Annotated in this window: 98 protein-coding genes, 2 pseudogenes and 1 riboswitch (1 of these 101 cut by a window edge); of the genes and pseudogenes, 59 read left to right on the forward strand and 41 right to left on the reverse strand. The window is 51.8% G+C overall.

Annotated features, from left to right (window positions below; genetic code table 11):
- The first annotated feature begins 399 nt into the window (after window positions 1-399).
- The 3 genes from PJE062_RS21720 (at window position 400) to PJE062_RS21730 (ending at window position 2,883) form a co-directional block, all read left to right on the forward strand.
- Window positions 400-1,290 carry a DMT family transporter gene (locus PJE062_RS21720; RefSeq protein ID WP_008552133.1) on the forward strand — a complete coding sequence of 297 codons (891 nt, stop codon included), beginning with the start codon at window positions 400-402 and terminating at the stop codon, window positions 1,288-1,290.
- Between the two features lie 87 nt (window positions 1,291-1,377).
- The gene (locus tag PJE062_RS21725) at window positions 1,378-1,962 is read left to right on the forward strand and encodes a class I SAM-dependent methyltransferase (protein ID WP_008552136.1); all 585 of its coding nucleotides are present in this window, start codon (window positions 1,378-1,380) and stop codon (window positions 1,960-1,962) included.
- Window positions 1,963-2,031: 69 nt separating this feature from the next.
- Window positions 2,032-2,883 carry a hypothetical protein gene (locus PJE062_RS21730; RefSeq protein WP_008552147.1) on the forward strand — a complete coding sequence of 284 codons (852 nt, stop codon included), beginning with the start codon at window positions 2,032-2,034 and terminating at the stop codon, window positions 2,881-2,883.
- Here PJE062_RS21730 and PJE062_RS21735 read toward each other — a convergent pair.
- Window positions 2,865-3,326 (reverse strand): nucleoside deaminase, encoded by a 462-nt coding sequence (locus tag PJE062_RS21735; RefSeq protein ID WP_247643142.1) that lies wholly within the window; start codon window positions 3,324-3,326, stop codon window positions 2,865-2,867. The genes PJE062_RS21730 and PJE062_RS21735 overlap by 19 nt on opposite strands.
- Before the next feature lie 324 nt (window positions 3,327-3,650).
- Here PJE062_RS21735 and PJE062_RS21740 point away from each other — a divergent pair, with 324 nt between their 5' ends.
- Window positions 3,651-4,355 (forward strand): hypothetical protein, encoded by a 705-nt coding sequence (locus tag PJE062_RS21740; protein WP_157039296.1) that lies wholly within the window; start codon window positions 3,651-3,653, stop codon window positions 4,353-4,355.
- Between the two features lie 480 nt (window positions 4,356-4,835).
- Window positions 4,836-5,528: a hypothetical protein gene (locus PJE062_RS21745; RefSeq protein ID WP_037037978.1), complete on the forward strand. Its 693-nt coding sequence runs from the start codon at window positions 4,836-4,838 to the stop codon at window positions 5,526-5,528.
- 171 nt (window positions 5,529-5,699) lie between these two features.
- Here PJE062_RS21745 and PJE062_RS21750 read toward each other — a convergent pair whose 3' ends face one another.
- Window positions 5,700-6,143, reverse strand: a complete 444-nt coding sequence (locus PJE062_RS21750; RefSeq protein WP_037037981.1) for a hypothetical protein — start codon at window positions 6,141-6,143, stop codon at window positions 5,700-5,702.
- Between the two features lie 602 nt (window positions 6,144-6,745).
- On the opposite strand from PJE062_RS21750, the gene PJE062_RS21755 reads away from it, so the two are divergent.
- The 3 genes from PJE062_RS21755 to PJE062_RS21765 all read left to right on the forward strand — a co-directional run bounded on the left by PJE062_RS21755 (window position 6,746) and on the right by PJE062_RS21765 (window position 11,522).
- Window positions 6,746-8,791, forward strand: a complete 2,046-nt coding sequence (locus PJE062_RS21755; RefSeq protein WP_008552252.1) for a pseudouridine synthase — start codon at window positions 6,746-6,748, stop codon at window positions 8,789-8,791.
- Window positions 8,788-9,348: a 16S rRNA (guanine(966)-N(2))-methyltransferase RsmD gene (gene rsmD / locus PJE062_RS21760; RefSeq protein WP_037037985.1), complete on the forward strand. Its 561-nt coding sequence runs from the start codon at window positions 8,788-8,790 to the stop codon at window positions 9,346-9,348. Before PJE062_RS21755 ends, rsmD begins: the two co-directional genes overlap by 4 nt.
- Before the next feature lie 872 nt (window positions 9,349-10,220).
- Window positions 10,221-11,522, forward strand: a complete 1,302-nt coding sequence (locus PJE062_RS21765; protein WP_008552090.1) for a porin — start codon at window positions 10,221-10,223, stop codon at window positions 11,520-11,522.
- A gap of 99 nt (window positions 11,523-11,621) precedes the next feature.
- Here PJE062_RS21765 and mutL read toward each other — a convergent pair whose 3' ends face one another.
- Window positions 11,622-13,583 carry a DNA mismatch repair endonuclease MutL gene (gene mutL, locus PJE062_RS21770; RefSeq protein WP_037037987.1) on the reverse strand — a complete coding sequence of 654 codons (1,962 nt, stop codon included), beginning with the start codon at window positions 13,581-13,583 and terminating at the stop codon, window positions 11,622-11,624.
- Between the two features lie 234 nt (window positions 13,584-13,817).
- On the opposite strand from mutL, the gene PJE062_RS21775 reads away from it, so the two are divergent.
- Window positions 13,818-14,672 (forward strand): TIGR01459 family HAD-type hydrolase, encoded by an 855-nt coding sequence (locus PJE062_RS21775; RefSeq protein WP_008552250.1) that lies wholly within the window; start codon window positions 13,818-13,820, stop codon window positions 14,670-14,672.
- 94 nt (window positions 14,673-14,766) lie between these two features.
- Here PJE062_RS21775 and PJE062_RS21780 read toward each other — a convergent pair whose 3' ends face one another.
- Together PJE062_RS21780 and PJE062_RS21785 are read right to left on the reverse strand one after the other, a co-directional pair.
- The gene (locus tag PJE062_RS21780; RefSeq protein ID WP_008552119.1) at window positions 14,767-15,441 is read right to left on the reverse strand and encodes a protein phosphatase CheZ; all 675 of its coding nucleotides are present in this window, start codon (window positions 15,439-15,441) and stop codon (window positions 14,767-14,769) included.
- Between the two features lie 178 nt (window positions 15,442-15,619).
- Window positions 15,620-16,003, reverse strand: a complete 384-nt coding sequence (locus PJE062_RS21785) for a response regulator (protein ID WP_008552155.1) — start codon at window positions 16,001-16,003, stop codon at window positions 15,620-15,622.
- A 280-nt stretch (window positions 16,004-16,283) separates the two neighbouring features.
- On the opposite strand from PJE062_RS21785, the gene PJE062_RS21790 reads away from it, so the two are divergent.
- The 4 genes and pseudogenes from PJE062_RS21790 (at window position 16,284) to PJE062_RS21805 (ending at window position 20,062) form a co-directional block, all read left to right on the forward strand.
- The gene (locus PJE062_RS21790) at window positions 16,284-16,730 is read left to right on the forward strand and encodes a MaoC family dehydratase (RefSeq protein WP_037037988.1); all 447 of its coding nucleotides are present in this window, start codon (window positions 16,284-16,286) and stop codon (window positions 16,728-16,730) included.
- A 233-nt stretch (window positions 16,731-16,963) separates the two neighbouring features.
- Window positions 16,964-17,961: pseudogene (locus PJE062_RS21795) on the forward strand (bifunctional riboflavin kinase/FAD synthetase).
- A gap of 24 nt (window positions 17,962-17,985) precedes the next feature.
- On the forward strand, window positions 17,986-18,924 hold the full coding sequence (locus tag PJE062_RS21800) for a DMT family transporter (protein WP_008552082.1): 939 nt from the start codon (window positions 17,986-17,988) through the stop codon (window positions 18,922-18,924).
- A gap of 163 nt (window positions 18,925-19,087) precedes the next feature.
- A complete protein-coding gene (locus PJE062_RS21805) occupies window positions 19,088-20,062 on the forward strand; it encodes a DMT family transporter (RefSeq protein WP_008552089.1) in 975 nt (324 codons plus the stop codon).
- Window positions 20,063-20,282: 220 nt separating this feature from the next.
- Here PJE062_RS21805 and PJE062_RS21810 read toward each other — a convergent pair whose 3' ends face one another.
- Window positions 20,283-20,972, reverse strand: coding sequence for a hypothetical protein (locus PJE062_RS21810; RefSeq protein ID WP_037037990.1), 690 nt, complete (start codon window positions 20,970-20,972; stop codon window positions 20,283-20,285).
- A gap of 643 nt (window positions 20,973-21,615) precedes the next feature.
- Between PJE062_RS21810 and ileS the strand changes: the two genes are divergently transcribed.
- The 5 genes from ileS (at window position 21,616) to PJE062_RS21835 (ending at window position 28,984) form a co-directional block, all read left to right on the forward strand.
- The gene (ileS, locus tag PJE062_RS21815; RefSeq protein WP_008552120.1) at window positions 21,616-24,549 is read left to right on the forward strand and encodes an isoleucine--tRNA ligase; all 2,934 of its coding nucleotides are present in this window, start codon (window positions 21,616-21,618) and stop codon (window positions 24,547-24,549) included.
- 26 nt (window positions 24,550-24,575) lie between these two features.
- Window positions 24,576-25,082, forward strand: a complete 507-nt coding sequence (gene lspA / locus PJE062_RS21820; RefSeq protein WP_008552123.1) for a signal peptidase II — start codon at window positions 24,576-24,578, stop codon at window positions 25,080-25,082.
- Between the two features lie 198 nt (window positions 25,083-25,280).
- The gene (locus PJE062_RS21825; protein WP_148266103.1) at window positions 25,281-26,018 is read left to right on the forward strand and encodes a hypothetical protein; all 738 of its coding nucleotides are present in this window, start codon (window positions 25,281-25,283) and stop codon (window positions 26,016-26,018) included.
- A 187-nt stretch (window positions 26,019-26,205) separates the two neighbouring features.
- Window positions 26,206-27,615, forward strand: coding sequence for a pitrilysin family protein (locus tag PJE062_RS21830; RefSeq protein WP_008552255.1), 1,410 nt, complete (start codon window positions 26,206-26,208; stop codon window positions 27,613-27,615).
- A 13-nt stretch (window positions 27,616-27,628) separates the two neighbouring features.
- Window positions 27,629-28,984, forward strand: coding sequence for a pitrilysin family protein (locus PJE062_RS21835; protein ID WP_008552191.1), 1,356 nt, complete (start codon window positions 27,629-27,631; stop codon window positions 28,982-28,984).
- Window positions 28,985-29,028: 44 nt separating this feature from the next.
- Here PJE062_RS21835 and PJE062_RS21840 read toward each other — a convergent pair whose 3' ends face one another.
- A complete protein-coding gene (locus PJE062_RS21840; protein WP_208982432.1) occupies window positions 29,029-30,387 on the reverse strand; it encodes an EAL domain-containing protein in 1,359 nt (452 codons plus the stop codon).
- A gap of 494 nt (window positions 30,388-30,881) precedes the next feature.
- Here PJE062_RS21840 and PJE062_RS21845 point away from each other — a divergent pair, with 494 nt between their 5' ends.
- The 4 genes from PJE062_RS21845 to groL all read left to right on the forward strand — a co-directional run bounded on the left by PJE062_RS21845 (window position 30,882) and on the right by groL (window position 35,417).
- The gene (locus PJE062_RS21845) at window positions 30,882-32,288 is read left to right on the forward strand and encodes a sigma-54 dependent transcriptional regulator (RefSeq protein ID WP_008552253.1); all 1,407 of its coding nucleotides are present in this window, start codon (window positions 30,882-30,884) and stop codon (window positions 32,286-32,288) included.
- Window positions 32,289-32,462: 174 nt separating this feature from the next.
- On the forward strand, window positions 32,463-33,035 hold the full coding sequence (locus tag PJE062_RS21850) for a hypothetical protein (protein ID WP_008552210.1): 573 nt from the start codon (window positions 32,463-32,465) through the stop codon (window positions 33,033-33,035).
- Window positions 33,036-33,413: 378 nt separating this feature from the next.
- Window positions 33,414-33,701, forward strand: coding sequence for a co-chaperone GroES (groES, locus tag PJE062_RS21855; RefSeq protein ID WP_008552275.1), 288 nt, complete (start codon window positions 33,414-33,416; stop codon window positions 33,699-33,701).
- 63 nt (window positions 33,702-33,764) lie between these two features.
- Window positions 33,765-35,417 (forward strand): chaperonin GroEL, encoded by a 1,653-nt coding sequence (groL, locus tag PJE062_RS21860; RefSeq protein WP_008552213.1) that lies wholly within the window; start codon window positions 33,765-33,767, stop codon window positions 35,415-35,417.
- 299 nt (window positions 35,418-35,716) lie between these two features.
- Here the strand turns inward: groL and PJE062_RS21865 are convergent, their stop codons facing one another.
- Together PJE062_RS21865 and PJE062_RS21870 are read right to left on the reverse strand one after the other, a co-directional pair.
- Window positions 35,717-36,895 (reverse strand): hypothetical protein, encoded by a 1,179-nt coding sequence (locus PJE062_RS21865; RefSeq protein ID WP_008552173.1) that lies wholly within the window; start codon window positions 36,893-36,895, stop codon window positions 35,717-35,719.
- Between the two features lie 394 nt (window positions 36,896-37,289).
- Window positions 37,290-38,660, reverse strand: a complete 1,371-nt coding sequence (locus PJE062_RS21870) for a sugar porter family MFS transporter (RefSeq protein ID WP_008552094.1) — start codon at window positions 38,658-38,660, stop codon at window positions 37,290-37,292.
- 283 nt (window positions 38,661-38,943) lie between these two features.
- Here PJE062_RS21870 and PJE062_RS21875 point away from each other — a divergent pair, with 283 nt between their 5' ends.
- Window positions 38,944-39,411 carry an N-acetyltransferase gene (locus PJE062_RS21875; RefSeq protein WP_008552220.1) on the forward strand — a complete coding sequence of 156 codons (468 nt, stop codon included), beginning with the start codon at window positions 38,944-38,946 and terminating at the stop codon, window positions 39,409-39,411.
- 107 nt (window positions 39,412-39,518) lie between these two features.
- Window positions 39,519-40,148 carry a peptide-methionine (S)-S-oxide reductase MsrA gene (gene msrA / locus PJE062_RS21880; RefSeq protein ID WP_008552108.1) on the forward strand — a complete coding sequence of 210 codons (630 nt, stop codon included), beginning with the start codon at window positions 39,519-39,521 and terminating at the stop codon, window positions 40,146-40,148.
- A 60-nt stretch (window positions 40,149-40,208) separates the two neighbouring features.
- Here msrA and PJE062_RS21885 read toward each other — a convergent pair whose 3' ends face one another.
- On the reverse strand, window positions 40,209-41,453 hold the full coding sequence (locus PJE062_RS21885) for a sorbosone dehydrogenase family protein (RefSeq protein ID WP_008552128.1): 1,245 nt from the start codon (window positions 41,451-41,453) through the stop codon (window positions 40,209-40,211).
- A gap of 284 nt (window positions 41,454-41,737) precedes the next feature.
- A riboswitch (SAM-I-IV-variant riboswitch) is annotated at window positions 41,738-41,868 on the forward strand.
- 47 nt (window positions 41,869-41,915) lie between these two features.
- On the opposite strand from PJE062_RS21885, the gene PJE062_RS21890 reads away from it, so the two are divergent.
- Window positions 41,916-42,296, forward strand: coding sequence for a hypothetical protein (locus PJE062_RS21890; protein ID WP_008552208.1), 381 nt, complete (start codon window positions 41,916-41,918; stop codon window positions 42,294-42,296).
- Between the two features lie 30 nt (window positions 42,297-42,326).
- Here PJE062_RS21890 and PJE062_RS21895 read toward each other — a convergent pair whose 3' ends face one another.
- The 7 genes from PJE062_RS21895 to PJE062_RS21925 all read right to left on the reverse strand — a co-directional run bounded on the left by PJE062_RS21895 (window position 42,327) and on the right by PJE062_RS21925 (window position 48,317).
- Window positions 42,327-42,776, reverse strand: coding sequence for a group III truncated hemoglobin (locus PJE062_RS21895; RefSeq protein WP_244529451.1), 450 nt, complete (start codon window positions 42,774-42,776; stop codon window positions 42,327-42,329).
- A 32-nt stretch (window positions 42,777-42,808) separates the two neighbouring features.
- A complete protein-coding gene (locus PJE062_RS21900; RefSeq protein ID WP_008552238.1) occupies window positions 42,809-43,237 on the reverse strand; it encodes an acyl-CoA thioesterase in 429 nt (142 codons plus the stop codon).
- A gap of 59 nt (window positions 43,238-43,296) precedes the next feature.
- Window positions 43,297-43,710 (reverse strand): group III truncated hemoglobin, encoded by a 414-nt coding sequence (locus PJE062_RS21905; RefSeq protein WP_008552085.1) that lies wholly within the window; start codon window positions 43,708-43,710, stop codon window positions 43,297-43,299.
- Window positions 43,711-43,790: 80 nt separating this feature from the next.
- Window positions 43,791-44,480, reverse strand: coding sequence for a Crp/Fnr family transcriptional regulator (locus PJE062_RS21910; RefSeq protein WP_008552228.1), 690 nt, complete (start codon window positions 44,478-44,480; stop codon window positions 43,791-43,793).
- A gap of 219 nt (window positions 44,481-44,699) precedes the next feature.
- Entirely contained in the window at window positions 44,700-45,497 is a 798-nt protein-coding gene (locus tag PJE062_RS21915) for a ChbG/HpnK family deacetylase (RefSeq protein ID WP_208982433.1), read from the reverse strand.
- 81 nt (window positions 45,498-45,578) lie between these two features.
- Window positions 45,579-47,084, reverse strand: coding sequence for a glycosyltransferase family 39 protein (locus tag PJE062_RS21920; protein ID WP_008552103.1), 1,506 nt, complete (start codon window positions 47,082-47,084; stop codon window positions 45,579-45,581).
- 84 nt (window positions 47,085-47,168) lie between these two features.
- On the reverse strand, window positions 47,169-48,317 hold the full coding sequence (locus PJE062_RS21925; RefSeq protein ID WP_008552205.1) for a glycosyltransferase family 2 protein: 1,149 nt from the start codon (window positions 48,315-48,317) through the stop codon (window positions 47,169-47,171).
- A gap of 260 nt (window positions 48,318-48,577) precedes the next feature.
- On the opposite strand from PJE062_RS21925, the gene hisS reads away from it, so the two are divergent.
- From hisS to PJE062_RS21955, 6 genes are all read left to right on the forward strand, one after another.
- Window positions 48,578-50,098, forward strand: coding sequence for a histidine--tRNA ligase (gene hisS / locus PJE062_RS21930; protein WP_008552122.1), 1,521 nt, complete (start codon window positions 48,578-48,580; stop codon window positions 50,096-50,098).
- Between the two features lies 1 nt (window position 50,099).
- Window positions 50,100-51,221: an ATP phosphoribosyltransferase regulatory subunit gene (locus tag PJE062_RS21935; protein WP_083793300.1), complete on the forward strand. Its 1,122-nt coding sequence runs from the start codon at window positions 50,100-50,102 to the stop codon at window positions 51,219-51,221.
- The gene (hisG, locus tag PJE062_RS21940; protein ID WP_008552102.1) at window positions 51,221-52,186 is read left to right on the forward strand and encodes an ATP phosphoribosyltransferase; all 966 of its coding nucleotides are present in this window, start codon (window positions 51,221-51,223) and stop codon (window positions 52,184-52,186) included. The genes PJE062_RS21935 and hisG overlap by 1 nt, the downstream gene beginning before the upstream one ends.
- A 257-nt stretch (window positions 52,187-52,443) precedes the next feature.
- Complete coding sequence (locus tag PJE062_RS21945; RefSeq protein WP_008552227.1) at window positions 52,444-56,301, forward strand: calcium-binding protein; 3,858 nt, start codon at window positions 52,444-52,446, stop codon at window positions 56,299-56,301.
- A gap of 313 nt (window positions 56,302-56,614) precedes the next feature.
- Window positions 56,615-57,934: a calcium-binding protein gene (locus PJE062_RS27030; RefSeq protein WP_008552154.1), complete on the forward strand. Its 1,320-nt coding sequence runs from the start codon at window positions 56,615-56,617 to the stop codon at window positions 57,932-57,934.
- Between the two features lie 196 nt (window positions 57,935-58,130).
- Window positions 58,131-58,979: a GNAT family N-acetyltransferase gene (locus tag PJE062_RS21955; protein WP_208982434.1), complete on the forward strand. Its 849-nt coding sequence runs from the start codon at window positions 58,131-58,133 to the stop codon at window positions 58,977-58,979.
- A gap of 59 nt (window positions 58,980-59,038) precedes the next feature.
- On the opposite strand, the gene PJE062_RS21960 is transcribed toward PJE062_RS21955, so the two are convergent.
- Together PJE062_RS21960 and PJE062_RS21965 are read right to left on the reverse strand one after the other, a co-directional pair.
- Window positions 59,039-59,695, reverse strand: coding sequence for a DNA-3-methyladenine glycosylase I (locus tag PJE062_RS21960; protein WP_008552201.1), 657 nt, complete (start codon window positions 59,693-59,695; stop codon window positions 59,039-59,041).
- 160 nt (window positions 59,696-59,855) lie between these two features.
- Window positions 59,856-60,629 (reverse strand): protein phosphatase CheZ, encoded by a 774-nt coding sequence (locus PJE062_RS21965; RefSeq protein ID WP_008552149.1) that lies wholly within the window; start codon window positions 60,627-60,629, stop codon window positions 59,856-59,858.
- Between the two features lie 427 nt (window positions 60,630-61,056).
- On the opposite strand from PJE062_RS21965, the gene PJE062_RS21970 reads away from it, so the two are divergent.
- From PJE062_RS21970 to PJE062_RS21980, 3 genes are all read left to right on the forward strand, one after another.
- Window positions 61,057-61,764, forward strand: coding sequence for a L,D-transpeptidase (locus PJE062_RS21970; RefSeq protein WP_008552084.1), 708 nt, complete (start codon window positions 61,057-61,059; stop codon window positions 61,762-61,764).
- A gap of 211 nt (window positions 61,765-61,975) precedes the next feature.
- On the forward strand, window positions 61,976-62,743 hold the full coding sequence (locus tag PJE062_RS21975) for a helix-turn-helix domain-containing protein (RefSeq protein ID WP_008552244.1): 768 nt from the start codon (window positions 61,976-61,978) through the stop codon (window positions 62,741-62,743).
- 360 nt (window positions 62,744-63,103) lie between these two features.
- Entirely contained in the window at window positions 63,104-63,604 is a 501-nt protein-coding gene (locus PJE062_RS21980) for a PEGA domain-containing protein (RefSeq protein WP_008552225.1), read from the forward strand.
- A gap of 49 nt (window positions 63,605-63,653) precedes the next feature.
- Here the strand turns inward: PJE062_RS21980 and glcF are convergent, their stop codons facing one another.
- The 3 genes from glcF to PJE062_RS21995 are packed head-to-tail and all read right to left on the reverse strand — an operon-like array spanning window position 63,654 to window position 67,702.
- Window positions 63,654-64,964 carry a glycolate oxidase subunit GlcF gene (gene glcF, locus PJE062_RS21985; RefSeq protein ID WP_008552168.1) on the reverse strand — a complete coding sequence of 437 codons (1,311 nt, stop codon included), beginning with the start codon at window positions 64,962-64,964 and terminating at the stop codon, window positions 63,654-63,656.
- Window positions 64,965-64,967: 3 nt separating this feature from the next.
- Entirely contained in the window at window positions 64,968-66,167 is a 1,200-nt protein-coding gene (glcE, locus tag PJE062_RS21990) for a glycolate oxidase subunit GlcE (RefSeq protein WP_008552272.1), read from the reverse strand.
- Window positions 66,168-66,205: 38 nt separating this feature from the next.
- Window positions 66,206-67,702 carry an FAD-linked oxidase C-terminal domain-containing protein gene (locus tag PJE062_RS21995; protein WP_008552241.1) on the reverse strand — a complete coding sequence of 499 codons (1,497 nt, stop codon included), beginning with the start codon at window positions 67,700-67,702 and terminating at the stop codon, window positions 66,206-66,208.
- A 340-nt stretch (window positions 67,703-68,042) separates the two neighbouring features.
- Between PJE062_RS21995 and PJE062_RS22000 the strand changes: the two genes are divergently transcribed.
- Window positions 68,043-68,441, forward strand: a complete 399-nt coding sequence (locus PJE062_RS22000) for a cytochrome c family protein (RefSeq protein ID WP_008552097.1) — start codon at window positions 68,043-68,045, stop codon at window positions 68,439-68,441.
- A gap of 77 nt (window positions 68,442-68,518) precedes the next feature.
- Here the strand turns inward: PJE062_RS22000 and PJE062_RS22005 are convergent, their stop codons facing one another.
- Window positions 68,519-68,959, reverse strand: a complete 441-nt coding sequence (locus PJE062_RS22005) for a GNAT family N-acetyltransferase (RefSeq protein ID WP_008552221.1) — start codon at window positions 68,957-68,959, stop codon at window positions 68,519-68,521.
- Between the two features lie 158 nt (window positions 68,960-69,117).
- Window positions 69,118-69,774: an oxygen-insensitive NAD(P)H-dependent nitroreductase NfsB gene (locus PJE062_RS22010; RefSeq protein WP_008552129.1), complete on the reverse strand. Its 657-nt coding sequence runs from the start codon at window positions 69,772-69,774 to the stop codon at window positions 69,118-69,120.
- A gap of 228 nt (window positions 69,775-70,002) precedes the next feature.
- On the opposite strand from PJE062_RS22010, the gene PJE062_RS22015 reads away from it, so the two are divergent.
- Window positions 70,003-70,818 (forward strand): (Fe-S)-binding protein, encoded by an 816-nt coding sequence (locus tag PJE062_RS22015; RefSeq protein ID WP_008552158.1) that lies wholly within the window; start codon window positions 70,003-70,005, stop codon window positions 70,816-70,818.
- A gap of 279 nt (window positions 70,819-71,097) precedes the next feature.
- Window positions 71,098-72,167: pseudogene (gene fbaA, locus PJE062_RS27035) on the forward strand (class II fructose-bisphosphate aldolase).
- Window positions 72,168-72,334: 167 nt separating this feature from the next.
- Here the strand turns inward: fbaA and PJE062_RS22025 are convergent.
- From PJE062_RS22025 to PJE062_RS22035, 3 genes are all read right to left on the reverse strand, one after another.
- The gene (locus tag PJE062_RS22025; RefSeq protein WP_008552222.1) at window positions 72,335-73,882 is read right to left on the reverse strand and encodes a hypothetical protein; all 1,548 of its coding nucleotides are present in this window, start codon (window positions 73,880-73,882) and stop codon (window positions 72,335-72,337) included.
- Window positions 73,883-74,064: 182 nt separating this feature from the next.
- On the reverse strand, window positions 74,065-75,045 hold the full coding sequence (locus tag PJE062_RS22030; protein WP_008552239.1) for a DUF2332 domain-containing protein: 981 nt from the start codon (window positions 75,043-75,045) through the stop codon (window positions 74,065-74,067).
- Window positions 75,046-75,180: 135 nt separating this feature from the next.
- On the reverse strand, window positions 75,181-76,110 hold the full coding sequence (locus PJE062_RS22035; RefSeq protein ID WP_008552183.1) for a tyrosine-protein phosphatase: 930 nt from the start codon (window positions 76,108-76,110) through the stop codon (window positions 75,181-75,183).
- 101 nt (window positions 76,111-76,211) lie between these two features.
- On the opposite strand from PJE062_RS22035, the gene PJE062_RS22040 reads away from it, so the two are divergent.
- Window positions 76,212-77,105: a LysR family transcriptional regulator gene (locus tag PJE062_RS22040; protein WP_008552091.1), complete on the forward strand. Its 894-nt coding sequence runs from the start codon at window positions 76,212-76,214 to the stop codon at window positions 77,103-77,105.
- A 2-nt stretch (window positions 77,106-77,107) separates the two neighbouring features.
- Here PJE062_RS22040 and PJE062_RS22045 read toward each other — a convergent pair whose 3' ends face one another.
- Window positions 77,108-78,025, reverse strand: a complete 918-nt coding sequence (locus tag PJE062_RS22045) for a LysR family transcriptional regulator (RefSeq protein WP_008552135.1) — start codon at window positions 78,023-78,025, stop codon at window positions 77,108-77,110.
- A 95-nt stretch (window positions 78,026-78,120) separates the two neighbouring features.
- On the opposite strand from PJE062_RS22045, the gene PJE062_RS22050 reads away from it, so the two are divergent.
- The 7 genes from PJE062_RS22050 (at window position 78,121) to PJE062_RS22085 (ending at window position 83,293) form a co-directional block, all read left to right on the forward strand.
- Complete coding sequence (locus tag PJE062_RS22050) at window positions 78,121-78,786, forward strand: DsbA family protein (protein ID WP_008552190.1); 666 nt, start codon at window positions 78,121-78,123, stop codon at window positions 78,784-78,786.
- A gap of 15 nt (window positions 78,787-78,801) precedes the next feature.
- Window positions 78,802-79,704 carry an MBL fold metallo-hydrolase gene (locus PJE062_RS22055; protein WP_008552193.1) on the forward strand — a complete coding sequence of 301 codons (903 nt, stop codon included), beginning with the start codon at window positions 78,802-78,804 and terminating at the stop codon, window positions 79,702-79,704.
- 345 nt (window positions 79,705-80,049) lie between these two features.
- Complete coding sequence (locus tag PJE062_RS22065) at window positions 80,050-80,490, forward strand: MarR family transcriptional regulator (protein ID WP_008552180.1); 441 nt, start codon at window positions 80,050-80,052, stop codon at window positions 80,488-80,490.
- 35 nt (window positions 80,491-80,525) lie between these two features.
- A complete protein-coding gene (locus PJE062_RS22070; RefSeq protein WP_008552263.1) occupies window positions 80,526-81,197 on the forward strand; it encodes a glutathione S-transferase family protein in 672 nt (223 codons plus the stop codon).
- Window positions 81,198-81,211: 14 nt separating this feature from the next.
- Entirely contained in the window at window positions 81,212-82,123 is a 912-nt protein-coding gene (locus tag PJE062_RS22075) for a glutathione S-transferase family protein (protein WP_008552112.1), read from the forward strand.
- Window positions 82,124-82,131: 8 nt separating this feature from the next.
- Window positions 82,132-82,917, forward strand: a complete 786-nt coding sequence (locus PJE062_RS22080) for a glutathione S-transferase family protein (RefSeq protein WP_008552229.1) — start codon at window positions 82,132-82,134, stop codon at window positions 82,915-82,917.
- Between the two features lie 88 nt (window positions 82,918-83,005).
- Complete coding sequence (locus PJE062_RS22085; protein ID WP_008552121.1) at window positions 83,006-83,293, forward strand: DUF1330 domain-containing protein; 288 nt, start codon at window positions 83,006-83,008, stop codon at window positions 83,291-83,293.
- Between the two features lie 12 nt (window positions 83,294-83,305).
- Here the strand turns inward: PJE062_RS22085 and PJE062_RS22090 are convergent, their stop codons facing one another.
- From PJE062_RS22090 to PJE062_RS22100, 3 genes are all read right to left on the reverse strand, one after another.
- Window positions 83,306-84,004 (reverse strand): type 1 glutamine amidotransferase, encoded by a 699-nt coding sequence (locus PJE062_RS22090; protein ID WP_008552240.1) that lies wholly within the window; start codon window positions 84,002-84,004, stop codon window positions 83,306-83,308.
- 97 nt (window positions 84,005-84,101) lie between these two features.
- Complete coding sequence (locus tag PJE062_RS22095; RefSeq protein ID WP_008552214.1) at window positions 84,102-84,926, reverse strand: amino acid ABC transporter permease; 825 nt, start codon at window positions 84,924-84,926, stop codon at window positions 84,102-84,104.
- 168 nt (window positions 84,927-85,094) lie between these two features.
- Window positions 85,095-85,892: a transporter substrate-binding domain-containing protein gene (locus PJE062_RS22100; protein ID WP_193384399.1), complete on the reverse strand. Its 798-nt coding sequence runs from the start codon at window positions 85,890-85,892 to the stop codon at window positions 85,095-85,097.
- A 259-nt stretch (window positions 85,893-86,151) separates the two neighbouring features.
- On the opposite strand from PJE062_RS22100, the gene PJE062_RS22105 reads away from it, so the two are divergent.
- The 3 genes from PJE062_RS22105 (at window position 86,152) to PJE062_RS22115 (ending at window position 89,103) form a co-directional block, all read left to right on the forward strand.
- Window positions 86,152-87,336, forward strand: a complete 1,185-nt coding sequence (locus tag PJE062_RS22105; protein WP_008552212.1) for a Na/Pi symporter — start codon at window positions 86,152-86,154, stop codon at window positions 87,334-87,336.
- A gap of 79 nt (window positions 87,337-87,415) precedes the next feature.
- Complete coding sequence (locus PJE062_RS22110) at window positions 87,416-88,039, forward strand: hypothetical protein (protein WP_008552232.1); 624 nt, start codon at window positions 87,416-87,418, stop codon at window positions 88,037-88,039.
- A 125-nt stretch (window positions 88,040-88,164) separates the two neighbouring features.
- Window positions 88,165-89,103 carry a DMT family transporter gene (locus PJE062_RS22115; protein ID WP_037038001.1) on the forward strand — a complete coding sequence of 313 codons (939 nt, stop codon included), beginning with the start codon at window positions 88,165-88,167 and terminating at the stop codon, window positions 89,101-89,103.
- 48 nt (window positions 89,104-89,151) lie between these two features.
- Here PJE062_RS22115 and PJE062_RS22120 read toward each other — a convergent pair whose 3' ends face one another.
- Window positions 89,152-90,051 (reverse strand): LysR substrate-binding domain-containing protein, encoded by a 900-nt coding sequence (locus PJE062_RS22120; RefSeq protein WP_008552162.1) that lies wholly within the window; start codon window positions 90,049-90,051, stop codon window positions 89,152-89,154.
- A gap of 194 nt (window positions 90,052-90,245) precedes the next feature.
- On the opposite strand from PJE062_RS22120, the gene PJE062_RS22125 reads away from it, so the two are divergent.
- Window positions 90,246-90,569, forward strand: coding sequence for a DUF1127 domain-containing protein (locus PJE062_RS22125; protein WP_008552145.1), 324 nt, complete (start codon window positions 90,246-90,248; stop codon window positions 90,567-90,569).
- A 230-nt stretch (window positions 90,570-90,799) separates the two neighbouring features.
- On the opposite strand, the gene PJE062_RS22130 is transcribed toward PJE062_RS22125, so the two are convergent.
- From PJE062_RS22130 to PJE062_RS22145, 4 genes are all read right to left on the reverse strand, one after another.
- On the reverse strand, window positions 90,800-91,678 hold the full coding sequence (locus tag PJE062_RS22130) for a LysR family transcriptional regulator (RefSeq protein WP_008552245.1): 879 nt from the start codon (window positions 91,676-91,678) through the stop codon (window positions 90,800-90,802).
- Window positions 91,679-92,107: 429 nt separating this feature from the next.
- On the reverse strand, window positions 92,108-92,938 hold the full coding sequence (locus PJE062_RS22135) for a hypothetical protein (RefSeq protein WP_208982437.1): 831 nt from the start codon (window positions 92,936-92,938) through the stop codon (window positions 92,108-92,110).
- A 146-nt stretch (window positions 92,939-93,084) separates the two neighbouring features.
- Entirely contained in the window at window positions 93,085-94,920 is a 1,836-nt protein-coding gene (locus PJE062_RS22140; RefSeq protein WP_008552179.1) for an adenylate/guanylate cyclase domain-containing protein, read from the reverse strand.
- A 23-nt stretch (window positions 94,921-94,943) separates the two neighbouring features.
- Window positions 94,944-95,672: a 16S rRNA (uracil(1498)-N(3))-methyltransferase gene (locus PJE062_RS22145; RefSeq protein WP_008552088.1), complete on the reverse strand. Its 729-nt coding sequence runs from the start codon at window positions 95,670-95,672 to the stop codon at window positions 94,944-94,946.
- A 195-nt stretch (window positions 95,673-95,867) separates the two neighbouring features.
- Here PJE062_RS22145 and xseA point away from each other — a divergent pair, with 195 nt between their 5' ends.
- On the forward strand, window positions 95,868-97,400 hold the full coding sequence (gene xseA / locus PJE062_RS22150; protein WP_008552139.1) for an exodeoxyribonuclease VII large subunit: 1,533 nt from the start codon (window positions 95,868-95,870) through the stop codon (window positions 97,398-97,400).
- A 344-nt stretch (window positions 97,401-97,744) separates the two neighbouring features.
- On the opposite strand, the gene PJE062_RS22160 is transcribed toward xseA, so the two are convergent.
- The 4 genes from PJE062_RS22160 to PJE062_RS22175 all read right to left on the reverse strand — a co-directional run bounded on the left by PJE062_RS22160 (window position 97,745) and on the right by PJE062_RS22175 (window position 101,933).
- Window positions 97,745-98,638: a GNAT family N-acetyltransferase gene (locus tag PJE062_RS22160; RefSeq protein WP_008552189.1), complete on the reverse strand. Its 894-nt coding sequence runs from the start codon at window positions 98,636-98,638 to the stop codon at window positions 97,745-97,747.
- 95 nt (window positions 98,639-98,733) lie between these two features.
- Complete coding sequence (locus PJE062_RS22165) at window positions 98,734-100,101, reverse strand: TRAP transporter large permease (protein ID WP_008552138.1); 1,368 nt, start codon at window positions 100,099-100,101, stop codon at window positions 98,734-98,736.
- A complete protein-coding gene (locus PJE062_RS22170; protein ID WP_008552262.1) occupies window positions 100,098-100,769 on the reverse strand; it encodes a TRAP transporter small permease subunit in 672 nt (223 codons plus the stop codon). Before PJE062_RS22170 ends, PJE062_RS22165 begins: the two co-directional genes overlap by 4 nt.
- 144 nt (window positions 100,770-100,913) lie before the next feature.
- On the reverse strand, window positions 100,914-101,933 hold the full coding sequence (locus tag PJE062_RS22175; RefSeq protein ID WP_008552196.1) for a C4-dicarboxylate TRAP transporter substrate-binding protein: 1,020 nt from the start codon (window positions 101,931-101,933) through the stop codon (window positions 100,914-100,916).
- Window positions 101,934-102,384: 451 nt separating this feature from the next.
- Between PJE062_RS22175 and PJE062_RS22180 the strand changes: the two genes are divergently transcribed.
- Window positions 102,385-103,215, forward strand: coding sequence for a universal stress protein (locus tag PJE062_RS22180; RefSeq protein WP_008552141.1), 831 nt, complete (start codon window positions 102,385-102,387; stop codon window positions 103,213-103,215).
- Between the two features lie 301 nt (window positions 103,216-103,516).
- Window positions 103,517-106,234, forward strand: coding sequence for a bifunctional acetate--CoA ligase family protein/GNAT family N-acetyltransferase (locus PJE062_RS22185; protein ID WP_008552117.1), 2,718 nt, complete (start codon window positions 103,517-103,519; stop codon window positions 106,232-106,234).
- A gap of 109 nt (window positions 106,235-106,343) precedes the next feature.
- Here PJE062_RS22185 and PJE062_RS22190 read toward each other — a convergent pair whose 3' ends face one another.
- The gene (locus tag PJE062_RS22190) at window positions 106,344-108,017 is read right to left on the reverse strand and encodes a thiamine pyrophosphate-binding protein (protein ID WP_008552194.1); all 1,674 of its coding nucleotides are present in this window, start codon (window positions 108,015-108,017) and stop codon (window positions 106,344-106,346) included.
- Between the two features lie 290 nt (window positions 108,018-108,307).
- On the opposite strand from PJE062_RS22190, the gene PJE062_RS22195 reads away from it, so the two are divergent.
- The 7 genes from PJE062_RS22195 to PJE062_RS22225 form a co-directional block, all read left to right on the forward strand.
- Window positions 108,308-109,876 (forward strand): bifunctional aminoglycoside phosphotransferase/ATP-binding protein, encoded by a 1,569-nt coding sequence (locus tag PJE062_RS22195; protein WP_008552140.1) that lies wholly within the window; start codon window positions 108,308-108,310, stop codon window positions 109,874-109,876.
- A 142-nt stretch (window positions 109,877-110,018) separates the two neighbouring features.
- Window positions 110,019-110,339 carry a FeoA domain-containing protein gene (locus PJE062_RS22200; RefSeq protein WP_008552167.1) on the forward strand — a complete coding sequence of 107 codons (321 nt, stop codon included), beginning with the start codon at window positions 110,019-110,021 and terminating at the stop codon, window positions 110,337-110,339.
- Window positions 110,336-112,678 carry a ferrous iron transport protein B gene (gene feoB / locus PJE062_RS22205; protein WP_008552219.1) on the forward strand — a complete coding sequence of 781 codons (2,343 nt, stop codon included), beginning with the start codon at window positions 110,336-110,338 and terminating at the stop codon, window positions 112,676-112,678. Before PJE062_RS22200 ends, feoB begins: the two co-directional genes overlap by 4 nt.
- A 1-nt stretch (window position 112,679) precedes the next feature.
- The gene (locus tag PJE062_RS22210; RefSeq protein ID WP_008552134.1) at window positions 112,680-112,913 is read left to right on the forward strand and encodes a FeoC-like transcriptional regulator; all 234 of its coding nucleotides are present in this window, start codon (window positions 112,680-112,682) and stop codon (window positions 112,911-112,913) included.
- Window positions 112,914-113,048: 135 nt separating this feature from the next.
- Window positions 113,049-113,495, forward strand: coding sequence for a DUF805 domain-containing protein (locus PJE062_RS22215; RefSeq protein ID WP_008552163.1), 447 nt, complete (start codon window positions 113,049-113,051; stop codon window positions 113,493-113,495).
- Between the two features lie 149 nt (window positions 113,496-113,644).
- Window positions 113,645-114,019 (forward strand): DUF805 domain-containing protein, encoded by a 375-nt coding sequence (locus tag PJE062_RS22220; RefSeq protein WP_037038011.1) that lies wholly within the window; start codon window positions 113,645-113,647, stop codon window positions 114,017-114,019.
- 251 nt (window positions 114,020-114,270) lie between these two features.
- Window positions 114,271-115,343: the 5' portion of a cytochrome ubiquinol oxidase subunit I gene (locus PJE062_RS22225; protein ID WP_083417031.1), read on the forward strand. It continues 337 nt past the right edge of the window; 1,073 of the gene's 1,410 nt are visible here — the first part of the coding sequence; the start codon lies at window positions 114,271-114,273; its stop codon lies off the right edge, out of view.

Here is a 115,343-nt window from a genome sequence, read left to right on the forward strand (position 1 = left end):
GTTTCCGGCGCGATGAGGCCGACGGAGCCGACCTTCAGCTCTTTGAATTGGCCGCCGATCTCGATATCCATCTCGCCCTGCAACGGAATAACAGCCTGCGCGAACGCGTGGCGGTGCCCGAGTTCCAGCCGGTTGTATTCGCGGATTACAGCTTGAAACGACATCTCTTCCTTCCGGGTCTCAACTTTCCTGCTTGAGCGTACTAAGCCTGTTGATGGCTAAGGGATACAGCGTAGGCGCACAAATCTCAAAAAGAAAATCTATTTCCTGTTTTGCCTAATTCCAATAAGCAGGAAATGGGGCAAGATCTGGCCTGCTTTGCTGAGAAGCCTCAGCCTAGCGGTGATGGCGTGCGAAAGGTGCGGCGCCGGGCCTTAGTGATTTAAGCGGATTATTTGCATGTTACAGAACCACTCAGCGGGCAAGACCAGCGCTGCAACGATGATCGGGAGCATCTCCATTGTTTTGTGGGGCACCCTTGCGGTGTTGACCAAGCTGACAGGAGATCAGTTCCCGCCGTTTCAGTTGCTGGCGATGACGTTCACCGTTGCAACGCTCACGCTCTCTGGCAAGCTGCTCAGTGGGAAGGCTGATTTGCGGTCTGCATTCAAGCTGCCTTTGTCCGGTTGGTTGCTCGGAGTTGGTGGATTGTTTGGGTTCCATGCGCTGTACTTCGTGGCCCTGCAGAATGCGCCTGCAGTTGAGGCGGGGCTGATCGCTTACATCTGGCCGCTGCTCATCGTGCTGTTTTCTGCGCTGTTGCCAGGGGAAACCATCACACGGTGGCATGTTTCCGGGGCGCTTGTGGCGCTGGTTGGTTACTGGGTACTACTTGGGTGGAAGGATACAGCTGGCAACTTGCAGTGGGAGTATCTCATTGGCTATCTGGCTGCTGCGGGCTGTGCGCTCATCTGGTCCAGCTATTCCGTTTTAAGCCGGCTGATCAAGAACACTTCTTCTGATGCGGTGATCGGCTATTGTGCGCTGACCGCTGCATTTGGCTGGCTCTCACATTTTCTCTGGGAGACCACGGCTGTTCCCGCTGACCCGCTGCAGATCATTGCCGTTCTCGGCCTCGGTTTAGGGCCCGTTGGCGTTGCTTTTTATACCTGGGATTTTGGCGTGAAACACGGCAACGTTCAGCTTCTCGGCGTGCTTGCCTACGGCGCCCCGCTGATCTCAACGCTGCTGCTGATCCTGTTCGGCGAAGGCACACTGGAAGCCAACGTGATCATCGCTGCATTGGCGATTGCAGGTGGTTCCTTAATTGCGGCGAAGAGGGTGGCTTAAAATCACCCAAATCGGCTAAATTCTGCTGCATTTTGAGTTCTACCATTCTTCATTAGTCGAATCGCAGAGATTTTATTTGGATGCTTCATGAGCAATAATACACTCAAGTTTTATCAGGAAAACGCCAGCACATACGCCACACACAAGAGCCGCCCAAACTCCATGTTGTTTCTGTTTCTGGAACGCTGCAAAGCGGGCGGACGGATTTTGGAGTTGGGAACTGGTGCGGGCGTCGATGCCCAAGCCATCCTTGAAGCAGGCTTCAAGCTTGATGCCACCGACGGGTCCTCCGAGTTGGCTGCTCTGGCAACCCATCGCCTTGGCCAGGAGGTCAAAGTGATGATGTTTGATGAGCTGGCTGCAAACGATACCTATGATGGTGTGTATGCCTGTGCCTCGCTGACCCATGCCTCTAAAGAGAACCTGCCAACTATTTTTGAAAAGATTTATCGTGCCTTGGTTTCCGGCGGCTCCGTCTGGGCTAGCTTTAAAGTGGGCTCTCACGACGGGACCGACAGTTTTGGCCGCTATTACAATTACATTTCGAAAGAAGAACTGGATGCCTTTTGGAAACAAGCTGGGCCTTGGGCTTCCATCACCTATGAGAGTTGGGAAGGCAGCGGGTTCGACAAGGTCCCAACCAGTTGGGTTGCAATTTCAGCAACCAAGTAAAGGCGTTTGCTAGTAGCTTGTTGGGCAACATTTTCGTTGCACACTAAGCTCGACCAACTCAGGGAAAGCATGGAAACAACCGCATCACACCTTAAGCCAATTGGGCGGCTTTCTCGGGCTGACGAGCATGGAGTTTTGCCGCGTATTGGGAGAGCTCCTGAAGAGCCTTTGTTTTCTGAGCTTTCTCAGTTTGCGGAAAAGCTCAAGCTAGAGCTTGGGGAACACTTTCATTGTCTGGCAGTTCGAGGATCAGCATCCCGAGGAACGTTCGTTAAAGGGGCTTCTGATATCGATCTGATTGTCTTCGCTTATGGTCCTGCTTTGCAGACCTTGTCTCCAGAGCACTGGATTACACAGGCAACCGACATAGATCTTGAATGGTTTGAGCCCGAGGACTTCCTGCAATCTTCCAGATTCCAGTGGCTCAAGTTTTCACTCAGCTACTCGGGATATTGCTTCGGGCCTCAAAACCTTCTTGCGGAGTTACCAGCTCCAACACTCGGTTCTCATGCAATTGCTCATTTGCATCGCGTGGATCGGTGGGCAATGGCTTGGCTGACACACCTTGCCGAGGCGAAGACAGATGGCGAGCGAAAACGGGTCTGTAGCTGGCTGATGAAACGCATTGTCCGCTCGCTCTTTGAAGCAGAAATGCTGAAAAGGAACGCCTATTCCCGAGACATCTATCCGTGTGCTGAGATCGCCTCTGAGGCGTTTCCTTATCATGCGCCTGCGATTTGGCGTGCAGCTGAACTTGCTGTGGCGCCAACCTCAGAACTATCTCTCATCAGGGAAGTCGCAGATTGCCTGCTTCCTGAACTCTTAAATCTTCAGTCACGCCTTAGGAGAGACATGGAGCACGATCACTCCGAAACCCCTCAGTTGCCACTGCTCTTCACCACTCAATCCCGCTTCCCTTGAAAGAACGTCTTCAGCATGGCGGCGGAGTCGGTTTCGGCTAGGCCGGAGTAGACGTCAGGGGTGTGGTGGCAGGTTGGGGAGGAGTAGAAGCGGACGCCGTGGTCTACGCCGCCACCTTTTGCATCCCCTGCCCCATAATAAAGCCTGCGGATGCGGGCGAAGGAGATTGCAGCTGCGCACATTGGGCATGGTTCCAGCGTGACGTAAAGATCGCAGCCTTCCAGACGCTGGGAGTTCAGCTGCTTGCCAGCTTCGCGAATGGCCAACACCTCGGCATGGGCGGTTGGGTCATTCAGCTCCAGCGTACGGTTGCCTGCAGCGGAAAGCACCTTGCCATCTTTGACCACAACACAGCCGATGGGCACTTCCCCTCGTGCTTCTGCCGCGCGGGCTTCGTTCAATGCCATATCCATAAAGGTTGAGTTCAATGTGGGCGTCTTCATGCGCGCCAAGCTAGTGCCATTTGCAGAAAAGGGGAAGCTGGTTTACGGACAAAGATATGCAAAACAAGAGATAAAGCAGTTCCTCCTGACTTGCCTGAGCAAGAGTTTCTTCTACTCTGAATGCTAAAGCGCCCTCATTTGTGATAGTGATCAAAAGGCTTGTTTTCGACTGTGCTAGAAACGTATTAATCTGGCACATGCGTTTCATCTCGTTGAGACTGCTATTGTCTTGGTATCCGGTACAGTGAGTGTCAAGTTTTGAGCATGTTCAGAAACTTTCAGAAACGTCAAACGAGTCTGCTTAGAGCTAAGGCAATCCTTGGTGTGTTTGACCAATCTGCCGAAGCTTTCATTTTCCCTATGCTGGATAATGGCTATGTCTATCTTGCAGCATCAAGGTTGTCTCTGTTCAGGTCTGATGAACACTGGGCTGCTGTCTTTGAGCTTTTCGGCTTTTCACTGCGTGCAGGTCACCCAGATCTGTCGATAGTTACTATCGGAAGTAAGTTGCATGATAGAGACAAACCATCAGACTACATGTCCGAAGAAGCATACAATAACTATCTGAAAAATAATCCACACTGGGAGGTGAGGAGGTTCTCGCCTATCTCGAACGAGGCTTGGAAAGATGAACGTAATCCGGAGTTCGTCGCAGAACAAGGCGAGATCATCCTGCGCGGTCTATCTTTGGAAATTCCTCAAGTAAGTGCCTATGCTGCCAAGCACGTTATATTAGAGGAAGAACAACCTGCAGTATTTGAGCTCTGCCGCTACCTTGCGTATGATCATCGCGAAGCACTTCTAGCAACGGAAGCCGAACGTAGCGTTAGTGTTCCTCCAGAAATGAAGCAAGTCATGCTCTTGGACGAGTGGCATCATCCCGACTTGGTCAATGGGCAAGCTCCAAGCCAGACTAAAACTTTTCGAATGCTTGCAAGCGTTCTCGAATGGAAAGCACCAGAGCTGTACTCCGCAGAGGAGCCTTTGAACAATCATTGGAAAAACTGGCCTGAAGGAGGGAGCCTTTAAGGTAGTGGCGCTTTGCGTACCGCGCAGCAATACTCAAGACATTGGGCTTAAACCGGCAACTCTCGCAACCTAACCTGACTGGTAGGGTTTGTCATCCAGGGAAGTCTCTTAATCGTTCAGATCGAGACAAAATAGCATTCTGTGCTCAGAGCTTAATGGTTTAGCAAAGTTGATTTCAACTGTTGGCTGAAAGGCCTGAATGTCCGCTGTTGGCCCTCCGGTGATACCCAGTATATCCCTCTGCCTCAGCTGGCGGCCACCTTTCCAAACGGTAGCCCATGGCTAATTGGATTATTTTTGCATCCAAGGATTGCCCGAACTATTGTCTGTTTAGATAAAAGTATCGGGGACATGTGAATGAGCAGTGTTTGGCGGCCAGAGCGACGCAACCGGAACATAGGCACTTCGTGGTCGGGCTATTCTAAATCGAACGATATGAGAGTTCCAGAAAGCTGGCAAGATAAGCATGGAAATTACTCGATGTTTTACGAGCGCCTCAAAACAACAGATACGCAAGAAATAGACATTGGCGGTTTCAAAATTAGAGCATTGTATGAAGAACCTCGCGAAGGCTTCACATACGGATGCACTCCCCTTGATGTGAGCAAACTGCTGAGATCATCTATTAATCTATCACAGGTCTTGCCTGACATCATTGCGTTCCGGCAGCCAACCCGAAAACAGCGCCAGCAAAAACCTGTTTGGGGTCGGTTTCTATACTTTGCGGATTTCGGAAAATATCATGGTACGGCTATCATACTTGAAGCTCAGGAGCTTGGTACAACGTTAAAATGGTCGAAGCGTATGCCATTGGAAGACCGTGCTGAGTACGAACGCCTAATCGCTGACGGACATGTTTTCATTGAGACAAAACGACATTTCGAAGCAGAGCTGCGAGCGCAAGGGGTACGAAATACTATACTTTACCGAACCTTGCTTCATGAACTCGGTCACCTAGCTCACTACCATCAAGATGTCCTCGACGGACAAACGGCACTTGATTTTGATCAGAAAGTTGCCAAAAATTTATATTTTTCCAAACCTAGCTCCGAACACGAGGCTTTTGCTCATTCGTTTGGCGAAGAACTCAGTAGATCTTTGAGAATAGCCGGAGAGATACCATTTGATCCAATAAAGTTTGAACAAGCAGACATTGAAGTGAGAAAAAATTAGATCGGGCCATATCTTCGCTACAGCAATTTTCTGATCAAAAAGCCATAGTGTCAGGGTTTAATTAATCTGTGCCCAACCTTTGATGGAATTGCTCGAATGGCAGCTCCTGGCCCTCTGTCAAAATAGAGGCGGTTCTGATCTTACGTTGAGCTACTTCGTTCAAAGCCGATTTTAGAAAAAACTGCGGAATAAAGGAGTTAAAGAAAATATCTGGCTACTTTCCTCTTCAATCTTCCAGTATTCAATTATTGCACTATAGAGATCTTTATCTTGGTTGATAGCTGAGTGTATCCTTTTCCAAACAGCAATCTCTGCATCACTATATATTATGTTTAAATCGCTTCGTTTTTCATACTTCATTACTTTGTCGTATAGATCATCAACACCGCTTGAATCTCGTCGGAGTAGTACAAAATCTTCAAAAGAAGAAACTACTAGTGAGCAAATCGCAAATTTCTCATCATCACTCCAGTCATCATTTTCGATAGCAGCAATAAATTCTTCCAACCGTTCACCATTTGCGAGCTCAATAGCCCAGTCCTGCTCACTTCCAGAAGCCGGTAATGCTAGTATTCGGTTGACCTTTTGGGTAGCCTCTAAAGTTGTGTATCTCACAAATGCCCTTTGCGTATTGACCAGCTTTCTATTTTCGCCGTCTATCAGTAAGCTGGCTGGTTATGAAATACAACGTTTATAAAAATGAATTTCTTGCTCCTAAGTGTCTGACCAGTTACCCAACTCTCACCCCAAGCTTGTGCCATTCAAATGGCAGCAAATGGCCCTCGACGCTAGCAACCGCTCTCAATGGCCTGAGTTCTCGCTGTGCAGCGAACGGCAGCTAAGTCCGCGTTTAAGCCCTCGCCATATGAGACTTCCTCACTCTCCCGCAGATACGCTGTAGCCCAACAAAAGCAGAAAAAATGACATGAGTCTGCTTTTGCCCCTTTGCCAATGGGCTCTGCTTAGGTTATGACCGTTTTCAGAGCATGTTTGCGTCCCGAAAACATCCACGCAGCACGCTCCGACTTCTTTTTTTGAGCGAATTCCTGTCTTCTGATTGAACCAATCAAACGGAATGCGCTTTGACGACATTCGAATATTGTGTGGCATCTGACAGACTGCTGGGCAGCCAAGGCGGTGACGCCTATGCGAGCTCATCCAGTGTATCTGTACAGAGTGTAGAAAGTTAAAGGCCCCGGTTCGCCGGGCAAGAGCCAATGAAAAACAGCGGTAAAACCCCAAAAAGCTCCTCCCGCAAATCCGGCGAGCAGACCAAGAAATCCTCCGGCAAAAAGAAACAGGAAGAGACAGTGACCGTTACTGGCGAGCGTATCGCCAAGGCGATGGCACGTGCTGGCCTGTGTTCACGCCGTGAAGCAGAAACATGGATTGAAGCCGGCCGCGTGAGCGTGAACGGCAATGTGCTGGACACACCAGCTTTTACCGTGACCCAGAAAGACAAGGTGTATGTGGATGGCAAACCTCTGCCAACCCGCGAGCGCACCCGTCTGTGGCTCTTCCATAAACCTCGGGGCACTGTTACCACCAACAAAGACCCTGAAGGTCGTAAGACTGTTTTTGACATTCTGCCAAAAGATATGCCACGCGTTGTGACTGTTGGCCGTCTGGACATCAACACAGAAGGGCTGTTGCTGCTGACCAATGACGGCGGCCTTTCCCGCGTGATTGAACTGCCTGCAACCGGCTGGCTGCGCCGCTACCGCGTGCGCGCGTTTGGTAAGGTGACTCAAGAGCAGCTGGATGCCCTGAAAGATGGTGTTGCCATTGACGGTGTTCTGTACGGCGCTATTGAAGCGACGCTGGACACTGAAAAAGGCGACAACGTTTGGCTGACCATTGGCCTGCGTGAAGGCAAGAACCGCGAAGTGAAGCGCATTCTTGAACACCTGGACCTGTCCGTGAACCGTCTGATCCGCATCTCCTTCGGTCCGTTCCAGCTGGGCGACCTTGGTGAGGGCGAGCTGCAGGAAATCCGCGGCCGCGTGCTGCGTGACCAGCTGGGCGAGCGCCTGGTTTCTGAAGCTGATCTTGATTTTGATGCGCCAATCATCAACCAGATGGATGCCCGCACCAGCAAAAAAGCCGAGATGAAGAAGAAAAAGAAATCTTCCGGCGGAGCTGGCGGCGGCTGGATCAGCGCGAAAGATGCAGCGGCTGTTCTTGCCAAGCACAACAAGAAGCCGATGCGCCATGGCGAAGACAAGCGCGATGGTGACGGTGAAGGTTCTGAGCGCAACCCATTTGGAGACCGTAAGCGCGTTGGCGTGAAGCCAACCTTTGGCGACCGGAAATCCTTTGGTGATCGCGATGGCGGAGAACGCAAGTCGTTCGGTGATCGCGGTGAACGCAAATCCTTTGGAGACCGCGACCGTGGTGACCGCAAGCCATTTGGCGATCGCGGCGAGCGTAAATCCTTTGGCGACCGCGACCGTGGTGATCGTAAGCCGTTTGGCGATCGTGACCGCAAGGCGGGCCCTTCCCGCTATGGCAGCAATGAGCGTGGTGGCGACAGCAAGCCGCGCCGCGTGTTCAGCGCTGACGGCACCGTAGACACCTACACACCTTCCTTCGAGGATGGCGACAACCGTCGTAACGACGAGAAGCGCAAGCCAGAAGAGCGCCGCTTCGGCACCCGCACCAAGCGTGGTGGTTTCGATCTTGCGCATGGTGGCACCAAGCGTTCTGCAGAAGATGCGCCAAGCCGTGAAGACCGTCGCGTTGGCCGCTTCAACCCGGCAGAAAACGCGAAGTACACCGGCGATACTGGCCCAACTGAGGGCGAGCGCCGCTTCTCCAATCGTCGCTCCCGCGATGATGCTCCATCTGATGAAAAGCGCGGCGGCTTTAACAAAGGCCCACGCGGTGGTCGCGATGGTGAGAAGCGCGGCTTTAGCAAAGGCCCTCGTGAGGGTGGTCGCGATGGCGACAAGCGCAGCTTCAGCAAGGGCCCTCGTGATGGTGGCCGTGATGGCGACAAGCGCGGCTTCAGCAAAGGCCCTCGTGAGGGTGGCCGTGATGGCGAAAAGCGCGGCTTCAGCAAAGGCCCTCGTGAGGGTGGCCGTGATGGCGAAAAGCGTGGCTTCAGCAAAGGTCCTCGTGACGGTGGCCGTGATGGCGACAAGCGCGGTTTCAGCAAAGGCCCTCGTTCTGGCAAGAGCTTTGGCGGAGATAAAGCACGTGGTGGTCGCCCAGGCGGTGATCGTGGCGCGCCTCGCGGACATAAAGGTGGCAGAAACTCGTGAGAATTGTTGCTGGACGATTTCGGGGAACAGCGCTCGCTACACCCAAGACGCAGAATACGCGGCCAACCACTGACCGGATGAGAGAGACCATCTTTAATGTGCTCGCTCATGCCTATGGCAATCCGGTTCAGGATGCCCGTGTACTGGACCTGTTTGCAGGCACTGGCGCTTTGGGTTTGGAAGCGATGAGCCGCGGCGGCAAATACTGCGTGTTCGTTGAGGACGCCGTGGAGCCGCGCGGTCTGATCCGCCGGAATGTGGAGACCACCGGTCTGATGGGCGCCACGAAGATCCTGCGCCGCGATGCGACTTCTCTGGGACATGCCGGCACCATGATGCCGTTTGATCTGGTGTTTCTGGATCCCCCCTACCGACAGGAACTGGGCGAAAAGGCTCTGGCGAGTGCTGCAGCCGGTGGCTGGCTCAATGAAGGCGCGCTGTGCATCTGGGAAGAAGATGCAAGCGTTTCGCCGGTGATCCCTGATGGGTTCGAGGGACTGGACGTGCGCCACGCCGGTGACAGCCAGATCCTGATTGTGCGGTACGTGGGGCTCTAGAGCGACCTTTCGGCAAGGAGTTCCGGTAAGGGGTTCGGGTCTGAGCTTGATGCGGAGTTTCTGAGCCGGCTGCGGACATGGAGCTGAGCGCGGCGTGTGCTCGTTCAGACCGCCTATATATATAAAGAGTAGAAGAAGGCCTTCCCGACGTGGTTTCGGGAGGGCCTTTTTTGTTTGGACTGGGTGATGTGGCGTGGGGTGAAGCTTCCCGGTGATGGGTGGGTTGTTGGGGCACGGCTGAGTGGGGTGGCAGCGGAGGCTGTCTGACACGGAGCGTCGAGGTGGTTTTCAGCGGTTGTGGCTGGAGGAGTTATCCTCGGTGAGCTGGTTGGCTCCGAGATATCTGGGATTTGAGGGGATCGGGTTCACAGTTCACTTAGCAACGCGTCACACCTCAAAAGAACGCAGAATTCCCCAAACCAACGCAAAACACTAATACTTGTCATTACTATCACTATACTTATGAGGGAAAGCCTGAATTTTCCAAATTTGGCGCTCAGCGAGTCTTTGATTCGAATGACGCAGATTGCATATAAAAAGGCCAAGGAATCTGCGAAACAAACTTTTAATAAACAATAACAAGCACTTAATTCATGGAGATCGACCCCGATTTCGCCTTTGTTACATCTACCTAGTTTTGGATAAAAGCGTTGCAGGAATGAAACAGCGGTTTCGATTACTTTGATAACTCTAGGTTATTTTTAGAGTTATTATTGCATCTATAAGGATGTGCTGGCATCAATTGCTGCAGGGAATTCGCGTACACAAAAATAAAATCAGTTTTGCTTAGGCAGCATTTGGGCCGCCTTAAGTAGTTTTGTCAATTAACCTTGTTTGAGGAGTGGGTTTCAACCCGATTTAGGAGTCGAATTATGCGCCACTTTACAACTAGCGCCGCAGCAGCGCTTATGATGAGTGCCACTCCGGTCCTTGCAGCCGATCTTCCCGTTGCGCCGGAGCCCGTAGAATACGTCCAGATCTGTGACGCCTACGGTACTGGATATTTTTATATTCCAGGCACTGATACCTGTTTGAGAATTCGCGGTCGTGTTCGTGCTGAATACCGCTTCAACAACTTTGGAGCTGGCCCAAGCGACTGGTCCGAGCGGACAAGAAATTCAACCTCCACTCGTGCACGTGGTTACCTCCGCATGGACGCACGAACTCAAACAGAATACGGTCTGCTTCGCGCTTACATCGATTTGTTTGGAACAGTTGATACTCCTGGCTTTATTCAGGATGACAGCTCCGTTCCTAACGTGAACAACCCAGTCGGCTCGTTTGGGGTTGAGCAGGACAACACTGTTATGACGCTTGATTATGCGTTCGTACAGTTTGGCGGTATGACCATTGGTCGTGCGCAGTCCTTCTATGACTTCTGGACCGGTTATGCATATGGTGCGATCACCACCGTTGCATACTCTGACCAAAACCTCTGGCTTGCCGGTTACACATTTGATCTTGGCAATGGCCTTTCAACCAGCTGGTCTGTAGAAGACAGAACCGCTCGCCAGCAGAACCTCTTTACTGGTGAGTATCTTAACTCTACAGGATTTAACCAGGGCTACGGCGGTATGCGCTTCCCAGATTTGGTCGCAAACATCCGTTTGGACCAAGGTTGGGGTTCTGCCCAGATCATGGGTGCTCTGACAGAAGTTCGCTATCTTGAATCTTATCCTTCCGGCCTTCTCGGTTGGGCCGTCGGTGGTGGTGTAGAATTTAATCTACCATTCTTCACCAACTATCTCTCCGGTTTCCAGGGTGTGGTACAGGCAACCTTCTCTCAAGGCGCACTCGGTTACGTGAATAGTGACTGGCAGAACGTCATCTGGGATGCAACTTCCCTTACAGATGGTGAAGACGGTATTGCTACCGGTTGGTCCATTGCTTGGGGTTTCCAGGCAGACTTCTCACCTGAATGGAACGCAGCTATCCAGGCTTCCTTTGCTAACGCTCGCTCTAAGTTCCTTTGGAACCAGAACCAGTGGGATGTTGTCGGTAAGATCGGCTGGACACCAGTTAGCGGCTTCGAAATCGGTACGGAAGTTGCTTACCGTAACGTTGGATTGGGTGACCTGTATCCAGATACAACCGTTAACGGCGGTAACCCAACTCGCCCACTCGGTCAGCAGGATATCATCTCCATCCTACTCCGTGTTCAAAGGGACTTCTGAGGCCACATGTCAGAACCCGTCGATTACCTAGTGTAGTCGAGAATACGAACTGGAAGAGGCGGATCATTGATCCGCCTCTTCTGGTTTTTCATTATGAAATCAATGACGTCCAAAAAGGCGTTCAATGTCGTGAAGCTTTAGCTCAATCCATGTTGGGCGGCCGTGGTTGCACTGACCGGACTTCGGTGTGGCTTCCATGTCTCTGAGCAGATTATCCATCTCTTCGGGGCGCATGCGGCGACCTGCTCTGATTGAACCGTGGCACGCCATTGTTGCAGCAACCAAATCCAGCTTTTCTCTAATGCGTGTTGAACTGTCGTACTCAGCAAAGTCATCCGCAAGATCCTGCACCAAAGCTTTGATATTCAATCGCTTCAGCATGGAAGGCGTTTCTCTGACTGCGATAGCTCCGGGACCAAAGCGTTCCAGAACGAGGCCGACTTCTTCCAGTTCAGAAGCACGTTCTTCCAAACGAGCAACGTCATCTTCTGGGAGATCAACGATCTCAGGGATCAAGAGCATTTGTCTTGGGACATCCCGCTTTGCGAGGTCTTCTTTGAGCTGTTCGTAGACAAGGCGTTCGTGTGCGGCGTGCTGATCCACGATTACGAGACCGTCTTTCGTCTGCGATACGATGTAGGTTTCGTGGATTTGTGCTCGTGCTGCCCCGAGTGGGAAGTTTTCTCTGTCTTCTGGCAGTTCATGCACATGCGCGCGTGAATCCGCTGATGGCGCATCGACGAGATTATAGGCTTGATGTCCTTGTTCGGCGGCAGAATCTTGTCCCATGGATGGCTCTGGCGAAGCTGTATAAGGTGCTGTTGCCTCCATCAGGCCCAGTTGCGTTTCCTGAGTTCCTGCTTCCGGGATATCGGCAGCGCTCCAGACAGAGGCGGAGCTTTCTTCAGGGCGATAGGCTGATTGTCGCCAGGAGTAGCTTTGCGCTGCTTCCCTGTGACCTTGTTGGGTATGTGCCGAAGCGCCTGAATGGACGTTAAAACCTGCCCCCTGCCCCATTGGACGGATGGCATTGATAGCAGATTGTGTATTCGCCGTAGATGCACGAAACCCAGACTGAACAAACGCGTTCTTAAGTGCGCCGATAAGCAACCCTCGAACGAGTTGTCCGTCACGGAAACGCACGTCAGCTTTAGCGGGGTGTACGTTTACGTCTACCTGATGCGGATCTAGGTCGATGTTCAGCACAACGATAGGATGACGGTCTCTTGAGAGAACGTCTGAGTATGCGGCTTTAAGTGAACCGAGTAGGAGCTTATCACGCACAGGGCGGCCATTTACGAAGAAGAACTGATGCTGTGAGTTGGCGCGATGGAATGTAGGGAGGCCAGCATATCCATAAAGATGTACCCCTTCCCTCAAAGCTTCAATTTCCATTGCGTTCTTTGTGAACTCTGCACCGAGGATTTGGCCGATACGCGCAAGATCTGCATCATCACCAGTGCACGCCGGTAGTTCAAGCTGTCTGCGATCGGAGCCAGAAAGGGTGAAGCGGATGGTTGGATTTGCGAGCGCGATACGTTTGATGATTTCGGTAATCGCTGTGGCTTCAGCGCGGTCTGATTTCAGAAACTTCAGGCGAGCTGGAACAGAGAAGAAGATATCTTTGACTTCAACACGTGTTCCTGCATTCAAGGCTGCTGGTTCGACTTCGCTGTTCTGACCACCTTCTACTTCGATTTTCCAAGCGTGTGGTTCCGATGCATGGCGGGTTGTGATTTCCAATCTGGAGATCGCGCCAATGGATGGCAGCGCTTCTCCGCGAAAGCCCATGGTTCGGATATCCATGAGGTCATTTTCAGGCAGCTTGGATGTACAGTGACGCCGGACGGCAAGTTGCAGGTCTTCCTTGGTCATACCTGCACCGTTGTCGGTTATGCGCAGGAGACTCTTGCCGCCAGTTGCAGTCACGATTTCAATACGCGTTGCACCCGCATCAACCGCATTTTCAACCAGCTCTTTGACGACACTTGCAGGTCGCTCGATTACTTCACCCGCGGCAATTCTGTTGATCGTCGTATCGCTAAGTTGTCTTACCGCCATAACCGCTCCGTTGTTCAATTGCCCTGCTTTTATCACCGAAAACCCGCCGAGTTTCGGGAGTTCATTTATATGGCGCATCTGGTCTGCATTTGTGACAGCGATTTACGCCCATAATGATACAGGGTGAGCAGTGATAGTAACTACTTGTCGTCGCCAGCTGCTCAGGCTATGAGGATTTGGCTCAAGTCTGCTCTTTTTTCAAGAGACTATCAAACTTCCTCCAAGAGAACATCCATGCAGCAACACTCCCCCATCACTGGCCTTAGCCAGATCGCAGATCAGTTTAATGGCATTTTATGTGATGTCTGGGGTGTTTTACATAATGGGATGAGTGCTTTCCCAGCTGCAATTGAGGCTCTTGAGACTTACAAAGCAAACTACGACAGACCTGTGGTGCTGATTACAAATGCACCGCGACCATCCAATGAGATTGAAGAGCATCTTCGTAGTTTGGGTGTGCCGCATTCTTGCTACGACTCGATTGTCTCATCCGGGGATGTGGTTCAGGCCGACTTGAGAGCGATTGATCATGCCAAGGTCTATCATATCGGCCCAAAGAAGAATCATAGCCTGTTTCATGGCGTTAGCTTTGATTTTGTAGAGCCGAAAGAGGCCGACATTATCGTCTGCTCTGGTTTGAATGATCGACGTGTAGAGGAACCGGAGGATTACCGTTCTCATTTTGAAGACTTGCTGAAGCTGGATCTCACTCTGATTTGCGCTAATCCGGATATTGTGGCCGAGCAAGGTGACAAGCTGGTTTGGTGCGGCGGTGCGCTGGCAAAGCTTTATGAAGAGATGGGTGGACGCGTGGTTATCACCGGCAAGCCATTTCATCCAATCTACGATATGGCTCGCGCTGAGCTCAATGCTCATGCGGGTAAACCGCTTGGAACGCACGAGATACTCGCGATTGGCGATGGGCTACCCACAGACATTAAAGGGGCAAATGCGCAGGGCATCAGTGCTTTGTTTTTGACTGACGGCATTCATGCGGCTGATCTTGAAGGAAATTCAGAGGCTGTGGTGAAGATGCTCGAGGCTGAAGGCATGCAGGTACATAGCTTTATGGGCCGCCTCAGCTGGTAATAAAAAAGCAGTTTGCGCCTTGTTTAGGACAAGCAAACTGCTTTTGTCTTTTATATCTGCAGCCCATGTCCGCAGGCAAACCTATTGCGTTTGATCAGGCGAACAGTTTGTCAATGTCGTCTTGCTGCACATCACCCAGCATTGCGTCGATCTCGTCCTGAGAGACACCCTCGCCTTTGTGCTGAGGGCCGTGAAGGATCAACTCACGCTTGCGGCGTTCTTCATCAGTCTCTTCGCCCTGATGTTCCGCCTGAGCTTCCTGCTCAAGGCGCAAACGCTCAACGAAGTTAGAGACGCGCTCGTCAATCGTGTTCAGTGTGCTGACAACCTTGGAAATACGCTGTCCGGTGATGTCCTGAAATGCGCAAGCCTGGAAAATTTCCATAACCTGATTGTTGACCGTATCCTGATAGGCTTGGGCATCTTCCGGATCAGCGGCCATAATGGCTTCTGCTGCTTCCATGATGGAATGTGTTGCCTCTTCTGTTGAAGAAACAATCGCATCCAGTTCCCGGCCAGCCTCAGGGATATGGTTATCTCTCATATCTGCGACACGAAGCTTACTGATCTCGGCTTTCATCCGCGCGATTTCTTCGCCGATTTCTGCCAGTTCCATGGTCACTGCAGGTTGGATGTGTTCAATGATGTCCCCCATTGAACCTGTCATAACCTCAGCCAGCCCCATAACGTCAGTTAATGTGACTTCGCTCGACTTCTCACGGCTTTCTTCCAGAAAATCGATGAGTTGCTGAATATCAATTTTGGTCAAAACTACACTTTCCCTTTATTTGAGTAGGGAACGTCTCCTCCAGCAGACGAAATATCTGCTAGGTCGGAGCTCTACCCGACCTTGTAACCGGTCAGTTGGGTGCACGAAAGGGTTGGGGCGCAATCGATATGGCGTCCTCACCCCAGCCCAAATTCTTCAATGTGCGCGCAATGCAAAATTAGTCAGCGAAAACCGCTTCGATTTTGCCTTTAAGAGTTTGCGCGTTAAACGGCTTAACGATGTAGTTGTTAACCCCTGCCTTCTTAGCAGCGATCACGTTTTCCGTTTTAGACTCAGCTGTAACCATGATGAACGGCGTCTTACACAGAGCCGCATCCTGTCTGACCTGCTTCAGCAGCTCATAGCCAGTCATAGGTTCCATGTTCCAATCCGAGATGACCAGGCCATAACGGCGCTGCTTCATTTTCTCGTAGGCCTCAGTGCCATCAGCCGCATCATCGATGTCCGTAAAGCCAAGTTGCTTCAACAAGTTCCGAATGATTCGAATCATGGTCTTATAATCATCGACAACCAAAATTGGCATCTGAAGATCAAGGGCCATGTACAACTCCATATTCTCAAGAGGCTGTCGTTGCCTCTCTGCTATACTCACGGCGACCACGACATTTTTAGGTCACACTGGACGCAGGTGTCCTTCCAATAAAAGGGGTCCCCACCAATTCAACTTTCGCGAAACTAACCGCCCTACGTTATAGTTAGGTTAATTTCTCCAATACGATTTCAATAATGCTAAAAGCCTAATTGTTTTTTAGAGGTCCGCTTACTAGCGTTTCTGCGCGTTTTACCGGCAATATTGCCTGTGGTTAATCCGAGGAAACACTATGCTCAGCCTTCGTCCGCTTGCTTATGAAGACCTTTCAGTCGGCATGACCGAAGTATTCGTTAAGCACGTCAGCTCTCAAGACATCGTAGGATTCGCAGAGGTTTCCGGTGACAGAAACCCTATCCATTTGTCGGAGCATTTTGCAGCAAAGACCCCTTTTAAAACTCGTATCGCGCACGGTCTTTACACCGCGAGCCTTATCTCAGCCGTACTTGGAACGCGATTACCGGGCCCAGGTGCAATTTATTTGTCTCAATCTTTAAATTTTCGCGCGCCTGTGTATATCGGCGACGATATTGAGGTTCGCGTGAGCGTTGCGGAGCTGATTGACAAAGGCTGCAGAGCCCGTCTGGACTGCAAGTGTCTTGTGGATGGGAAGGTGGTTCTGGAAGGGGAAGCGATGGTCAAAGTCCCTGCCCGCGCCGATATGGATATTCCGCTTTAAGCTGAAATTCCTGCGAAGAACTTGCAGTTTCTTGTGTCCGGCCCGTCAAACCTTATCTGAAGAGCTTGACGGGGCGGGCTTCTCACGGCACCGTCTCGCAAAATTCTGGAAATTTGGAGAATGTTGCGCACTGTGCTTTTGTGCAGCAAACTCTAAATCTTTATTTTCACGCGTATTCTCATAGGAAAACCGGAGCCTCTTATCGGGATACGCTTTAGCGGGAAGTACAGTTCATGGGTGAGCCGATCAAGCAGGCGCATTCTTTTCAGCATATTACCGACCTTGCGCAGTTTCCTGAAAAGCTGCGCGGCGGTGTTGTTGCGATCGGAAATTTTGATGGTGTGCATCGTGGACACCGGGCTGTACTTGATCTGGCACGTGATGAAGCAGCAAAGCGCGGTGTTCCTGCGCTTGCCATGACGTTTGAGCCGCATCCGCGTACTTTCTTTCGCCCTGAGCAACCTGTGTTTCGTCTGACTCCGAGCCATATCAAGGCCGAGATTCTTGAGGCGGAGCATCTGGATGGTGTGATCGAACTGCCTTTCACCAAAGAATTCGCCAGCATGGCCGCTGAGGATTTTGTGAAGGACATACTGGTGGATCGCCTTGGAATCTCCCAGAGCATCACCGGCTATGACTTCCACTTTGGCAAAGGCCGTCAGGGGACACCTGAGTTTCTGCGCGAAGCAGGCGAGGCCCATGGGTTTGCTGTGACTATTGTTGGGGCTGAAGGTGATGAAGGTGGTGAGGTGATTTCCTCCAGCCGTATTCGCGCAGCTCTTGGTGAAGGTGATCTGGCGGTTGCCAATGGTCTGCTGGGCTATCGCTATTTTGTTGAAGCGACTGTTCAGCATGGTGAAAAGCGTGGTCGTGAGCTGGGATATCGACTGCTAATCTAAAGCTGCTGACATGGTGAACTGAAGAAGGCGTTTACGCCGTTCAGAATCAAAGATTGATGGCGAGATGCATGATGGCGTTGCCAGCTTTGGACGTCGACCAACTTTGACGATGCGCTCCGCTGCTCGAAGTTCATGTGTTTGACTTCAGCGGTAACCTCTATGAGAAGCTCGTCACTGTTTGCTTTATCGGGTTTATCCGCCCTGAACTTAAATTTGACGGTATTGACGGCTTAATTGCGCAAATGGATCAGGATAGTGCGGAGGCGCGGGCGATGATTGCTTCGATGCGACCACTTTCTCATCTGGACCAAATGCTCAACACCGACGGATAATCTCATTCTATAGAAAGACCTAGCATGACATCAGCGGCTACGCGGGCTGGCGCTGCCAGCTCTGACAATGTGTTGCACGGCGTACTGTTGATGATGTTCGGATTGCTCATCCTTTCGAGCACCGATGGCGTGGTGAAGTATCTTTCTGAGTTTTTCTCGCCTTTAACTGTCGCCTTCTTCCGCTTTGCTGTTCAGCTTGCCATCATTCTGGCGATTGCTCCTTTTCAGAAACGGAGTTGGCGCAGTCTGCTGCAGGAAACCACCCTACCCCTGTTCTGCCGAGGCCTGTTGCTGGCCGTTGGATCGGTGTTCATCGTCTTTGGACTGAAGTACCTGCCACTTACTGATGCGACTGCGATCTTCTTTGTACAGCCGGTTATTCTGGTGGTTTTGTCAGCGGTGTTTCTGAAGGAGAAAGTTGGCGCTAAGCGGTGGCTGGCGGTGTTGATTGGGTTTACTGGTGTGCTCGTCATCATGAGGCCGGGAACTGGCGTGTTCCAACCTGCAAGTCTGCTTATCCTAGCAGCGGCGTTTACATTTGCCTGCTATCTGATGCTGACACGGAAACTCTCCGGGCAAGCCTCTCAGCTGGCCATTCAATTCGCAACTGGCTTTGCAGGCAGCCTGTTCATCCTGCCGATTATCTTTTACGCATGGCTGACTGGCTTTGGCGGCGATCTGGTGATTGCTGATCAGAAAGCAGATTTCACGCTCCCGACGATCTTTCTACTCTGCCTTGGTGGAACGGGCCTGTTTGCGCATGTGTTGCTGGTCAAGGCTTTTGAAAGAGCCCCGGCTTCTGTTCTGGCGCCTATCAACTACGTGGAAATTATCTCTGCAACCACAATCGGTTATCTGGTCTTCAACGAGATTCCGGATAAGTTTGTCTGGGTTGGCGTCGGGATGCTTGTCTGCAGTGGGCTGATACTGGCGAATGCGGAGCGAAAACCGTCGCCCTCATAATGTTGAGTGGCGGAACAGATACTCTTTAGATAACTGCACTGAATAGACTTTGACGAATACTTTCTTTTTCTTGCGCGAAAGAATAGCTGGTGCGTCAATATAGGCCCTTACCCTGATCGCTGGCTTTGATATGTCAGCGTATCCCCCATTTTCCGAGAGCAACATGACAACAACAACCGCCTCGACAGACAGTCATAGTTCCAATGCCGGGCTGCATGGCATCCTGTTTATGGTCGCCGGGATGTCTCTGGCACCACTTATGGATGGTACTGCCAAGTATCTGAGCAGTTTTATCTCGCCGGTAGAGGTATCACTTGGCCGTTTTCTTTGTCAGGCGCTGATTGTTCTTCTGATCGCTGTTTTCATGGGGCGCTCGTTTGGTTCGCTGATGAAGGAAGTGAACCGCATTCAGCTGATCCGCGGTGCATGTCTGGCGATCTGTTCGATCTTCTTCTTCAGCTCTCTCAAGTACATGCCGCTGGCAGATGCGATTGCGATCTTCTTTGTACAGCCCATGATCCTGACAGTGCTTTCTGCCGTGGTGCTTAAGGAGAAAGTGGGCGTTCGCAGGTGGTCAGCAGTTGTTGTCGGCATGGTGGGTGCGCTTATCATCATTCGTCCAGGCTCCAGTGCTTTGGGCTGGCCTTCCCTGTTACCGCTCGCAGCAGCGACTTCGTTTGCAGCCTACCTTGTTTTGACGCGCAAGCTTTCTGGCAGTGCATCCCTGCTCGGCATTCAGTTTACGACTGGCGTGGCTGGTGTTCTGACGCTGACACCACTGGTGATTATCGCAAGCCTGTTTGGGTTTGAGGCAGCCGCCTGGACCACACCGGATCTTACTCACCTACCTTTGTTCGTGCTGATGGGCATTATCTCCTTCGCCTCACATGGCTGCATTGTGCTCGCCTTTGACCGCGCACCGGCCTCCGTGCTGGCACCGCTGAGCTATACGGAAATCATCAGCGCGACCATCGTTGGCTTTGTGCTGTTTGGCGATATTCCGGACATGTTTGTCTGGCTGGGTGTTGCGCTTATCGCAAGCGGCGGGCTTTACATTGCGCACCGTGAGCGGACTGCTGCGAAGCGTCAGGCGGAGAGTGAGGAGCTGGTCGACAGTTCCCCCAAACGCCATTACTGACGCGGAGTTGTCACGTTAACCTGAGTTCGATCGCAAAAGCTTTGCTTTAGGTACTATTCAGGCATTGGCCATCACCGCTTACTTCCACTCGGGAAAACCGTTGAGGCGATCTTGCAGATGTTGTTTGCGCCTCATCGTTTGCGGGGTTGCGATGAAAAAGTTTAAGGCTGTTGTCAGGCGATAAAACTTGGTTCAAACCTAATGTGGCAACACTAGCTGGCTAACACTCAGATGCAACATCTTTGCTTTCATCCCAAAGCTGAATTCCGCAACTGTATTTTGTCACGTAGTTTGCAATGATCACGGTCTCACCACGCTCTTCCGCAGAACCGCTGGCATCAATGTACCATGTCCAAAACAACCAAGGCTTTGCGTAAGTAAAAATGTTAATTCTAAAACCGAGAGGTTTGCCGTCACCACTGAGACAACTCGTTATATTGACATTTGAGCTATAACTAAAAGATTTTATATTTTGCTGGCTATGCTCACAGTACTGATCAAATATCTCGCTCTCTTCTTCAAAATAAGGTCCGGAGATACAGTTATCCTCGCCACACTTTTCTATTTTAAAGACAGCTTCTTTATTTCGATTCAATACATTGCCAAAAGACAATAGAGCATAATCAGAGAACATTCTGTTTTCTAAGAAAAAATCTAAATATTCATCCCTGCTGTTTTGAATAAAAATCCACTCATACTCCATATTATTAAAGGATGAGTCATATCGTATTGCATTAGATACGATGTTTATATCTTGGTGATAGGCCAGCGCATACTGAGAGGCATACTCAACCAGATCCTGTTTATGCTGATGGTATTTATAATAGTTAAAGATGTAAAAAGACGTCACAAGCATAAAGGCAAGGGATACAGTCAGTAATATTATGTCGCCTTGTTTTATTTTAGGCATTTCTCAATTATCCATCATCAAATGAAGTGGAACTTATCGGCTTTTCATGGTGCTGTCACGTTAACCAGAGTTTGATCGCAGAAGCCTTGTATCAAGAGCAACTCAGACGCTGATCACTGCCTTTTACTTCCACTTAGCAAAACCGTTGAGGCGATGCTTACGGATGATATTTGCGCATCATTGTTCGTTAGGCGCGACGAAGATGCTACGCATAACAGAAAAGCTGGCGAAAAATCTTCGCTCAAACTGAACGCGACAAGACCCATATCTTCATCCCAAAACCAGAATTCATTTTCGAGATACACTCCAGCACATCAGCTCCAAACTTCAGGAAAATTACTCTTGGTCTTGAGAATATTGAGCTTTGTTGTTAGAGGCTCTTTATTCCTTACATAAGCGCTGCTAAAAGCACTCATTATGTTAGCCAAGTTTGAAGATAACAGGACTGCTCCTTTGACCTCTTTCAAGGTGTGCCAATTTCGAATTATTGGCCCGGCCTTCAGCTGAGACGCCCGCTGGCGCCCTGAAGTACCGGGAGACCTCCAACCGTCACCGTTGTGGCGGGACTTTCAAGCTTGCGCAAATCCCTGCGCTTTACCAAATGCCTATGGGCAAACAGATGCCCACATAAGCGGACTGCAAAATGACCGATACACCGAGCCGCGATTATTCGGAAACGCTCAACCTGCCTAAAACTGATTTCCCGATGCGGGCAGGTCTTCCTAAAAATGAACCTAAGATCCTTGCCAAGTGGTTGGACAAAGATCTTTACAAGGTGATGCGCGATCAATCCGCTGGTCGCCCAAAGTTCATCCTGCATGATGGCCCTCCATATGCAAACGGCAATATCCATATCGGCCACGCGCTGAACAAGACCCTCAAGGACATCATCAACCGCTCTATGCAGATGCAGGGCTTTGATGCCAACTATGTTCCTGGCTGGGACTGTCATGGTCTGCCGATCGAATGGAAGATTGAAGAGCAGTATCGCAAAAAGGGCAAAAACAAAGACGCTGTGCCGATCAACGAGTTTCGTAAGGAATGCCGTGAGTTTGCGGACAAGTGGATCGACGTTCAGCGCGAAGAATTCAAGCGTCTTGGCATTGAAGGTGACTGGGACAACCCATACCTGACCATGCGCTACGACAGTGAAGCAGTGATCGCAAACGAACTGATGAAGTTTGCGACAAGCGGACAGCTGTACCGTGGTTCCAAGCCTGTCATGTGGTCCATCGTTGAGAAGACTGCTCTTGCTGAAGCGGAAGTGGAGTATGAAGACCATACTTCCCACACCATCTGGGTGACCTTCCCGGTTGTTTCCGGCAATGAAGCGCTGATCGGCAAGAAGGTGGTTATCTGGACAACCACTCCATGGACCATCCCTGCAAACCGCGCGATCTCTTTCTCCAAAGACATCAGCTACGGCATCTTCAAGGTGACTGAAGCTGCTGAAGACAACTGGGCGAAGGTTGGCGAAGAGTTCATCATTGCTGACAAGCTTGCTGAGTCTGTTTTCGAAGCTTCCCGTGTTGATGCTTATGAGCGTGTGTCTGACGTTGATGTGAGCACCATCGAATACTGCGCGCACCCGTTGCGCGGTGCTGAAGGTGCTGGCGACTACTTCGACTTCAACGTGCCGATGCTGGCTGGTGATCACGTAACTGACGATGCTGGTACCGGTTTCGTACACACCGCACCGGGTCACGGTCAGGAAGACTTCCAGATGTTCCTGGACAACCGTGAAGCGTTTGCGAAGGCTGGTACTGAGCAGGTTCCAATGACCGTTCAGCCAGACGGTTCTTACTACCCGCATGTGCCACTGTTTGAAGGCAAGTACATCCTTGACCGTAAGGGCAAGGAAGGCTCCACCAACAAAGCAGTTATCGAAAAGCTTGTTGAAGTTGGCGGCCTGATGGCTCGTGGCCGTGTAAAGCACTCCTACCCGCACTCCTGGCGCTCTAAAGCTCCTTTGATCTTCCGTAACACGCCTCAGTGGTTTGTTTACATGGACAAAGAGCTTTCTGAAGAAGCGAAGGGTGACACTCTGCGTTCCCGCGCTCTGAAAGCGATCTCCGAAACGCGTTTCGTGCCTGCAACTGGCCAGAACCGTCTGAACGCGATGATCGAAGCCCGTCCTGACTGGGTTCTTTCCCGTCAGCGTGCATGGGGTGTGCCGATCACTGTGTTCGTGAACAAGGAAACCGGTGAAGTTCTGAAGGACGATGCAGTCAACGCGCGTATCTTCGAAGCTTTCCAGAATGAAGGCGCGGATGCGTGGTTTGAGGAAGGCGCAACGCAGCGCTTCCTTGGTGAAGGCTACAAGGCTGACGACTTCGAGAAGGTCGACGACATCCTCGACGTATGGTTCGACTCCGGTTCCACTCACGCGTTCTGCATGGAGCGTCGTGAAGACCTGAGCCCGAAGCGTAAGGGTCTGGGTGGTGACGACTACGTTCTCTATCTGGAAGGCACTGACCAGCACCGCGGTTGGTTCCACTCTTCCCTGCTGGAAAGCTGTGGCACCCGTGGTCATGCGCCATATGACGCTGTTCTTACCCACGGCTTCACCATGGCTGAAGACGGTCGCAAGATGTCCAAGTCTTTGGGCAACACCATCGCACCTCAGGACGTGATCAAGCAGTACGGTGCTGACATCCTGCGCCTGTGGGTTGGTTCAGTCGACTATGCGGAAGATCAGCGTATCGGCCCTGAGATCATCAAGACCAACGTTGATGCTTACCGTAAGCTGCGCAACACCCTGCGCTTCATGCTCGGTTCTCTCGGTCACTATGAAGGCGAAGAGGTTGCTCTTGCCGACATGGAAGAGCTGGAACTGCTGATGCTGCATCGTCTGGCTGAGCTGGATGTGCTGGTTCGCGACGCTTACATGGCCTTCGACAGCAAGCGCGTGTTCTCCACGCTGTTCAACTTCATGACTGTTGAGCTGTCTGCGTTCTACTTCGACATTCGTAAGGATGCGCTGTACTGCGATGCACCGTCTTCCAAGAAGCGTAAGGCATCCCTGTACGTGATTGAGCAGCTGTTCCGTCACCTGACCATGTGGCTGGCACCAATCCTGCCGTTCACCATGGAAGAGAGCTGGGGCTATCGTTACGGAGAAGCGACCACTTCCGTTCACCTGCAGCAGTTCCCTGCTGTTTCTTCTGCATGGAGAAACGATGAGCTTGCAGCGAAGTGGGAGAAGGTACGTGCGGTTCGCCGTGTGATCACCGGTGCTCTTGAGATCGAACGCCGTGAAAAGCGGATCGGTTCTTCTCTGGAAGCACACCCAACCGTCTTCGTTTCTGACGCAGACCTGATGGGTGCGCTGAACGGTCTGGATATGGCTGAAATTGCCATCACTTCCCAGCTGAACCTTTCTGCAGACGGCGCTCCTGAAGGTGCGTTCGTTCTGGAAGATGTTGCTGGCGTTGGCGTTGTGCCGGGCCTTGCAGAGGGTAACAAGTGTGCCCGCTCCTGGAAGATCCTGCCAGAAGTTGGAACAGATGGTGAGTATCCTGAACTGACCCTGCGCGATGCGAATGCAATGCGCGAGCTGGATAGCGCTGCTGTTTAAGCAAACAAAGTGACGAGGGAATTGCTTTGAAGAAACTAAAAGTTTGGGGACATCATAGTTCCCTCGTCCTGCTTCTTGCCATTGTCGGTCTGGTCGTTGATCAGATCGCAAAATTCTGGGCTGTCGGCCACTTCTCAGTTGGAGGCATTCCTCCAATTTCCGTTGGCCCGTTTCTTGATTTGGTACTGGTCTGGAACAAAGGCGTTTCTTATGGCCTCTTCCAGCAGACGACCGAGATTGGTCGCTGGGGGCTGGCTGCCTTTACAGTTGCCGCTTCTGTTTTCATCTGGTTCTGGAGTGCGCGGGCGATCAATCGTCTTGAAGCCATTTGCCTCGGATTGGTTTTATCCGGTGCGCTGAGTAATGGCTTTGACCGCCTCTATTATGGCCAGGTCGTCGATTACCTCTATTTCCACGTTGGGGAATTTTCCTGGTACGTCTTCAATCTTGCTGATGCGTGGATTGTTATTGGCGCTGCCGGGTTGCTGCTCGACACCTTATTTATTGGCAAAAATAAGGATAGCCGGCCCTAAAACTGCCTAATTCCCAATTATATGTGGGGAAGATCGGGTGCTTCTGGGCATAACTACACACTTAGGGCCTTCATGGTTTCGTGATTCCTGTTTTAAGGTGGCATCACTGGATTATGAGGACTACAGATTTCGCAGGCTGTCATATGACCCGTGAAGCCTGTCAAACGCCGCTTTGATGGTGATCGGGAAACAAGGGTAATGAAATTGCAAAGCCGTAGCAAAAAATTCGTCGTTCGCGCCTCTTTTGTTTGCGGGCTCTCTCTCGCACTATCTGCCTGTATGACAGGAAATGGTGACTTCAGCGATGGCACAGAAACCACTGAAACCAGCTTGATGACCGGTGTGTTGAGTGCAGTTGGTCTGGAATCCCAGCGCAATTCGGATATCGAGTACAAAGAGCGTGCGCCGCTTGTTATGCCGACACAGGCAGGCAACCTGCCTCAGCCAGACGGTCGTAAGCTTTCTGAAGTAGCAAGCAACTGGCCAGTTGACCGCTCCAAGGAAGAGCTTGAAGAGATCCGTGCGTTCTACAAGGTTGAGCCAGGCGAGCCTTTGAGCATCGAGCAGATGCGCGGCCACCCTGCTTTGAAAAAAGCTGCGGCCCGTCCTCGTGACTTTGCTGCAGAGAAGCGCCAACAGCAGCTTCTTGACGGTGACAAGTTGAGCCCTGCAGAACTGGCTGCCCTTGGCAAACAGTATCAGGAAGCGAAAAAGCAGCTTGGCGGTAAGGATGTGGAAGCTCCAATCTGTTCACCTGAAGATCCTACCTGTAAGCCTACCCGCAAATATCTGACTGAGCCTCCAGTCGCTTACTCCACTCCTGTTGCAGGCGTAGCCTTTGCAACACCGGAAGTGGATGAGAGCGAGCTTGTACGCCAGAAGCGTGAAGCAGCTGCGATTGAAGACGGTGCTCGCATCGACATGAGCAAGCAGTAAGAGAGACCTCTCTCAGGGCGTTAAAAGCCCGCTGAAAGCCTTAGTAAATTATGAAGCAAGCGCGACGATGTTCGCGCTTTTTTCATTATAGCTGCAATAGATTACGAATAATTCACGAGGAGATTAACCACAATCACGCTATAGGTAGGGCAGCTGTGTCCTGCTCATTTTAAAGGGAGCCCCCTACGTGACTGGTCGATCTCTCACGCTTAAAGCCCTTGCTTTAAGTCTCGTTGTTTTCGCAAGCCCAGTATTGCCCGTGGCTGCGGATACAACAGGGAAAGCTTCAATCGAAGACTTCTCCAAAATTCGCATCGGTGGAACCGATGTCTCTCAAAGCACGCTCGACAACGGCCTTCAGGTGGTTGTTATCCCAGATCGCCGTGCACCCATCGTAACGCATATGGTGTGGTACCGCGTTGGCGCTGCTGATGAAGAACCCGGTAAATCGGGCCTCGCGCATTTTCTAGAACATCTCATGTTTAAGGGAACCAAGAATACACCGGAAGGTGAGTTCTCCAAGATGGTTGCTCAGGTTGGTGGTCAAGAAAACGCCTTTACCTCTCAGGATTATACTGCCTACTACCAGCAGGTTGCCAAAGAGCATCTGGAGATGATGATGGGCTATGAAGCCGATCGCATGTCCAACCTGATCCTGACCGAGAAGCAGGTTAACCCGGAACGCGACGTGGTGCTGGAAGAGCGCTCGCAGCGCGTGGATCGCAGCCCGGCAGCTCGTCTTTCCGAAACCTTTGATCAGGTCCTGTTTCCAAACAGCCCCTATGGTATTCCGGTTATCGGGTGGAAGGATGAAATCCAAAGCCTGAACAAAGACGATGCAATCGCGTTTTACGACAAGTACTACACCCCGAACAACGCCATCCTGATTGTGGCGGGTGATGTAACCTCCGAAGACGTTATGGATCTTGCCAAGAAGACTTACGGCAAGGTGGAACAGCGTGCAGAGCCAGGTCCTCGTGATCGCCCGCATGTGCAGATCGTTCCGGGCAACCGTGAAGTGAGCCTGCAGAGCGATCAGGTTGCTCAGCCAAGCCTGCAGCATGGCTGGATCGTTCCAAGCTCTACCACTGCGGAGCCAACTGAATCTGAAGCTTTGGAAGTTCTCTCTGACATTCTGGGTGGTGGCGTTAACAGCCGCCTGTACCAAGAGCTCGTGATTGAGGGCGAAATGGCGACCAGTGCAGGTGCCTGGTATCAGTCTACCGCTTTGGATGACACACGTCTCATTCTCTATTCCTCACCGAAGGATGGCGTTTCTCTGGAAGAGCTGGAGAAGAAGGCGCTTTCTATTGTGAATGACCTTCTGGAAAACGGTGTCACTGCTGAGGAAGTAGAACGTTCCAAGCGCTCCATGCTGGCCTCTGCAATCTATGCCCAAGACAAGCAGGATGTTCTGGCTCGTATTTTTGGCACCGCACTGACAACAGGTGGCTCTGTCGACAAAGTACAGACATGGCCTGCGCGGGTTGCGAAGGTGACACCTGAACAGGTTCAGGCCGTTGCACAGAAGTACCTTACTGAAACCAGCGTGGCAAGCTATCTGATGCCAGCTGCTCCAGCAGAAACCGTAGAGTGAGAGGGGACGCTCCATGAAAGCTAAAGTTCTTATGGCAGCTTCTGCCTCCGCTTCCCGACTGACAGCAAGCCTGTTTGCTCTGATGGCTTTATCATTCCTGATCGTTGCCAGCTTTGCGCAGAGCAGTCAGGCGATCGAGATCAAAGAGGTCAAGAGCCCCGGCGGCATCACAGCGTGGTTGGTGGAAGATTACACTGTGCCAATCATTGCGCTGAACTTTGCGTTTGCAGGTGGCAGCTCTCAGGACACAGATGCCAAACTTGGTGTGACCAATCTGCTAAGCACAATGCTTGATGAAGGTGCTGGCGATCTGGATTCTCAGGCTTTTCAGGGTCGCCTTGAAGACCTGACCATGAGCCTTTCCTTCAGCACAGGCCGTGATTTCTTCTATGGCTCCTTCCAGAGCTTACAGGCGAACAAGGACCATACTTTTGAGATGCTGCGTCTGGCGGTCAATGAACCTCGCTTTGATGCTGTTCCGCTGGAGCGCATGAAAGCACAGACCATCTCTGGTATTCGTCGCAGCCTGAAACGCCCTGATGCGCTGGCGGGTCTGACCCTGTCCAAGACCATCTTCCCGGATCATCCTTATGGCCGCCCTAGCCGTGGCACTGAGGACACCGTTTCCAAGTTGACTTCTGACGACCTGAAGGCACAGCGCGCAAAGATCTTTGCAAAGGACTCTTTGAAGATCGGTGTTGTTGGTGCAATCAGCGCAGATGAACTGGCCGTGGTTTTGGACAAGGTCTTTGCAGACCTGCCTGAAAGCGGTGATCTGATTGAGATTCCAAATGTAGAACCAGTGACCGACAAGAATGTGCATGTGGACTTTGAAAGCCCGCAGACCTCCATTCAGTTCGCTCTGCCGGGTTACAAGCGCCACGATCCTAAGTTCATGTCTGCGTTCGTGATGAACCACATTCTGGGTGGCGGCACGTTCTCCTCATGGCTTTACAACGAGATCCGTGAGCAGCGTGGCCTTGCTTATTCTGTCGGCTCCTATCTGGTTCCTTACCAGCACGCTGCTCTGCTGATGGGTTCCACAGGCACACGTGCGGACAAAGCTGGTGAAGCGATTGATATCATCAAAGCGCAAATGGAACGCATGGCGCAGACTGGTCCTACCCCAGCAGAGCTTGAGGAAGCTAAGTCTTACCTGACCGGCTCTTATGCTCTTAACTTCGACAGCTCCAGCAGCATTGCTCGTCAGCTGACAGGCATTCAAACTCAAGGGCTTGGTATCGATTACATCGACAAGCGCAATGAGATGGTTGAAGCGGTCACGCTGGAAGGTGTTCGCGAAGTTGCGCGGGACATGTTTGATGGTATCGAGCCAACATTCGTTACAGTTGGCAAGCCGCTAAACTGATCCTGAGAGAAATCGAGAAATTGCAGCAGGCGAGTTGATGAAAATCAGCTCGCCTCTCTTTTTAGCGGGCGTGGGTTTGGAGCCCCCTGCAGAACATCCGCACGTACCGGACGTGGCGGTGAAAACAGGAAGCCCTGCGCGCAGCGTACGTCCATTTCCAGAAGCTCCAGCACAGCGCTTTCACTTTCTACGTGATCCACGATGAGCTCAATGCCATAGCGCTGCAACAGGCTGCCAAAGTCTGCCGGGTGGATGTTGCTCTTGGCCAGATCATCTTCATGCAGCAGTAAACGGGATGCGTGCAGTTTGGCAAAGCGGAAGCCGCGATCTGCCAGCGCACGGAAGTCCATGCGCAGATCTGTGATGCGGTCTACTGAGAACCGGAAGCCCAGTTCAGCGAGTGCTGCCAGGCTTTCGTACTCAATCGCGCTCATGACAGCGACATCGGCCTGCGAGAACTCGAAGATCAGCAGGTCAGAGTACGTGTCGTTGGCACGCACAAACTCCAGGAAGCCCGGGAAGAAGTTTTCATCCATGAGCGTGCTTGGAGACAGATTGCAGAACAGGCCTGCTTCTCTGTTGCGTGTTGCCAAGCGCTTGAGGATCTGGAGAGAACGGAACAGCAGGATGTTGTCGATTGCCGGCATCTGGCCGGTACGATCAGCTTCCTGCAGAAACTCGATTGGTTCCAGCGTGTCCCCATTGGCTTTGCGCAGACGGGTCAACGCTTCGTAGTAGCGGACGCGGCGCTGCGGCAAAGTCACTATTGGCTGGAGGTACAGATCTACCCTGCCCGCTTCGATACTGGCGCGGATTTCCTCAGCCAGTGCAGCATTCGGATGGTGCATGCGCGGAGCGGCCGGACGCTTCATCTCTGGCGCGCGGGTTTCAGCAAATGTTTCCTGCGGTGAGGCCATTGGCTTGCGTGCCGCACTCGCAAATGCAGCAGCTGCCTGACTTGCCAGATCGACAGATGGTTCCTTGGCTACAGTCGCTTGAGGAGATGCCAGACGCTGTGCTGGTTGCGGCTGCAGCATGGCCTGCTTAGTGCGCTGGTCCTCAATGGCGATGCCCTGATCCTCGATACGGGTTTCCATATCCGCCATGGCTTCTGCCATCTGCTTTACGAGGGAGCCAATGACTTCGACCTCTGCGAACAGCGGATCAATCTCTTCACGGGTACGGCGCGGGATGTTGTGTTCGACGCCGGTGAGACGGCCTTCGAGATTTCCAACATCATCATCGATGACCGCGATGCGCTCTTCCAGACGATTAACGGCTTCAGATACCGCAGATTTTTCCTGAGAGCGGGTCAGCATGAAATGGATGAAGATCATGGTGCACATCGCCGTGAAAGAAACGGTGATGGCTTCGCCAACGGGACGCGCAAAAAGATAGACCATCACTGTGCCGCAAGAGGCTGCAATGGCTAAAATAGAAAACAAAATGGAAATGTTCGCCAAGCGCGTCATAACCTCAAAAGTACCTGTTGGTCCGAATCAGAGAATACATACCTGAATTTTGCCGCATTTACCGAGGCCCTTCGAACCCTATACCCATCATATTTCTAGGGAAAACCCGTGTTGTCCCCGCAAGAATGACAATCAAGCTACATATATCATCGATGCATACGATTTTCGTCATAATCGCGAGCTGAACTTGGGTGTGTGATTCCGCCTCATGGTGAATTTTATCAGGCGAGAAAGTTGCCTGAAGCGTTCTGGGCAGTAGAAATTAACTGCATAATGCAACCAACCTCAAAAACGAAAAGGGTTTGTTTACCCTGTTTGCACAAACTCAGGGTGTCGAATGATTTTCGACCTGATGTATTGATTTTTGAGGTTGCCTGCCAATGGGATCCCCCAAAGCTAACAATAGGTTTTTGAACGCCTGTGTCGTGGACACCAATCGCACAGAGGCTCGCAAAACCAGCAGCGCTTTGTCGAAGTACGTGACCAGCGGACAACCTGCGCATATTCTTTCCAGCAAAGAGCATGCAGTCGCTTTTCTGCGGCATACCCCAATCAATATCGTCATTGTCGACCTTGAGTGCATTGGCGGAGAAGCTGAGCTTTCAGAGATCGTTGCTGCTGCGCCACGCGCGGTTTTGATCGCTGTGAGCGCCAAGGGTTCTGTGAGCCGTGCCATGAATGCTATGCGCAACGGTGCGCATGACTTTTTGACCAAGCCTTACACCAGCGAAATGCTTCTGGAGAAGCTTGAGGCGCATCTCGGTGTCTTCAAATCCGCAGCCCCTTCGCCGTCTGTGACAGCATCTACTGGTTCCGATGCGATTGTCTCCGGTGAAGCATCGGGAACCTCCTCTCAGTTTGAAGGGTTTGTTGGTTCCTCCAACCGCATGCAGAGCGTTTATACGCAGATCAAACGGATGGCGACATCCAGTGCGCCGGCGTTCATTACCGGGGAATCAGGTACAGGCAAGGAACTGTGTGCACAGGCGCTTCACGCCAGATCTGCGCGGAAAGCTGGGCCTTTTGTCGCAATCAACTGTGGAGCGATTCCAGCCAATCTGATGGAGTCTGAAATCTTCGGTCATGCACGTGGTGCCTTTACCGGAGCAGACGAAGCCAGAGCCGGTGCGGCCGAGCTTGCCGACGGTGGAACACTGTTCCTGGATGAGATCGGTGAGATGGAACTTTGCCTGCAGAGCAAGCTGCTGCGCTTCCTACAAACCGGCTCCATTCAGCGTGTTGGCGAGCACAAGACCCGTTCGCTGGACTTGCGCGTGATCTGTGCGACGAACAGAGATCCAAAAACTGAAATTGCAGCTGGTCGCTTCCGTGAAGATCTGTTTTATCGCCTTCATGTGTTGCCAATCCGTTTGCCAGCTCTTCGTGAGCGCCGAGAGGATATTCCGTCCCTCGCCCTCACCTTCCTGAAGAAGTACGCAGAAGAGGAAAACCGCAGATTTCAGCGCTTTTCAACTTATGCAGAAGCGCTTCTGCTCCAGCATAACTGGCCGGGCAACGTGCGTGAGCTGGAGAATGTCATTCGCCAGCTTGTGGTGATGAATGACGGTGATGAAGTCACCGAGCTCATGCTTTCTCCGTTGCTGCGTGAGCAGACTGTGCCGGTGCTCTCTGAGATCGCATTTGGCACTGCTGAACCTGCCCCAAGCATGGGTCGTTCCATCGAGCCGCTCTGGTTCCAGGAAAAGCAGATTATCGAGACGACGCTGGAGACGTTTGACGGCAATATCGCGCTTGCGGCAGCGGCGCTGGAAATCAGCCCTTCTACCATTTATCGCAAGAAGCAGTCCTGGGCTGAGCGCGCCAACGCGTGATGGTGTGCGTGGTAATTGCTTAACCATCGCATGAGGAATGTCTTCACGACACATATCTAAGCTGCCTCAGGAATTGGGGCAGTATTGTCTCCCTTAGATTTAAGAGTTATACCACCGCCAAGAATCAGGTGAGTGCCGCAGATTTTGTGTTCTGCTGGCTCTAGGGGGCTAAGAATGCCATTTACAGTGAAAGGGATGTCAGCTGCAAAAGCTGCGACCTGTTCCATCTTTGCGGTTGCTTTGTTGGGTAGCACCGCATCTGCTGAAGAAGCGACGGCGCTGAGCGCTGACTTTAAAGCTGCACAAGATGCATATGCCGTTGCCTGGCAGCAGCAGCCACTCGCTTTTACCGCAGCCAAATTCATTGCATTGCCAGCCGAGAGTTACGGTTCTTACACGCCTCTGGAAACTGCTGAGTTCCAGAGCGGTGATCCGTTGACCGTTTATGCTGAGCCTATTGGCTTTTCCTACAAGGAAACCGGCGGCAAGTATGCGATTGATCTGAGCGTGGACTTTGAACTGCGCAACACCACCGGTCAGGTGCTGGCATCTCAGGATGGGTTCACCACCTTGCATTCTGAGAGCTTCAACCAGATCCGTGAGTATCAGACTTCCCTCAGCTTCAACCTGACTGGCTTGCAGACAGGTGAGTATGTGCTGAAGGTTCGGTTCAACGACGAGAACTCTGATAAGTCCGGCAGCTTTGAGCTTCCGTTCTCCATGACAGAGGCAGCTCTTCAGAACTGATTGGCTTAAGCCTTACGCAGACCATTCAAAAGCTGGCTTTGATCTTAAAGCCGGCTTTTCTTTTACCTGATTCCGGGTTCCTGCGAACTTTCCTTATGCGACAGTCCATTGGTCTAATCTGGGTTGAGCTTGCACCCAGCTTACCCCCAAATTCTCGCAGTATTCCTATATTTTTTGCCGTTCAGATTATTTTTTTGCCGCTCTCTCCTTGACTATATAGAGGCGTGAAACTACATCATTTCCCGGTTGTTAGCACTCTGCCTTTGGGAGTGCTAATCACTGTGGGGCCGCAAGGTTTCGCCCACTCTCAAAGTTTTTAACCTTCGCGTCCGGGCGTTGCCTAAAAGGGACGCTCGCGTATGAGAGGAAGAGCCAATTATGAAGTTTCGTCCGCTACACGACCGTGTTGTCGTTCGCCGTATCGAGTCTGAAGAAAAGACTGCTGGTGGCATCATCATCCCTGACACTGCAAAAGAAAAGCCACAGGAAGGCGAAGTAGTTGCAGTAGGTCCTGGCGCACGCAAGGACAACGGTGAGCTGATCGCTATCGACCTTAAAGCTGGCGACCGCGTTCTGTTCGGCAAATGGTCCGGTACTGAAGTTAAGATCGACGGTGAAGACCTGCTGATCATGAAGGAATCTGACATCATGGGCGTTCTGGCTTAATTAAAGCCATCGAGCAAACCCTCGTTCCTTCTGTAATTACAAGAATTTAAGTGAGACAAACAAATGGCTGCAAAAGAAGTCAAGTTCGGTTCTGACGCTCGTGAGAAGATGCTTAAAGGCGTCGACATTCTTGCAAACGCTGTAAAAGTTACCCTCGGCCCTAAAGGTCGTAACGTTGTTCTGGATAAAGCATTCGGCGCACCACGCATCACCAAAGACGGTGTTTCTGTTGCGAAGGAAATCGAACTTGAAGATAAGTTCGAGAACATGGGCGCACAGATGGTGCGTGAAGTTGCTTCCAAAACCAACGACATCGCTGGTGACGGTACAACCACTGCGACTGTTCTGGCACAGGCTATCGTTAAAGAAGGTGCTAAGTTCGTTGCTGCTGGCATGAACCCAATGGACCTGAAGCGCGGCGTTGACATGGCAACTGCTGCTGCTGTTGCAGACCTGACTGCACGTTCCAAGACCATCTCTTCTTCTGACGAAGTTGCACAGGTTGGCACCATCTCCGCTAACGGCGACACCCAGATCGGTGCAGACATTGCTGAAGCAATGCAGCGCGTTGGCAACGAAGGTGTTATCACCGTTGAAGAAGCTAAGTCCCTTGAGACTGAGCTTGAAGTTGTTGAAGGTATGCAGTTCGACCGCGGTTACCTTTCTCCATACTTCGTCACCAACGCTGAAAAGATGATTGCTGACTTGGAAAAGCCACTCATTCTCCTTCACGAGAAGAAGCTTTCCAACCTGCAGCCAATGCTTCCAATCCTGGAAAGCGCTGTTCAGTCTTCCCGTCCACTGCTGATCATTGCAGAAGACGTTGAAGGTGAAGCACTTGCAACTCTGGTTGTAAACAAGCTGCGTGGTGGCCTGAAGATCGCTGCTGTTAAAGCTCCTGGCTTCGGTGACCGTCGTAAGGCAATGCTCGAAGACATCGCTATCCTGACTGGTGGTACCGTGATCTCTGAAGATCTGGGCATCAAGCTGGAAAACGTAACCATCGACATGCTCGGCACTGCAGACAAGGTGAACATCTCTAAAGAGAACACTACCATTGTTGACGGCGCTGGCGACAAAGCTGACATCGAAGCACGCGTTGCTCAGATCAAAGCTCAGATCGAAGAAACCTCTTCCGACTACGACCGTGAAAAGCTGCAGGAACGTCTTGCTAAGCTTGCTGGTGGTGTTGCAGTTATCCGCGTTGGCGGTGCAACCGAAGTAGAAGTTAAAGAGAAAAAAGACCGCATCGACGACGCTCTGAACGCAACCCGCGCTGCTGTTGAAGAAGGTATCGTACCAGGTGGTGGTACTGCTCTGCTGCGCGCTAAAGCTGCTGTTGAGAAAGTATCTTCCGAGAACGTTGACATTGAAGCTGGTATCAAGATCGTTCTGCGCGCTCTTGAAGCTCCACTGCGCCAGATCGCTGAAAACTCCGGCGTTGAAGGTTCCATCGTTGTTGGCAAGATCCAGGACAACATCGCTGATGAGACCTTCGGTTTCAACGCTCAGTCTGAAGAATACGTCAACATGATCGAAGCTGGTATCATCGACCCAACTAAGGTTGTTCGTACAGCTCTTCAGGACGCAGCATCCGTTTCCGGCCTGCTGATCACCACTGAAGCAATGGTTGCTGAACTTCCTAAGAAAGACGCTGGCCCAGCAATGCCTCCAATGGACGGCGGCATGGGCGGCATGGGCGGCATGGGCTTCTAAGCCAATCCCTCATAAGTCTATGAGAATTAGGGCGTCCCTCGGGGCGCCCTTTTTGTTGCCAGGCCTCAAATTTTCCCGCTGACACATTTAAAGCAAATGAGGTTTGGCGGATATCCTGCCTGATTGAAAACGCCAACATCCTTTATGGCTGGTAACCTGAGACCCAAGTTCCTTTCACGTTTCATAAGGATCCAAGTTTCATATTCAAGCCTTAAACAGCCTTCGTTTCCAACCATGCTTTACGAGAAAACTCGGCCCGGGCGATGTTTCAGGCACAAGAAAGGGCGATGGGCCTCAGATCACAGGAAAGCGTTTATCATGTTGTAGATGGTCTGTTTTTGGTGTTCTGACCCGTGCATTTCGCGGAGTGAGAAGTATTCTTCTCCAGACATGATCGGATAAGGCGCAACATTAACGCCATTTACCGTTTGCCCGGTATCGAAGATCTGATCGCGCGCACTTAGCCTCATCAGGTTATTCCAGATTGTCGCTCCAGTAATGCCATTTACCGTTGGGACCGCGTTTGTATAAAAATTACCCAGTGCTGCCACGTCCATGAGTGCGTGGCCGCTATGTATTCGGCGGTAATCATCCGGGATCAGGTTAAGACTGGCGCGATATCCATTGCCCACCGCCTCGGCCTGGGCAACGTGATTTGCGGCAATACGAAAGTCTTTCAGCTGCAAAGGTCTGTACATTCCATCATAGGACCCTCTACCGAAACCTGTGCCCCACCCTGCATGCTTGTGCGCCCAAAACGTACCCTGCAGCGCGCCTTGGTTGATGTAGACGACACGTGTGGGTCCGCGTACATTTTTGTTCAGGTTAGCATTTTGGAGCTGAGCAGTAGAAATGGTTTGTGCTCCATTGACCAGAGCGGTCAGGGTGTTGTTGATCGTGCCATGCATCACGCCAAGCTTTACAAACACATAGTATTTGCTTTTGTAAACAACACCAGAAACTTGCTCTGTGTTGTTCCTCAAGTCTGATTTGAGAGTTGTTGAGGGCAACCCTGCCACGGCAAGGTAAAGGCGTGTTGAGCGCTGCGTTACGACAAAGCCAGCCTCATGCAGTGGGCGCAATCGACACGAATAGGAGGAACCAACGGCGCTATCTGCAAAATATGAACTGGGAAGCTGCCCGGCAGCGAAGTTTAATCCTTGATTGTAGTCGGTTTGCGCTGCTTGCTCGTCAAAACGAATGGTCCCAAAGCTGCGGTTGTTCGCAGTGATCATGTTTAGGGTTGGATCAGTTGCCGGCATGTTCCCTCCAAACGAGTTTCCATAGTCGGACCAAGTCACCAACACCGACCATTTTTTATTGGACGGGCTACTGCAAAATTTGTGAGCATCAAAAATTGAGTGGTTCAATTTCGAGTGCGCAATACATGGTTGCAAATAAACACCAGAACTGCCAACCACCGTAATCTTATCCCCCTGCCCCAAAACACTGGCATACTTATTCTCAAGCTCACGCATTCGGGCAGCTTAGGGAACGTCCCTTGGTTTGGTGTGGGCTGGACGGGCTACTGGGAGAGGTAACGTATTTCCCAGCGGGTCCGTGGAGGTTCCCCTTTCGCCAACAGTGTTGAGGGATAGCGGATGTCCGGTCAAACCAAAGGGTGCCAACACTGGGAGACACTCTTTTAGGAGAGATGCCTTCTCAAAGTGTCTTTTGGAGCTTGGCCTTAGCCTCCTACAAAAACGTCCGGGCGAGGCGAGCAGCCAATGCCGAAGAAACTTATCCTATTACAATGCGCAGGCACTGCCTGCTCGCCTTGCTCCCCCCGTTCTTCGGGGACTTAAATTCCCCACTGCATGACAGGTCATGCGGTGCTTTTGGTGCTTGTAACGATCTTTATGGCGTTCACAGTCACTCAGCAGGCTTTTGAGCGCGTTTGTGGAACAGCTCGTAGATATCCTCCAAAGACACTCCCTTGGTCTCTGGTGCGCGTCTCACCGCGTAGACAGTGCCTATGCAGCAGCAGATGCCGAAGAAGAGGAAGATCTCTGTGATGGAGAAGAGCTGGTTGAACTTGGGGAAGACAAACACCACCAGGAAGGTGAAAACCCAGTTCACCGTCACCGCGACGACCATTCCCTTAGCCCTCAGATAATTCGGGAAGACTTCTGACATATAGACCCACGGTAATGGGCCCATGGAGAGGGAGTACGAGATTACATAGAGACACAGGCCTGTGACGGAGAGAGCTGTGCCGATGCCATCGCCCATGATGAAGCCGCCAACGATCAGGAACTGGGAGAAGGCGCAGGCGGGTAAGCCGTAGACCATGAGTGGGCGGCGACCGACACGGTCAATCAAGAGCAGGCTGGCCGCTGCGGCCAGCGCCAAGGCTGAGCCGAGCCCTACGGTGGCAGACAGACGGCTTGCCTCAGCTGAAAAGCCGAGGTCGCCGAACAGTTCTGGCGCGTAGAGGATGACGGCGTTGATGCCACTGAGCTGTTGGAACAGGAAGGTGAAGACACAGAAGCTGGTGATGGGACGATTGCGCGGGTTTATGAGGTCCAGCCATCCGCCCTTTTGGTCTGCGACCTCAGCAAGATCTTCTTCGATGCGCTTAACGTTGCCTTTGACCCACTCAACGGTTCGGTTTGGTTCGATCTTTTCAAAGACCGCTTCCGCCTCTTTTGAGCGGTTTGCCATGACGAGCCATCTCGGACTTTCAGGCGCGCTCCAAATGCCGAAGAGCAGCAGTGCGGCCGGAATTGCAGAAAGGAGGAACATGAACTGCCAGCGGTTGATGATTTCAGCGGTGTAGCCGAGATCCAGCGTTACCAGATTGGTGAGGTATCCGATCAACACGCCGAAGGAGATCATGAACTGAAACGCGCCCAGCATTCGGCCCCGGATTTTGCGCGGCGCAATCTCGGAGACATATTGCGGGCCAGCCATGGAGGACAGGCCGATCCCCATGCCGATGAGAGAACGAGCGAATGTGAGGATGAAAAGGTCTTGGGCGACACCAGACAAGCCCGCTCCCGTGATGAAGAACAGGGCTGCGATCATGACCGTTGATCGCCTGCCGAACCTGTCACTGAGGTAGGAGCTCAAGTAAGCGCCGATGAGACCACCAATGGACAGAGACGCGACCAACAGGCCTCCCCAATATGCAGAGAACGCGAACTCCGCTTTGATTGGCTGATAAGCGCCGGCAATGACGCCCTCGTTGTAGCCATAGAGCAACCCACAGAGCACCGCGATACACGCCAGGAGGATAATCATGCGCAATCCTTTTCAAGAGTAACGCAGAGTATAGGTGACGGTCTCTAACCAACCGGAGGATTTACAGCTCTGAATTGAATTGGTTTTCGAAAGGCCCCACTAACACTTCGCCATCTCACGGCAAGCTTGGGAGGCTATCAGGCGGATGACTGCTGCTGATCAGCGCCTGTTGGAAGTCACAGTATTGAGCTTTTCGGTGCCTTTGCCTTCGATTAAGCTCAGTGATGCATGATCAGCGCAGGATATTTTGAAGCGCCTCCCTTTTTGCCAACCAGGACTTACCATGATTGTTCTTCAGGACTTCCCCGCCGACCGCTTTGATGAGTTTCAGATTATTTCCATCTCCGAATATGCGCAGGACCTGATGGCCAATCGCAAGATGGATGAGCAGGCTGCCCTTAAGAAAGCCAAGGAGAGCCTGGAGCAAGCCTTTCCGGCTGGCAAAAGCAATGAGCGCAACAAGCTGCTGAGCATCCTCAACAAGACCAAAGGGCGTGAGGTCGAGGTTGGCTTTCTTTGGTACACGCTTCACGATGATGGCTCCGCGTTCATCATGGATTTTCTGGTGTACTCAGAGCATCGGGGCAAAGGCTATGCCTCCAAGGCACTGCAGGTACTGAAGACGATGTTTGAGGAACAAGGTCTTTCCCGGATCGGACTTCGGGTCGCCCCAGACAATCACGGCGCCATCCGTACTTACTACAAGGCGGGTTTTAATGTGACGGGCTGGAACATGTCCTGCGAGCTGTAGTGCTCTCAAGAACTGACGTTTTGTTGAAGTGACTTCATTTCCGTTGTGCTTTGGTGGCTGCTAGGATTTTGGCAATTCCAATGCATGACCTGATTTAAGGATCTGAGATGATTGCACGCAAAGCTGCAAAAGCCCTTGCCGTTCTTCCTTTGCTTTATGCTGTGAGCCAGCCTGCGCAAGCTGCTGAGACTGAAACCGCGATTTTCGCTGGTGGTTGCTTCTGGTGTATCGAGTCTGACTTTGACAAGATCGAAGGCGTTCTTGAGACCACCTCCGGTTACACAGGTGGCCGCACAGAAAACCCAACCTACAAGCAGGTTTCAGCTGGTGGTACTGGCCATATTGAAGCGCTGGAAGTGAAGTTTGATCCCGCGAAGGTGTCTTACGAAGAGCTGCTGACGGCTTTCTGGCATTCTGTTGATCCGACAGACGCTGGTGGTCAGTTCTGCGATCGCGGTGAGAGCTATCAGACAACCATCTTTGCAACCTCCCCGGCTCAGCTGAAGAAAGCAAAGGCCTCCAAGAAGGCACTCGACAAGTCCGGCGAAACAAACCGTCCGATTGTGACGCCTATCCGTACTGCGTCTGCGTTCTATGATGCAGAGGACTACCATCAGAATTATTATGAGAAGAACCCGATCCGCTACAAGTACTACCGCTATCGTTGCGGTCGCGACCAGCGTGTGAAAGAGGTTTGGGGACCTAATGCCTACAAAGGTATCCCCGGTGAGCACTAAGGGCTTACGATAGAAGATGAGAAGACCAGAGGGGTTCCTCTGGTCTTATTTGTTTTGGGTCTAGTTACCTTCGTAATACATGCGGTAGATGCCGCCTGCGGAGTCATCTGAAATCAGCAGGGAGCCGTCGCCCAGTTCAACCACATCAACGGGACGGCCCAGATAGTCACCACTGGCGTCAATCCAGCCTGTTGCAACGATGCTGGATTCTCCAGCTTCTTCCTGAGCGTTGATTGGAACGAAGACCACGCGGGCGCCAATGGGCACGGAACGATCCCATGAGCCATGCTGCGCGATGAAGACGCCGCCTTTGTACTCATCAGGGAACATATCCCCCTGATAGAACGTCATGCCAAGGCTGGCTGCGTGCGCATCCAGCTCGACCTCCGGATCGACCACACCGCTTGGTACTGGCTCATCGATGTAGTGCGGGGTTCTAACGGTTCCACCGCCATACCATGGGAAGCCGTAGTTCTTGCCGGGCTCTGTGGCCTTGTTCAGCTCTTCAGGTGGAATGTCATCGCCCATGCCATCGACCTGATTGTCAGTGAACCAGAGGTTCCCACTGTCTGGATGGAACTCAAGCCCTACCGAGTTTCTGATGCCAGTGGCGTAGACCTGACGATCCATTCCGTCGGTGGTGATGGAGATGATGCCTCCGATACCGAGACTGTCATAGAGCTTCAGCTTCATCTTGGGCGGTACGTTGTAGGGCTGACCGAGAGAAATGTAGATACGATCATCCGGTCCCTGATCACATACACGGGCGGAATGATTGTAGCTTTCTTCAGAAGGAGGAATGAGCATTCCCTGACCAACAAGCACCTTCACAGCAGGTTTGCCCTGCTCTTTGTTCTTTAAAGCATCGGGAAAGCTCAGAACGCGGTTTTGCTCGGCAAGGATCAGTGAGCCATCCTTGGTGAAGCAGACACCATTGGGGATGACAAAGGACTGGTTTGGCGCAAACTGACGGACTTCAGCAGCTTTTTTGGTGTCTTCATCCTGCGTCACCACCCAGACTCGATCTGTGGTTGTGCCAACAAAAACAGTTTTACCATCCGGCGCGACAGCCATATGGCGCGCATCCGGCACAACGGCGTAAGGTTCGATGCGAAAGCCTGGAGGCATCACCACCACACCGGTGTTGCGGGCCAGAGTTTTTTGGTCGTCAGTGTCCTGCTCGACATACTCGGTGGCCACACCATCAACGGTTTCGGTTTTTGTTGCTGCTAATGAAGTGGTTAGCAGCAAAGCATAAGCGCACCCTGACAGGACTCCATAGAGAACAGGTTTCGTGGTGCACATGGGTTTTCCTCCATAACGGCCTAGAAATTTGACTGAGAAAAGTTATCGCATTATTCGGAATGTTCTGCTGAGTGAGCTGTCACTATGCGCTCATTCAAAGTCTGAGGAGAATACTCAGATATGACGGGAATTCGGTTTATAGAACCACAAAAATTGGAGATATTCACTTAGCGGAAGTTGCGTTTTGTGGTGCTAGAATACGACATAACGTAAGTTTGAAAGTGTGGACAAAGAACAAAGGAAAGGTGCCCACTTGCATTTGCCTCATTTTCGTGCCAAATCCTACGCATCATCAAGAGAAGGGCTGGCGCCCTCGCCAACCTGCCTAACCGGGCAAGGTGGTCTCCGCCGAAAGGGATGTGGTTTCGAACTGAGGACGTCGTCTTCATCATTCGTAACAACCAAGCGGTAGTTTCAATGGATTTTGCGCCAGTCCTCCTCGGGAAACCGATGGAGGATTTAATGTTTGATCTTGCTAGTCAGCCTCAGTCTGCATGGCAATCGTATGTATCTGAATATGTGCCTCAATCCTTGAGGGAAGCCGTCGCTCATCTTGCCGACGAGTTTACCGCTGCCTATCTGCTTGATTGTCTGATCTTAGAAAAAGGGCTGCGCAGCCGTCTGCTTTCGAACTCAACGCGTCAAGCCAACACTCCCCTCACCACAGAAGAGCGTTCTGATCGTTTTGCAGTTCTGCTGCGTTTGTGGGCTGAAGGATGCCATACGGTCGTTGACGAGCGTTTGTTCGCTGATACGGTGCGCCGGCGCCCTGACGAGCTGGAAGCGCTGCGTGAATACTTCAGACAAAACGCGCTTCGCTCGAAAAAGAAATTCCCGAGCTAAGCAAGCTGACCTATAATCAGTAAATGATGTTTAAGCGGCGCGCGTGCCAAACTTGGCAGGAGGCGTTGCAAACGGATCTGCAAACATTGCCAGCCAGAGGCTCTGAGCTATTCGCTGTGCAGTCGCCAGCAGAAGAGGTGCGGCTTCGGGAGAGAAGATCGCATGAACTTCTTCTTCGAACAGATCCATCCATTCATGAAAGTTCTCGGTGGTCACGCCTGTGATTTTTGCGTGAGCCGGAACCGGTTTGCCTTTGTATGATCCGGTCTTCAGCAAAACGGAGGCCCAGAAATGCTTCATCTTATGCAGATGCGGCCCCCAGTCCTCGCCCATTTCTTTTAGGAAGATCGGCCCCAGCGTCTCATGCTGGCGTACTCTGCCATAAAAGCTTTCAACCAACTGGTTGATTTGCGCTGGTGTGATGGAAGGATCAAGCGGTGTCCGTTCACGCGCTGACATAACGGGAATTTTGGATGACACTGCTTGCTTCCTCTTCCTGACCAGTGAGCTGATTAAGCGTTGTTGTACTTTGCACGCTGCTCTTCAGAGATCTCGATTGGCTTACCGTTATCATCCACGGCAACAAAGGTGAACTGAGCATTTGTCACCTTTTCGCGGTAACCAAAACGATGGCGCAATGCCCAGGCTTCGATTGCCAGCGTAATTGAGGTTCTACCAACACGGAGGACACGGGAGTAAACACACATCACATCGCCAACTTTTACAGGGCGAATAAACGTCATGCTGTCGATCGCAACAGTCACAACGCGCTCCATGGCGCACTGACTTGCTGCAATACCGGCCGCAATATCCATTTGAGAGACAACCCAACCGCCGAAGATATCGCCAGATGCATTGGTGTCTGCCGGCATCGCCATTGTGCGTGTGGTCAGCTCACCTACTGGCTGCTCTTCTTCGACAGCGTCTCTTGTATCATTCATAGTTTTAAAGCTCCGTCGATCCATCAGAGGAAATGCTATGCATGGCGAAGCTCAACTACTCAAGAAGGGATCATCGCCATATGGAAGCAATCAACAACCTGGGTCGCACATTTCATGGTATTGGCCCGAGCGGTTTCAGCAACACACTCTTCGACGGCATTTTCGAATAAATTCAACCAGCTGGCAATATCATCACCGCATACCTGCTTTGCAGAACCGCGATACTTGCCAATCGGACGACCGGAATAACTCTGGTCTTTCATGAGAGCGGAGCACCAGAAACGAACGGCCTGCGCTTCATAGTCTTCCCAGTCGCATTTCATGTTGCTCTGGTAGACGTTTGCCAGTGTATCATTCTGACGAAGTTTTTCTGAATGATTGGCGACCAGCGCACGGACCTGATCGTGTGTCAGGTCAGGGTGAACTGGAGTGCATTCGTCTAGTGGGCGAATGTCAAAGTGCTGATAAGTCATCTCGGTGTTTCAGGAGCCTTGCAGGGACAAGGCTCATGCCCTTGTTGTTACTTTGGGTCACTTTTACTCAAATACCGAGTTTAAAGCTCTGCGGCAGCTCGTAGCACCTCTGGCTTTTCGAGGCAGTAATATCCAGAGAGGCGACTGATGACGCCCTCACGTTTCCAGACGTTGAGCACACGGCTCACGTTCTCACGGGCACCACCAGCCATATTGGCGATCTCTGCCTGAGAGATCTTGTAGTGCACGAGGATCTTATTGCTGTCGACTTTTTTGCCAAAGGTTTCAGAGAGTTGCAGCAGGGTCTGAGCAACCCGACCATTGAGCGGAAGGAAGGAACGAGCGGCAAGAGCATCGTTGGACCGGCGCAAGCGAGTCGCCACAATTTGCAGCATGTGGCGATACACAGCGGGGTTCTCATCCGCATAACGATAAAATGCGGCTTTGGAGATAAATGCAAGCTGACTCGGCTTCAGAGCAGTCACTGTGGCTGAACGTTCACTGCCATCAAGCAAGGCAATTTCACCAACCAGAGACCCCTGCCCCAAAACGGCCAGCAGCTGTTCACTACCATCCAGCGATACAACGGAGACCTTCATGCTGCCTTCGATGATTGCGTAACATCCATTGCCCGGATCGCCAGCCTTGAAGAGAACTGCGCCAGATTTCAATGACATAGGCTGGGCAATCTCAGAGAGACCATGTGCATGCTCCTCTGCCAAACCCGATAGTGAAAAGCTGTTTTGAAGGAGTTCTTTGAACTTTGTCATCTTGCCACAAGGTCCTGACGCGCCGTTGATTCAGTTTTTTAGTTTAAGCTGCATCAATATAATTGATGATTTTAATTAGGTCTATCATGCGGCCATTTTGTGACCGAAGTCACAGAGATATTCTTTAGTTTTAGGCAAATTAGGGGTGTTCATAAATACCCCAACGTTTATGGCAAATTCAAAAGGAACGATCTCTTCAACCGCAGGGAGAGATCGTTCTTAGAACAAGAAGATATCTTTTTCCATCAAAAGAAACGGAAATTCCTCACTAATCAGGAACTTGAGCTGGTTTTCACGAGACGAGCTCTGACGCATGTTTTTCTTTTTGACGGGTTGCGCCTGTTCTTCCGGATAAGAGGGGCGACACAAGATCATCGCGGAATCCTGCGCTTCATTGATTCCATGCCAGAAGAAATCCCGCAGATCCGTATCCTCATCAGCCATCGGTAAATCTGGCCCGGAGAAAATCGTCTCCAACCCTGCTTTGGTTGCGCGCTTTGCAATGGCATTGCCAGTTCTGGAAACTCCGGCAGGCAACACAAGCGCTGGCTCGCGGCCTGTCATCATGCTGAGTACTGTGATCAGCGCAGAATGCACGGCAGGATGTTTTGCCAGATTGCCCTGAATGGCGACAAAGGCCGGCGGACGGGCATAGACTTCCTCGAACAAGTCTACCTGTGCCGCAATCTCAGCTGCGATTGCCTCTTCGGGCAGCATCTTCATGGGACTGCGGATTGCGTACCACCAGTTTGCCGGGAAGACATCTCCGAACACTGTGCGGCCAAAGTCAGTCAGAGGCGCAGCAGGCTTCGTGAGGGTCACCGTGAGGCCAACCATGGTTTCATGCTCGGCCCAGGCCACAACATCGCGGAGCTGATAGAACTCTCTTGACCACATCTCTCCGGTAACAACGCAACCGACGGCAGAGAGGCGGCCCGCGATAATCAAATCGCAGATCGCTCGATCAACTCCGTAGCTTTGCCCAAATTCCAGACTCGTCAAGAGGATGCGCTTCATCGCGCGGATCTCCCAATCCAAAAGGTTCAGGAGTACATTTAACAAAGCCTGCAATTTTAACGCAACGGAATCTCAGCCCTCTCAGTTGGATTTCAGGGGCTCTTTCGCTCCTGACAACCGATAGATCCGTACATTTTCAATAGCTGTTTTTCCGAATAATCCCTTATTCTCTCGGGGGATGGTTTCCAGCAGCTCAACCTGATTGAAGTTGTTTTTCAGCTTTTGAGAGCGATCTCTTCTTTCCTCAGTGACATAGAGCATGTCGCTGTTTTCAGGATTTTGGAGATTATCGGGAATCATCGCATAGCGCATGCGCTCAGGAATTCCGTAGACCTTAAGACCTGAAGACTTGAGCGCGTTCGACATTTGACCCGTCAAACCATAGCTGGTGGTTGCAACCCAATCGATGTCATTGGCCTTCGCCAGCTGCGCAACTTCATCTCCAATCTGCTGCCACCCACGCATCTGGTGGGTCGGGTCTTTTCGGCCAAGGGATGTATTCAGCGGTGCGAATGCATGCACGTAGACCAAGCCAGCCAGGACAACGCCAAGCCCCACTGCGGTAGGTGCCAGAGCCTTGAACCAGCGACCAACATTCGCAGGCGGATAAGCTGCTGCGATGCCTGCAAACAAAGCCAGTGTCGGGTACATCGGCGCAGGCCAGTTGCCTTGCACACGCGAATGAAGGGAATGGAAGAACAGATAGATCAGAAACGGAAGAACCGTGAGCACCAACAGACTGGCAGCATTGTCCTGCTTCAGCATCAGGCGGATAACGCGCCATGCCCCGACCATTGCGATGATGAAGACCAGCGGATTGAGCAAGCCAGCAACGGCGCCAATAAACTCGCCAATGTATTTGACTGAGTAGCCTTCAGGAACTGACCGACCAAACTGCTTTACGAAGGAGATCCACTCGTGCTGGGAATTCCAGTAGAGCACCGGAGAGAAAATCGCGATCGCCAGTGCACCGCCGAGCCACAGCTGCCACGACAGCAGATATCTGCGGTTTTCAGGCACCCAGATCAGCCAGAGGATGATGCCTGCGCCAAGAAAAAGCACGGAATACTTGGAGAGGAGACCCAGGCCAGCAAAGATACCGACCAGGATCCACCAGTTAGCATTCTTTGAGACTGACAGTTCCGCCATGCCCCAAAGAGCGAGGCCCCAGAAGAAGACTGAGGGTGCATCTGGAGTGGCGAGAAGAGAGCCGACGCCAATTAGAAGGCTGGCATTGAAGAAGAGGACTGTCCAACCAGCGACGTGCACATCGTACAAGATCTTGGCTGTGCGCCAGAGGACAAGAGAACCGATGGCCGCGGATAAGATGCTGATGAACCGCACGCCCAGAGCCGTATCGCCAAACAGCGCCTGGCCGAGCCAGATCCAATAAGCCACCATTGGTGGGTGATCGTAGTACCCCAGAGCCGGGTACACCCCCCACAAGCGGTAGTAGGCTTCGTCCTCAACCAGATCCACATTCATGCCGGTCACCAACCGTGCCAGAGACAGGACGGCGACAATCAGAATGAGGTTGGTTGGGTGCAACCAAAAGCTCAGGGGCTTTCCTGCGGTGTTATCCTGCATCTATGTGCATTCCTCTGAGAGCGTCTGTTTTGGTCGTCAGCATATGGAGAAGCAAAGAGCAGACCTTGCTTCTCGCAGATGTGTTTAGCCTTTGCGCCATGTGAGCGCGTTGGAAACAATGTAGTTCCAGACCGCACCCATGATGGCACCTGCTGCACCAGCAAACCACCAGATTGGCTTGTTCGTGTAGATGAGTTCTGCCACACCAACGTTTGCCAAAATACCAAAGCTACAAATCACATAGAATGTGAACAGACCTTTGACCCACGCAAGCCCCTTCAAACGACGGTCACGATAGGTCAGACGGTTGTTGAGGAAGAAGTTTGAGCTCATCGCCACGAAGGTCGCTATCAGCTGTGCAACACCGAATGGCAAACCGAAGAGAGCCAGCAGGATCTTTAGAGCGATGAGGTGAACGACGACACCGGTTCCGCCAACCATGGAGTACATGAGGAAGCGAACAGAGATCGTGTCATTGAAGAGTTTGGAGACCAGCAGACCGAGGTAATCCATTGTTACCAGCGTATCGAGCTTGCTCTCGCCGTGCTGGCGTTCGCGGAAGACGAAGGGGAGTTCCTTCACCCGCAGGGCGCCTTTTCCGCTGGCAACGATATCCAGCATGATCTTGAAGCCCTGAGAAGACAGACGCGGCGCCAGTTCGACAAACCGATCCCGGCGCAGCATGAAGAAGCCACTCATCGGGTCTGACAGTTCCACTTTCAGGAACTTGCGTGCCAGATTGTTGGCAAGGTTGGAGCCCCATGCGCGAACGGAGGATAGACCGGTTCCGACATCCCCACCCTCCACATGGCGCGATGCCACACAGATATCGTAGTTTTGAGAACGGAGTGCTTCCAACATCTTTGGCAGCAGGCTTTCATCGTGCTGAAGATCAGCATCCATCACAGCCACATACTTTGAGCTGGAGGCCAGCATGCCTTCGATACACGCACCGGACAAACCGCGACGACCAATACGCTGGATGATGCGCACACGTGGGTCTTTTTGCGCAATGTCTGCGGTGACTTGTGAGGTGCCATCTGGAGAATTGTCATCAACAACAATAACTTCCCAAGCTACGCCAGCGAGCGCTTTATCCAGCAGCTCAACTACGATCGGGACGTTTTTGCTCTCGTTATAGGTTGGGAGTACAACGGTTAGCTCTGCCGGTCCGGTGACGCGGGCATCGGATTTGCTGATTTCAGTTTGTTCACTATTGGTGTTTGACACCATGATTTCTCCAGTGTGCAGACCTTCCTTCTCATACTTGAGAGAATGGCCCTTCCATTTTTTCGGGCGACCTTAGCCGCTCTTGACGCTATTGCAAGTATTGATTGGGAAATTTGCGCCGGATTGCGTCCCCCTCGCGCCTTGCTCTCCCCTGCTCAATGGGCTAGGAGACTGACAACAGCATACTTACCTTAGAGTGTTCTGAAGAACTTCTACGGGTAGCTTTTGCAACCACCTAATTATTTCATGGATGAGACGGCCTCATGGCAAAAAAGAAAAGTGCCAAGCTCAAAGCTCGTTTGCCGCGCGGTTTTGTAGATCGCGGTCCAGCAGAATTGCTGGCAATGGAGCAGATGATCTCTGTTATCAAACAGACCTATGAGCTTTATGGCTTTGAGCCCGTGGAAACTCCAATGTTCGAGTACACTGATGCTCTCGGCAAGTTCTTGCCGGATCAGGATCGTCCGAACGCTGGCGTGTTTTCGCTACAAGATGATGACGAGCAATGGATGAGCCTGCGGTATGACCTGACCGCGCCCCTCGCCCGTCATGTGGCGGAAAATTTCGAAAGCCTGCCAAAGCCTTACCGCAGCTATCGTGCCGGATACGTGTTCCGCAACGAGAAGCCTGGACCTGGACGTTTCCGTCAGTTCATGCAGTTTGATGCGGATACCATTGGAGCACCTTCTGTCTCTGCAGACGCTGAAATCTGCATGATGGCTTCTGACACCATGGAACGTCTCGGCATCTCTCGTGGTGACTATGTGATCCGCGTGAACAACCGCAAGGTTCTGGACGGTGTGATGGAAGTTATCGGCCTTGCCGGTGATGAACATGCAGATACTCGTCTGACTGTTCTGCGCGCTGTCGACAAACTTGACCGCCTTGGTGTTGAAGGTGTGAAAGCGCTGCTTGGTGAAGGCCGCAAGGATGATTCCGGCGACTTTACGAAGGGTGCTGGCCTTGGTGACGCTGAAGCAGAAAAGGTGTTGGCCTTTGTGGAAGCTGGTGGAGAAACCACCGACCAGACCATCGAGAACCTTCGCAGTTTGATCGCAGACAGCAAAACCGGTGCTGAAGGCGTTGAAGAGCTGGCGACCATGGGCAAGCTGTTTGATGCAGCTGGCTACACCGATGGCCGTGTTCTAATCGACCCTTCTGTCGTACGTGGTCTTGAGTACTACACCGGCCCAGTTTACGAAGCCGAACTCACCTTTGAAGTGAAGGACGAGAAAGGTCGTCCTGTGCGCTTTGGTTCCGTGGGCGGTGGTGGCCGTTATGATGGTCTCGTTTCCCGCTTCATGAGCCAGCCTGTGCCTTCTACCGGCTTCTCTGTTGGTGTTTCCCGCCTGATGGCTGCGCTGACTACTCTTGGCAAGCTTGGTCAGGATGAGATTGCAGGCCCTGTGGTTGTGTGTGTGATGGACAAGGACATTGATTCCATTGCGCATTATCAGGCCATGGTTCAGGACCTGCGCACAGCGGGCATCCGTGCTGAGATGTACCAGGGCAACCCAAAACAGTTTGGTAAGCAGTTGCAGTACGCTGATAAGCGCAACTCACCTTGTGCCATCATTCAGGGCTCTCAGGAGCGTGAAGAAGGCGAAGTACAGATCAAAGATCTCATTGAAGGCAAACGCCTTTCTGCTGAGATTGAAGATAACAAAACCTGGCGCGAGAGCCGTCCTGCACAGTTTGCTGTGAAACGGGATGAGCTTGTTGCAGAAGTGAAGAAGCTTCTGGCTGCTCAGGAAGAAGATCGCAAAAACCAAAGCGAGAACTAATATGACATTGGGGGATAACCGTAGCATGGCTTTGAGCCAGCTTTTTCGGGATGCCGGTTATGAAGAGGCTACCCCGCCAATCTTGCAGCCAGCCGATATCTTTTTGGATCTGGCTGGTGAAGATCTGCGGCGGCGCCTTTTCCTGACCACAGGAGAAGATGGACAAGAGCTTTGCTTGCGTCCTGATTTTACCATTCCGATTGCCCGACATTATCTGGAAACAGGTGAAGCGGGTCGTACTGCGGCATTCTCCTATGTTGGACAAGTTTTCCGACATCGACCTGGGCAACTGGGTGAAACCATGCAGGCCGGTGTTGAATCCATTGGCCGTACAGATCAGGAGCAAGCAGACGCTGATATGCTGGCGCTTGCTCTTGAGGCATCTTCCAGCCTTGGTTTGTCCTCCCCCCGCATTCGCGTGGGTGATGAAGGCTTGTTTACCTCTGTTCTGCAAGCCCTTGAGATTCCAAAGGTCTGGCAGCGTCGTTTGCGCGATGTGTTTGGTGAGCGTGATCGTCTCGATCAGGTTATCAACCGCATGGGTGGCTCTGAAGCCAAGCCGGACGCCAAGCTGGGCTTTCTTGCAGCCCTTGAAGGACGTGATCCGGAAGCTGCTGTGGCCGTGGTTGAAGATGTGCTGTCGCTTGCGGGCATTTCTGCTGTTGGCGGGCGTACAGCTCATGAGATTGCTGAGCGCTTCATGGAACAGGCTGCGCTTTCTGCGGGTTCCGGGATCGACAAAGACGTGATTGCTCGTCTGACCGAGTATCTCAACGTGTCTGGTCCTCCGCCAGCCAAAGCAGTTGAAACCTTGCATGGTTTTGCCAAAGAAACCGGCCTTGATCTGGAGGCTTCCATTGAGCGTCTAGCCAAGCGTACGGACCTTATGGCAGAGCGTGGCATAGATATCTCAGCACTGGAATACTCCGGTGATTTCGGGCGCCGTCTTGATTATTACACCGACTTTGTTTTTGAAATTCATCATGAATCCAGTGAACATCTGGGACAGGTGATCGGTGGTGGTCGTTACAACAAGCTGGTTGAACGTCTTGGCGCGCCAAGCACTGTACCTGCTGTTGGCTTTACAATCTGGCTGGACCGTGCTGGTGAGGGAGCAAACTGATGAGCTCTAATCTTATTCTTGCTATTCCTTCCAAGGGCCGCCTTCAGGAAATGACCCATGCGTTTTTCGCGCGTGCTGGTTTGAAAGTGAAGCGTCCAGGTGGTGATCGTAACTATCGCGGCACTTTGAAGGGCGTGGACGGCGTTGAGATCGCTTTCCTTTCAGCTTCCGAAATCGCTCGTGAGATTGCAGCTGGTACCGTTCACTTCGGCATTACAGGGACGGATCTGGTCAACGAGAACATCGACCGCCCAGAGGAAAAGACCCACATCATCACCGCTCTTGGTTTTGGGCATGCGGATGTTGTGATCGCTGTTCCAACGGCTTGGATTGACGTATCCACCATGTCCGATCTTGCTGATGTTGCTTCAGATTTTCGGGCGCGGCATGGTCGCCGCCTGCGCATTGCAACCAAGTATGTGAACCATACGCGGCAGTTTTTCGCCGAAAAAGGCATTGCGGATTACCGTATTGTTGAGAGTGCTGGTGCGACTGAGGGAGCGCCTGCGGCGGGGTCTGCTGAGCTGGTTGTCGACATCACTTCAACCGGTTCCACGTTGAAAGCCAACAATCTGAAGATCCCTGAGGATGGCGTGATTGCCAAGTCTCAGGCGCATCTTGTGGCGTCCAGAACAGCCAACTGGGATGAGAAAGCGCTTCAGGCAGCTCGCTTAATGCTGGACCGCATCACCGCACAGGATAATGCTCACAATTTCAAAGAGATGCGGACTGTTGTTGCCAATCCGGCAGGTGTTCTGGAGAAAGTGGCGGAGCTTGGCTGTGTGGCTCCATTTGGGATCGAAGACTCTTCTTTGATCCTGCACTGCCCTGCTTCCAGAGTTCCCGAATGTGCGGATAAGTTGCGCGAGGAAGGGGCACAAATGGTGACGGTGACGCCGCTGGAGTATGTCTTCCACACGGCAAACCCGCTTTTTGAGCCTCTGGCACAAAAAGTCGCAGGCTAAGCCTTAAATCACTGAGAAATCTTTGAAAACGCACCTCTGTCCGGGGTGCGTTTTTTATTGCGTTGATTTGCGTTACTTACGAGAAATCTGCGCGTTTATGTTTCTTCTGCTTAGTTACAGTAGTTTCAAAATACTTATCCATCCAATTTATGTAAATTTCGCAGTATCTCTGAGTCACCTAGACACAACCTTGGGATGCATATCTTTGATGTGCGTAATGCATATATTTAAATATTTATGAAACTCGAGGAAAACAGATGGCTGCAGATAAAATGCCTCTCGAAGGCGACAACAGCTACGGTTTCAAACGTGGTGTAGGCAAGGACTACTTTGGGGGAGCTCCTGGCATCACCACCATTCGTTTTGATGGTGACCTCACTCTGAGTGATTTCAAGATTCGCCTGGAAGGTGGCGATCTGGTTTTTTATCTTATCGATCCGGCCAACCCAAACCAGCCGCTGAGCGAAATTGCCGATGTCTTCTACTTCGACAACTGGATCGCAAACGATCATGGCATCGAACGGTTTGAGTTTTCTGATGGGACCACTCTGTCGAAATTTACAGTTCAGAGTGACGGCCGATTGAAACTCTATGGCTCCGATGGCGATGATACCTTTGTCGGAACTTCTGGCAGAGATGAAATCTACGGAAGTGAAGGCGCAGATACGATTGATGGTCAAGGCGGTACCGATATTATCAACTATCTCCTGTCAGACGCTGGCGTGACCGTTAATCTCGCAACAGGCCAAGGTTCTGGTGGTTACGCTGAAGGCGATCAGATCTCAAACGTAGAGTCCATCATTGGCTCCTATCATGACGACGTTCTGATTGGCGATGACGGCAATAACAACCTGTTTGCACAAAACGGTAATGACCATTTGGAAGGCGGAGGCGGTGATGACTGGCTCAACGCCTATGGCTCAGGTTCAGACTACCTTGATGGCGGCTCAGGCAACGACACAGTGCGTTATCGCTGGTCCCGATCTGGCGTCACTATCGACCTGACTGATCAGTCAAACAATGCCGGAGATGCTGCAGGTGATGTCTACGTCTCCATCGAAAACGTCATGGGCAGCAATAGCTATGATGACCATATCACCGGCGATGCTGGTGACAACAAGATCTGGGGCTACGGTGGCAACGACACCCTTGATGGCGGTGATGGCAACGACACTATCCTTGGCGGAAACGGCAATGACGTCCTAAAAGCCGGTAATGGTGTCGATTATCTCGATGGTGGAGCCGGTGATGATGAGTTCTATTATGGTGAAGGCACCACTACTTTCCGCTATGAACTTGGCGATGGAAACGACACTATCCATGCCAACCACGATGTAGATGCTTCCTATAATGACAAAGTGGTCTTCGGCCCAGGCATCTCCCCTGCCGACATCACTGTTACGCGCCAAGGAGAAGGCACAGACAAGTACGGTAATGAACGCGACAATCTTGATCTCCTGCTGACATTCAAAGATGGCGGTACATTGCTCATCAAGGAAGCTTTCTTCTACGGACCGAATGGCTTTGCCTTCGGAGAGCTCCATTTTTCAGATGGCACTATCTGGAACTGGGAAAGCTTCAACAAGATGCGCTTTGAGAATGCGAGTGATGAGGCTGAAGAACTCGTAGGGACCTTAAGTGACGACGTGATTAATGGTCTTGGTGGCGATGATCAAATCCAAGGATACTCGGGTAATGACCACCTTCTAGGTGGTGCCGGAAATGACACGCTTGACGGTGCTGAAGGAAATGACCACCTCGAAGGTGGTACTGGCAATGACACGCTAAAAGGTTGGACAGGCAACAACATCCTTGATGGTGGCGATGGCAACGACACTTTCTTTAGTAGCACGGATGGCGAAGACCAAATTATTGGAGGAAGCGGAGATGATGCCGTTTACGTATCTGGCAGTAAAGCAACTGTTACTGGAGGTACTGGTGATGACATCATTGATGTCAGCGGAACGGAAATCACCGTTCACTATGATTTAGGCGACGGCAATGACATCATTGACTTAAACTACTCTGATGACAGCGCACGTACCAATAAAGTCATTTTTGGAGCAGGTATTTCAGCTGATGAGATCATCGTTATGCGTTTGGGCAAAGGCACAGACAAATATGGCAACTCGCGCGATGATCTCGACCTTCTTCTAACTTTTAAAGATGGCGGAACGTTACGTCTCAATGATGTCTTCATCTATGGACCAAATGGCTTTGCCTTCGGAGAACTCCAGTTCGCAGATGGTACTGTCTGGAACTGGGAGACCTTCAACAAAATGCGTTTTGAAAACGCAGGGGATGAAGGTGAAGAACTCGCTGGCACTCTGGGTGATGACGTGATTGATGGCCGAGGCGGTGACGATAAAATCGACGGTTACACCGGTGACGACCACCTCATTGGCGGTGCTGGAAACGACACACTCCAAGGACACGAAGGGGACGATCATCTTGAAGGGGGGGCCGGCAACGATAAGCTGAGTAGTTCCGCTGGCAACAACATACTTGACGGGGGAGACGGCAACGACACCTTCTTCAGCATCACTTATGGTGAAGATCAGATCCTCGGTGGAAGCGGAGACGACACTATTTATGCAGTAACGGGCGCTTCCGTTATCACCGGTGGAGAAGGTGATGATATAATCAACGTCTCTACAGCAAGGGTTGCCGTTCATTATGACCTAGGCGATGGCAACGATATTGTTGACTTCTGGTATCCCGAACGACTGAAGGAAGAAAATCACAAGGTCATACTTGGCTCCAGCATCTCATCTGATGAGGTCACTCTTACGCGTGCAAATGGCACATCAACCAGTCTTTTGCTGACTTTCAAAGACGGTGGAACCTTACAACTGAAATCTGTCATAGATCCAGATACGCTGCGCTTGAACTTCGGTGAAATCGAGTTTGCAGATGGAACTATCTGGAACTGGGAAGATATCAATGAAAGACTCCTTGATAATCTGAGCGATCAAGCAGACCACATTGGAGGTACAAGCGGGGATGACATCATTGATGCACTTGGTGGCGATGATCGTGTCTATGGTGAAGATGGGAATGACCACATCTCAGGCGGTGATGGCAACGACATCATAATTGGTGGAGATGGAGACGACGTCCTCAATGGTGGAGATGGCAACGATACCTTGAATGCCGGTGAAGGTGATGATCATCTTGAAGGTGGAGCGGGTGATGATACACTCGAAGGATATAGCGGCAAAAATATCCTTGATGGCGGAGATGGTGACGACGTCATCGTTAGTTTCTCAAGCGAGAATAATAAGCTACTCGGAGGTGCAGGTAACGACAACATATTCGCACATGGTGGTTCATCCATAATTGAAGGCGGGACAGGCGACGACTTCATTTTCTATCGCAGAAAAGATGCAACATTCCTCTATAATCTGGGGGATGGCAACGACACGCTTGAAGCAAGCTCTTATGCAGTGCAGCCAAATAAAATTGTATTTGGTGCAGATATTTCGCCGAGCTCCGTCGTTGTTGCATACATGGGAGACCAAAAAGAGGATCTCCAACTGACATTTGCTGACGGTGGGACAATTGTCATCATTGGAGCTTTCCACCATAGAACGTCGCAGTTTGACTTTGGAGAGTTTCATTTCGCTGATGGTACTATCTGGACCGGAGATGACATTAGCCAGAAGCTTGAAAATATAAGTGAAAGCGCAAGCCCATCAGATGAAATTGGCACTTATCTGGTTTTCTCTGATTATGCGGAATTTTATTCAACAAACTCGCTGGATGACCTGACTATCTTTGCCGGCGCTGGTGATGACATCATTGAATCTGGCGGTGGCGATGATCAAATTCATGGTGAAGCCGGTGATGACACTCTGACTGGAGGCGAAGGCAACGATGCGTTCTATTTCGGTGCTAACTTCGGAAAGGATGTCATTAAAGACTTCACTGCGGGAGCAGGTTCTGTTGACACCATCTACTTCAGCGAAGGCACTTTCGACAGCTATGCTGATGTAATTGCAGCAGCGAGTGAAGTTGGAGGCGATACTGTCATTCAACTCGACAATGACAACTCTTTAACTCTTCAGAATGTCTCGATAGCTGATCTGCACGCAGACGATTTTGCGTTCGCTTAAGTAATGTCATTTTCTTAGGTGATAAAGCCTCAGCGCACTGCGCTGGGGCTGTTTATTCGGTTATTGAGCATAAACAGTTGTGTCACTCCCCCTGAACCGATGATCCTCTAACGCATTGTATTTGGGAAATTTCGATGAAATCGCTAAATCCATTCGTTAATTGACATCAGCTTTGCCCATCATTTTAATCTCAGTTCCCTCAAAGATAAATTCTTAACTCACTCAGGGTCAGCTATACACAATCATGGGCTGCATAAATAATATGTGCAATCTGCACATTTATAAAAATTTATGAAACTCGAGGATTGTGGCCATGAATATCCAACTCGGAAGTGGCGATGAGAACTATTCTACTACCAGTTCTGAAGACCACCATGTATTAGCCGGTGCAGGCAACGACACCATTGTAACTGCTGCAGGCAATGATCAACTCTACGGGGAAGAAGGTGACGACTACCTAGACGGAGGTAGTGGCAATGACATTTTGTCTGGCGGTGCCGGGCACAATACTTACTTCTTCGACAGAGACTATGACAAAGACGTTATTAAGGATACTTTGGGCAGTGATGTCGTGAAATTTGGTGCCGGCATAACAATGGATAACATCAGGATTGCTGCCGGCGGACCTGATAACAAAGATCTGAAGATTTACCTTATTGATCCATCAAATCCAGACCAGCCCTTCGATGAGATTGCAGATGTTCTGACAATTGAGAATGGTGTGAGCAATCAAATCTTGGCTGGTCAGTTTGTGTTTGATGATGGTTCGACATTGCCAAAATTCGAAGTCCATGAAGATGGAAGCCTCAGGTACTTTGGTACTGATGAAGACGACACTTTCGTCGGCTCTGATGCAGACGAAGAGATTTACGGAAGCGCTGGCATCGATATTATCGATGGCGGTGGTGGTCGTAATGCCATCAGATACAACAATTCTGCCGAAGCTGTATCAGTCAATCTGGCGACTGGTGAGATGTCCGGTGGCGATGCCGAAGGTGATCAGCTCACGAACATAAGCCAAGTATTCGGATCTGAACATAATGACACAATCATTGGCGACGACAATAATAACGGACTTTATGGTCTTGATGGTGACGACCATCTGGAAGGCGGTGGCGGAGACGACTGGCTGAACGCTTACGGGTCCGGTTCTGACTATCTCGATGGCGGTTCCGGTAATGATACTGTTCGCTATCGCTGGTCTGAAGCTGCAGTAACTGTCGATCTTGCAGATCAGGCTAACAACACTGGCGATGCTGCTGGCGATACCTATGTGTCCATTGAAAATGTCATGGGAACAGACAAGTTCGATGACATCATTATTGGAGATGCCGGTAACAACAAACTTTGGGGTTATGGCGGTAACGACACCCTTACAGGTGGTGACGGCAATGATACTTTCCTGTTTGAAACCAACTTTGAACACGACACCATCACAGACTTCACTGTTGGTGCTGGTTCAGATGACACGATCCGTTTCACCGAGGATAGCTTCGTTAGCTTTGAAGACGTTCTTGCTACAGCGAGCCAAGTCGGTACTGACACCGTCATTCAACTGAATGATGACAACTCGATAACTCTTCAGAATGTTTCTGTTGCTGATCTTCATGCAGATGACTTTGCGTTTGCTTAAGTAATCTCGATTTCTTCGGAGAATAAGCCCCGGTGTATTACGCCGGGGCTTTTTTGTGGGTCGAGCCGGAGTGGCATACCTTTTCATGAAGAGTGGCTGGTGGGTAACAGCGGCTGGGAGACTTGGCGGATAGGTGGGCTTTTTCTTGATAAGCCTGTGGGATTTCAATAGCTATATTTTGATTTCGAGTAATGGATTGAAGGTAAGCGGTATGCGTGATGAGCGGGATTTGGCGGAGACGCTGGGGGTGCAGAGCAATCTTCTAGTTGGGCGGGGTGTGAGTGAGATTGAGGCTCATCCGGACCGGATCGTACTGCGCATGCCAGAGGAGCCTTTTTGCTGGTCGGGGAACATGGTTTTCTTCCGGGGTGATAAGGTGGATCCGGAAGCCCAGATCGCTCAATTCCAAAAGGATTTTCCTAGGGCTGCGCATACCATGTTTGGCTGGGATACGCCGAATATGACAATCGGAGCGGAGCATTCGGCTTTCACGGATCTTGGGTATGAGCTTGAGCAAATGGATGTTCTAAGCCTGACCGGCCCGCTCAACCGTGCTGCAGTTCCAGAAGGGATAGTGATACGCCCAATCATCTCTGAGAAAGATTGGGAGCAGGTCATCGCCCTCCAGATCGATACAGCAGTTGAGCAAGGCTATGATCGCGACAGTTTTGGGTCGTATACACGCACCCGATTTGAAGCGCGTCGTCGTCAGGTACAGGAAGGATCACTGAACTGGTTTGGTGCGTTCGATGGAGATCTGCTTGTCGCGGATCTGGGCATCTACCGGGATGCAGTTGTTTCGCGCTTTCAGGAGGTTGAGACGCGCCCTAGCCATCGCACGCGCGGTATCTGTGCAGCTTTGGTGACTGCAGGTGTGGATTGGGCGAAAGCGGAGTATCCAGCAACTGTGCCGGTGCTGCAGGCTTTCAGTGATGGCCCAGCGGGACGGATTTACCGGCGCTGTGGCTTTGAGCATCGTGAGACGCTCGTAATGGCTATTCTTCCGCCTCAGGGGACTTATGAGCGCCCTGAGGACGATGCCTGACGGGAACGTCAGAGGGGAGAGATCCTCTCCCCCTTGCCGCTTGGCCTAATAATGGCTCTTTACGCCTTTACAGGCCGTGTCAGAGCTTCTCGCTTTGCTTCCACCACTTCGCGGCAGCAGCAGCCTTCCAGGTGGTCGTTGACCATTCCCATAGCTTGCATGAAGGCATAGACGGTGGTTGGGCCGACGAAGGACCAGCCGCGTTTTTTAAGGTCCTTGGAAATGGCTGTTGAGATCTCCGTTTTGCCCAGTTGGCGCAGGTTGGCGTAATCGCAGACGTCCGGCCGCTGATCCGGGGTCGGTTCCCACTTCCAGAAGTAAGCTGCTAGGGAGCCGAACTCCTCACGCATTTCCAAGGCGCGGTTGGCGTTGTTGATGGTGGAGGTGATCTTACCGCGATGGCGGATGATGCCCTCATCTTTCACAAGGCGTTCGATATCGTTCTGCGTGAACTTCGCGACTTTCTCAAAATCAAAGCCAGCAAAGGCAGCGCGGAAGTTTTCGCGTTTGCGCAGGATGGTGATCCAGGATAGGCCGGACTGGAAGCCTTCAAGGCAGATCTTCTCAAACAAACGGATGTCGTTGGTGACCGGATGGCCCCATTCGTTGTCGTGATAGGCCTGATAGAACGGGTCTCCTCCATGCCACCAGCAGCGGTCCTTGCCGTCTTCTCCGCGGATCAGTCCTTCAGCAATCGGTTCTGAGCTCTGGTCCATTGCCCTGCCCTTCTTGTCAATTTTTCTTTGCGCATCGGTATCACCACAAACAGGTATCTGCCTGCTCATAAAACGCGCCAAAATGTTTATGTTATGTTCTCATATAAAGCATTGGCTTGCCGAAATAGCAAGCCATCTGCATCTATCTTTTTTGAGAGGATCAGTCGAACAGGGCGTCGATGTCGTCCTGAGTGACGGTGCCTGCTTCCACATCCAGAGCCGGACCGTGGAGTAGAGCTGAGTCGTCGCCTTCTTTTTCTGCATTGATGCGATCGCTGATTTCCTTGAAGCTTTCGATGCCGCCCCAGATCTCGATCATGCGGATGATGCGCTCTTCCACGAAGGAGAGCGTGTTCACTACTTTGCTGATACGCTGGCCAGTCAAATCCTGGAAGTTACAGGCTTCGAAGATAGACACCACTTGCTCGTGAATATCGGTAACCAGACCTTCGTGCTCGGATGGAACCATCGGCATAACGGTTGCCGCGCTCTGGTCGATGACTTCTGCCGCGGACAGGATTTGTTCGGTCGCCCCTTCAGTACCGGAAACGATCGCGCCCAGCTCCAACGTTACACGGCCTCGTTCGTCGTTATCGACGCTGGCTTTGTTGTGGAGGGCAGCAATCTCAGTTTTGGTTTCGGCTATGGCTTCGTAGATGGCGTCCAGCTCGCGCTTGAGCTTGGCTGCTTCGCCGATCTCTTCACGCAGCTCTTCCGCGACGCGTCGCGAGAGTTCCTGTGGGTCTGTGTCTGGCGAGCTCAGCATTTCCTTCAGGCTGGCGATTTCTTCCATCACCTGCTGGTGGCGTGCGGCCTCACCATTATCCTGGATTGGCGATCCAATCTCGGCACGTGCATTGTGCGCTCCGAACTGAGCCTCCGCACGAAAGGTTTTTCTTACAACTGACATCCCAACCCCGAACTCATGAAGCATAACTGCTTCTTACTGAAAGCCACATCGCTGCTATTCCTGCCCAACGATGCGCCCTCTTTGTTTGCCGCCTTACCTTTTTGCAAACTGGCACAGGTTTGCGAAAGGAGGCCATAAATTACAGATATTAAACAGCATTCCCGGTCACAGACGCGCTCATGCACCCATAGGTTTTAATGGGTACGATTCGCAATCCTGCACTCGGGCTATCTCTCACATACTTCTTAGAGTGTTAATTATTACCTTAGATTTATCAGCATTGATTTTTAGGGATAATTTTGACGTTTTCGCCGCACAACTCAGTAACAATCGGTTAACCTTAGTTTGAACTCGCATAAATAACATTGATAATTTTAACTATTACTAGAGTTGCAAGCCCTAGGTTTTCCCGCAGGCATTTGGCCATTGGCAAGGACCAAAGGAGCGTGGAATGTTCGGGGCATCGGTAAAAGGTAAAGCGGGCTGGATTGTCACTCTGTTGAGCGCGGGTGGATTGGTGTGTGCGTTGGGTACTGCTGCACAGGCAGAGTATAAACCACGTGCGTCTGCACCTCCTCTTGTGCTTAGTCCGGATCTTTCCAATCCATGGGTTGTGCAGATCCCACGCTCTCAGGCAAAGGCCGTTCAGAACCTGCGTGGTTCGGCCAAGCAGAAGAAGAAGCGGTCGACTTCTAACCGATACAGCCGCCGTATTCCGAAGCAGTTTTTGCCGACAACAGTCAGCTACAACACCTCTCACGCACCCGGTACAGTGGTTATTGATACCACATCACGATATCTTTACCTGGTGCAGGCCAATGGAAAAGCGCGCCGTTATGGTGTGGGTGTTGGGCGTCCGGGCTTTGAATGGGCGGGAGTTCACAAGGTGACCCGCAAGCGGGAATGGCCGGATTGGCGCCCACCTGCTGAGATGCTGAAACGCCAACCAAACTTGCCGCGTTACATGCCGGGTGGTCCGCGTAACCCATTGGGTGCACGCGCTCTTTATCTTGGCTCTACGCTTTACCGTATTCATGGTTCCAACGAGCCGTGGACAATTGGGCAAGCTGTTTCTTCCGGCTGCATTCGTATGCGCAACGAAGATGTGGCGGAGCTGTACAACATGGTTCCTGTTGGCGCAAAGGTCTATGTCCGCTAGGTATGTGCCTTTGTTGCATTCCTGTCTCGTGGAACATAAGATAAGGCAACAACTTCAAGTTGCTTGTCTTACCCCAGCTATAGGCAAAGCAGCATAAAAGACGGGCCTGTTTGAATGCAGGCACCGGACCAATGAATGTGCCGTCGCTACCATCTGAATGAGGGAGAGCTTTTCCCCCAGGCCACACCGATGTGTTTTGGGAGTGCTGCGCATGAGTGCCAAGAAGAATGGACTAGTCACCAGCAAAGACGAAGTGGTTGCGACCCTTTCCAGCATTTTGTCCAGCCCCAACTTCAGGCGAAGCCCGAAGCTGACAGCACTTCTTACGTTTCTTGTTGAACGCAAACTCTCCCGGCAGGAAGATGATCTGAAGGAACAGATTATTGGCCAGAAGGTCTTCAATCTGCCTGATGGTTTCAATCCGCGAGAGAACCCGATTGTTCGTGTGAACATCTCCCGTTTGCGGACGCTTCTGCGTGCCTATAACGAAGAACATCCCAACACACACCATGTACAGATCCGGCTCCCTGATATGGGCTATGTGCCGGTGTTTGAGTGTTTGCAGCCGACTGTTGCTTCAGAGACCTCAACAGCGAGCGAGGCTTCCGAGACTACAGCGGAAGAACGGTCACCCATTGAGCTGCTTGATGAACCACTCAACTCAGAAGACATCAGCCAGATCCGCGTGGTTCTGGAAGATTGCCTCAAGGATCAGAGCAGCCCACTGAACCGGTATACGCTTGCTGCGATTGCTCTGGGTTGTTTTGCCAGCATTCTGAGCCTGCTGCTGCTCGCACATGAGACCGGTCTCGTTTTTGCCGAGGACACTCCGGCAGTTGTTGCTTCCACCACACCTCCTGAAATCACAGAGGATGCCATGCCCCCAGATATCGCTAAGGAGCTGCGCCATATTGAGGGCGAGTTGGGTGGCAACGTGATCTGCAAAATGAAGTCAGCGCGGGACAAACTGGCTGAGTAAAAACAGAGCAGATGTCGCCAGCATAGACTTCTCATAGACATGATCTGCGCCGAGATCAGTTGTCGCCCGCTTGCAATTTAGCCTCTCGGCGGGTGCCTTTTGTGCAGCTTCAACTTGCTGAACTACAGAGGCTTGAGTAGCCGCTCAACCAATCCATTCGATTTTGGGGAGACGGTAGAACTTAGTAGATTTTCACCTCTGAAATCATTGACTTAACATATTCCTTTTCAGGAGTTGCCTGAAACTGTGAAAGGCAGAAAATCAACTCATAAGTGCATTGGGAATCAAATTTCTTAGGTTTGCATGTCCCCCAACGATGCCAAAGGTATCGGTTCAATTTTCTAAGGCGGGAATATTGAGATGAAGACGACTTTCTTGATTGCATCATTTCTTACAGCAGGTCTTGTCCTTTCAGGATGCGCCAGTGTCACACGTGGTATGAGTGAAAAAGTCAAAATCTATGCCTCTCCAGAGGATGCAGAGATCTCAACGGACATTGGAATGACCTGTAGTTCCTCGCCTTGCACACTCAAGGTTTCACGCAAAGAAAAATTCAACGTTACTGTTTCCAAAGAAGGTTACAAAACGCAGAAAGTGCATGTCACCACGGAAGTTGCGGGAAGCGGTGCAGCAGCCATGGCAGGCAATGCGCTGATTGGAGGTGTGATTGGCGTAGGCGTGGACGCATATACCGGCGCGATGCTGAATCACAAACCGAACCCGGTTCTCGTTGAGCTCAAGCCAATAAATCCAGCAAATCCTAATACGCCTGCCGGCGATCTTTCACATATCCGGAAAGAGTACGAAGAAGCAGAAAAGGCTCATCAGGAGAACGTTTTACGTCGGGGTGGTGGTGTCTGATCCGCAAATCCCTCTCAAGCCTACTTGAGAGGGATTTAGATTAGCATGCTTACATCTTACCCAATTGCACCGGCTTAGGGCCTCCATAGGCCCAGTCCAGAAGCTCGATGCTATGGATGACAGGGATCTGGGTGCCGCTGGAGATTTGGGTGATGCAGCCGATGTTGCCTGTTGCGACAAGGTCTGGGTGTGTGGCTTCCAGATTGCCGACTTTTCGATCTCTCAGAGCTGTTGCGATTTTGGGCTGCATGATGTTGTAGGTGCCCGCTGAGCCGCAGCAGAGGTGGCCCTCCAACGGTTCCCTTACAGTAAAGCCCGCATTCTGGAGTAGTTTCTTGGGTTGCCACGTTATCTTCTGACCGTGCTGCATGGAGCAGGCGGAGTGGTAGGCAACGGTCAGCTCGTCCTGAAGCTGGCTTTCGCCCAGATCCTGTTCGATCAGAAATTCCACGATATCCTTGGACATCTCAGAGATCTTCTGCGCCTTCTCTGCATATTGCGGATCATCGCGCAGCATGAAGCCGTAGTCCTTGATGGTCGTTCCACAGCCGGATGCGGTGATGATGACGGCATCAAGCCCCTCACCTTCCATTTCTCGCATCCATGCATCGATGTTGGTTTTGGCTTGCTCGTTGGAGGCTTCTTCCTTGCCCATATGATGCACCAGGGCACCACAGCAGCCTTCTCCCTTTGGGAACACGACTTCATAACCGATGCGGGTCAGCAAGCGCGTTGCTGCATCATTGATGGACGGAGCAAGTACGCTTTGCGCACAGCCCTTCAGGATCGCAACGCGGCCCTTTTTCTGCACTTTGGGTGCGACGCTTTCCTGCCCAACAAACTGGGAGGGCATAGGTGATTTAGTCGGTGCCAGAGCCAACATGGCGCCCAGTTTTGCGAGGGTACCACCGCATTTTTTCATGAGGCCAGCAAACGGACGGCCATAAAAAGCTGCTGCGATTGCCAGCCGGAAACGGCCCGGTTTGGGCAGGATGGCTTGCAGGACAGCTCTGAGCAGGCGGTCTTGCAGCGGGCGCTTGTAGGTTCGCTCAATGTGGATGCGGGCATGATCTACCAGATGCATGTAGTTCACACCTGATGGACAGGTGGTCATACAGGATAGGCACGATAGGCAGCGATCGATATGTTTGACGGTTTTGGCGTCTGCCGGGCGATCATTCTCCAGCATTTCCTTGATGAGATAGATGCGGCCACGGGGGCTGTCCAGCTCATCTCCCAGCAGTGCGAAAGTTGGGCAGGTTGCGGTACAGAACCCACAATGCACACACTTGCGCAGGATCTGTTCGGAGACGGCAGTTGCACTGTCTTTGAGTTGTTCTGACGTGAAGTTGGTTTGCATGAACTAGATCCCCGCGTACATACGGCCCGGGTTGAGGATGTTGTGCGGATCGAACTGGGCTTTCAGGCGTTGGGAAAGCCCCATCAATGTTTCCGGCTGAGGCTGGAACACATCGACGCTCGCACGCAGTTCAGCGCTTGCACGTAGCAACGTGGCGTGGCCGCCTCCGTTTTCTGCAATGAGACGACGCAGCGGCACATCATGGGGTTCATCGCCTTGCATTTCCACCCAAACAAGACCGCCTGCCCAGTCCATCATCCAGCGGATAGCGAAGCGCTTTTCCAGCTCAGCTATCACTTGCTGCCCAGCTGTTGGGCTCACTGAGATCTTCCAGAGCGGTTTACTGCTGCCTGCAAAGGGGATGAGATCTCGCAGATCACCCCATGTTTTGCGGGAGGCCTGCCCCTCGATCAGCTCCTGCGACGGGAAGCGTTTCAGGATACTGCGGAGCTTATCCAACCGGTAGTCGATGGAGACCGGAATGCCTTCCAACCTGAGCAGAGTGATGGAATGCTCCTGCGAAAGCGGGCAAAAGCCGTGGGGCAAGTGAGCTGCAGAGGAGACCTCAGCAGAGGAACCCATCGCCTCGGACATGGCCTGCGCAGCTTCCTGCGGTGTGAGGCCCAGCTGGACAAAGGTGCATTCTTTGGCAGCACGAGGCAGCACTTTGATGGAGAAGCTTGTGGCAACGGCCAGTGTGCCCCACGAGGAGCAAATACCGCGGGAAAGATCATATCCCGTCACGTTTTTTACAACACGACCGCCAGCCTTAAAAATCTCGCCACGGCCTGAGACCGCTTCCAGACCCAACACATGATCGCGTGCAGCCCCTGCTTTGAGGCGGCGGGGGCCGGACAGGTTTGTTGCAAAAACACCACCGATGGTGCCTGACTGCGCTGGTGCGCCTAACACAGCACTGAGATTGACGGGTTCGAACGGCAGTTCCTGATTGTGTTCCTTCAGCAGGGCCTCCACCTCTTGCAGAGGCGTGCCAGCCTTGACAGTGAGCACCAGTTCAGCTGGCTCATAGTCGACAACGCCGGTGATGCCATCGACACGCAGAGTATGCGCGGACTGCACCGCCCTGCCCCAGTTGCGTTTGGAGCCGCTGCCGATCACTTCCAGTGGGGTTCGTTCAGCGGCAGCCCATTTGACAACCGCTTCCAGCTCCTCAGCTGTGGTTGGGTGGAAACCCTCTCCCATGGTTTCGTCCTGTTCTGTCTTTTCGTCTCGCGTTTTATCTAAAAACGCGGAATATCCGGGAATGGCAGTTGGCCCTGATGCACGTGCATGAAGCCGAGCTCTGCACAACGATGCAGGACCGGGAACATCTTGCCCGGATTGAGAAGCTGCTTTTCATCGAACGCACACTTCACACGCTGCTGTTGCTTGAGATCGTCTTCTGAGTACATCTCCGGCATGAGATCGCGTTTCTCGATGCCGACGCCATGTTCTCCGGTCAGTACGCCGCCCACTTTTACGCAGAGGCGCAGAATGTCTGCTCCAAACTCTTCTGCTGCGGCCAGTTCTCCCGGCTGGTTCGCATCATAGAGAATGAGTGGGTGCAGGTTTCCATCACCAGCATGAAACACGTTGGCGACGCGTAGTCCGTGCTTTTCGCTCAGTTCCTGCATCTCTTGCAGAACTTGTGGCAGTGCTGCGCGCGGAATGGTGCCATCCATGCACAAATAGTCCGGCGAGATACGGCCCACCGCAGGGAATGCTGCTTTGCGTCCAGCCCAGAACGTGTTGCGCTCGTCCTCCGACTGGGACACACGCAAGTAAGAAGAGCCGTTCTTTTCTGCGATGGTGCTGACACGTTCCAGCAGATCATCAACTTCTGCTTCTGGTCCATCCAGTTCCACGATCATCAGGGCGTCTACATCCAGCGGATAGCCTGCGTGCACAAAGTCTTCGGCTGCGTCGATGGCGAGCTTGTCCATCAGCTCCATACCACCAGGGATGATACCTGCACCGATGATGTCAGCAACGCACTTGCCGGCTTGCTCGGAGGTTGGGAAGCCAATCAGCGCAGCCCGAGCGGTTTCAGGCTTTTGCAGAACGCGGACGGTGACTTCTGTGACGACTGCGAGCAGGCCTTCTGAGCCTGTGAGCAGGGCCAACAGGTCGTAGGCTTCAGAATCCAGATGCTTACCGCCCAAACGGATCACCTCACCGGTGATGAGCACAATCTCCAGACCAAGCAGGTTATTGGTGGTCAAACCGTATTTCAGCGAGTGCACGCCACCTGAGTTTTCTGCAATGTTGCCGCCGATGGAGCAGGCAATCTGTGAGGATGGATCGGGCGCATAATAGAAGCCATCAGCCTCCACGGCCTTGGTAATCCCCAGATTGGTCACACCCGGCTGGGTCACAACCGCCCGATTTTGCAAATCGATTTCCAAAATGCGGTTGAACTTCATCATGGAGAGCAGAACGCCATCTTCGAGCGGCAATGCACCTCCAGACAGGGACGTTCCGGCACCGCGCGGCACCACCTTCACATCATTGTCGTAGCAGTACTTCAGGACACGTGAGACCTGATCCACAGTCTCCGGCAGGACCACTACAAGCGGAAGCTGACGGTACGCTGTGAAGGCATCCGTCTCATAGGGGCGCATCTCAATCTCATCGCAGATAACACCTTCTCCTGGCACGATTTTTTGCAAATCAGCCACGATCCTGGAGCGCTTGTTCAGTGTCTCCTGCGACGGTTTTGGCATCGCAATCGCTGCCATCAGGCCTCCCTCCTGCACCGTGGTTTGAAACTTTATTTCCAAGCCACGAACTTAACCGCATTTTTCAAATACAGGGGCTGAGACTCTCATAATTTATGCAAAGAAGAAAGCCGCATTAAGTCTATTGTGGCCCGTAAAACAACGGCTTCAGATTTTCGTGAGTTTGACTCAAAGCAAGTTATTTTCAGGCATTTATGCTTATGATCAATTCCGTCCGCGACAATATGCCGTAACAATATATACGAAGGTAACGTCGAATCTATGGGAACTGCCCCATGAGTTAGACTATGTTGTTCTCTATTCGCGGTTATCTCTAGGATATAGTGGGAAGGATTTAAACATGAAGCAGTTTGGCGTCGTTGCAGCGCTTGCATTGCTGGTGAGCACAGGTGCGGCATTCGCGGAAGGCGATGTTGCTAAGGGCTCTAAAGTTTTCAAAAAATGTAAGGCTTGTCATGCTGTTGGTGAAAAAGCCAAGAACAAGGTAGGTCCACAGCTCAACGGTATCGTTGGTGCAGGCTGGGGTGAAGTCGAAGGCTACAAGTACTCCAAACCTCTTCTGGCAGGTAAAGAAGAAGGCAAGTCTTGGGACGAAGCTACTCTTGACGCTTACCTCACCAAACCTAAGAAAGTTATCCCTAAAGGTAAGATGGCTTTCGCTGGTCTTAAGAAAGAACAGCAGCGTCAGGACGTTATCGCGTACCTCGCTCAGTTCAACAAAGACGGTTCCAAGAAATAATTGGATTCCAGAGATCCTAAAGATCGGGGGTCGCAGTTCTGCGGCCCTTTTTTATTGCTGGTATGTTTGTGAGTGGCTTAAGTCTTGCGCACCATCTTATTCGCCAGCACAGGCATGCCGTTGTACTCGGTGAGGAACTCGCTGGTCACGCTGAAGCCGTGGCGCTCATAAAGCCGCTTGGCCGGGTGGTTGGTCTTGGCCACATAAAGCACGGCCTCTCCTTCAATCCCATCCAACAGGAACTGCAACAGTCTTTTGCCAAGGCCAGTTCCCCGCCCTCGCGGGTGTACAAACAGAGCCGTGATCTCAGAGTGGTTCCGCGCCGCATACGCCTTCACCCCGTCCTGCTCATAGACAAACACTTGCGAGGCCAGAAAACCTTCCAACCGCTTCGGATCCTGATCCAACGGCAACAACCGGAAGCTTCGATCCTCATAAATCAACTCATCCAACTTGCTCGCAGCGTAGATGCTCAGGACATCAGGGAAGTCAGTTTCACGGTAGGGTCTGATGGTCATTGGGTGTCTTCAGAAATCGATATTGGTTGCAACATTACAAAGGAATTTCATCTGCTGATTGCAACGTGCCCGCGGACCTTGGTAGAAATAAGGCTTTGTTTCACAAATAAAAAAAGGGATGCACAGGGCATCCCTTTTTGAGTTGGTTATGAAGCGGCTTAAGCCAGTTCGGTGAAGATTTCGGCTTCTGGGAGGCGGGATTTTGGGAGGGCGGCGTTGAAGTCGTTTTCGTGGCGGTGACCCAGAGCGATGAGGGCGACGGCACGGTAGCCTTTTTCCTGAAGGGCGAACTCTTCGTTGAGCGCTTCGACATCTACGCCTTCAATCGGCACAGCATCAATGCCCAGCGCGCCTGCGCCGAGGAGGATGGTTCCCATGTTCAGGTAGACCTGCTTCTCCATCCAGTGGTCGGCATCTTTCAACTGGTCACGGTGAATGCCAACGAAGGTCGCGCGGCCTGCTTTCACGGTTTCTTTGACTGCTGGATCAGCAAAACGCTTATCGTCTTCTTCCGCCTGAAGCAGACGCTCCAGATACTCATCGGAGATGTCAGTTTTCACGCAAAATACGATGACGTGCGAGGAGTTCAGCACCTTGCCATTGTTAAAGGAGAACATACCCTGGGTGCCCTTGGAAACGCGCTCACGTCCTTCTGGCGTATCTGCAATGATGAAGTGCCAAGGCTGGGAGTTTACGCTGGATGGGCTAAAGCGCAGCAGGGATTTGATGTGGTCAAACTGCTCAGCAGAGATCTGCTTGGTTGGGTCAAATTCCTTGGTGGAATAGCGGCTCAGTGCGACGTCTTTCAAGTTCATTCCAAATTTCCGATTTATTGTTTTAAGTCGTGTTCTGTGTGATAGATAGCACCTGGTTTTCATTGGACAAGTACGCACAAAAAATACACATAGGCACAGTTTGGATACTGTGGGTGCTGTATAACGCCTCCCTGAGAAATCATTGCGATGATCTGGAAAGTGTGGCAGGCAGTCTTTGTGTGATTTGATTTATGCATTGCTCAAAAGACTGCAGGACTTCCAGCTGTTATGGCCAGACAACGACGCCCAAAGTACAAGAAGGATGCCCGGGTCGGCCTGTTTGTTTCCTGTACTACCAATCTCTTCCGCCCTTCCCTCATCAAAGCTGCTGTGCATCTGCTGGAGAAGGCAGGCTATGAGGTGGAAGCGCCTAGTATTCAAAGTTGCTGTGGGCTCGTTTCCTTGCGCTCCAATGAGCTGGATGATGCGCGGGATCTGGCGAAAGAAGTGATCTCGCAGTTTGGTCATTATGATTTTGTGGCTGTGTTGTCGCCATTTTGCGCCAAGGTGTTTGAGCGGGCATATATGCCACTGCTATCCGAGCAATCTGAGGAGCTTGCTAAGATCACTGCGAAGTTTACGCGCAAGTGTTTTGAGGTGTCTGACCTGTTGCTTGCGGCACCAGACTTTGCGCAGAATTTGGGTGGGTTTGCAGGCAAGGTTGCGTTTCTGGATGTATCTGATGCGCCGAACCTGTTTGGCAGTCAGGTTGCGTCCCGTGCTCTGCTTGGGCAGATGGAGCAGGTTTCCGTTGTAGATCTGCCGCAGATCTGTGCGTCTCAGGTGAAAGGGGCTCCGGATGGTACTATCTCTCCAGAGCTTGGACAGGGGGATCTGAGCGGGCTGCTGCATGCGGTTCGCTCTTGTGGTGCAGGCACGCTGGTGTCCACTGATCTGGCTCTGCTGATGGAGCTTTCGACGCATCTGCGCAAGTACGGGTCCGCGATTGAATTGCGGCCTGTGCTTGAGGTGCTGGCAGGGGACACGCAGTCCATGCCAATTGGCATCAGCGCCCGTGTGATGTCAGGACAGTCCGTCCTCTGATTCCCCTAGGTCGGCTGTGAAACTTGCGTAGAAGTTGTGGTTCTTGTTGCTACTTGTGAAAAACACGAAAACTGCATGAAGGGAATTACGGCTTAAGACCAGTGATTTGCCTCTTAAATCCATTAAATTCCTCAGAATGCCCTTAGAAATGTTGTAGTTCTGCGTATTGCTGAGTAGTGTGCGCGGCAACTGGCCAAGGCCATGGTCCGGCTTTGTTGCCAGTTCACAGTGCGAGGCACTTTGCCTCCCCTATCTGCTGTTACACAGGAGCCTATAAACATGGGAAAGCTCAAGCCGGGCGTCATCTTTGGTGAAGACTATAAAACCCTGATTGAAGCATGCCGCGAAGGTAAATTCGCTTTGCCTGCGGTCAACGTTGTTGGAACGGACTCCATCAACGCAGTTCTTGAAGCAGCAGCTGCAAACAATACAGACATTATCATTCAGCTCTCCAACGGTGGTGCGCAGTTCTATGCCGGTAAAGGCATCAAGGACAGCTTCCAGGCGAAAGTGCTTGGCGCAGTTTCTGCCGCTCAGCACGTGCACCTGCTGGCAGAGCATTACGGTGTTGGCGTTGTGCTGCACACCGACCACGCGGACAAGAGCCTGATCCCTTGGCTGGAAGAACTCATCAAGCACGGCGAAGAGTTCTACAAAACCCACGGCAAGCCGCTGTTCACCTCTCATATGCTGGATCTTTCTGCAGAAGACATCGAGTTCAACCTGTCTGAAGCGAGCGCCTGCTGAAGATGATGGCTCCGCTGGAAATGAGCCTTGAGATTGAGCTGGGCGTTACTGGTGGTGAAGAAGACGGTATCGGTTCTGATGAAGACATTGGAGCAGACAATCCGAAGCTTTACACCCAGCCAGAAGACGTGCTGCAGGCGTATGATCGCTTGAACCCACTGGGTCACTTCTCCGTGGCAGCATCCTTCGGTAACGTGCACGGCGTTTACAAGCCGGGCAACGTGAAGCTACGCCCTGAAATTCTGCGCGAAAGCCAGAAGCTGGTGAGCGAAACGCACAATCTGGGTGAGAACCCGCTGGCACTGGTGTTCCACGGTGGTTCTGGTTCTGAGAAGTCCAAGATCACAGAGAGCCTGAACTACGGTGTGTTCAAAATGAACATCGACACCGACACTCAGTTCGCATTCTCTGAAAAAGTTGGTGCGTATGTGGAAGCAAACGCCAATGCTTTCAAATACCAGATCGACCCAGAGAGCGGCGCTCCAACCAAAAAGCTGTACGACCCACGCAAATGGCTGCGTGAAGGTGAGCTGGGCATCATCGAGCGCCTGAAAGAAGCTTGCGAAGACCTGAACTGCGTCGGCAAAAGCCTCTGCCAGTAAGCTGATCAGCTTTTATGAGATTGAAGAGCCCGGTACGGAAGTGCCGGGCTTTTTTGATGTGTTCCTGCATTGATGCTGAGACACAGTTCACTGGGTTTCTTGACGGTTACATCGCACGGCCCGAACTGGCAGAGCTTACATCTCATAGTTAACGAGTTCTAAGATGATTAAGCCATCGTGCTCTCACCATCCAAAAACAGGATTGGTACGCCAAGGTTTTTGGCTACTTTTTCGGCATGTTCCATGAAGATCTGATATTTTTCTTCCTTGGTCAGGGCCTTTTTGCCTTCAAATTCCTGAAAGGCAATAGTGTCTGGTGAAGGTTCTGCATCTATGAGAAAGATACCATTGATCTTGACGGGCTCAGTTGCGTCTACGCCCTGTTTGTGCTGGACGCCTTCTTTAGAGGAAACAATTACTTCGTTGTGTCCATAGTAGGTGTTGTCCATCAGATCATCGACGTTCTGCTGACGTTTATCGTACTGGTATCTATCCAGCTCTTTCTTCAGGTATCCGTTGCGTACATGATCTGGCACATCGAGTAGCTTTTCGTTTTGCTCTTGTGTAACGTTGACCATTCGGTCTTTTTTGTCTTTGCGGCCAATGTTGAGTTCGCTCATAAGATCATCAGGACTTGAAACCAGAACATTTTGTGGCGGGACATCCAAGATGACGCCGAAGGCTCCGTAAACAAAGCATTTTTCATCAGTCACGACAGACGTACAAATGGCATCCTTGTTCTCCAGATACTCGGCTCCCTGAGCAGAAAAACAGCCTTTTTGATTGATAAAGTCATCCATCGAACCTGTTCGGACGATAAACTTGAAGGGCGCTTTGCAGCCGCCTCTTTTTTGGAGGTCTAACCTTTCAGCAGGGTTAGAGAAATTCTCCCTGTTCCAAGTCTTAAGAAACGCCTTCGTCTTCTCATCCGGCTCAGCTTTGACCAGCTCAACTTTATGTTCCTGAGTCTTTTTTCGCATTAATGCAGCTGCAAGTTTGTCCAGCTTCGACACTCGTGGGTTCTCGCTCACTCCAACACCTGTCACTTCAGGCAGAGCATGCAACCAGTCGACTTCTTTTTGGTAGCTCTGAAGTGTCTTGTTCAGCTTCTTCAAAATCTTATTTGCGGCATCAACCTGAAGGTTGCCACACAGAGCTTCTGCTTCGGCCACCAAGCTATTCGCCTCTTGGTCAAGGCTCAGGAACTTCTTGTGTTTTTTGCTGGGGATCTTCTTTGCAACAGCAAGACTGTCCACCACTGGCAGTTCAATTGCCAGCTGTGCAAGATCTTCTTTCACCCAAGGTATCTGTGCTTCCAATCCTTTGTGATTGGACTGTGCAACTGCTATGAGTTGCTCCATGGATGCGATATTTTCTTGAATTTTGACCAACCTCGCTTCAGCACTTGCTTGCTTTCGGCCTTTCAGATCTTTTCGTGCCGCGGCAATTCCCGAACGTGCAGATTGGCCCGCTTTTTTGAAAGGTGAGAAGACAGCACTCTGGTTTTTCACCAGCTCGGCGTTCGCAGAGAGGGATTCCGTCACTTTTTCCATGGAGGCAAGTTCGTCCCATGGATCATTTGGTGCACTTTGAGGTACCTGTTGTTGTTGAGCGCCCTCGTGCTCACCTCCTTCTTCAGCAAAGTTCAAGTTCAGATGACGGGCCATATCGTTAGCCCATTTGTGCTCTTCTTTGCTCAGTTTTTGCGGAGGCATCCGTCAACTCCAAAACATAGGCGCCTCCCCTCCACCGTTAAGTAAAGGCGGCAAGCACCTGTCTCTCTCATGCTTTCTGCAAGGTACTACGCCCTCTCAAATGAATGCTTTCCGGAATTTACGTATTTTCCCTCAAACTGAAGCTAAATGCTGTGTTGATGCGCAGGAGGTTCGGCAAGCCTCTACTCAATCCAATCAATCGACTGGCCGTGTGGGCCGGTCCAGGCGCGGGGGGCGCCGTTTTCGCAGAGGAGGAATTTGCCAGTTGGGTGCGGCCCCGCAACCTTTTCGGCAAACTGCGGGATAACGCTGCGTGCTTCGTTGGAGATCCAGTGGGCGTTGGAGTTGAGCATCAGATCTACGAAAGCTTCGCGCTTGGTGGTATCTCGAACGTAGTTGAGAACGGCGCTATGGAAGACCACTGGTGTGGTGCTTGATGGGACTTGTTCCAGCAAGGCTGGCAGGTCTTCGAGAAGGTTTCCTTTAACGAGTGGTACTTTCTGCTGCTTCGCCACAGCGATTGCTTTTTGCAGGCGGCGTAGGCGGTCCTCCTGCCCCGGCCAGACGAGCGTTTGAAGCCATGCTGCGGTGTCTTCATCCTGAAGGTTCAACGGGTTCAGTTCCAGCCCTGCACGCCAGACAACTTCTGGCAGCTTGGTTGGCAAAGGGACATTGCGAGTCGCCTGACAGTGCAACACTGGTGTATCGGATGTGTTCGTCCCAGGCGCTAGTGTGTGTGCACCGTTATTGTAGTCGTAGGCGTAGTGGTCCGGCAGCAAGCAAAGACCAGCGGAGGCGCCGACTTCGATCAATGAAAGTGGTTGTGGGAGGCGGGCGAGCAATGGGAGGAGCGTTGCGCAGCGTCCGGCTTCGTTGGTCTGCGTGCTGCGGTTCATCATTTCTTGTTTAATGGCTCCGCTCTGTCGCTGCAGTGTCTCATCCAGCTCTGCCACTTCGGGAACGCGTCCTGTTACCCATCTGATAGCTGCGAATAGGAGGTTCGGTTGCTGTTTAGCCTCCGGCAATGCCATCAGGAAATCGTGGAAGATCGGCGAGCCGGCTACATGAGTCGCCCATTCTTCATAAATAGGTGAGTTGTCTTTGGCTTCGTGGGACGCAAATCCCAGATATCCGCGTTCAATTGCTGAAGATAATACAGTCATGAAATTCCCCTAAAACATAGGGGAAGTCTAGGCTGGATTTGCCTTCAGGCGCAAATGAGCCTCTCGTGGAACTTGCTTGAGGAACCTCGTGCCACCAACGTTGGGGGAAGGCAGCACGAGGGGTGCTGGAAGGCCTTAACTCGGGTCTACCAGCAGGTTCTTTTTGATGCGGGCGAGTTCCTCATCAGAGATGCCCAACGCATCACGGCGATAGTTTTCGAAGCTGCCGTAGTCTTCTTTAACCGCGTCCAGAGCTGCAGAGATTTGCTCTTTGTGTGCACCAAATGCCGGGCGCAGGGAATGGGGCCCACTTCCCACCAGTTTGCTCAATTCCTCAAAGGTGTAGAGGTTGGTGGTGAGGTAGTCGCGCATCACGTCTTCCTCTGAGAAGCCCAATGAAAGCATCAGCACCGCTGCCACATAACCAGTGCGGTCCTTGCCGCCTGCGCAATGGAACACGAGCGGGTAGTTATGCTCCTCCAGAAGCACATGCATGAAGCGGGAGATTTGCGGCGTGAACTTGCGGGCGAAGTCCTTATAGCGGTCGATGCGGGTGTGGTAGATATCCACGTTGTGGTCTTTCAGCAGCTGATCGATCTCATCAAACTTGCCGCTGAACCAAAGTGGGCGGATTTGAGAGGCGACTTCCAGCGGCATGATCTTGGCGATGTCTGCCGGGTCAGACCCGATTGGCAGGTTGATGTTGAAGTCAACTGAGGAGATGTGCTTGTTGGGATGCTTGTCCAGCTCATCCGGTGCGCGCAGATCCACGATGGTTTCAATGCCCAGCGCACTGAGCTTTTCCTGATCCGCTTCCGTCAAGCTGTCCAATTGATCGGAGCGGAAGACCATTTGAGGCTTCAGAGCCGGGCCATTTTGCGGTGTGGTGAGTGCCCGGAAATTCTCCAGGTTTTCGATTGGTTTGACCACCTTGATGGCATCGCAGTTGGATGGGATATCGATTGGCAGCGTGGTTTCGCATGGCGATGTTTCTGCCATTGCAAGACCTGCAGTCATGAGTGAGCCAATCATTGTTGCGGTTGCCAGCCCGATTATTTTTCGCATGGTCATTCCTCTCAGTTCGCAAATTTGGGTGACATAAAGATCGGTTTGACCTATGCAGTAAAGTTGAACTCCATCAGAATTTCAGATCGTGTTGAGGTTGGATGCCCAGTGTTGACCAGTTGGAAGCATTTGTAACTGCCGCAGAGTTGGGCTCGTTTTCTGCTGCTGCCCGGCGTCTTGGAAAGGCGCAATCTGCTGTAAGTGCTGCGATTTCCAATCTGGAGATTGATCTTGAGTCTGATCTGTTTGACCGCAGCAGTTACCGGGCTGAACTTACGGTCTCAGGCGTTTCTTTGCTGGACTACGCAAAATCCATTTTGCAGAGCAGGCAGGACCTTCTGGTGAAGGCTGGTGCATTGAGTGAAGGGGCGGAAGGCAGCCTGAAAGTGGTGTTTGAGTATGGCACCTATGTCTCTGCAATTAATGAAGTTTTGCATGACTTCGACAAGCAGTTTCCGAAGGTGGAGTTGCATGTGCAGACCACCTCTTTCGGGGGTGTTTTTTCCCGTCTTGCAGATGAAAGCGCTCAGTTGGGGATTATCATTGAGCGCCATCCTTACAAGGAAGGGTTTCACTTCCGCGGGCTTGGATTTGAGCGCCGGATTGCGGTGTGCCACAAGGATCATCCACTGGCAGAGTTGGAGGAGGTGCGGCTGGTGGACTTGCGTGGCTACCGGCAGATCATCTCCGAGACAGAGATAGATCGGCACTCCCCGGAGTTCTCGCGTCAGAAAGGACCACATCTGCTGATTACGGATAATCCACGTGTGGCGCATAATATGGTGCATGGCGGTGTGGGCTGGGCAGAGTTGCCAGCACAGATGGTGGATGACGAGGTGAAAGCGGGTGAGCTGAAGGAGCTTTCCTATGACTTTCAGCAAAATGCCATCCTCAATAAGGTCTCCCTTGTCTGGGGCAAGCAGCAATCACAGGCTCCGGCCTGTAAGTGGTTGATTAATCGTATGTGTCAGCTGCACCAGAAAACGTGGGTTTAGACTTACCCGTCCTCTTCAAACACATCCCGCACTTCTCTATGGGCTTTGATCAGCTCTTCCACGAATGCCTTGGTTTTGGCTGGGCGGAAGCGGCTGTTTGGGAAGAGCGCGTAGATGCCACCCTCTTTCTGATGCCAGTTTGGCAGGATGCGTTGCAGTCGGCCTGCAGCTAAGTCATCGCGGATTTGGAAAGATGGTAGGATACAGATGCCACCATCCCCAAGTGCGCAGGCATGGGAGGTGAGCGTATTCCAGACTGTGACCTCCGGGGCTTGAAGCGTAAAGCATGCCTCCTCCTCATCTTCAGATCTCCATGTCATCTCTGAAGGAAGTTTGCGGTGATAGATCCATGGTTTGCCTTGCAAGTCCAATGGTGTCTCAACCGGCCCCAGAGCTTCAACTACGCTTGGTGAGGCCACTGTGTACTGCTGAAACGTACCGATTTTGCGCGCGATTGCGGAGCTGTCTTCTAACCAGCCGACACGGATGGAGACGTCAATTTTCTCCTTGAGCTGATCCAGCTTTTCATCTGTGAAGACTGCATTGACCTGAATTTTGGGATGTTTCTTTCGCAAGCGCATGAGCGCTTTAGCGACGACGTACCGACCATAATCCTCTGGGGCTGTCACCGTAAGCAAACCACTGGGGACGTCTTGTTCCTGTTGCAGTTCTTGTGCGGCTCGTTCTGCTTGTTCCAGAATTTCGGCAGCGCTTTCATAGAACCGCTGTCCAGCTTCCGTCACCTGGAGAGAACGGGTTGTTCGTACAAGCAAAGCTGCGCCGAGCTCTTCCTCCAACTTTGCGACCTGATGGCTGACGATAGCTTTGCCGAGGCCGAGCTTTCTCGCAGCGGCGGTGAAGGAACCGCTTTCGACAACTTCAACAAAATGGCGGAGACGATTGAGATTGTAGAGGCTCATCTTATTGTCTTTATTTTACAGACAGTGTGTAGAAATTATCTATATTCTGCAGATAGTCAAGTTGCCCTAGGTTTCTTTGCAATTAGGAGAAACCAATGACGCACTCGTTCCTCTACATTTACGACCCGCTTTGCGGATGGTGTTATGGCTCAGCCCCTCGGCTGGCAGATCTCGCCAAGAGTTTTGCGGTGGAGTTGATTCCAGCTGGCCTGTTTGCGGGGGCTGGCGCTCGTCCTTTGGATCGCTCGTTTGCTTCTTATGCCTGGACATCAGATCAGCGGATTGCCAAACTGACTGGGCAGACTTTCTCCTCCGCTTATCGCAATCAGATTCTGAATGGAGATGAGCAACTACTGGATTCCACAGTTGCCACGCTCGCTATGACGGCTTGTTCCATCGTTGAACCGGATAAGGGACCGGAGGCTTTGAAGCTCATTCAGGAGGCGCGGTATGTGGGCGGTGAGGACATCACCGATCTTCGTGTTCTGGTAAGTTTGCTCTCCGGTAACGGCTTTGCAGATGCTGCTGTGTTGCTTCAAGGGCATATGGCTTCTGTTGAAGCAGAAACAGCCAGGCGTGTTGCGCACGGACAGATGGTTTTGAACCAGATGAATGCCAGCGGTGTCCCAACTCTAGTGGCCGACATTCAAGGTGAACGGGCGCTTATGCCTTCCACGCTTCTTTACAGCTCTCACGAGCAGCTCGCAGAGAACCTCAAGGGTTTCTCCGCACCCCTTCAGCAGGTCAGCCCTGCCGCTTAACCCAAAGGAAAACAAATGATTAAGTCACTTGCTCTTGCTGCAGGCCTTGCAGCAACCGCTACTCTTGCGCCTGTTGCAACCTATGCTCAGGATACTGCTGCACTGACCTTCGAGGTTTACAATCCGGGCGATAAAGGTCTGTTTCCCGTCACCTCTACTTTGATTGAAGGGCCAACCGAGGCTGTTCTGGTGGACGCGCAGTTTCAGCGCAGCGATGCTGAAAATCTGATCTCGCTCATCAAAGAAAGCGGGAAGACGCTGACATCCATTTACATCAGTCATGGCGATCCAGATTACTACTTCGGTCTGGACGCGCTTCACGCTGCCTTTCCAGATGCAAAGATCGTTGCGACACAGCCAACCGTAGAGAAAATCAAAGCCACGATTGAGGGCAAGTTTACTTTTTGGGGACCAATCCTGAAAGAAGATGCGCCACAGGAGCTAATTGTTCCGGATGCCATTGGTGGCGACAGCCTTGAGGTGGATGGAACTCCGATTGAGATTGTTGGTCTTGAAGGGCACGACCCTACTCACACCAGCCTTTGGGTCCCTTCAGAGCGCACCGTGGTTGGTGGGGTGCTGGTCTATGACAACTCCCATATCTGGCAGGCAGACAACCCGACGACCAAGAAGCGTGATGACTGGCAGAAGAGCCTTGATGATCTTCTGGCTCTCAACCCTAAACGTGTGATCCCTGGACACTTCATGGGTGAGACCAACAGCCAGACAGTGGGCTCCATCGCCTTCACCAAGACCTATGTTGCTGCCGTTGAGAAGAATGCAGCTCTTGCCAAAACATCAGAGGATCTGGTGGCTCTGATGAAAGCGGAGTTTCCGGCTTTGGAAGAGCGCCGAACCGACGATCTTGCTCTTGGTGCCAAAGTGGTGATGGGTGAGATGAAGTGGCCTGCTGAGTAACCACATTCTCCTTCAGCCCTCGCAGTTTTCTGCGGGGGCTTTTTCATGTTGTCTTCCCCTTCTCTCCCTCGCTTCAAACTGTCGCAATTTAATATCCATGGATTTATATTCCTTGACACTTAATTTACTCAGAGCTACTCCATTGCGGGAGATCAGTGGGACAACCAAGCACTTGCCCCCAACATCAAGAGGCTGAACGGCGGGTTTCGCCGGTTTCACTGATCCCTTTTGAAATCAAGACAACAGGGGGACAGGCCAAAGTTCTTTGCAGTGGGTCATTCGCCATCTCAGCAACTTGCAACACCATGAAGTTCTGTGCGAAATAGCATTCCATCAGACAAGGAGATGCGGTTGGCCAACAAGGACATCATCATCAATTCAGATATGGAGATTGAGCACAAAGCCATGGCTCTGCTCATGTGTGCAGCTCAGGAACGCAAGGCCGAGATGGAACGCCTGATCAGCGGGCAGAACCTTTCTCTCTTGCAGCTCACCATTCTGCACGGGCTTGATAAGTCACCGACGGGCGTCATGACCGTGGGCCAGCTCAAGTCTATCATGATTGATGACAGTCCCAATGTTTCGCGTACTTTGAACAAGCTGGTTGCTCAGGGGTACATCACCAAAGAGCGCAGCGAAGAGGACCAGAGGACAGTTTTTATCAGCATTACTGAGGATGGGCGGGCAGCCCACCGCTCTGCTGATGAGGAACTGTTGAAGATGGAGCCCTCCTCACTTTCGAAGGACGATCATGAGAAGCTCTACGAGCTGCTGCTGAAACTTTAAGGCCTGCCCCTTTTGCACCACGCAAAAGGATTGGCATGATTACCGTTCATAATCTGGAAAACTCGCAGAGCATTCGTATCCTGTGGCTGCTGGAGGAACTTGGCGTTCCCTATGAGATCAAGCAGTACAAGCGGGATGCGACTACGGACCTTGCGCCAGCGGACTACAAGAAGCTGCACCGGATCGGCACTTCGCCGACAATCTCTGACGGTGATGTGGTGCTGCCGGAAACCAATGCGATTGTCGACTACATTCTGGATAAGCACCCCAATGCGGTTTTACGACCTGAACCGGGTTCTGCTCAGCGGGCGCGATATCTGTTCTGGTTTCACGCCACACAGGGCAGCTTTATGCCGCTGCTGCTGGATAGCCTAATCTTCAAGCGGATGGTGTCCAAAGTGCCGTTCTTTTTGCGGCCTATCATGTCAACGGTGGTTGGCAAGGTCCGGGGTGTTTATCTGACCCCACGAATTACGCGTATGCTTTCCTATATCGAGGAAGAGTTGGGGCGTTCAACGTGGCTGGCTGGGGAGAACCTCACGGCCGCTGACATCGTGATGGGATACTGTCTTGAGGTGGCCGAAGTTCGAGTCGGTTTTGGAGGCGAGTATCCCAAGATTGCCGCTTACCTGAAGCGGATGCGTTCGCGTCCGGCTTACAAGACAGCACTTGCCAAGAATGGTGATTTCCGTCCGTTTGCCTCCTGATTAGCGGTGTTCTCATGATTTTCCATCACAAAGACGTTTCTCCTTACTCGGAGAAGATTCGACTTATGCTGGGTTACACCGGGATCAGCTGGTCCTCTGTGCAAGCCCCTCTGACGCCTCCGCGTCCTTCCATTGACCCGTTGGCAGATGGGTATCGGCGCATACCTGTCGCTCAAATTGGTGCAGATGTGTTTTGCGATACAATCCTGATTGCCGAGGAGATTGCCCAGCTTTCAGAGAACCCGCAATTGTCTCCTTTTGGGCAGAGTGAAGACCTTAGCGCATTTCTTCAGGAACTGGAGACGGATGTTTTCTTTGCCTGCGTGGCTTCCATCCCTGTTTTCGGTGTGATCAAGGCTTTGCTCCAACAGGTGCCGTTGCGAGCTATTCCGGGATACCTGCAGGATAAAAAGAAACTGATGACTGACACGCATCTTCTTCAGCCGTCACGAGAAGATGCGAAGGCTACATGGCAGCGGTTTCTGGATCAGTTGGAAAACCAGTTAACCTCCGATTTCCTGCACGGATATACACCCGGCATCGCTGATTTCAGTGCGGTTCATATGGTTTGGTTCCGTGAAAAAATGGATCGGCGACAGGTCTTCAAAGGCCGTCGTCTGCTCAGGAACTGGTTTCATCGGATGGCCGCTATAGGACATGGTCACCGAACGGACATAACCACTGAAGATGCCCTTCAGATTGCCGCTCATGCAGATCCTCGCAAGATCTCTGAGGAGATGAAACGCAGCGCACTGATCGGGGCCACTGTTGCGGTTGGCCCTACGGACTACGCAACACAAGCAACGCATGGCGAGTTGGTTGGAGAGGATGGGAACCGCTGGGTTCTCGCTCGCGATACCCAAGTGGCTGGGCGCATACACGTGCACTTACCCAAACGCCGTTTTGCTTTAACCCGGTTAGCCTGAGAAATGCCATGAAAGCCATTGATCCCAAAGACTTGCGCGGTCTTCATCTTTTCTACAATCTTTACTCCAACTGCGCACAGCGTGTGATGTTGCTGTTGGCGGAAAAAGGCATCGAAGCTGAGATGCATTTTGTCGACCTGATGCGAAGTGAGCAGCTGACGCCTGAGTATCACGCCATCAATCCGGACGCTGCTGTGCCCGCTCTGGTGCATGATGGCGTCGCAATGAACGAATCCATCAACATCCTTCGATATCTGGAGGAACTGAATCCAGATCCCTCTTTCACACCTTCAGATCCAACTCAAAAAGCTCAGATGGAGGCTTTGCTGGACAGTGCCGAGGCTTCGCATATGAGCATGGTGGTGAACTATGTTTACTCCTGCGGTTATGGGCGATTGCCAACACCACGTGATGCTCAGTTTTACAAAGACCATGTTCCTCATCGAGCTGAGTTTCATGCAGACAGGCTTGCGGGCCGAACTGCCAATGATCCAGAAGGAGCCAAGCGGATCGTTTTTGAGCAGTTTTCAGAGTTAGAGCGATTGCTTGAGAGGCAGGAGTGGCTGGTCGGCGACCAATATTCACTGGCTGATATTGCGTGGTTCCCAAACACGATCATCCTTCGCCAGTTGGGCTACTCCTTCAATTCTCTGCCACGGGTGAATGATTGGATAGCTCGGATAGAAGCGCGAGAGGCCTACAAGACTGGCATTCAATCTCGGTTTATGAAGGTGCCTAACTGGGTGATCAGGCTAGCTACGAGACTGCTGAGACAAATTGGTGGGCGGCGATAGCATAACGCGAGGAATCCTGCGAACGGCTCACTTGTAAGCAGAGTACGCCGGATACACACTCACAGTGTACTTGAAAGGATTTCTCTAAATGTCTGTTTTGAACTTTTCTTACGCCACGATCAAAGATATAGGCCAGTTTCAGCAGTATGTGCAGGCTGCTGCGGCACTAATGGAAGAGGCTGGCGTAGAAGTTATTGTGCGCGGCACATTCTCACAAACCAAACGAGGTGATGAATTGTTGCCGCACATTGCAGCTGTGTTTCGTTACAAAGACCTTCAGAGTCTCGAAGAGTTTTATGCCTCCGAGGCCTACAAGAAGATCATCCCACTGCGCGACGAGGCCTGTGAGATGACTATTCAGGTTTATGAAGAGTAGCAGGTGACAGAGTTACAGCAGCTCAATCCAGCGCCGGGAGATTTCCAGGCCAAGGGCGTCTGCTTTCGGGCCGTGTTTTGGACCCTCCTCCTCCAGAATTTCCTTCCAGTGTGGCACCAGCTCATTGATTGGGCCATGGAAGCAACCGTTCCAGTGGTTGACCTGATCAACAGAGCATTCAAAGTGGAACTGAATAGCGTAGGTGGCGCGCCCCATTTTGAAGGCCTGATTTGGCGTCATCTCGCTGGATGCTAGATGTATTGCACCATCTGGCAGAGTGTAGGTGTCAGTGTGCAGAATGAAGATATGGTCGCCCTGCTTAAATGCTGAGGTGACCGGATCCTGCTTGCCTGCCTCTGAGATTTGCAAAGGCAACCATCCCGCTTCGACCGGATTGCCGAGGATGTTCTCTCCCCCAAATGCACGGGCAATGAGCTGACTGCCGAGGCAGATGCCCATTACAGGCTTATCGGCTTCATGGAATGCCAGAATGGTATCGCAGACATCTTTCAGGAACGGGAACTCATCATCAGCTCTCGCGTGCTGCAAGCCGCCCAGAACAACCAAACCGCTGAACTTGGAGATATCTGAAGGAAGCGGATCATTTTCTGCCATGACACGCAGATCAACCGGCATCTTTGCTTCATCCAGAGCCTGACCAAGCAGGCCGAGCGTTACGTTTTCGCAGTTTTCAATAACGAGAACTGTCATTCCAAATCCCTGTTATGTGCAGCTGCGCTATGGTGTTTAGCGTGCTGCAATTATCATTTTCTATGAAATCTGATCCCGATCTTTTTTAGGAGCAGATCTAAGCTTCGTTTTCAAAGGCCCGCTTCATGCGTCTTTCCAGACCGCGGACCACCAGAGACAGTGAGACTGTCATGATGAGGTAAAGGTAGGCAACCACGTTGTAGGTTTCGAAGAACTGGAACGTGGAAGCCGAATAGATCTTACCAAGCTGGGTGATGTCCTGCACACCCAACACAGAAACCAGCGCACTTTCCTTGATGAGGGCGATGAAGTCATTGCCAAGTGGCGGGAGGATGTTCTTGAACGCTTGCGGCCAGATAATGAAGCGGAAGGTGTGCCATCTGGAAAGGCCAAGTGCACGGCCTGCTTCCAACTGTCCTTCATCCACGCTCTCGATACCCGCGCGGAAAATCTCGGCAATAAATGCGGAGTAGCCAAGAGAGAGCGCGATGATCGCACGCCACATCATAGAAAGATCACGGACGCGGAGTTTGTCGATAATTTCCAGCTCGATCAGTGGTGTCATGATCCAGTTGTAGGCAGCGACCATCTGCGGTGCGCCGACAAAGGCGATGTAGAACAGCAGCACCAACATGGGAACACCGCGCATGATCTCCGTATAAAACGAGCACATCTCACGGATAATGCGATGCTTGGAGCCACGCCCTATGGCAATGAAGAGCCCGAAAAAGCTGGCAATGAAGAAGGAAACGAACGTCACAAAGAGCGTGATGCCAACGCCTTTGAAGAGGGTCATGAAGATCTGGCGATAATCACCGTTTGCAGCGATGAGCCAGAGGAAGAAAACAGCAAGTACAAAAGATGCGAGCAACCACCAAGGAAGCTTGTCCAACCGGGACGTTTTGGCAGAACGCTTGCCCATCGCGTTTCCTTCAAATCTGTTTGGGTTTCCTGATGAGGTGCAGAAGCCCTGAATAACGCCCTTAGGGCTGTTTATCTGGCCTATCCGAAACCCAGTTTCCTGCTTTTGGGATAAGCCACAAAATGAAATGGCGGGCACCTTGCACCCGCCAAACCAACTAAACTCTTGTTAGTTCTTAGACTTATAGTCGAAGAACCATTTCTGGTTCAAGGCATCAATGGTGCCGTCTTCACGCATGGAGCTGAGCGCTGCGTTGATTGGCTCGCGCAGGTCAGAACCCGGTGTCAGAATAAAGCCGAAGTCCTCAGAACCGATTGGGCCGCCTACCACTTTGAAGCTGTCCGGAGATGCACCCATGTAGCCAGCGGCTGCCGTTGCATCCATCAGCACCATGTCGACATCTTCAGCACGCAGTGCCTGAACAGACGCGCCAAAGGTTTCAAACAGCTGAATGCGCTTGTTGTTTTCGTCACCATCGAGCACGGAGTACACGGCGGTGTAGAAGTTCGTGGTGCCTGGCTGTGCGCCAACTAACAGGCCTGGGTCATCCGCGAATGCTTTTGGATTGTCGAAGCGGTCTTCATCAGCACGCACCAACATGAACATCTCAGAGGTCATGTAAGGATCAGAGAAGTCAATCTGCTTTTCACGCTCTTCGTTGATGGTGATGCCATCCATGCCCACATCAAACTGCCCCTGACGTACAGCTTCAATCATGCTGTCCCAGGAGGCCAGACGCCAGTCTACCTTCATATTGAGGCGCTTTGCGATTTCATTGAAAGCATCATATTCCCAACCGATGCCTTCTCCGGTTTTTGGGTCTGCAAAGTTCAAAGGTGTATACGCATTCTCGGTCACAGCAACAACGGTGCGGCCCTTCAGATCTGGCAGGTCCGCTGCGGAAGCTGCAGCTCCAAAGCCGACAGAAAGAGCAAGGGTTGCGATTGCTAGTTTAAATTTCTTCATCATCGGGTATGTCCCCTCCAAGGAAAATCTGGCCACCACGTAGAAAAATCTGGCAGAATCACACCCGGCGGATGTTGACAGCTAGCCGATCTGTGAGCAATAGGATGCGGGTGATTGACCTGTAAAATGCCGTAGTTGGCTTGATTATTTACTCTGCAAATGCAGAGGTGGTCAACGAAAGCCTTGGTGATTTCCTAGGCTGAGCGATTTGATGTTAGAAGATACGGCTAAATGTCGTGGTGAACTTTTATAGACGGATATGTCGGTGCAAAAAGATCCCCTGAACAACGACGAGCCTTATCTTGAGGATGAGCATCACATGCCATTGGGCATAAGTTTGCTCAATTGGATCTCTGTCGGATTCCTGATTTATTTTCTTCTTTGCGCTGTGGGCCTCATTGAAGCGGGCTTTATTGCCATTGGGCACCAGACCGCAGAGCAGATCTTCTCCTATGCCACCAACCCGATTGCAGGCGTCTTAGTCGGTATCCTCACCACATCGCTGGTACAAAGCTCTTCCGTCACCACATCCATCTTGGTTGGTCTGGTTGCCGCGGGATTACCGATTTCCATTGCGGTGCCGATTGTGATTGGAGCTAACTTTGGAACCACGCTCACCAACACATTTGTAAGTCTGGGCTATGCTCGCGATCGTGTGGATTTTCGGCGCGCCTTTAGTGCTGCGACGGTGCATGATGCGTTCAATCTAATTTGCCTGCTGATCTTTCTGCCGCTGGAGATTGCCTTTGGCTTCTTGCAGATCATCGCAATGTGGGTGGGAGATTTCTTTACAGCGCTTGATCCGGCAGACAATCTGATCACAGCCAACTTCAACTTTATCAACTACCTCACAGGCCCAATCATCCAAGAGATAGAAGGGCTGGCCTCTGGTCTGTCCCAGCCTTGGAACGGGCTGGTTACTGCGGCAATTGGTTTTGTGATGATCATCATCAGCATCACCTTTGTGAGCCAGTTGCTGAAGCTTCTGCTCGCTGGTCATGCCCGTCGCCTTGCGGAAAAAATGACATCTGCTGCACCATCATCCGGTATCTTCACGGGCCTTATCGCAACGCTGTTGCTACAGTCTTCGTCAGCTACCACAAGTCTTGTCGTGCCACTGGCTGGCTCAGGCGTTTTGACCACTAGACAGGTTTATCCGTTTACACTTGGCGCGAACATTGGCACCTGTTTGACGGCTATTTTGGCGGCCTTTGCAGTCACAGGGCAGCGCGAGCTGGCGTTTGAGATTGCTATTGTGCATCTGGTTTACAACGTGCTCGGCGTGCTGCTCATCTACTGCGTGCCGTTTATGCGATATCTGCCTGTTCAGCTTGCTGAGTTCGTGGGTGATCTCGGCGCGCGTCGGTTTGTGGTTGCGGCCAGCTACGTGGTTGGCATCTTCTTTCTGGTCCCTGCCCTTGGCATTTTCCTGCTGAGCAGATAGGCTAAAGCCTTCTTCCCTATCGCGGCCTGTTTCTCATTTTGTTGCTCGCCGCTCTCAGTTTGCTTGATTGAGTGTGCCCATGCCTTTGCAAAACCGTGTTGCTCCCAATGGAGAGCTGTGTGCTGTCTCTGCCCGTGGCATGTTCATGGGCAATCGAGGGGGCCGTATTCATGATCCAGAGACGCAAAAGCTGACCGGGCGAACCCATGCCTCCCGTCGGTGGCTGTGCTGTTCCACGACCTATAAGGACTGGCACCGGGATGTCTGGGGCAAGTTTTATACGGAACTGTTTTTCTTCGATGAGGTGACTGCACTGGCTGCTGGCCACAGACCTTGCTTCTTTTGCCGGAAAGAAGATGCCAAGCGTTTTGCTGATCATTGGATGCGTTGTGAAGGGTTGGAAAAACCACCTAGCTCAGATGAGATGGACAAGGTTCTACACGAGCAACGCTGCGGGCACAAAAAATCTCCCGCCTTACTGCCAGTTATCAATCCTCATGAGAGCTGGCCCAATGGTACAGTGGTTCAAGTTGAAGATGCGTTTCTGGCATTGAAGGAAGGCACATGGTGGAGTTGGAGCTTTGAAGGTTACACGCCGGTGTCCAGCACATTGCCTGATCAAGTAACGCTGGTGACACCGCCGCAGATCATAAAGATCCTGAGGGATGGTTACGCACCAAAGTGGGGTGCGTTTAATACGTAATCCTGACAGATAGGTGCACGACCCATTCGTTTTTCAAATGATTTGATGACGTTTATTCATTTGTTTCATTTCGTCATTTCATGCAGGAAGTTGCTTGGAATACTTTAGATGAGCAGGAATATTTCATGACAAGTGCGAGCGATATTGATGCAGGCACTGTAATTTCACAACAGCCTCAATCACTTAGCATGTTTGATTTCTTCCTATACGGAACAACCGTGTTTGCGTGGGGATTCAGCTGGTACGCCCTGAAGTTGCAGGCTGTGATCACACCAGAAATTGCATTGTTCTGGCGGTTTCTGTTTGCAACGTTCTTGATGTGGGGCTGGGCCAAACTAGGCGGGCATAAGTTGCTGTTCCCGCTCCGCGCTCACCTCAGCTTCGCAGCGCTTGGCTTGCTGCTGTTCTCAACCAACTTCCTGCTGTTCTACCATGGCTCTCGTGAGCTGCCGTCCGGCCTACTCTCCGTGGTGTTCTCACTCGCCTCCGTGTTCAACATTGTGCTCGGGTTTGTCCTGTTCAGGCAGAAAGTCAGCCGTGCCCTTGTTGTGGGGGCTGTTCTTGGTTTCTCCGGCATCTGTTTGATGTTCTATCAGGAGATCGCAGGAAGCACCTGGAACCTTGCAGCTCTTGGCGGTCTTGGGCTTTGTGCCCTAGGAACACTGAGCTTCTGTTTTGGTAACATCGTTTCTGCTCGCGCGACCGCGCAGAAGATCTCTGTGATCTCTGCTAGTGCCTGGGGCATGGTCTACGGCACTGTTTTGCTGGGTGCAAATGGGCTGATGCAGGGTGCCAGCTTTGACGTTCCCTTTACGCCAGAGTTTATATGGAGCTTCCTTTATATGGTGGTCATCGGCTCTATCGTGGCGTTTGGTGCTTATCTGACACTGCTGGGCCGTATTGGTTCTGCCCGTGCAGGCTACGCTACTGTTATGTTCCCGATTGTGGCACTAGGTGTCTCAACTGCAATGGAAGGCTACACCTGGACAATCACATCCATCCTCGGCCTACTGTTTGCACTGGGTGGCAACTGGATCGTGTTGAGCCGTTCCGCCAAAAAATAAGCCCAGTGCACGACACACCGGGCCGGAAACTGTTTCGCACGAAGCCGCTTATTCGGCGGCTTCGGCATCCATCCCATTATATTCCATCGTGACATTGCCGATAGACGCAACGATGTGGTGACACAGCGCATCATGAACCGGCTCAATGGCCATTTGTGACCTGATGATGGTGATGTCACAGGGAGGAAGTGGCGGAAGGCCTTCTTTCTCTCCCAGAATGCGTTGTCCCTGACGCAAAGCACTGGCTGGCAAGATTGCAATTGCCAATCCAGCATTGACCGCACCTGCGAGAGCCGCTGCGCTGGCACTGGTATAAACAACCTGATGCTGGATGTTCAGGTGATCCAGCGCGGCGACGCCAGCTTGTCTCCATGAGCAAGTCGTTGGACCGACAGCAAGGCGCAGCGGACGTTGGTCATAGACGATGTGTTCGCGCGATCCAACCCATTGCAAAGGTTCACGACGCACGATCTGTCCCGGCACGCTGGTGCAGTCGCCACTGGTAACGATTCCCACGTCCAGCTCACCCTTTTGGATTCGGCGGCCAATCTCGTTGGAACTGGAACATTCCACATCAAGATTGATACAAGGGTTCAACCGGTTAAATGCAGCAAGTACTTGTGGCAACAGTCTTTCTGCGTAGTCATCGGGCAGTCCGAGTCGAATGCGCCCGGCGATCTCCGGCTCATGGAACGCAGAGAGCGTTTCATCATTCAAAGCAACCATGCGCCTTGCATATTCAACGAGACGTCTTCCGTGTTCAGTTATCCTAGAGTTACGTCCGTCTTTTACAAATATTGGTTGTCCAATACGTTCCTCAAGCTTCTTCATTTGCATGGAAACAGCGGACTGGGTTTTGTGAACTGCATCACCGGCTTTGGTAAAGCTTCCCAACTCTGCAACGGCGAGAAATGTTCTTAGCTGATCGACATCGATCGAATAAGGCATGGGCTCCCTCCCACTTGATCCCGATCAATCAATCACGATCTTGAATGGATTTCAATCGAAAACATTCTCTTGTCGAGTTACAACTTTTCGGTGATATTTGACGCATCGAACGACACAGTTCCCTTAGTTTATAACCCCCTATACCAATTCCAATGGATAGCCAGAGCAGCTTATCCAAACGGGAGAGTAGTATCATGACGCTTGCATTCCCTACCCCTTCTGAATATCGCAACCCAAATCGCGCTAATGCAGGCACCTTTGAACCGCTAACGCTTGCGCACACTCTGCATGTGCTGGCAGCCCTTCCAATGAAGCTTTGGAAGCACTACCAAGACCGCCGTGCCATGATTGAGCTGACACGTCTTGAAGATCGTATGCTGGATGATATCGGCATCACTCGGGACGACGTTTACAGCGCGCTTGCTGCTGGCGATGGCAAAGATCCTAGTTTTCACCTGCGCATCCGTGCAAGTGAACGCCGCTGCGCCGAAATTGAAAAGCGCCGCCAACGCGCATAAGGCAGTTTGTCCTTAAGCAGGACATCTCCAACTGCCTTTGTTTCTTCTGAGCATGTTCTTTTCCGATAACCCGCGACTACCTTCGGGAACATGCTTTGAAATTGTGGGAGCCTCTATTGGCGGTTCTACCCCTATTTGAACCGCTAAAAAATCATCACCCACATATCAAAAGGGCCTGCATTGCGCAGGCCCTCTTTTTTTGTTCTTCAGCATGTGAGTTCAAAATTGTCTCAGGCAGATGCTGCTGTTTTTTCAAATGACTTTGCCAGATGATCACTCAATGCATTTGCCGCTTTGAAGTGGCTTTCCTTACCGCGCACCAGCTTTACAACATAGTTTGGCAGTTTTGGCAGGCCTTCCAGTTCCAGCAAACCAGCGTCGGAGCTGACCAGAGATGAGCGCGGCTGAATGGTGATTGCCATTCCACTTGCAGCTGTCATCTCAACAAGACCGGGATTACTTGAGCTGTACTGAATACGGAATGCTCGGTCATCATCTTCAAGCGCCTCGACAGCTGCTTTGCGAATCCGGCATTGCTCCAGTCCCACCGCCAATGGCAGTTCTTTTTCGCTGGCCAGTTTGAAGTTGCTGCCAGCAGCCCAAACAAGGCGCTCGCTGGAAAGAACACTTCCCTCAGCGTTTTCGGCCTCATCCGCTAGACTGCCAATAATCGCGAGATCCAGTTCGCCAGCTTCGAGAGCTTTGCGCAGATCTGCTGCAGGTGCACAGACGATGGATGCTTCCGCTTTCGGGTTGTTCTTCGAAAACTCAAAGATGATTTTCGCGGTTCTGGTTTCGTCAATGCCTTCCGCAAGGCCGAGACGAACTTTACCGGTCACTTCCCGCTCCGAGAACATCGCTAGTGTCTCGTCATTCAGGCGAAGCATCTGACGCGCATGGCGCAGCAACAGCTCGCCATCCTCAGTCAGTTTTGAATGCCGCCCTTCCCGTCGGAAGATGGTGCGTTCAAGCTTGTCTTCCATGCGGCGCATCTGCATGGAAATTGCTGATTGCGTTTTGTCGAGTTCTTCTGCTGCTCTTGTGAAACTCCCAGTATCCGCAATCATAACCAGAGTTCGCAGAGAATCTAAGTCTAGTAGTGCTGTCATGTCCCCAATCCATAACAATTTGATATGAATATACAGAATTATGGAGGAAAGAAAACCGAGAGCAGGAACATATTACTTTATTTTCGCAGTCATTTCGCGCTTTTCTGGTGTTTACAGCAATTCATCACAATAATTAATATAATGAAATTAGCACTTATATTGGATTAGACTCTCGAAAGAATCCAACAGTTCAAATAAAAAACTAGGTAGCGGAGCGCGAATAGAGTCCTGCCATATAATTCGGCTAGTAATTCTCACGAGAATGGAGAGTTATGCTAGATCTATTCATGCAAAGTGATGATCATGTGGACGATTAGGCTAACTTTGAACTCTTGGTCGGAACGGAAACGGAGATAATTGCAGCAAACAACTTTCTCAATTCGTGATTTTCATCACAAAAAGTTATCCTCAGATATCTGTGAGAAATTGTTACCTATGAGACAGCGTCGGCCAGAAAACACTGCAATATTGCTGCCATGCCTCTCCCTGAGCCTGCTGCATCTTAGCCAATCCCTCTGATAGGGTTGGCATATGCGATTCCTTCTTCATCGGCTGGCGTGGAGTGTGCTGGTGAGTTCCATTTGTCCGTGACGAAGGTTCTGCTGTTCTTTTAGTCTGTGCTTTTTTCGGAGCAGGCTTTTCAGGATCAATACTCGGCTTTGGCGGTTCAGGAACGGTGCCCTGAAGTGCTTTGCTCCATAGATCCATCATTGGATTCTCAAAGGGCATCATTTGAGACCAGAAGGCTTCCCGTGCATCCAGAATTGGATTGCGAGCTGCTTCGGTATCCTGATGTAGCTCCGGGCACCCCTTTGCAAAGCCTTGTAAGAAGGCTTCCATCATGGTGCGTTGCGGACCAACAAGATAGTTCTTCAGCATATTTCCCTGAGAGAGCATCATCAGGATGGGCATCAGCTCCATCCAGCTCTCCATGTTCATGGCGTCTTTGCGCTTAAAGTGACGCTGCATTGCCGAGGCAATGTTTTTATCACCTGCGAACATGCTCATAAACTCGGTGAGCATTGCTTGTTGCGGCATGGCAGTCATCCCCTGCCATTTGCTCGGATCAGCCCAATTCATGAATGGAAGTTCAGCTTCACCAGATGATTTGGCTCCCGACTTTTCGGAGGCCTTCTTTTCTGGCTGCATAAAAGGCATGAAGCCGTGGCTGGTCTCGCAATAGTCTTTATAAGCCTTTGCGTAGTTCTGACTGAGCATTTCCATAAGGGAAAACATATTGTTATTGGACTGTTGTAACATGAGGTTTTCCCCTCGCAAGCTTCTCAAGGCTATTTAATCACCCAACAGACGTAACGTCAGTTCCCTAATTTTGGATGTAGTATTCTGCAAATATTATGTCTAAGAGACGAAATTTGATTGAATTGGGTTCAATAGTGATGCCTGCCCTAAACAATCCGGTAGACATCAACCGCAGCTTCGCGACCGCGTAGCTGATAATCTCCCAAGTGCACGGTGTGAGATTTGTCTATGAGATGCTCCACAGTGGCATTGCTGGCCAGCGCAATCACACGAGCTTCCGGATCCACCTGTTTGCCAAGCTCCTGGAGTCGAGCTGCCACATTCACGGCATCCCCGACCACTGTGTAGTTCATCCGCTCGATAGCTCCAATATTACCGACGACAACTGTTCCGGTATGAACGCCAATGCGAAGCCTTGGCTTTTCGATTGCTCCCTCTTCATTTTCGAGCTCGACCGCGAGCCTCTCGGCGATCAGATGCACAGCTTCTATTGCCGCTTCAGCATGGTTCTCCATCGTTTCAGGTGCACCCCAGAAAGCCATACAGCCATCTCCGATATACTTGTCGATGGTTCCGTGGGTCTGGCTAATGCAATCAGCGAGTTCCTGAAAGTGTGTATTGAGCAGAGCAGTTGTCTCTTCCGCGGTTAGCTTTGATGCAACACCTGTGAACCCGGCGATATCAGAAAAGAGTATCGTCATCTCACGCAGTTCTGTGCTGTTGAGGCCTTCAAACTCTCGCTCCAACAATACCCGCACGAGATCTTTCGGCACATATCTGGAGAATGCGCTCAACGCGACCCCTGCGGAGTTAAAGGCTTGGTTAGCCTGATCGATCTCTTTCAGTCGCGACCTGGGAAGCGCACATAAACCTTCCATATGTAGCTTGCGAATGGCATTTGCCTGCGCTCCAAGAGCAATGAATGGGCCTGCCAGCTTACGGCCAATCAGAAACATCACCAGGACACCAACCGCAAGGAATGCCGTAGCAGCAACAAAGATTTTGTGCAGATTATTAAAGGGTACGCTGAATTCTGAAGCCAGCACATAGCTACCAATGATAATCGGGAAGCGGTTTCCATTCCTCAGATCATCATAGAGATAGAGGTAAGTCCCATGGACGGTCGTGTCGATGTGCGCTTCATAGGTCGTATTGAGCGACCTGCGCTGCGCATTATGGCCCCAAATATCGCTGAGCGGTGTGTTACTCAGATCTGATATCAGCGGTATGGGCTTGGCCACACTAGGCTTGAACTCCAAAAATGCTTCTTCTGAACTCGCCAGCACCTGATCTCGTCCATAGAGAATAAAAGGGACCTGAGAGGCTCGCCACTTTATGCGCGCCATTAGTTGCCCGAGCAATGCCGTGGGGTAGTCCAATGTGAGCTTGGAGATGGTGTTGTCAATTGGATTACGGATGTAGATGGCGAACTGCATGAAGGTTTCGCCGAGACTCTCGTCATAATATGGAGGAGCCCACCTGTGATGGCCAACTTCCATATCCTGCTCGCTGGGGGGGATGACCATTTTCTCACGAACAGGCTGGTTCGCATGGTCCAGCTGCACCGTAATCCGTCGGCCAGTTGGGAATGTATAGGAAATCCGCTTGATGTTAGTCTGGCGAGATAGGATGGAGATCAACTGTTCCCGCAAGGCCATTGGTGCGTCATAGATCAACGGGTCTGACAGGACTTCCGCTGCCAGTAACCCCATACGCTCTTCGTTGCGGAAAAAGTCTTCCACCACCTCAAGACCGCGCTCCACAATAAGCGCGCCTGTTTCACGCATAATCGCAGTGGTTTGCTTGTTCGTCGCATCCGATACATACAAGAGCATGGAGCCGCCGATTAAGGCCAGCAGCATGGCTGCGCCTATGCTGAAAACAGCGGAGATAGACAGGCGCCATCTTTTCTTGCTCTTTTTTGTAGAGCGTTCTGTTTGGGGCTGCTTTTGAGCGTCAGCAGTCTTGTTGTTCAGGTCCATACAGGCCTCCGTTTGGAGGTAGCTTAGAACCAATCTCCCAATTTTGCCTGAACAACGGCCAAAGCCGCCACGGCAGCTGTATCTGCCCTCAAAATTCGGGGGCCGAGCGGAATAGCATGCACGAAGGGTTTGCTATGGAGCAGCGCCCGCTCTTCCTCAGAGAACCCGCCTTCCGGCCCAATCAGCACAGCCAGAGGCGCTTTTGGTACATCTTTCAGAGCTTCCAGAGGATTATGAGTGCCGTGCCCTTCATCGCAGAAGATGATTTGACGATCGCCTTCCTCTTGTTCCCATGTGGAGAGCAGTTTCTTGATCTGAACCGGTTCCAACACGGAGGGTACAGAAAGCACGCCACACTGTTCGCAAGCTTCGAGCGCGTTGGACTCCATACGTTCCAGTTTGATCTTTGGGTTTTGGGTGAACTGGGTGATCACCGGACGCAAACGCCCTGCTCCCATTTCAACGGCTTTCTGAACCATGTAGTCCAGCCGTGCCAACTTCAGCGGTGCAAACAGGTAGTCGAGATCCGGTGTCGGCGTTTGTTCACGTAGTTGCTCGGTGACGATCAGTTCGCAAGACTTACGGCCAGTTGGTAGAATCTGAGCCCGCCACTCACCATGCTTGCCGTTGAAGACGAGCACCTCACCGCCCTCCTTCATGCGCAGAACATTTAGGAGATAGTTGGCCTGGGCGCGATCTGCCTCCAAATGAAGGCCCGCGCGTAATTCTTGATCGACAAATAAGCGTTGCATGCGAAACTCATAGCGTGACATGGGGGCACCATATGCCAAGCTCACCATAGATACCACGTTGCGCTTAAAGATTTGCTGGTGAGAACTTAATGTCTCAACAGATGGAAGCGGTTCTCACGGTTCCCCTTTGCAATTGTCGCGGTCTACACTAAGAGGGAATGGATTAATTTTTCCGCATATGAAAGAAGCCTGACCTTGTCTGAACGCTCCAACATTGCTGAGTATACCGTCTCCGAGATTTCCGGTGATATCAAACGCGAGCTTGAGGACAAGTTTGGCTATATCCGTGTGCGAGGCGAGCTGGGCCGTGTGAGCAGGCCAGCATCCGGGCATATCTATCTGGATGTTAAAGACGATAAGGCCGTCCTTTCCGGTATTATCTGGCGTGGCAATGCCTCACGTCTCAAAGTACAGCCCGAGCAAGGTCTTGAAGTGATAGCAACCGGTAAGATCACCACCTTCCCTGGTCAGTCCAAATACCAGATGGTGATTGATAGCCTTGAGCCTGCTGGTGCCGGTGCACTGATGGCCTTGCTTGAGGAACGCAAGCGCAAGCTGGCTGCAGAAGGTCTGTTCGCAGAAGAACGCAAAGTTGCGCTGCCGCGTATGCCGCGCGTGATTGGCGTTGTTACGTCACCGACTGGTGCCGTCATTCGCGATATTCTTCATCGTATCAGCGACCGTTTCCCGCTGCATGTACTGGTTTGGCCGGTACGTGTTCAGGGCGAGACTTGCGGCTCTGAAGTAGCTGCTGGTATTCGCGGATTTAACGCACTGGAAGCTGGTGGCGCTATCCCACGCCCTGATGTTTTGATCGTTGCCCGCGGTGGTGGTTCTATTGAAGACCTTTGGGGCTTCAATGACGAAGCAGTGGTTCGGGCAGCGGCAGACTCTCAGATCCCATTGATCTCAGCAGTCGGTCACGAAACTGACTGGACACTGATTGATCTGGCTGCTGATGTGCGCGCGCCTACCCCAACAGGGGCTGCTGAGTTTGCTGTGCCTGTGAAGGCTGAGATGACGGCTCAGGTGGATGACCTTTCGCGCCGCCTATCAACTGGTCTCCTGAGATTGGTGCAGTCACGACGGACAGAGCTGCGGGCCGCCAGTGCTGCGTTGCCAGCTCCACGCGATCTACTTGCACTGCCTCGTCAACGTTTTGATATGGTGGCTGGCCGTCTTGAGCACGGACTTAAGATGAACACGCAGATACACCGGAACTCTCTGACGGCTGTTTCTTCCGGTTTGCGTCCGATTACGCTGGAACGTCAGGTTGCTCAGGGCCGTGAACGACTACAAGTGCTGAAGGTTCGCGCGACAACAGCCTTCTCCAATCAGGTTCAGCGACAACGTCTTCGTCTCAGCAACTCAGCTGGACTGCTCGGTTCTTTGAGTTATGAGCGCGTAATTGAGCGTGGCTATGCGGTGGTTCGTGATGAGAACGGTATTCCGCTGGCTAGTGCTCAGGCTGTGCAGGCTGGTCAAGCTCTGAAGCTGGAGATGAAAGGTGGAACAGTGGGTGCCGTTGCTGACGGTGGCGGCGTTACGCCAACACCTCCGCGAGTAGCAATCCCTACACCAACAGAAGCTGCTGAGCCTTCAGCACCGACCTCACCTCCAAAGAGTTTGGAGGAGCATATGGCTCAGACAAAAGCGAAGCAGGCCAAGAAACCAGCACGCAAGAAGAAAAGTGTTGTCGATCCAGACGCGCAGGGCAGCTTGTTTTAGAAAAGCTTACGGAGGAATACCCTCCATATCCTCATTATTGCGAGATTAAGAGATCAGGGCTATATTGAGGTGAGAAAGGGAGCTATTGCCCCCTTTCTCGATGGATTATTTCAAGATTGCACGGAACCAGAGGACCAGTCTGTTCCGTGCTTTTTCTATTTTGAACCTGAGTTCAAGCTTCATCCATCTACCACCTCCTTCACCAGGCATTGCTACGATCGGAGTGCCTAACTTCTCCGATTGCGTGGACTGGCTCACGCTGCTGCTTTGCAAAGAAGGTGGGTTTCTGGATGCTATCGCCCCTTGGCAGAAATCTCCATCCGAGAGACTTGGGGTCTAGGTTACTAAGCTGAGACAGGCTCCTTGTTCAACTCAACCGCGTCTTTCAGCAGGGCGATATAGAAACTACCGTTTTCTTTGAAACCAATAGCTTCATATGCTTTTGCAGCAGCCGGGTGATCCGTGAACAAGACTGACTTTTGCGCTCCACTAGCTCTAGCAGCGTTGAGTGTGAGGGCAACTGTTATACGGGCATAGCCGTTGTTGCGGAGTTCTGGCGGTGTCCAAACTGGGCCAACCTGAACGATTTCAGGTAATGTTGCGTTGAAACCACTGAGAGAGACTGATTCACCTTCGTTCAACAGCACCCAAGCAAAATCACCCTCTTGCATTTGGCTGACACGATTTCGGATATGCTCGTCGTGTTCTTCACTTGGCTCACCGTCGAATGCCTCAAGCTCGTAGGCTTTGAGCCAATCGAACAGGAGCTGAGTGTCCGCTGCTGAAGTTGGGATGAGCTTGAAATGCTCAGCGAGTGCTTTATCTGGCAGCTGAAGATCTTCCAAAGCCAGCTGATAGAGGCCTTCACTGCGATTGGTGTTATAGGCCTCATTTGGAAGGCCAAGCTGGTCCAGTACATAGAGTGTCTGCTCGCCATCTCCCACCATTCCAGCAATTGGTCGATTGGCATGTTTCAAGAAATATGTTGTTAGCGCAGCCAGCGTATCCTGTTCAGGCGCCTGCACCATCAGATTTCCGTTCCAGAAATGAGCAAAAACACCTTTGACTTCGCCTTTTTCACCGAAAGCAGCCCAGTACTCTCCGGAGTAGAGTTCACCTGTATAGTTCAGGCCTGTCTTTTCGATATTACTAAGCAGGAACATGGAGCTGTAGGCGTGGTTCATAAGGAACTGCCAGATAGCGTCTTTGTCTTCGTTGGATAATTTTTCGATTTTCATGGCAATGCTCTTTGTTAGAAACCACGAAGTATGGCGCAGTAAAAAACCCCGGTCCACTGACCGGGGTTTTCCATTATCTCAACTGATCATAGGTTTTACATCAAGGATGGCAGGAACGTGATGATTGCTGGGAAGGCCACCAACACGGCAACTGTCAGAACATCAGCCACAAAGAACGGGGTTGCTCCGCGGAAAACTTCCTGAACAGGGATATCCGGACGAACACCGGAGACCACGAAGCAGTTCAAGCCAATGGGCGGTGTGATCAGACAAAGCTCTGCCATTTTCACTACGATGATGCCGAACCAGATCGCACAGGCTGCACCGGACATGCCGAGCGTGCTTTCTGCAGCGCTGACATCCAGACCACCATTGAGTGCCATGATCGCCGGGAAAACCACTGGCAGGGTCAAAACCAGCATACCAATCGCATCCATGAACATGCCTAGCACTGCATACCCAAGCAGAATGCAGACAATGATCATCATTGGTGGATAATCGAGCGAGACGATGAACTCACGGAACGCATCTGGCAGGCCCGCGAAACCAAGGAAACGCACGTAGACCAGCACACCCCAGATGAGAGTGAAGATCATCACTGTCAGCTTGGCTGTTTCATGAAGAGCAAGGAAAAGCTGCTTGGTTCGCATGCCTTTGTAGAAGGCTGTGAGTAGCACAACGAAAGCACCACAAGCGCCCGCTTCTGTTGGCGTTGCAAAGCCGAAGTAGAGGCTGCAGAAGATAATGAGGATCACGCCGATGATCGGGAAGGTCCCCGGTACTGACTCAAAGCGCTCTTTCCAGCTGTAACCACCAATGGCTGGAGCACCACCCTGCCAAGCCGCGATGACATAGATGATCGCCGCATAGATGAGAACGGAAACAACACCAGGTAGGAAGCCAGCCATAAGAAGTTTACCGACACTCTCTTCCACCAGAATGGCGTAGATCACAAGGATCGCACTTGGTGGAATGAGAGAAGCCAGCGTACCACCCGCTGCCACAACAGCAGCTGAGAGGCGTTTGGAGTAACCTGCGGCCAGCATTTCCGGGATTGCTACACGGGCAAACACTGCGGAAGTCGCTGTTGAGGCACCAGATACAGCCGCGAAACCTGCTGTTGCGAAGACGGTGCCGATTGCCATGCCGCCGGGCAGCCAGCCGAGCCAGCGTTTGGATGCCTCGAACAGATGTTTCGTCAGGCCCGCATAGTACGCAAGGAAGCCGATCAGAATGAAGGTTGGCAGAACGGACAAGGCGTAGGTGACCGACTTGGAATGTGGGATTGTGCCGGCCATTTTGGCAGCAGTCATGACACCACGTTCGAAGCCCAAACGCATGGAGAAAATCGCAATCATTCCAACAATGCCGACGAAGGCGGCGGCGAAGGCTACACGAACACCGATGATGACGAGGAGCAGGAGCACCCCGGTCATGATGAGGCCGATATCAAACGGGGTCATGACGCACCTCCTGGAGCAGGCGTTCGCATTTCTGGCGCTTCTTCTCCATTTTCTGCGGAGTGGAAGGTTTCTTCAATTTCAGCTTGCGCATGAGCCGCAGCATCCATCACATGCGGCAGATCCAGCACGGAAGCATCTGGGTTGATGATCAGGCGGCTGTATCCAAAGAGCTGCAGAACGAGGCGCAGCCAAAGTAATGAGAGCGCAACAGGCACCGCCAGTTTGGATGGCCATGTTGGAATGGAGATATCCATGGTGCTGTCGCCGAAGGTCCATGCACGATCGAAGTGTAGGTATGAGCCATAGATCAGCACGGAAATCACAAGAAGAATGGCAAAGACGCCAAGGAACTCAGCTATCCATTGGGCACGACCTTTGAACACGCCGATCACCAGCTCCATACGGATGTGGCCACCAACACGCTGGCAGTATGCGATGCCCATGAACGCGAACACGGCCATGGCTTGTTCAGTAATGTCAATAAAACCGGGCACGGGCTGGTTGAACAGGTTACGTCCAACGACTTGAACAACTGCCAGCAACATCAAGATGAGGATAGATGTGGCTGCAATGAGGTTGAACAGGTTCTCAATTTTTCCCAGCGCACCATTAAAGCGGAGATAGGCCATATCCGATGCTGGATATGTGGGGCCGTTTGGTTTGGACATGTTATCAGCCCGACTTTAAGAGAAATGTTGCGCCCTGCTCTGAAGCGGTACGTTTGAGCAGGCTCTTAAGCAAACCTCCGATAAGCAATGCTTATCGGGATAAAGAAAGGCGCATCTGAATGAGATGCGCCTTTGCAAAAGCAATTACTTGCCAGCGATTGTGTTCTGTACAAGTGTGAGCAGTTCAGCTGCTGGGAGACCCTTTGCAGACATGTCTTCAACCCACTTGTCCCAGATTGGCTTACCAGCAACAGCCTTGAAGCCTTCAAGCTCTTCCTCAGAGAAAGAGATCTGCTTTACACCATTTGCTTCCAGAGCCGGGTAGAACTTGTCGTAGACCTTTGCGTAGGTGTCCAGATAATGCTGAACAGCTGGTGCAACGCTTTCGTCCAGAGCTTTCTGGAACTCTGGTGAGAGCATGTCGTAGGCGTCTGTGCTGACAACAACCGGGCAGCTCACGGTACCTGGGTTGAGGTTGTTGGTCCACCAGCTGCCAGCTTCAATGGTTTTGAATGCCAGATGCGCGTGTGGAGCAAAAGCAACGGCCTGAACAGTGCCAGAATCGATTGCCTGATATGCTTCAGAAGCTGTCACAGTGGTTGGAACTGCGCCAATGGTCTTCATCGCGTTGCCAACACCACCAAGAGCACGCACACGCATGCCTTCGAAGTCAGCCAGTTTTGCAGGTGCATCGCCCTTACCCAGCAGGTTGTACTGCGGCATTGGGGATGGCATCAGCAGCTTTGCATTCCAGCGACCGAGGTCTTTCTGAACTGCTGGGTGATTGTAGAGCGCGAAGTCTACTTTCACCTGAGTTTCCAGATCTGGTACACCAAGGAATGGCAGGTCTGTTGTGGTCAGAGTTGGGTTTTTGTCTGCATGGTAGGATGCGCAGAACTGAGCCATCTCGAACGCACCGATGGAGATACCATCGAGGTTTTCGCGAGATTTGGACAGTGCTCCACCGTAGTGCAATTTGATTTCGAACTTACCGTTCGTACGCGCAGCTACTTCTTCAGACAGCTTCTCGACGTGCTCGGTGAATGCGCGGCGTTTGCCCCATAGAGACACATTCCAAGTCACATCAGCAGCCAGAGCTTCGCCCACAAATGCGGAGCCCATTGTTGCGGCGAGTGCAGCGGTCGCAACCTTAAGATTTTTCATTTATCAACTCCCGAAAATTATTTTGGCCGTCCTTGCAAAACACGCAATTTCAGCCCCTCCCTAAATTCCGTCAGATATAGAAATATCACAATTTTCTCAGTAATAAACCTTAGTAGTTCGAAGGTTTAGTGAATATTCACATGCCCCTAGGTTCGGTTCTTCAATTTATCTTTGCAGGGCGCAAGTGTATAAAATATCTGCTTTTTATGCAGCCTGTCAGTTCTTCTTTGCCTAAAGTATAAAGACTTTAAGTATACCTATTAGGGTCGAAACTGCGCTACCTTACACTCCCTTACTTTCAATAATAGTGAAACTGCATTATTTTTCAAAACCTTATCCCAATGTTTAAGGTTGACAAGGATCAAAGCAGAGACTGCAATGCTGACCTAATATTTCAGGCGAGGGACAACCTCCCGTACCGCTAAGAAATAGAGGGCAAGGAGACAGGCTTATGGCAATCAAGGACATTCTTACCATTACTGATCTGAACGGCGATCAAACAGCTTCTAAGGTTGCTGTAGAGTTCGCACGTCAGGCTGGCGCACATGCGACGGGGCTTGCGCTGGCATTTGAGCCAATTGTACCAGGCTTCCTGGCTGCACCAATGCCAACCGACTATTTGCAGGTTGCTAAAAACCAAGCCATCGATGCTGCTAAGACTTCTACCGAGAAGTTCAAAGGCTACGCAGAACTGGCTGGTATCTCTACTGAGACCCGCGTGGAAGAGATCGTGACCGGTGGCAGCCTCGAATCCATTATGGGTCATTGCCGCTTGAGCGATATGGTCGTGATTGGTCAGGACAATCCTGAAGCACCAGAACCAATGCGCGAAATGCTGATCGAAGGTCTGCTGTTCGAATCCGGCGTGCCTACCTTGATCGTGCCATTCATCTCCAAAGGTGACTTCACTCCTAAGAAAGTCGTCGTTGCGTGGGATGGTAGTGCAACAGCAGCACGCGCAGTGCATGCAGCGCTTCCAATTCTGGAAATGGCTGAGCAGGTGACAATCGTGATCGTGAACAAAGGTCTGCCACTTGAAGGTGAGCCAGGTTCTGACATTGCAACGTACCTTGCACGCCATGATCTGGAGATCAACGTTGACGTGATCAACAACCCACCAATCGGTGTTGGTGATGCGCTTCTCAACTACGTCTCTGAAAACGCAGTTGATCTGCTGGTGATGGGTGGTTACGGCCACAGCCGTATGCGTGAATATCTCGTAGGTGGAGCAACCCGCGACATTCTCCATTCCATGACCATTCCAGTTCTGATGGCTCACTAATCTTATCGGGAGGCTATGTTCCCATTACGCCTCCTGATCCTTGCCTTATGAAACGGAGAGAGGTGTCGCCTTGCTGTCGCACCTCTCTTCTATTTTGGGGATGATGCTTTCAGTTCACCAACTGTGAACGGGAATCAGCCTCAATGAAACCAACGGGAACAGCACCCTAAGCAGTTTGTAAATGTCTGGATCGCTCAGACTGCTTTGGCTTTTGTTTTTGCCGCGTATTCTACCCGGAAACCGGTGCCCACTTTTCGGGAGTACGCTTTAAAACTCGAGTGAGTTTGACGGGAAGTGCGCTATGACGATCTGCAATCTTGAGGGCCTGACCTCTCCACGCTCCATTGCCATTGTTGGCCCGAACAGCAAGCAGGAGGTGATCCTGCAACGCCTTATCGACAGCATTGAGAGCAGTGGTTTTAGCGGACCCAAAACGTTTGTCGGGCTGCCTGATGCATCAGCGGACGGCTTTAAAGGCGTTGCTTCAATTGCAGAGGTCGAGAGCAAAGCTGATCTGGCGATTTTGCTTGGCGATCACACAACAGCGGCAGAGGACATCAAGCAGCTTGGAGAGCAAGGCACGCGGGCAGTTGTTATTCCGGCAAGTGGTTTTGACAGCTGGCGGGATGAACATCTTGATGCGCTTTTGAAAGCGGCACACCCATTTAACATTCGCATTCTTGGACCGGGTAGCCTTGGGATTGCCTCCCCACATTCAAAACTCTCTACACTGTTGACTAGCGAGCAGGCATTGAAGGGAGAGCTGGCGCTGATTTCCCGTTCCGGCACCATCTTCAACACAACACTAGCCTGGGCCAAGGCCAACTCTATCGGGTTTTCCGGTGTGGTATCTCTTGGGCGCCGTTTGGATGTTGACGTCTCAGATTTGCTGGACTGGTACGCACAGGATTACCGGACCAAGGCGATCCTTGTGCATTTGGAGACAATTGCGAACCCGCGCAAGTTCATGTCTGCGGCTCGCGCAGCTGCGCGTTCCAAGCCTGTGATTGTGATCCGTAGTGGTGCGAGCCGTGACCAACATATCTCCGGCACAGCACATTCCAGCCGCTTAGCAACGCGCGATTCCGTTTATGATGCGGCACTACAGCGTGCAGGCGTGCTGCGTGTTTATGATCTTGATGAGATGTTTGAGGCGGCTGAGACGATTACCCGTGTCGCTCCGTCTGCTGGACGACGTCTTTCCATCATCGCGAATGGACGTAGTCTGGCGACGCTGGCTGCTGACCGTCTTGCCAAAGTGGGTGGTAAGCTGGCGCCGATCAGCGAAGAGACCAAAGAGAAGCTGGTCTCGCTTACGCGTACAGATGCGCGTGCAGACAACCCGATGGTTTTGCAAGAAGCTGCAAGTCCTGAGGAATTTAAAGAGGGCATCAGTGCTCTGCTGAAAGACCCAAACTCTGATGGTGTTCTTGCCATTGCTGCACCCACTGCGTTTGAGGACTTTACTGAAATCGCAAAAGCACTGGCGGAAGCTGGCAAGGAAGATCGCAAGCGGCTTGGCAAGCATCAGGCCTTTGTGACAACTCTTGCGGGCGGCGCGAACATTCCGCGTCAGGTTCTGGATGAGGCAAGGGTGCCGTGTTATCCGAGCCCATCCGGCGCAATCCGGTCCTTCATGCACCTTGTTCGCTACAAAGAAGCAAAAGACCACCTTTCAGCTGTGCCGGACAGCTTGCCCAGCGACTACAAGCCGAACTTAAGGCTTGCGAAAGAGACGATCCGCGTTGCGCTGGAGAACGGCCAGAAGTGGCTCACTCCGTTGCAGACGCGCGAGTTGCTGCGGGCCTACTCCGTCAATCAGGTGGAGTTGCATCTGGTCAAGACCGTTGAAGAAGCCGCCAAGGTGGCTGAGGTTCTGTTTGATAAACACAACCAGCTTGTACTTAAAGTCAGCAGCCCTGATCTGACCTTCAAATCCGATGTAGGCGGAGTTCATCTTGGCGTGGATAGCGTTGAAGGGGTGAAAGCAACCTTTGAGAAGATCCTTGGCAATGTGAAGCACTCTTATCCTGAAGCCGAGATCACAGGTGTCGAAATCCAACCGATGGTGACCCGCCGGTTTGGTCTGGAGACTTATGCAGGCCTTGCAGATGATCCGGTGTTTGGGCCGGTTGTTGTTTTCGGTAAGGGTGGAACGTCCGTTGAAGTGGTTGGAGACCGCGCCATTGATCTGGTGCCGATTGATCTCAACCTTGCCAAGGCGATGGTTTCCCGCACCAGCACCTCCAAACTGCTGAAAGGCTTCCGCAACAGGCCGTCAGCCAATGTGTCTGAAGTGGAGCACCTTTTGGTGAAGCTCTCTCAGATCGCGGTTGATTTCCCAGAGGTTCGCGAGCTGGATCTTAATCCGGTTGTTGTCGACGAGAACGGCATCGTGGTGCTGGATGCCCGTGTGGCGATCAGCTCTCCGGCAAAACGCCCGGGACGGCAAGGTGCATCTCGCCTTTCCATTGTGCCCTACCCTGTTGAGTGGGAGCACACGCACAAGCTTAAAGATGGCAAGACTGTTCTTATCCGACCAATCCGGCCAGAGGATCAGGGCAAACTGAAGAGCTTCTTTGAGAAGGTTTCCGTTGAAGATCTGCGCTTGCGTTTCTTTGCTCCAGTCAAAGAGTTCTCACATACATTCCTCGCCCGCCTTGTTCAGCTGGACTATGCGCGCGCGATGGCGTTTGCGGCGATTGATCCGGAGACCGGCAATATTTTGGGCGTGGTTCGCTTGCATGCCAACCCTGACCATACTGAAGGTGAGTATGCGGTGATGGTTCAGTCCAACCTGAAAGGTATGGGCCTCGGCTGGGTGCTGATGAAGCTGATTATTCGTTATGCGAAGGTGGATGGTATTCAGACTGTCAAAGGGGAAGTTTTGCGCGAGAACACCACCATGCTGGATATGTGCCGCAGCCTCGGCTTCCGCGTAAAGCGCTCTCCGGATGATGATGCGCTTTCAGACGTCATTTTGGACGTGACCGCCCTTGATCGGGAGACGATGAGCTAAAGCTGAAATGTGAACAGCTTTAGCTTTTGAAATTGCGTATCTTTATCCGAAAACCGGTTTCCACTTTTCGGAGATACGCAGTAAACCATCGCCTCCTCACTATCCAAGTTTAACTGGTTGCCATTGAGGCTTCGCGGATTTCTGTCAGCGAGCGGATTGGCGTGATTGCTTCCGGATCCAGATGCAGGTGTAGCAGGGCTGGTTTGCCACTTGCTTTTGCAGCCTCAAATGCTGGGCCGAACTCATCTGCTGTTTTCACTGTGCTGGAGTGGTAGCCATAGGCCTTTGCCACATCAGCAAAGTTAGGATTTTGCAGAGTGGTTGCGCTGATACGGCCCGGGTATTCACGTTCCTGATGCATGCGGATGGTGCCGTAGATGCCGTTGTCGACCACAACGACAATGATGTTGGCCCTTTCCTGCGCTGCGGTTGCCAGTTCCTGAATGGTCATCTGCAGGCAGCCATCACCGGCAAAGCAAACAACATCGCGTTCCGGAAACTTCAGCTTGGCTGCAACAGCGGCTGGCAGGCCATAGCCCATGGAACCGCAAGTTGGTGCGAGCTGGGTGTTATATTTGCGGAAGCGGTGGAAGCGGTGGACCCATGTGGCGTAGTTGCCAGCACCGTTGGCGAAGATGGTGGTGTCGTCGAGGTTATTCTCGATCCACTCCATAACTTCAGCCATCTGCAGGTCACCAGCCACTTTTGGCCGCGCACCCGACCATGCAAGATAATCTGCATGAGCCTCTTCAACCTGTGCTTTCCAGCTTGCCTGCTGTTTCACATCCAACTTTGACAGCGCTTCACAGAAGCCAGCCGGACTTGCGTTGATGCCCAGCGTTGGCAGGTACATGCGGCCAAGTTCTTCTGCACCCGGATGGATGTGCACCACCTTTTGCGCTGGAACAGGAATGTTCAGCATGGAGTAGGACTGGCTTGGCATTTCGGAGAGGATGTCTCCAAGCAACACGATAAGGTCAGAGTTTTCGATACGAGCTTTGAGCTTTGGATTGATGCCGATGCCAACATCGCCCGCGTAACAGGCATGGCCGTTGTCAAAGAGCATCTGACGGCGGAAGGATGCGCCAACCGGCAGGTTGTTCTTCTCAGCAAAGGCTCTGAAAGTGTCGCAGGTTTCTTCTGACCAGCGGGAGCCACCGAGAATGAAGAATGGGCGTTCAGCACCTTCCAGCAGCTCGCGGAACTCTTCCATTTGATTTTGCGATGGGTGCGTTTCGATTGGGCGCATGGCTGGAACGCTCCGCGCTTCTGCCAGTTCAATCAGCATATCTTCCGGCAAAGCCAGAACCACAGGGCCCGGACGGCCAGACGTGGCGACGTGATAGGCACGAGAGATCATTTCCGGAATACGGTCTGACTGATCAATCTCGGCAACCCATTTGGCGATACTGCCAAACATCTGACGATAGTTGACCTCCTGGAAGGCGTCCCGCTCTCTCATATCACGTGCGATTTGACCAACAAACAAGATCATCGGCGTGGAGTCCTGCTGTGCCACGTGGACACCAGCGGAAGCGTTGGTAGCGCCCGGACCGCGGGTCACCATGCAGATACCCGGCTTACCGGTCATTTTGCCCCAAGCCTCAGCCATCATGGCCGCGCCACCTTCCTGACGGCACAGGGTAACTGGAATGGAGGCATCGTATAGCGCATCCAGAACTGCAAGGTAACTCTCACCCGGCACACAGAAGACACGCTCTGCGCCCTGATCTTCCAGCGCATCTACGATTAACTGACCACCGGTCCGCTTTGTCTGGCTCATCCCTCACTCCAGTCGTAATTTGATTGAGGCGAAGATACGCGGAATATGCGCTCGTGAAAATCTGCAGTATTTCCCTTTATTATTCCGAGACGGAATGAACTGGGCAAATCACAGTGAGAATGATGAAGCCTGCATGACAGATTGAGTAGTTTATTGAGTTACCCTTGCTTTTCACTTTCATAAAAGATCCATAGCCCTAGAATACCTCCTAAGCCCGATTGATAGATTGGCAATTGCAGCCTGAAGGTGCACAACACCTATAGATTTGCGCAGTTTCGATGGATGGACCCATGACCGCTGATAGTTTTGACGTGGATACCCTGACCCAAAGCGATATCATTGGCTTCTTCTCTTCCCCCGACGCGCACAGGGGGCAAGAGGTCAAACGCATCGATACGCATGCAAACATTGCTTTCCTTGTTGGGAATGACGCCTACAAGATGAAGCGGGATGTGAAGTTCCCGTTCCTAGATTACTCCAGCCTTGAAAAACGCAAAAGCGCTTGTGAAGCGGAGATCCGGCTCAACAGCCAGTACGCCCCACAGATCTACCGCAGCACCCTGCCCATTACGCTAGAGCGAGATGGGTCTTTAGAGCTTGCCGGCCATGGGGACGTTGTGGAGTGGGTGGTTCACATGAATCGCTTCAACGAGCACCTTGGGCTAGATCGCGTTGCTGAGGAAAAAGGGATCAGCCGGGAGCTCGCTCTCGATCTGGCTAAGCTGATGGTAGATGCCCACAGCCGGACCACGCAGCGGGATGCGCAGCCATGGATCGAGGATCTGTTGGCGTATACCAATCAGAACCTTGATGCGTTTCAGGAGTTCCCTCAGTTTTTTCCTACAGATCAGGTGATTGCGCTCGATAAAGCAGCGCGGGAAGAACACACATTCATTGAGAGCATTATTCTGAAGCGCGGTGAGCATGGGCTTGTGCGGCTCAACCATGGGGATGCGCATCTGGCTAACATCGTGATGCATGATGGCAAGCCGCTGCTGTTTGACGCTGTTGAGTTTGATGATGCGATCGCAACCGGGGATGTGCTGTACGATCTGGCGTTTCTGCTGCTGGATCTTTGTGAGCGGAAAGAGCCTGAAGCGGCGAATGTGGTGCTCAATGCTTATCTGCAGCAAACGCATGAACTCAGACATCTGGAAGACATACGCGTGTTGCGGTTCTATCTCATGATGCGTGCCGCTATCCGCGCCAAGATCGGAGCCGCCGCTTCATTGCATCAGGAGGGTGCAACACGCCGGAAGACTGAGGAGCAAGCGCAGGAGTACTTCAGGATCTGCCAGAGAGCTCTGGCACCAACGCCTCCGGTTCTCTGTGTGGTTGGCGGATTGTCTGGAACAGGTAAGACGACACTTGCGCAAGGACTGGCGCCAAAGCTGGGGCGCATGCCCGGTGCGGTGCACTTGCGGACAGATGTTATCCGCAAAGAGATGCTAGAGATTGGTGAAGCGGATAAGGCCAGCAAGGACACCTACACTCCAGAGTTTTCCGCGAAGGTGTATGCTGAACTGCTGCGACGGGCAGAGATGGTTTTGGCCGCCGGACACTCGGTGATCATTGATGGCGTTTATGGCAAGCCCACTGAGAGAGACTCAGTTGAGCGACTTGCCAAGAAAACCAATGCTGAGTTCATCGGGATCTGGCTGGAAGCTGACGTTGAGACGCTTATCAACCGCGTTGATGCGCGACACGGCGACGCATCGGATGCGGATGCAGCGGTGGTGCGTTTGCAGCAGACCTACGACTTAGGCGAGATTCACTGGGCAATGCTGGACAGTAGCAAATCCAAAGAAGATGTTTTAGAACAAGCGTGTAACGTCACCGGACTGGAACCAGCTCTCTGATATTCCATTTTTTACAGGAATTACAAAGTGGTAGCTACGCTTTTCGGTTAGCTGCTTTGCTCACGAATTTGATTGCTGTCAATGCAAGTCATTCGCAATTGCAGTTCCATATCTTCAAGAACTAAGATTTTTGGAGACGTAGATGTCTTTGCTAGCCAGAGAAACATTCGAGCAAGCACCCCACAAAGAAGTCTTCGCACCCTACCGCGAAACGTTCGTTCCACCTGTGCAGGCTAAGCCGCTGACCGAAGCACGTACAGGTATTGAACTGAAAGTCGTTCGCCTTGGACGAGATCGGGCAGATGCCTTGAAGCTGCGCTCGCTTGGTCTGACCAGTGATCGTTCGCTTACCATTTTTGAAGGTAGCGGCTCGCGGGCACGTATCCTTTCCATTGGCTCGCAGCGCGTTGCTGTTGGTGTTGATCTGGCTGACACCATTTTGGTGGAAGAGGTCAGCCAATGAGCTGTCACGATACCGCCTCTTGTCGCTGCGATGACAAACCTCAAGTCCATCTGCTCGGTACTGCCAACTCCGGTAAATCCAGCCTGTTCAACAAGCTGACAGGCCGCAGTCAGGTCATCGGCAACTGGCCGGGTGTTACGGTTGACCGTAAAACCGGCATTTGTGAAACGCAGACCATCGAGCTGGCTCTTCTGGACTTGCCAGGTGTGGCCACCCTTTCCTCCCCTGAAGATGACCGCATTGACGAGCGTATTACCCGTCAGGCGCTTTTGTCTGATCGCCCGGCCGCTCTGGCTGTTGTGCTTGATCCAATTGCGCTGGAACGCTCGCTTGCCATTTTGCTTCAGGCATTAGCATTTGATGTGCCAATTGTTGCAGTGCTGACAAAAGCAGATTTGTGGCCTGCTGGTGTTTTGCAGACCGCAGCGGATCGTCTTTCTGCTGCGCTTGCCATGCCTGTTATCGCAACTTCAGTTCACGACGAGCATTCTCTGGCAGGTCTGCGTGATGAACTGTCTACGGCAGTTCGCTCCCCTGAGGCTCCTTCCCGTCTGTTGACGGATCCGTTTGATCTGATCAAACCTGTCAAAGAGCTTGCGGGAGAGATCGCAAAGCTGGCTCCTGAGCTGTCCTCTCAGTCCATGCCTTTGGCTCATCGTCTGATGGAAGGTGACAAGCTGGCCCGGCAGATGGTTCCAGAAGCGGTTCTGGAAAAAGCGCAAGACGTTTCCAGAAAGTGTGAACTCCGTCTGCAGGACCCAACCGAACTAGTGATGGCGACGAGCTACTTCAACCGCGCCTACTCGCTTTCACAGTTGATGGAACTGCCTGAGCCTCAGGATGTGCGCGGCTTCTCAGACAAGATTGACCGTTTCGTGCTTTCCAAATGGGCTGGCCCATTTGTGTTCCTTGGCGCGATGTATGCGATGTTCTTCATCGCGATTAACGTTTCCTCCTACTTTATCGATCTGTTTGATGGATTGGGAGACGCCTTATTTATCCAGACACCACTGAGCCTGCTTTACGCAGTTGGGCTTGAAGGTGGTGCGCTGGAAATGCTGATCACAGCGATTGGCGGAGGTTTACAAACCGTCGGTACGTTCGCCCCTATCGTCGGGATACTATTCCTCTGCCAGATTTTCCTTGAACAGAGCGGCTACATGGCTCGTGCTGCTGTTGTGGCCGATGGGCTGATGCGCCGGATTGGTCTGCCAGGACGTGCGTTCCTACCGCTTATTCTGGGCTTTGGTTGTACGGTGCCAGCGGTTGTGGCGACCCGTACGCTGGAGACAGAACGTGAGCGTGTGGTGACCTCCATGATGGCGCCATTCATGTCCTGTGGCGCTCGCTTGCCAGTCTATGCGCTGTTTGCGGCTGCATTCTTCCCAGTTAATGGTCAGAACATCGTGTTTGCGCTGTATCTGCTGGGTGTGGGGGTTGCGATCTTTACAGGGTGGGCGCTGTCCAACTCCTTCTACAAAGGCCAGTCCACCAGTCTTGCAATTGAGTTGCCAACCTATCAGATGCCGCAGTTTGCGCAGGTGATGAAGCTGGTCTGGACACGTCTGAAGATCTTCCTGTTTGGTGCTGGTAAGATCATTGTCACTGTGGTGGCTGTGCTGACAATCCTGAACTCCGTGGACTTCAAAGGCAACGTTGGCAATGAGGCCAATGGCAACTCTGTGCTGGCTGTTGTTTCCAAACAGGTCACCCCGATCTTCTCTCCAATGGGACTGAGTGAAGATGACTGGCCAGCAACTGTTGGTCTGGTGACTGGCATCTTTGCGAAGGAAGCCGTGGTTGGCACCTTGCAGACGCTTTATGTCACCACAGATGAGGAAGGCGGTGCTCCAGCTCCATTAGAGACTGCTCAGGACGCGATCAACACCTTCACTGCCAGCATTGTGGATCTGACTTCTCAGATGCTTGACCCGCTTGGGATTGATATTGGTGATACCTCCAGCTACTCAATTGCGGCTGAAGAGCAGGAAGTTGAAGTTGGCTTGTTCACCGCACTTGCCGCGCACTTTGATGGCAAGGTTGGCGCGTTTGCCTACATGATTGCAGTTCTGCTTTACATTCCTTGTACTGCGGCTTTGGCAACCATCTGGCGTGAGGTTGGTCGCAACTGGGCGCTGTTTGCTGCCGGTTGGACCACCCTGCTCGCTTACTCCGGCGCATCTCTGGCTTATCAGATCGGCACATTTGCACGTCATCCGACATCCTCTGCAATCTGGATCGTTGTCCTGATCGCATCCATTGTTGGAGTATTGGTGTTCATGCGCCAGAAGGCGGACAACACTGTTGCACAGCGCGCAGCACTGGAGGCAGCAGAGTAAAATGTTGCAGCGGATCGAAGGTGTTTTGGCAAAACGAGGCGTAGCCACTGTTGGCGAGATCGCTCAGGATATGAACATCCCAAGTGACTTTGCCATGGCTATGGTCTCTCAGCTGAAGGCCCTTGGACGGATTGAGGAAGTGGGTTGTTCTTCCAGCGCTTCCTCCAGCAGCTGTGGCAGCTCCTGCGGGGGCTGCAGCTTTGCGCCAACGGTTCAGTACCAACTAAAGCAATAAGTTCTGCTTAAGCAAACAATCACAAACAGGAGAGTAAGGACACGTTCTTTGCTCTCCTGTTTTGCATTTGGCCTATACCCTCAACTTTCTGGTGAGAAAGCCCACTCTAGCCTTTCCTGCAAAAAGGAGGGCTCAATGGCCTACAGCTACTCACCAGGTGAACTCACTTTTAAAGATGCAGTCATCACTTGCTTGAAGAACTACTTCAACTTTTATGGTCGTGCCTCACGTGCTGAATATTGGTGGTGGTTTTTCTTCAACATCCTTGTCATGTCCGTAGCTTTTCTTTTTGATATTTTGATTGTTAGTGGCTTTGCATTTGGCATCTCAGAGCTTCAGCATTCATCAGGTACTCTTGGAGCTGTGGTGGTAGCAGGTATGTTCCTACCCTTCATCCTTACAATGATTGTCGCACTTCTCCTTTTACTGCCAACATTAACGGTCGCTGTTCGTCGTCTTCACGATGTTGACCGTTCTGGCTTCTGGGTGTTCATTACGGTGATCCCTATATTGGGGACAGTGCTTCTATTGTACTGGCACCTGCTTCCTTCAAGCCAAACCGTCAGCGCCAATTACGAGTAATATTCAAGCTCAGCTAAGGCAAAACCTAGGCAGAAAAAACAGGAGCGCAGAGACAAGTTCTTTGCTCTCCTACACTTCGTTCCATGGCCAACCTCAATGTTCCAGTCAGCTGGTACGATCTAGCGTTTCTATAAAACTTGGAGAGTCGCGTGGTTAGTTTTCAAAGCGCCATCAGAACCTGTTTCAAGAAGTATGTGCAGTTCACTGGGCGGGCGCCTCGCTCAGAGTTTTGGTGGTGGGTTTTGTTCATTCTCATTGTGATGATCGCAGCCCATCTGATTGATAACTTCGTTATTGCTCCCACGCTGGGGCTGCCCGCTGGCAGCGTTCAGGATGGTGCTCCGCTCAGCTCCATTCTGACGATCGCATTCTTCCTGCCCTCACTGGCGGTGGCTGTGCGGCGACTGCATGACAGCAACAAGTCCGGGTTCTGGTTGCTGATCGCTTTCATACCGATTCTCGGAGAATTGCTGCTGCTTTATTGGTTTGTGCAGCCTTCATACCAAGGCAAAACCAGATATTAGAATTAGAATGAATACAAACTGGATAGTGTGGCGTTGGATCGGGCATAAGCAGAAATTATGCGACACTTTGCATAGCGCATAGGTCGGAATGCAACTCACTTTTTCAAGGAAACAGTTACTACAGCAAAGACAAGTGCCCTATCTTTTGGGGTGCACTGGTCATGGATCGCGGAAAAAACATAATTATTAACAGTGTTCCGCTACGGAATTCCATGATTTAAAATCAGCACATCCCATCGACAGGTGGTCACATGGACAGTTTAGCAGTTGATCTAGCTCGATTCCAATTTGCTTTTACAATCGCGTTCCATATCATTTTCCCTGCCTTTACTATAGGTCTGGCAAGTTTTCTTGCTGTGCTTGAAGGCTTATGGCTATGGACAGGACGTGATGTATACTTACGGGTCTTCAAGTTCTGGATCGTAATCTTCGCCCTTTCTTTCGCCATGGGTGTCGTTTCCGGCATCGTCATGGCGTATCAATTCGGCACCAACTGGTCTGCTTTTGCAGACAAGACCGGCGCGGTCATCGGGCCTCTCATGGGTTATGAGGTGCTCACGGCGTTCTTCCTGGAAGCCGGTTTCCTCGGCATCATGCTGTTTGGTATGAACCGGGTTGGCAAGAAGCTCCACTTCTTCGCCACCGTGGTTGTTGCCATTGGCACTGCCCTTTCCGCTTTCTGGATCCTTTCCGTGAACAGCTGGATGCAGACGCCTGCTGGCTACGCCATGAATGACGTTGGCCAGTTTGTGCCTGCGGATTGGTGGGAGATTATCTTCAACCCCTCCTTCCCATACCGGCTCGTGCACATGGTACTGGCTGCTTATCTGACCACTGCCTTTGTGGTTGGTGCTGTGGGCGCCTATCACCTGCTGCGCAACCGATTCAATGAATCCGCACAGGTGATGTTCTCCATGGCCATGTGGATGATCGTTGTGGTCACCCCAATTCAGATGATTGCAGGTGATTATCATGGTCTGAACACTCTAGAGCATCAGCCTGCCAAGGTTGCTGCCATGGAAGGCCACTTTGACTCGCAAGGCCCTGCTCCGCTGATCCTGTTTGGTTGGCCGGATGAGGAAGCTGGCGAGACCAAGTTCAAGGTGGAGATCCCCTATCTTTCCAGCATCATTCTGACCCACAGCCTTGATGGTGTTGTGCCGGGTCTGAATGAGTTTCCTCGGGAAGACTGGCCACCTGCAGCGATCGTGTTTGTGTCTTTCCGCATCATGGTTGGCATCGGTGTCCTGATGCTTCTGGTCGGCCTGTGGGGTCTGTGGTCCCGCGTGCGTGGTCGGCTCTATGAGAGCGAGTGGTTACAGCG

Source organism: Pseudovibrio sp. JE062 (genome assembly GCF_000156235.1).
GTDB lineage: Bacteria > Pseudomonadota > Alphaproteobacteria > Rhizobiales > Stappiaceae > Pseudovibrio.

What these genes read in the sequence shown, in the direction of transcription:
- PJE062_RS21720 (WP_008552133.1), top strand. Translation starts at nt 400, where the DNA reads ATGTTACAGAACCACTCAGCGGGCAAGACCAGCGCTGCAACGATGATC.
- PJE062_RS21725 (WP_008552136.1), top strand. Translation starts at nt 1,378, where the DNA reads ATGAGCAATAATACACTCAAGTTTTATCAGGAAAACGCCAGCACATAC.
- PJE062_RS21730 (WP_008552147.1), top strand. Translation starts at nt 2,032, where the DNA reads ATGGAAACAACCGCATCACACCTTAAGCCAATTGGGCGGCTTTCTCGG.
- PJE062_RS21735 (WP_247643142.1), bottom strand. Translation starts at nt 3,326, where the DNA reads ATGAAGACGCCCACATTGAACTCAACCTTTATGGATATGGCATTGAAC.
- PJE062_RS21745 (WP_037037978.1), top strand. Translation starts at nt 4,836, where the DNA reads ATGTTTTACGAGCGCCTCAAAACAACAGATACGCAAGAAATAGACATT.
- PJE062_RS21755 (WP_008552252.1), top strand. Translation starts at nt 6,746, where the DNA reads ATGAAAAACAGCGGTAAAACCCCAAAAAGCTCCTCCCGCAAATCCGGC.
- PJE062_RS21765 (WP_008552090.1), top strand. Translation starts at nt 10,221, where the DNA reads ATGCGCCACTTTACAACTAGCGCCGCAGCAGCGCTTATGATGAGTGCC.
- mutL (WP_037037987.1), bottom strand. Translation starts at nt 13,583, where the DNA reads ATGGCGGTAAGACAACTTAGCGATACGACGATCAACAGAATTGCCGCG.
- PJE062_RS21775 (WP_008552250.1), top strand. Translation starts at nt 13,818, where the DNA reads ATGCAGCAACACTCCCCCATCACTGGCCTTAGCCAGATCGCAGATCAG.
- PJE062_RS21785 (WP_008552155.1), bottom strand. Translation starts at nt 16,003, where the DNA reads ATGGCCCTTGATCTTCAGATGCCAATTTTGGTTGTCGATGATTATAAG.
- PJE062_RS21790 (WP_037037988.1), top strand. Translation starts at nt 16,284, where the DNA reads ATGCTCAGCCTTCGTCCGCTTGCTTATGAAGACCTTTCAGTCGGCATG.
- PJE062_RS21800 (WP_008552082.1), top strand. Translation starts at nt 17,986, where the DNA reads ATGACATCAGCGGCTACGCGGGCTGGCGCTGCCAGCTCTGACAATGTG.
- PJE062_RS21805 (WP_008552089.1), top strand. Translation starts at nt 19,088, where the DNA reads ATGACAACAACAACCGCCTCGACAGACAGTCATAGTTCCAATGCCGGG.
- PJE062_RS21810 (WP_037037990.1), bottom strand. Translation starts at nt 20,972, where the DNA reads ATGCCTAAAATAAAACAAGGCGACATAATATTACTGACTGTATCCCTT.
- ileS (WP_008552120.1), top strand. Translation starts at nt 21,616, where the DNA reads ATGACCGATACACCGAGCCGCGATTATTCGGAAACGCTCAACCTGCCT.
- PJE062_RS21825 (WP_148266103.1), top strand. Translation starts at nt 25,281, where the DNA reads ATGAAATTGCAAAGCCGTAGCAAAAAATTCGTCGTTCGCGCCTCTTTT.
- PJE062_RS21835 (WP_008552191.1), top strand. Translation starts at nt 27,629, where the DNA reads ATGAAAGCTAAAGTTCTTATGGCAGCTTCTGCCTCCGCTTCCCGACTG.
- PJE062_RS21840 (WP_208982432.1), bottom strand. Translation starts at nt 30,387, where the DNA reads ATGGTCTATCTTTTTGCGCGTCCCGTTGGCGAAGCCATCACCGTTTCT.
- PJE062_RS21850 (WP_008552210.1), top strand. Translation starts at nt 32,463, where the DNA reads ATGCCATTTACAGTGAAAGGGATGTCAGCTGCAAAAGCTGCGACCTGT.
- groES (WP_008552275.1), top strand. Translation starts at nt 33,414, where the DNA reads ATGAAGTTTCGTCCGCTACACGACCGTGTTGTCGTTCGCCGTATCGAG.
- groL (WP_008552213.1), top strand. Translation starts at nt 33,765, where the DNA reads ATGGCTGCAAAAGAAGTCAAGTTCGGTTCTGACGCTCGTGAGAAGATG.
- PJE062_RS21865 (WP_008552173.1), bottom strand. Translation starts at nt 36,895, where the DNA reads ATGCGTGAGCTTGAGAATAAGTATGCCAGTGTTTTGGGGCAGGGGGAT.
- PJE062_RS21870 (WP_008552094.1), bottom strand. Translation starts at nt 38,660, where the DNA reads ATGATTATCCTCCTGGCGTGTATCGCGGTGCTCTGTGGGTTGCTCTAT.
- PJE062_RS21875 (WP_008552220.1), top strand. Translation starts at nt 38,944, where the DNA reads ATGATTGTTCTTCAGGACTTCCCCGCCGACCGCTTTGATGAGTTTCAG.
- msrA (WP_008552108.1), top strand. Translation starts at nt 39,519, where the DNA reads ATGATTGCACGCAAAGCTGCAAAAGCCCTTGCCGTTCTTCCTTTGCTT.
- PJE062_RS21885 (WP_008552128.1), bottom strand. Translation starts at nt 41,453, where the DNA reads ATGTGCACCACGAAACCTGTTCTCTATGGAGTCCTGTCAGGGTGCGCT.
- PJE062_RS21890 (WP_008552208.1), top strand. Translation starts at nt 41,916, where the DNA reads ATGTTTGATCTTGCTAGTCAGCCTCAGTCTGCATGGCAATCGTATGTA.
- PJE062_RS21900 (WP_008552238.1), bottom strand. Translation starts at nt 43,237, where the DNA reads ATGAATGATACAAGAGACGCTGTCGAAGAAGAGCAGCCAGTAGGTGAG.
- PJE062_RS21905 (WP_008552085.1), bottom strand. Translation starts at nt 43,710, where the DNA reads ATGACTTATCAGCACTTTGACATTCGCCCACTAGACGAATGCACTCCA.
- PJE062_RS21910 (WP_008552228.1), bottom strand. Translation starts at nt 44,480, where the DNA reads ATGACAAAGTTCAAAGAACTCCTTCAAAACAGCTTTTCACTATCGGGT.
- PJE062_RS21915 (WP_208982433.1), bottom strand. Translation starts at nt 45,497, where the DNA reads ATGAAGCGCATCCTCTTGACGAGTCTGGAATTTGGGCAAAGCTACGGA.
- PJE062_RS21920 (WP_008552103.1), bottom strand. Translation starts at nt 47,084, where the DNA reads ATGCAGGATAACACCGCAGGAAAGCCCCTGAGCTTTTGGTTGCACCCA.
- PJE062_RS21925 (WP_008552205.1), bottom strand. Translation starts at nt 48,317, where the DNA reads ATGGTGTCAAACACCAATAGTGAACAAACTGAAATCAGCAAATCCGAT.
- hisS (WP_008552122.1), top strand. Translation starts at nt 48,578, where the DNA reads ATGGCAAAAAAGAAAAGTGCCAAGCTCAAAGCTCGTTTGCCGCGCGGT.
- PJE062_RS21935 (WP_083793300.1), top strand. Translation starts at nt 50,100, where the DNA reads ATGACATTGGGGGATAACCGTAGCATGGCTTTGAGCCAGCTTTTTCGG.
- hisG (WP_008552102.1), top strand. Translation starts at nt 51,221, where the DNA reads ATGAGCTCTAATCTTATTCTTGCTATTCCTTCCAAGGGCCGCCTTCAG.
- PJE062_RS21945 (WP_008552227.1), top strand. Translation starts at nt 52,444, where the DNA reads ATGGCTGCAGATAAAATGCCTCTCGAAGGCGACAACAGCTACGGTTTC.
- PJE062_RS27030 (WP_008552154.1), top strand. Translation starts at nt 56,615, where the DNA reads ATGAATATCCAACTCGGAAGTGGCGATGAGAACTATTCTACTACCAGT.
- PJE062_RS21960 (WP_008552201.1), bottom strand. Translation starts at nt 59,695, where the DNA reads ATGGACCAGAGCTCAGAACCGATTGCTGAAGGACTGATCCGCGGAGAA.
- PJE062_RS21965 (WP_008552149.1), bottom strand. Translation starts at nt 60,629, where the DNA reads ATGCTTCATGAGTTCGGGGTTGGGATGTCAGTTGTAAGAAAAACCTTT.
- PJE062_RS21970 (WP_008552084.1), top strand. Translation starts at nt 61,057, where the DNA reads ATGTTCGGGGCATCGGTAAAAGGTAAAGCGGGCTGGATTGTCACTCTG.
- PJE062_RS21975 (WP_008552244.1), top strand. Translation starts at nt 61,976, where the DNA reads ATGAGTGCCAAGAAGAATGGACTAGTCACCAGCAAAGACGAAGTGGTT.
- PJE062_RS21980 (WP_008552225.1), top strand. Translation starts at nt 63,104, where the DNA reads ATGAAGACGACTTTCTTGATTGCATCATTTCTTACAGCAGGTCTTGTC.
- glcF (WP_008552168.1), bottom strand. Translation starts at nt 64,964, where the DNA reads ATGCAAACCAACTTCACGTCAGAACAACTCAAAGACAGTGCAACTGCC.
- glcE (WP_008552272.1), bottom strand. Translation starts at nt 66,167, where the DNA reads ATGGGAGAGGGTTTCCACCCAACCACAGCTGAGGAGCTGGAAGCGGTT.
- PJE062_RS21995 (WP_008552241.1), bottom strand. Translation starts at nt 67,702, where the DNA reads ATGGCAGCGATTGCGATGCCAAAACCGTCGCAGGAGACACTGAACAAG.
- PJE062_RS22000 (WP_008552097.1), top strand. Translation starts at nt 68,043, where the DNA reads ATGAAGCAGTTTGGCGTCGTTGCAGCGCTTGCATTGCTGGTGAGCACA.
- PJE062_RS22005 (WP_008552221.1), bottom strand. Translation starts at nt 68,959, where the DNA reads ATGACCATCAGACCCTACCGTGAAACTGACTTCCCTGATGTCCTGAGC.
- PJE062_RS22010 (WP_008552129.1), bottom strand. Translation starts at nt 69,774, where the DNA reads ATGAACTTGAAAGACGTCGCACTGAGCCGCTATTCCACCAAGGAATTT.
- PJE062_RS22015 (WP_008552158.1), top strand. Translation starts at nt 70,003, where the DNA reads ATGGCCAGACAACGACGCCCAAAGTACAAGAAGGATGCCCGGGTCGGC.
- PJE062_RS22025 (WP_008552222.1), bottom strand. Translation starts at nt 73,882, where the DNA reads ATGCCTCCGCAAAAACTGAGCAAAGAAGAGCACAAATGGGCTAACGAT.
- PJE062_RS22030 (WP_008552239.1), bottom strand. Translation starts at nt 75,045, where the DNA reads ATGACTGTATTATCTTCAGCAATTGAACGCGGATATCTGGGATTTGCG.
- PJE062_RS22035 (WP_008552183.1), bottom strand. Translation starts at nt 76,110, where the DNA reads ATGCGAAAAATAATCGGGCTGGCAACCGCAACAATGATTGGCTCACTC.
- PJE062_RS22040 (WP_008552091.1), top strand. Translation starts at nt 76,212, where the DNA reads ATGCCCAGTGTTGACCAGTTGGAAGCATTTGTAACTGCCGCAGAGTTG.
- PJE062_RS22045 (WP_008552135.1), bottom strand. Translation starts at nt 78,025, where the DNA reads ATGAGCCTCTACAATCTCAATCGTCTCCGCCATTTTGTTGAAGTTGTC.
- PJE062_RS22050 (WP_008552190.1), top strand. Translation starts at nt 78,121, where the DNA reads ATGACGCACTCGTTCCTCTACATTTACGACCCGCTTTGCGGATGGTGT.
- PJE062_RS22055 (WP_008552193.1), top strand. Translation starts at nt 78,802, where the DNA reads ATGATTAAGTCACTTGCTCTTGCTGCAGGCCTTGCAGCAACCGCTACT.
- PJE062_RS22065 (WP_008552180.1), top strand. Translation starts at nt 80,050, where the DNA reads ATGCGGTTGGCCAACAAGGACATCATCATCAATTCAGATATGGAGATT.
- PJE062_RS22070 (WP_008552263.1), top strand. Translation starts at nt 80,526, where the DNA reads ATGATTACCGTTCATAATCTGGAAAACTCGCAGAGCATTCGTATCCTG.
- PJE062_RS22075 (WP_008552112.1), top strand. Translation starts at nt 81,212, where the DNA reads ATGATTTTCCATCACAAAGACGTTTCTCCTTACTCGGAGAAGATTCGA.
- PJE062_RS22080 (WP_008552229.1), top strand. Translation starts at nt 82,132, where the DNA reads ATGAAAGCCATTGATCCCAAAGACTTGCGCGGTCTTCATCTTTTCTAC.
- PJE062_RS22085 (WP_008552121.1), top strand. Translation starts at nt 83,006, where the DNA reads ATGTCTGTTTTGAACTTTTCTTACGCCACGATCAAAGATATAGGCCAG.
- PJE062_RS22090 (WP_008552240.1), bottom strand. Translation starts at nt 84,004, where the DNA reads ATGACAGTTCTCGTTATTGAAAACTGCGAAAACGTAACGCTCGGCCTG.
- PJE062_RS22095 (WP_008552214.1), bottom strand. Translation starts at nt 84,926, where the DNA reads ATGGGCAAGCGTTCTGCCAAAACGTCCCGGTTGGACAAGCTTCCTTGG.
- PJE062_RS22100 (WP_193384399.1), bottom strand. Translation starts at nt 85,892, where the DNA reads ATGAAGAAATTTAAACTAGCAATCGCAACCCTTGCTCTTTCTGTCGGC.
- PJE062_RS22105 (WP_008552212.1), top strand. Translation starts at nt 86,152, where the DNA reads ATGTCGGTGCAAAAAGATCCCCTGAACAACGACGAGCCTTATCTTGAG.
- PJE062_RS22110 (WP_008552232.1), top strand. Translation starts at nt 87,416, where the DNA reads ATGCCTTTGCAAAACCGTGTTGCTCCCAATGGAGAGCTGTGTGCTGTC.
- PJE062_RS22115 (WP_037038001.1), top strand. Translation starts at nt 88,165, where the DNA reads ATGACAAGTGCGAGCGATATTGATGCAGGCACTGTAATTTCACAACAG.
- PJE062_RS22120 (WP_008552162.1), bottom strand. Translation starts at nt 90,051, where the DNA reads ATGCCTTATTCGATCGATGTCGATCAGCTAAGAACATTTCTCGCCGTT.
- PJE062_RS22125 (WP_008552145.1), top strand. Translation starts at nt 90,246, where the DNA reads ATGACGCTTGCATTCCCTACCCCTTCTGAATATCGCAACCCAAATCGC.
- PJE062_RS22130 (WP_008552245.1), bottom strand. Translation starts at nt 91,678, where the DNA reads ATGACAGCACTACTAGACTTAGATTCTCTGCGAACTCTGGTTATGATT.
- PJE062_RS22135 (WP_208982437.1), bottom strand. Translation starts at nt 92,938, where the DNA reads ATGTTACAACAGTCCAATAACAATATGTTTTCCCTTATGGAAATGCTC.
- PJE062_RS22140 (WP_008552179.1), bottom strand. Translation starts at nt 94,920, where the DNA reads ATGGACCTGAACAACAAGACTGCTGACGCTCAAAAGCAGCCCCAAACA.
- PJE062_RS22145 (WP_008552088.1), bottom strand. Translation starts at nt 95,672, where the DNA reads ATGCAACGCTTATTTGTCGATCAAGAATTACGCGCGGGCCTTCATTTG.
- PJE062_RS22160 (WP_008552189.1), bottom strand. Translation starts at nt 98,638, where the DNA reads ATGAAAATCGAAAAATTATCCAACGAAGACAAAGACGCTATCTGGCAG.
- PJE062_RS22165 (WP_008552138.1), bottom strand. Translation starts at nt 100,101, where the DNA reads ATGACCCCGTTTGATATCGGCCTCATCATGACCGGGGTGCTCCTGCTC.
- PJE062_RS22170 (WP_008552262.1), bottom strand. Translation starts at nt 100,769, where the DNA reads ATGTCCAAACCAAACGGCCCCACATATCCAGCATCGGATATGGCCTAT.
- PJE062_RS22175 (WP_008552196.1), bottom strand. Translation starts at nt 101,933, where the DNA reads ATGAAAAATCTTAAGGTTGCGACCGCTGCACTCGCCGCAACAATGGGC.
- PJE062_RS22180 (WP_008552141.1), top strand. Translation starts at nt 102,385, where the DNA reads ATGGCAATCAAGGACATTCTTACCATTACTGATCTGAACGGCGATCAA.
- PJE062_RS22185 (WP_008552117.1), top strand. Translation starts at nt 103,517, where the DNA reads ATGACGATCTGCAATCTTGAGGGCCTGACCTCTCCACGCTCCATTGCC.
- PJE062_RS22190 (WP_008552194.1), bottom strand. Translation starts at nt 108,017, where the DNA reads ATGAGCCAGACAAAGCGGACCGGTGGTCAGTTAATCGTAGATGCGCTG.
- PJE062_RS22195 (WP_008552140.1), top strand. Translation starts at nt 108,308, where the DNA reads ATGACCGCTGATAGTTTTGACGTGGATACCCTGACCCAAAGCGATATC.
- PJE062_RS22200 (WP_008552167.1), top strand. Translation starts at nt 110,019, where the DNA reads ATGTCTTTGCTAGCCAGAGAAACATTCGAGCAAGCACCCCACAAAGAA.
- feoB (WP_008552219.1), top strand. Translation starts at nt 110,336, where the DNA reads ATGAGCTGTCACGATACCGCCTCTTGTCGCTGCGATGACAAACCTCAA.
- PJE062_RS22210 (WP_008552134.1), top strand. Translation starts at nt 112,680, where the DNA reads ATGTTGCAGCGGATCGAAGGTGTTTTGGCAAAACGAGGCGTAGCCACT.
- PJE062_RS22215 (WP_008552163.1), top strand. Translation starts at nt 113,049, where the DNA reads ATGGCCTACAGCTACTCACCAGGTGAACTCACTTTTAAAGATGCAGTC.